101 protein-coding genes, 1 tRNA gene and 1 pseudogene (2 of these 103 cut by a window edge) are annotated in these 115343 nt (G+C 64.9%); 57 read left to right on the top strand and 46 right to left on the bottom strand.

Annotated elements, in window-relative coordinates; all coding sequences use genetic code 11:
* The 4 genes from ACRVY7_RS01790 to ACRVY7_RS01775 all read right to left on the bottom strand — a co-directional run.
* Positions 1-677 carry the 5' portion of an ABC transporter ATP-binding protein gene (locus ACRVY7_RS01790; protein WP_049699760.1) on the bottom strand. 610 nt of this gene lie to the left of the window's left edge, so only the first 677 of its 1287 coding nucleotides appear in the window; its start codon is at positions 675-677; its stop codon lies beyond the left edge, outside the window.
* Complete coding sequence (locus tag ACRVY7_RS01785; protein ID WP_049699759.1) at positions 674-1321, bottom strand: ABC transporter permease; 648 nt, start codon at positions 1319-1321, stop codon at positions 674-676. Before ACRVY7_RS01785 ends, ACRVY7_RS01790 begins: the two co-directional genes overlap by 4 nt.
* Positions 1322-1557: 236 nt before the next feature.
* Positions 1558-2811, bottom strand: a complete 1254-nt coding sequence (locus tag ACRVY7_RS01780; RefSeq protein WP_431815772.1) for an acyl-CoA thioester hydrolase/BAAT C-terminal domain-containing protein — start codon at positions 2809-2811, stop codon at positions 1558-1560.
* 22 nt (positions 2812-2833) lie between these two features.
* On the bottom strand, positions 2834-3319 hold the full coding sequence (locus ACRVY7_RS01775; RefSeq protein ID WP_152930095.1) for a hypothetical protein: 486 nt from the start codon (positions 3317-3319) through the stop codon (positions 2834-2836).
* Between the two features lie 354 nt (positions 3320-3673).
* Here ACRVY7_RS01775 and ACRVY7_RS01770 point away from each other — a divergent pair, with 354 nt between their 5' ends.
* Positions 3674-4465, top strand: coding sequence for a TetR/AcrR family transcriptional regulator (locus tag ACRVY7_RS01770; RefSeq protein WP_431815771.1), 792 nt, complete (start codon positions 3674-3676; stop codon positions 4463-4465).
* Positions 4466-4581: 116 nt separating this feature from the next.
* Entirely contained in the window at positions 4582-5778 is a 1197-nt protein-coding gene (locus ACRVY7_RS01765) for a DUF5685 family protein (protein WP_431816373.1), read from the top strand.
* Positions 5779-5803: 25 nt separating this feature from the next.
* On the opposite strand, the gene ACRVY7_RS01760 is transcribed toward ACRVY7_RS01765, so the two are convergent.
* Both ACRVY7_RS01760 and ACRVY7_RS01755 read right to left on the bottom strand, forming a co-directional pair.
* Positions 5804-6595, bottom strand: coding sequence for a dioxygenase family protein (locus tag ACRVY7_RS01760; RefSeq protein ID WP_431815770.1), 792 nt, complete (start codon positions 6593-6595; stop codon positions 5804-5806).
* Between the two features lie 32 nt (positions 6596-6627).
* On the bottom strand, positions 6628-7713 hold the full coding sequence (locus ACRVY7_RS01755; protein WP_431815769.1) for an EamA family transporter: 1086 nt from the start codon (positions 7711-7713) through the stop codon (positions 6628-6630).
* A 39-nt stretch (positions 7714-7752) separates the two neighbouring features.
* Here ACRVY7_RS01755 and ACRVY7_RS01750 point away from each other — a divergent pair, with 39 nt between their 5' ends.
* From ACRVY7_RS01750 to ACRVY7_RS01735, 4 genes are all read left to right on the top strand, one after another.
* Complete coding sequence (locus tag ACRVY7_RS01750) at positions 7753-8295, top strand: CGNR zinc finger domain-containing protein (RefSeq protein ID WP_431815768.1); 543 nt, start codon at positions 7753-7755, stop codon at positions 8293-8295.
* A 104-nt stretch (positions 8296-8399) separates the two neighbouring features.
* Entirely contained in the window at positions 8400-11990 is a 3591-nt protein-coding gene (gene mfd / locus ACRVY7_RS01745; RefSeq protein ID WP_431815767.1) for a transcription-repair coupling factor, read from the top strand.
* A complete protein-coding gene (locus ACRVY7_RS01740) occupies positions 11987-12751 on the top strand; it encodes an amidohydrolase family protein (RefSeq protein ID WP_431815766.1) in 765 nt (254 codons plus the stop codon). Before mfd ends, ACRVY7_RS01740 begins: the two co-directional genes overlap by 4 nt.
* Positions 12748-13641, top strand: coding sequence for a nucleoside triphosphate pyrophosphohydrolase (locus ACRVY7_RS01735; RefSeq protein ID WP_431815765.1), 894 nt, complete (start codon positions 12748-12750; stop codon positions 13639-13641). The genes ACRVY7_RS01740 and ACRVY7_RS01735 overlap by 4 nt, the downstream gene beginning before the upstream one ends.
* A gap of 184 nt (positions 13642-13825) precedes the next feature.
* Here the strand turns inward: ACRVY7_RS01735 and ACRVY7_RS01730 are convergent, their stop codons facing one another.
* From ACRVY7_RS01730 to ACRVY7_RS01715, 4 genes are read right to left on the bottom strand one after another with little or no spacing between them, the layout of a single operon-like run.
* Positions 13826-14533, bottom strand: coding sequence for a type 1 glutamine amidotransferase (locus ACRVY7_RS01730; protein WP_431815764.1), 708 nt, complete (start codon positions 14531-14533; stop codon positions 13826-13828).
* Between the two features lie 22 nt (positions 14534-14555).
* Positions 14556-15218 carry an aromatic-ring-hydroxylating dioxygenase subunit beta gene (locus ACRVY7_RS01725; RefSeq protein WP_431815763.1) on the bottom strand — a complete coding sequence of 221 codons (663 nt, stop codon included), beginning with the start codon at positions 15216-15218 and terminating at the stop codon, positions 14556-14558.
* On the bottom strand, positions 15215-16525 hold the full coding sequence (locus ACRVY7_RS01720; RefSeq protein ID WP_431815762.1) for an aromatic ring-hydroxylating oxygenase subunit alpha: 1311 nt from the start codon (positions 16523-16525) through the stop codon (positions 15215-15217). Before ACRVY7_RS01720 ends, ACRVY7_RS01725 begins: the two co-directional genes overlap by 4 nt.
* Before the next feature lie 36 nt (positions 16526-16561).
* The gene (locus tag ACRVY7_RS01715; protein WP_287005179.1) at positions 16562-18058 is read right to left on the bottom strand and encodes a glutamine synthetase family protein; all 1497 of its coding nucleotides are present in this window, start codon (positions 18056-18058) and stop codon (positions 16562-16564) included.
* 139 nt (positions 18059-18197) lie between these two features.
* Here ACRVY7_RS01715 and ACRVY7_RS01710 point away from each other — a divergent pair, with 139 nt between their 5' ends.
* From ACRVY7_RS01710 to cysC, 5 genes are all read left to right on the top strand, one after another.
* On the top strand, positions 18198-19121 hold the full coding sequence (locus ACRVY7_RS01710) for a MurR/RpiR family transcriptional regulator (protein WP_431815761.1): 924 nt from the start codon (positions 18198-18200) through the stop codon (positions 19119-19121).
* 161 nt (positions 19122-19282) lie between these two features.
* Complete coding sequence (locus ACRVY7_RS01705) at positions 19283-20764, top strand: sulfatase family protein (RefSeq protein WP_431815760.1); 1482 nt, start codon at positions 19283-19285, stop codon at positions 20762-20764.
* A gap of 91 nt (positions 20765-20855) precedes the next feature.
* Entirely contained in the window at positions 20856-21641 is a 786-nt protein-coding gene (stf0, locus tag ACRVY7_RS01700) for a trehalose 2-sulfotransferase (RefSeq protein ID WP_431815759.1), read from the top strand.
* On the top strand, positions 21638-22585 hold the full coding sequence (gene cysD / locus ACRVY7_RS01695) for a sulfate adenylyltransferase subunit CysD (protein WP_064869651.1): 948 nt from the start codon (positions 21638-21640) through the stop codon (positions 22583-22585). Before stf0 ends, cysD begins: the two co-directional genes overlap by 4 nt.
* On the top strand, positions 22585-24531 hold the full coding sequence (gene cysC / locus ACRVY7_RS01690) for an adenylyl-sulfate kinase (RefSeq protein ID WP_431815758.1): 1947 nt from the start codon (positions 22585-22587) through the stop codon (positions 24529-24531). The genes cysD and cysC overlap by 1 nt, the downstream gene beginning before the upstream one ends.
* 138 nt (positions 24532-24669) lie before the next feature.
* Here cysC and efeB read toward each other — a convergent pair whose 3' ends face one another.
* From efeB to efeU, 3 genes are read right to left on the bottom strand one after another with little or no spacing between them, the layout of a single operon-like run.
* Positions 24670-26007, bottom strand: a complete 1338-nt coding sequence (gene efeB, locus ACRVY7_RS01685; protein WP_431815757.1) for an iron uptake transporter deferrochelatase/peroxidase subunit — start codon at positions 26005-26007, stop codon at positions 24670-24672.
* A gap of 4 nt (positions 26008-26011) precedes the next feature.
* A complete protein-coding gene (efeO, locus tag ACRVY7_RS01680) occupies positions 26012-27205 on the bottom strand; it encodes an iron uptake system protein EfeO (protein WP_431815756.1) in 1194 nt (397 codons plus the stop codon).
* Positions 27202-28914 (bottom strand): iron uptake transporter permease EfeU, encoded by a 1713-nt coding sequence (efeU, locus tag ACRVY7_RS01675; protein WP_431815755.1) that lies wholly within the window; start codon positions 28912-28914, stop codon positions 27202-27204. The genes efeO and efeU overlap by 4 nt, the downstream gene beginning before the upstream one ends.
* Positions 28915-28994: 80 nt before the next feature.
* Here efeU and ACRVY7_RS01670 point away from each other — a divergent pair, with 80 nt between their 5' ends.
* The 5 genes from ACRVY7_RS01670 (at position 28995) to ACRVY7_RS01650 (ending at position 33424) form a co-directional block, all read left to right on the top strand.
* Positions 28995-29738 carry a lytic transglycosylase domain-containing protein gene (locus ACRVY7_RS01670; RefSeq protein WP_431815754.1) on the top strand — a complete coding sequence of 248 codons (744 nt, stop codon included), beginning with the start codon at positions 28995-28997 and terminating at the stop codon, positions 29736-29738.
* Between the two features lie 130 nt (positions 29739-29868).
* Positions 29869-31152, top strand: a complete 1284-nt coding sequence (gene eno, locus ACRVY7_RS01665) for a phosphopyruvate hydratase (protein WP_049699834.1) — start codon at positions 29869-29871, stop codon at positions 31150-31152.
* Between the two features lie 13 nt (positions 31153-31165).
* Positions 31166-31879 (top strand): FtsB family cell division protein, encoded by a 714-nt coding sequence (locus tag ACRVY7_RS01660; protein WP_431815753.1) that lies wholly within the window; start codon positions 31166-31168, stop codon positions 31877-31879.
* Positions 31880-31910: 31 nt separating this feature from the next.
* Positions 31911-32474: a DUF501 domain-containing protein gene (locus ACRVY7_RS01655; RefSeq protein ID WP_431815752.1), complete on the top strand. Its 564-nt coding sequence runs from the start codon at positions 31911-31913 to the stop codon at positions 32472-32474.
* Positions 32471-33424: a Ppx/GppA phosphatase family protein gene (locus ACRVY7_RS01650; protein ID WP_431815751.1), complete on the top strand. Its 954-nt coding sequence runs from the start codon at positions 32471-32473 to the stop codon at positions 33422-33424. Before ACRVY7_RS01655 ends, ACRVY7_RS01650 begins: the two co-directional genes overlap by 4 nt.
* 45 nt (positions 33425-33469) lie before the next feature.
* On the opposite strand, the gene ACRVY7_RS01645 is transcribed toward ACRVY7_RS01650, so the two are convergent.
* The 5 genes from ACRVY7_RS01645 to ACRVY7_RS01625 form a co-directional block, all read right to left on the bottom strand.
* Positions 33470-34084, bottom strand: coding sequence for a class I SAM-dependent methyltransferase (locus ACRVY7_RS01645; RefSeq protein ID WP_431815750.1), 615 nt, complete (start codon positions 34082-34084; stop codon positions 33470-33472).
* Between the two features lie 31 nt (positions 34085-34115).
* Positions 34116-34628, bottom strand: a complete 513-nt coding sequence (locus tag ACRVY7_RS01640) for a DUF4395 domain-containing protein (RefSeq protein ID WP_431815749.1) — start codon at positions 34626-34628, stop codon at positions 34116-34118.
* A 173-nt stretch (positions 34629-34801) separates the two neighbouring features.
* Positions 34802-35110 (bottom strand): hypothetical protein, encoded by a 309-nt coding sequence (locus ACRVY7_RS01635; protein ID WP_049699738.1) that lies wholly within the window; start codon positions 35108-35110, stop codon positions 34802-34804.
* Between the two features lie 5 nt (positions 35111-35115).
* Positions 35116-36303, bottom strand: a complete 1188-nt coding sequence (locus ACRVY7_RS01630) for a fatty acid desaturase family protein (protein ID WP_431815748.1) — start codon at positions 36301-36303, stop codon at positions 35116-35118.
* 2 nt (positions 36304-36305) lie between these two features.
* Positions 36306-37391 (bottom strand): ferredoxin reductase, encoded by a 1086-nt coding sequence (locus ACRVY7_RS01625; RefSeq protein WP_431815747.1) that lies wholly within the window; start codon positions 37389-37391, stop codon positions 36306-36308.
* 253 nt (positions 37392-37644) lie between these two features.
* On the opposite strand from ACRVY7_RS01625, the gene ACRVY7_RS01620 reads away from it, so the two are divergent.
* From ACRVY7_RS01620 to ACRVY7_RS01605, 4 genes are all read left to right on the top strand, one after another.
* Positions 37645-39012: an MFS transporter gene (locus ACRVY7_RS01620; protein WP_049699735.1), complete on the top strand. Its 1368-nt coding sequence runs from the start codon at positions 37645-37647 to the stop codon at positions 39010-39012.
* Between the two features lie 79 nt (positions 39013-39091).
* Positions 39092-39748: an HAD family hydrolase gene (locus ACRVY7_RS01615; protein ID WP_431815746.1), complete on the top strand. Its 657-nt coding sequence runs from the start codon at positions 39092-39094 to the stop codon at positions 39746-39748.
* Positions 39749-39848: 100 nt separating this feature from the next.
* On the top strand, positions 39849-41573 hold the full coding sequence (locus tag ACRVY7_RS01610) for an AMP-binding protein (RefSeq protein ID WP_431815745.1): 1725 nt from the start codon (positions 39849-39851) through the stop codon (positions 41571-41573).
* The gene (locus ACRVY7_RS01605; RefSeq protein WP_431815744.1) at positions 41570-44869 is read left to right on the top strand and encodes an acetyl-CoA carboxylase family protein; all 3300 of its coding nucleotides are present in this window, start codon (positions 41570-41572) and stop codon (positions 44867-44869) included. The genes ACRVY7_RS01610 and ACRVY7_RS01605 overlap by 4 nt, the downstream gene beginning before the upstream one ends.
* A gap of 100 nt (positions 44870-44969) precedes the next feature.
* Here ACRVY7_RS01605 and ACRVY7_RS01600 read toward each other — a convergent pair whose 3' ends face one another.
* From ACRVY7_RS01600 to ACRVY7_RS01590, 3 genes are read right to left on the bottom strand one after another with little or no spacing between them, the layout of a single operon-like run.
* On the bottom strand, positions 44970-45977 hold the full coding sequence (locus tag ACRVY7_RS01600) for an NADP-dependent oxidoreductase (RefSeq protein ID WP_270486086.1): 1008 nt from the start codon (positions 45975-45977) through the stop codon (positions 44970-44972).
* Complete coding sequence (locus ACRVY7_RS01595) at positions 45974-47485, bottom strand: AMP-binding protein (protein WP_431815743.1); 1512 nt, start codon at positions 47483-47485, stop codon at positions 45974-45976. The genes ACRVY7_RS01600 and ACRVY7_RS01595 overlap by 4 nt, the downstream gene beginning before the upstream one ends.
* 47 nt (positions 47486-47532) lie before the next feature.
* Positions 47533-48009, bottom strand: a complete 477-nt coding sequence (locus tag ACRVY7_RS01590; RefSeq protein ID WP_049699833.1) for a MaoC family dehydratase — start codon at positions 48007-48009, stop codon at positions 47533-47535.
* 201 nt (positions 48010-48210) lie between these two features.
* On the opposite strand from ACRVY7_RS01590, the gene ACRVY7_RS01585 reads away from it, so the two are divergent.
* The 11 genes from ACRVY7_RS01585 (at position 48211) to ACRVY7_RS01535 (ending at position 59763) form a co-directional block, all read left to right on the top strand.
* Positions 48211-48972, top strand: coding sequence for an SDR family oxidoreductase (locus tag ACRVY7_RS01585; protein ID WP_049699729.1), 762 nt, complete (start codon positions 48211-48213; stop codon positions 48970-48972).
* Positions 48973-49064: 92 nt separating this feature from the next.
* The gene (locus ACRVY7_RS01580; RefSeq protein ID WP_431815742.1) at positions 49065-49817 is read left to right on the top strand and encodes an SDR family oxidoreductase; all 753 of its coding nucleotides are present in this window, start codon (positions 49065-49067) and stop codon (positions 49815-49817) included.
* A gap of 53 nt (positions 49818-49870) precedes the next feature.
* Complete coding sequence (locus tag ACRVY7_RS01575; RefSeq protein ID WP_431815741.1) at positions 49871-51079, top strand: acyl-CoA dehydrogenase family protein; 1209 nt, start codon at positions 49871-49873, stop codon at positions 51077-51079.
* Between the two features lie 14 nt (positions 51080-51093).
* Positions 51094-52239, top strand: a complete 1146-nt coding sequence (locus tag ACRVY7_RS01570) for an acyl-CoA dehydrogenase family protein (RefSeq protein WP_431816372.1) — start codon at positions 51094-51096, stop codon at positions 52237-52239.
* 79 nt (positions 52240-52318) lie between these two features.
* The gene (locus ACRVY7_RS01565; RefSeq protein WP_431815740.1) at positions 52319-53302 is read left to right on the top strand and encodes an NADPH:quinone oxidoreductase family protein; all 984 of its coding nucleotides are present in this window, start codon (positions 52319-52321) and stop codon (positions 53300-53302) included.
* 53 nt (positions 53303-53355) lie between these two features.
* Positions 53356-54558: an acetyl-CoA C-acyltransferase gene (locus tag ACRVY7_RS01560; RefSeq protein WP_431815739.1), complete on the top strand. Its 1203-nt coding sequence runs from the start codon at positions 53356-53358 to the stop codon at positions 54556-54558.
* Between the two features lie 83 nt (positions 54559-54641).
* Positions 54642-55325, top strand: coding sequence for a TetR family transcriptional regulator (locus ACRVY7_RS01555; RefSeq protein WP_431815738.1), 684 nt, complete (start codon positions 54642-54644; stop codon positions 55323-55325).
* Between the two features lie 146 nt (positions 55326-55471).
* A complete protein-coding gene (gene sfnG, locus ACRVY7_RS01550) occupies positions 55472-56581 on the top strand; it encodes a dimethylsulfone monooxygenase SfnG (protein WP_431815737.1) in 1110 nt (369 codons plus the stop codon).
* 83 nt (positions 56582-56664) lie between these two features.
* The gene (locus ACRVY7_RS01545; protein ID WP_431816371.1) at positions 56665-57882 is read left to right on the top strand and encodes an SfnB family sulfur acquisition oxidoreductase; all 1218 of its coding nucleotides are present in this window, start codon (positions 56665-56667) and stop codon (positions 57880-57882) included.
* A gap of 143 nt (positions 57883-58025) precedes the next feature.
* Positions 58026-58877 (top strand): flagellar basal body-associated FliL family protein, encoded by an 852-nt coding sequence (locus tag ACRVY7_RS01540; protein ID WP_431815736.1) that lies wholly within the window; start codon positions 58026-58028, stop codon positions 58875-58877.
* Positions 58867-59763, top strand: a complete 897-nt coding sequence (locus tag ACRVY7_RS01535) for a serine hydrolase (protein ID WP_431815735.1) — start codon at positions 58867-58869, stop codon at positions 59761-59763. The genes ACRVY7_RS01540 and ACRVY7_RS01535 overlap by 11 nt, the downstream gene beginning before the upstream one ends.
* 114 nt (positions 59764-59877) lie before the next feature.
* Here the strand turns inward: ACRVY7_RS01535 and gjpA are convergent, their stop codons facing one another.
* Entirely contained in the window at positions 59878-61449 is a 1572-nt protein-coding gene (gene gjpA, locus ACRVY7_RS01530) for an outer membrane porin GjpA (protein WP_431815734.1), read from the bottom strand.
* Positions 61450-61941: 492 nt separating this feature from the next.
* On the opposite strand from gjpA, the gene ACRVY7_RS01525 reads away from it, so the two are divergent.
* A complete protein-coding gene (locus ACRVY7_RS01525; RefSeq protein ID WP_431815733.1) occupies positions 61942-63843 on the top strand; it encodes a fatty acyl-AMP ligase in 1902 nt (633 codons plus the stop codon).
* Positions 63844-64000: 157 nt separating this feature from the next.
* Positions 64001-64879, top strand: a complete 879-nt coding sequence (locus ACRVY7_RS01520; protein WP_064868277.1) for a serine hydrolase — start codon at positions 64001-64003, stop codon at positions 64877-64879.
* A gap of 146 nt (positions 64880-65025) precedes the next feature.
* Here ACRVY7_RS01520 and ACRVY7_RS01515 read toward each other — a convergent pair whose 3' ends face one another.
* Together ACRVY7_RS01515 and ACRVY7_RS01510 are read right to left on the bottom strand one after the other, a co-directional pair.
* Positions 65026-66522 carry a YibE/F family protein gene (locus ACRVY7_RS01515; RefSeq protein ID WP_431815732.1) on the bottom strand — a complete coding sequence of 499 codons (1497 nt, stop codon included), beginning with the start codon at positions 66520-66522 and terminating at the stop codon, positions 65026-65028.
* A gap of 21 nt (positions 66523-66543) precedes the next feature.
* Entirely contained in the window at positions 66544-67959 is a 1416-nt protein-coding gene (locus ACRVY7_RS01510) for an LLM class flavin-dependent oxidoreductase (RefSeq protein ID WP_431816370.1), read from the bottom strand.
* Positions 67960-68115: 156 nt separating this feature from the next.
* Here ACRVY7_RS01510 and ACRVY7_RS01505 point away from each other — a divergent pair, with 156 nt between their 5' ends.
* Entirely contained in the window at positions 68116-68616 is a 501-nt protein-coding gene (locus tag ACRVY7_RS01505; protein ID WP_049699716.1) for a mycothiol transferase, read from the top strand.
* Between the two features lie 46 nt (positions 68617-68662).
* On the opposite strand, the gene ACRVY7_RS01500 is transcribed toward ACRVY7_RS01505, so the two are convergent.
* The 6 genes and pseudogenes from ACRVY7_RS01500 to ACRVY7_RS01475 form a co-directional block, all read right to left on the bottom strand.
* Positions 68663-69082: a DUF6764 family protein gene (locus ACRVY7_RS01500; protein ID WP_064868289.1), complete on the bottom strand. Its 420-nt coding sequence runs from the start codon at positions 69080-69082 to the stop codon at positions 68663-68665.
* A 176-nt stretch (positions 69083-69258) separates the two neighbouring features.
* On the bottom strand, positions 69259-69873 hold the full coding sequence (locus tag ACRVY7_RS01495) for a response regulator transcription factor (protein ID WP_431815731.1): 615 nt from the start codon (positions 69871-69873) through the stop codon (positions 69259-69261).
* The gene (locus ACRVY7_RS01490) at positions 69870-70970 is read right to left on the bottom strand and encodes a sensor histidine kinase (protein ID WP_431815730.1); all 1101 of its coding nucleotides are present in this window, start codon (positions 70968-70970) and stop codon (positions 69870-69872) included. Before ACRVY7_RS01490 ends, ACRVY7_RS01495 begins: the two co-directional genes overlap by 4 nt.
* Positions 70971-71031: 61 nt before the next feature.
* Complete coding sequence (locus ACRVY7_RS01485) at positions 71032-71838, bottom strand: ABC transporter permease (RefSeq protein WP_431815729.1); 807 nt, start codon at positions 71836-71838, stop codon at positions 71032-71034.
* Positions 71839-71875: 37 nt separating this feature from the next.
* A pseudogene (locus ACRVY7_RS01480) lies at positions 71876-72703 on the bottom strand (ABC transporter ATP-binding protein); the annotation flags it as partial.
* A 219-nt stretch (positions 72704-72922) separates the two neighbouring features.
* Complete coding sequence (locus ACRVY7_RS01475; RefSeq protein ID WP_156525546.1) at positions 72923-74794, bottom strand: APC family permease; 1872 nt, start codon at positions 74792-74794, stop codon at positions 72923-72925.
* A gap of 382 nt (positions 74795-75176) precedes the next feature.
* On the opposite strand from ACRVY7_RS01475, the gene ACRVY7_RS01470 reads away from it, so the two are divergent.
* The 4 genes from ACRVY7_RS01470 to ACRVY7_RS01455 all read left to right on the top strand — a co-directional run bounded on the left by ACRVY7_RS01470 (position 75177) and on the right by ACRVY7_RS01455 (position 78713).
* Positions 75177-75866, top strand: coding sequence for an MspA family porin (locus tag ACRVY7_RS01470; protein WP_431815728.1), 690 nt, complete (start codon positions 75177-75179; stop codon positions 75864-75866).
* Between the two features lie 37 nt (positions 75867-75903).
* Complete coding sequence (locus ACRVY7_RS01465; protein ID WP_049699708.1) at positions 75904-76590, top strand: MspA family porin; 687 nt, start codon at positions 75904-75906, stop codon at positions 76588-76590.
* 131 nt (positions 76591-76721) lie between these two features.
* The gene (locus tag ACRVY7_RS01460; RefSeq protein ID WP_064869373.1) at positions 76722-77717 is read left to right on the top strand and encodes a cation diffusion facilitator family transporter; all 996 of its coding nucleotides are present in this window, start codon (positions 76722-76724) and stop codon (positions 77715-77717) included.
* Between the two features lie 69 nt (positions 77718-77786).
* Entirely contained in the window at positions 77787-78713 is a 927-nt protein-coding gene (locus ACRVY7_RS01455) for an LLM class F420-dependent oxidoreductase (protein ID WP_431815727.1), read from the top strand.
* A gap of 28 nt (positions 78714-78741) precedes the next feature.
* Here the strand turns inward: ACRVY7_RS01455 and ACRVY7_RS01450 are convergent, their stop codons facing one another.
* From ACRVY7_RS01450 to ACRVY7_RS01435, 4 genes are all read right to left on the bottom strand, one after another.
* Positions 78742-79545, bottom strand: coding sequence for a pirin family protein (locus tag ACRVY7_RS01450; RefSeq protein ID WP_431815726.1), 804 nt, complete (start codon positions 79543-79545; stop codon positions 78742-78744).
* A 7-nt stretch (positions 79546-79552) separates the two neighbouring features.
* Complete coding sequence (locus ACRVY7_RS01445; RefSeq protein ID WP_049699704.1) at positions 79553-80059, bottom strand: MarR family winged helix-turn-helix transcriptional regulator; 507 nt, start codon at positions 80057-80059, stop codon at positions 79553-79555.
* On the bottom strand, positions 80056-81030 hold the full coding sequence (locus ACRVY7_RS01440) for a pirin family protein (protein ID WP_049699703.1): 975 nt from the start codon (positions 81028-81030) through the stop codon (positions 80056-80058). The genes ACRVY7_RS01445 and ACRVY7_RS01440 overlap by 4 nt, the downstream gene beginning before the upstream one ends.
* A 109-nt stretch (positions 81031-81139) precedes the next feature.
* The gene (locus ACRVY7_RS01435; protein WP_431815725.1) at positions 81140-82318 is read right to left on the bottom strand and encodes an acyl-CoA dehydrogenase family protein; all 1179 of its coding nucleotides are present in this window, start codon (positions 82316-82318) and stop codon (positions 81140-81142) included.
* A gap of 209 nt (positions 82319-82527) precedes the next feature.
* Between ACRVY7_RS01435 and ACRVY7_RS01430 the strand changes: the two genes are divergently transcribed.
* Complete coding sequence (locus tag ACRVY7_RS01430) at positions 82528-83361, top strand: SDR family NAD(P)-dependent oxidoreductase (RefSeq protein ID WP_431815724.1); 834 nt, start codon at positions 82528-82530, stop codon at positions 83359-83361.
* An 80-nt stretch (positions 83362-83441) separates the two neighbouring features.
* On the top strand, positions 83442-84311 hold the full coding sequence (locus ACRVY7_RS01425) for an alpha/beta hydrolase (protein ID WP_431815723.1): 870 nt from the start codon (positions 83442-83444) through the stop codon (positions 84309-84311).
* Here ACRVY7_RS01425 and ACRVY7_RS01420 read toward each other — a convergent pair.
* Both ACRVY7_RS01420 and ACRVY7_RS01415 read right to left on the bottom strand, forming a co-directional pair.
* Positions 84308-85540, bottom strand: a complete 1233-nt coding sequence (locus ACRVY7_RS01420) for a class I SAM-dependent methyltransferase (RefSeq protein ID WP_431815722.1) — start codon at positions 85538-85540, stop codon at positions 84308-84310. The two genes, ACRVY7_RS01425 and ACRVY7_RS01420, sit on opposite strands and share 4 nt — an antisense overlap.
* 102 nt (positions 85541-85642) lie before the next feature.
* The gene (locus ACRVY7_RS01415; protein ID WP_270486019.1) at positions 85643-87067 is read right to left on the bottom strand and encodes an aldehyde dehydrogenase family protein; all 1425 of its coding nucleotides are present in this window, start codon (positions 87065-87067) and stop codon (positions 85643-85645) included.
* 154 nt (positions 87068-87221) lie between these two features.
* On the opposite strand from ACRVY7_RS01415, the gene ACRVY7_RS01410 reads away from it, so the two are divergent.
* Together ACRVY7_RS01410 and ACRVY7_RS01405 are read left to right on the top strand one after the other, a co-directional pair.
* Entirely contained in the window at positions 87222-87542 is a 321-nt protein-coding gene (locus tag ACRVY7_RS01410; RefSeq protein ID WP_049699697.1) for a putative quinol monooxygenase, read from the top strand.
* Between the two features lie 224 nt (positions 87543-87766).
* On the top strand, positions 87767-88918 hold the full coding sequence (locus ACRVY7_RS01405) for a TDT family transporter (RefSeq protein ID WP_431815721.1): 1152 nt from the start codon (positions 87767-87769) through the stop codon (positions 88916-88918).
* A 5-nt stretch (positions 88919-88923) separates the two neighbouring features.
* Here ACRVY7_RS01405 and ACRVY7_RS01400 read toward each other — a convergent pair whose 3' ends face one another.
* From ACRVY7_RS01400 to ACRVY7_RS01385, 4 genes are all read right to left on the bottom strand, one after another.
* A complete protein-coding gene (locus ACRVY7_RS01400; RefSeq protein WP_049699696.1) occupies positions 88924-90465 on the bottom strand; it encodes a phospholipase C in 1542 nt (513 codons plus the stop codon).
* 153 nt (positions 90466-90618) lie between these two features.
* Positions 90619-90843 carry a hypothetical protein gene (locus ACRVY7_RS01395; protein ID WP_431815720.1) on the bottom strand — a complete coding sequence of 75 codons (225 nt, stop codon included), beginning with the start codon at positions 90841-90843 and terminating at the stop codon, positions 90619-90621.
* 31 nt (positions 90844-90874) lie between these two features.
* Positions 90875-91690: a PE-PPE domain-containing protein gene (locus ACRVY7_RS01390; protein ID WP_431815719.1), complete on the bottom strand. Its 816-nt coding sequence runs from the start codon at positions 91688-91690 to the stop codon at positions 90875-90877.
* Positions 91691-91766: 76 nt separating this feature from the next.
* Positions 91767-93284 carry an alpha/beta hydrolase gene (locus ACRVY7_RS01385; protein WP_431815718.1) on the bottom strand — a complete coding sequence of 506 codons (1518 nt, stop codon included), beginning with the start codon at positions 93282-93284 and terminating at the stop codon, positions 91767-91769.
* Positions 93285-93373: 89 nt separating this feature from the next.
* Between ACRVY7_RS01385 and ACRVY7_RS01380 the strand changes: the two genes are divergently transcribed.
* The 3 genes from ACRVY7_RS01380 to ACRVY7_RS01370 all read left to right on the top strand — a co-directional run bounded on the left by ACRVY7_RS01380 (position 93374) and on the right by ACRVY7_RS01370 (position 97475).
* Positions 93374-94831 carry a dihydrolipoyl dehydrogenase family protein gene (locus tag ACRVY7_RS01380; RefSeq protein WP_431815717.1) on the top strand — a complete coding sequence of 486 codons (1458 nt, stop codon included), beginning with the start codon at positions 93374-93376 and terminating at the stop codon, positions 94829-94831.
* Between the two features lie 38 nt (positions 94832-94869).
* Complete coding sequence (locus ACRVY7_RS01375; RefSeq protein WP_431815716.1) at positions 94870-95700, top strand: sulfurtransferase; 831 nt, start codon at positions 94870-94872, stop codon at positions 95698-95700.
* A 566-nt stretch (positions 95701-96266) separates the two neighbouring features.
* On the top strand, positions 96267-97475 hold the full coding sequence (locus tag ACRVY7_RS01370; protein ID WP_431815715.1) for a hypothetical protein: 1209 nt from the start codon (positions 96267-96269) through the stop codon (positions 97473-97475).
* An 871-nt stretch (positions 97476-98346) separates the two neighbouring features.
* On the opposite strand, the gene ACRVY7_RS01365 is transcribed toward ACRVY7_RS01370, so the two are convergent.
* Positions 98347-98595: a helix-turn-helix domain-containing protein gene (locus tag ACRVY7_RS01365; RefSeq protein WP_431815714.1), complete on the bottom strand. Its 249-nt coding sequence runs from the start codon at positions 98593-98595 to the stop codon at positions 98347-98349.
* 122 nt (positions 98596-98717) lie between these two features.
* On the opposite strand from ACRVY7_RS01365, the gene ACRVY7_RS01360 reads away from it, so the two are divergent.
* The 8 genes from ACRVY7_RS01360 to ACRVY7_RS01325 all read left to right on the top strand — a co-directional run bounded on the left by ACRVY7_RS01360 (position 98718) and on the right by ACRVY7_RS01325 (position 107164).
* Positions 98718-99173 (top strand): hypothetical protein, encoded by a 456-nt coding sequence (locus ACRVY7_RS01360; protein WP_431815713.1) that lies wholly within the window; start codon positions 98718-98720, stop codon positions 99171-99173.
* Positions 99174-99721: 548 nt separating this feature from the next.
* Positions 99722-99934 (top strand): hypothetical protein, encoded by a 213-nt coding sequence (locus ACRVY7_RS01355; RefSeq protein WP_431815712.1) that lies wholly within the window; start codon positions 99722-99724, stop codon positions 99932-99934.
* Positions 99931-100707, top strand: coding sequence for a hypothetical protein (locus ACRVY7_RS01350; protein ID WP_431815711.1), 777 nt, complete (start codon positions 99931-99933; stop codon positions 100705-100707). The genes ACRVY7_RS01355 and ACRVY7_RS01350 overlap by 4 nt, the downstream gene beginning before the upstream one ends.
* Before the next feature lie 630 nt (positions 100708-101337).
* Positions 101338-103650, top strand: coding sequence for an AAA family ATPase (locus tag ACRVY7_RS01345; protein WP_431815710.1), 2313 nt, complete (start codon positions 101338-101340; stop codon positions 103648-103650).
* 354 nt (positions 103651-104004) lie between these two features.
* The gene (locus tag ACRVY7_RS01340) at positions 104005-104664 is read left to right on the top strand and encodes a hypothetical protein (RefSeq protein ID WP_431815709.1); all 660 of its coding nucleotides are present in this window, start codon (positions 104005-104007) and stop codon (positions 104662-104664) included.
* 199 nt (positions 104665-104863) lie between these two features.
* The gene (locus ACRVY7_RS01335) at positions 104864-105091 is read left to right on the top strand and encodes a hypothetical protein (protein WP_431815708.1); all 228 of its coding nucleotides are present in this window, start codon (positions 104864-104866) and stop codon (positions 105089-105091) included.
* Positions 105076-105720, top strand: coding sequence for a recombinase family protein (locus ACRVY7_RS01330; protein ID WP_431815707.1), 645 nt, complete (start codon positions 105076-105078; stop codon positions 105718-105720). The genes ACRVY7_RS01335 and ACRVY7_RS01330 overlap by 16 nt, the downstream gene beginning before the upstream one ends.
* Before the next feature lies 1 nt (position 105721).
* Entirely contained in the window at positions 105722-107164 is a 1443-nt protein-coding gene (locus tag ACRVY7_RS01325) for a tyrosine-type recombinase/integrase (protein WP_431815706.1), read from the top strand.
* 13 nt (positions 107165-107177) lie between these two features.
* On the opposite strand, the gene ACRVY7_RS01320 is transcribed toward ACRVY7_RS01325, so the two are convergent.
* The 3 genes from ACRVY7_RS01320 to ACRVY7_RS01310 all read right to left on the bottom strand — a co-directional run bounded on the left by ACRVY7_RS01320 (position 107178) and on the right by ACRVY7_RS01310 (position 108578).
* Positions 107178-107537 (bottom strand): DUF4145 domain-containing protein, encoded by a 360-nt coding sequence (locus ACRVY7_RS01320; protein ID WP_431815705.1) that lies wholly within the window; start codon positions 107535-107537, stop codon positions 107178-107180.
* Positions 107538-108022: 485 nt separating this feature from the next.
* Positions 108023-108096: transfer RNA gene (locus ACRVY7_RS01315), tRNA-Leu, on the bottom strand.
* An 83-nt stretch (positions 108097-108179) separates the two neighbouring features.
* Positions 108180-108578 carry a hypothetical protein gene (locus ACRVY7_RS01310; RefSeq protein ID WP_049699690.1) on the bottom strand — a complete coding sequence of 133 codons (399 nt, stop codon included), beginning with the start codon at positions 108576-108578 and terminating at the stop codon, positions 108180-108182.
* 150 nt (positions 108579-108728) lie between these two features.
* On the opposite strand from ACRVY7_RS01310, the gene ACRVY7_RS01305 reads away from it, so the two are divergent.
* Genes ACRVY7_RS01305 through ACRVY7_RS01295 form a run of 3 tightly spaced genes read left to right on the top strand, consistent with a single transcriptional unit; the run spans position 108729 to position 112643 of the window.
* Positions 108729-111050: an MMPL family transporter gene (locus ACRVY7_RS01305; RefSeq protein ID WP_431815704.1), complete on the top strand. Its 2322-nt coding sequence runs from the start codon at positions 108729-108731 to the stop codon at positions 111048-111050.
* Positions 111004-111747 (top strand): TetR/AcrR family transcriptional regulator, encoded by a 744-nt coding sequence (locus tag ACRVY7_RS01300; protein ID WP_049699688.1) that lies wholly within the window; start codon positions 111004-111006, stop codon positions 111745-111747. Before ACRVY7_RS01305 ends, ACRVY7_RS01300 begins: the two co-directional genes overlap by 47 nt.
* Before the next feature lie 32 nt (positions 111748-111779).
* Positions 111780-112643 (top strand): Bax inhibitor-1/YccA family protein, encoded by an 864-nt coding sequence (locus tag ACRVY7_RS01295; RefSeq protein WP_049699687.1) that lies wholly within the window; start codon positions 111780-111782, stop codon positions 112641-112643.
* Positions 112644-112717: 74 nt separating this feature from the next.
* Here the strand turns inward: ACRVY7_RS01295 and ACRVY7_RS01290 are convergent, their stop codons facing one another.
* On the bottom strand, positions 112718-113941 hold the full coding sequence (locus ACRVY7_RS01290; protein WP_431815703.1) for an acetyl-CoA C-acetyltransferase: 1224 nt from the start codon (positions 113939-113941) through the stop codon (positions 112718-112720).
* Positions 113942-113988: 47 nt separating this feature from the next.
* Entirely contained in the window at positions 113989-114618 is a 630-nt protein-coding gene (locus tag ACRVY7_RS01285; protein ID WP_431815702.1) for a TetR/AcrR family transcriptional regulator, read from the bottom strand.
* 67 nt (positions 114619-114685) lie between these two features.
* On the opposite strand from ACRVY7_RS01285, the gene ACRVY7_RS01280 reads away from it, so the two are divergent.
* Positions 114686-115343 carry the 5' end (the start) of a DHA2 family efflux MFS transporter permease subunit gene (locus ACRVY7_RS01280; RefSeq protein ID WP_431815701.1) on the top strand. The gene runs 734 nt beyond the window's last position, so 658 of the gene's 1392 nt are visible here — the first part of the coding sequence; the start codon lies at positions 114686-114688; its stop codon lies beyond the right edge, outside the window.

The following is a 115343-nucleotide window of genomic DNA, read 5'->3' as shown; positions in this document are numbered from 1 at the left end:
TTGGTGGCCTCCTCGAAGTCGTGCGTCACGATCACGATGGTCTTGCCGAGCTCGTGTTGGATGGCGATCAGGCTGTCCTGCAACCGGACTCGCGTGATCGGGTCGACCGCGCCGAACGGCTCATCCATGAGGAGGACCGGCGGATCGGCGGCGAGGGCACGGGCGACGCCGACACGCTGCTGCTGACCGCCCGACATGTCCTTGGGGAGCCGAGTGGCGAACTGCGCGGGATCGAGGCCGACGAGATCGAGTAGGTACTCGGTGCGCTCGGCGATCCGCTTCTTGTCCCAGCCGAGTACCCGGGGGATGGCTCCGATGTTCTTCTCGACGGTCCAGTGCGGGAAGAGGCCGCCCGATTGGATCACGTAGCCGATGGACTGTCGGAGTTTGTCGGGATTCTCCTTGGTGACGTCGCGCTCGTCGATGAAGATCCTGCCGTCGGACGGTTCGATCAGCCGGTTGATCATCTTGAGGGTCGTCGTCTTACCGCAACCCGATGGGCCGACGAAGGCGACGATATGGCCCGCCTCGATGTCGAGGTCGAGGTGTCCCACGGCGGGTTGGTCTTGCCCCCGAAATCGTTTCTCGACGCCGTCGAGTCGGATGGGGGCACCGGTCACCGTTGCCCCGGATGCGCTACCGGCCCCGGGGGCCGGCGTGTTGGCTACGTCGGTCATGACAGTCCTTTGGAGATGGTGAAGCGGCCGAGGAGAACGAGCAGGGCGTCGAAGACCAGAGCGATCAAGACGATGAGAATGGTTCCGGTGAGCGCCATTTGGAGTGCATTCGCGCCACCGAGGCGAGACAACCCGTTGAAGATCAACGATCCGAGGCCGGGTCCGAGGACGTAGGCGACGATCGCGGCGACTCCGACGATCATCTGGGTCGAGACACGAATCCCGGTCAGGATCACCGGCCACGCGATCGGCAACTCGACGCTCAGCAGAATTCGCCAGCGGGACAATCCGATTCCCTGTGCTGACTCGATCACGCTTGCCGGCACCGAACGCAGCCCGACGATCGCGTTGCCGATCACAGGGAGCGCGGCGAAGAACGCCAGCATGATGAACGACGGCACGACGCCGAGACCGAACGGGACGATCAGCAGGGCGAGAAGTGCGAGCGAGGGGATCGTCAGCGCCACGCGACTCGACGTCAGCGTGAGCGCCGAACCCAACGGGCGTCGGTACACGAGCACCGCGACGATGATCGCGACCACGGTGCCGACGAGAACCGTCTGAAATGCCAGAGATGCGTGCTGATAGGTGAGGAACGTCAGGTTCGCGGCGTGTGCGTGGATATAGTTCCACAAACTGCCCACAGCTATCCCCTCGTCGTGGTGAGCGTTCAGAGAGAATTCAGCCTACAAAGCAACCGCGACTCTTGGGTGATTCCCGCAATTCCGTGTCGGCGTGTACACCTGACAAGCGAGCATGCTGGCCCGCTGACCGGCGCCGACGTCCCTGAGGGCAATCGCCGGACCTCAGTGTCACGTTTTGATCACGGTGAGTAAAAGGGTCGAAATGTGTCGCACCATCCGAATGCAGCGCGAGGTGATCAGGTCAGGTGTTGGTGCAGGAAAGCGAGTGTCCGGGTCCAACAGTCCCGCTGTGCCGCTGCGATATGGCGCGGATCGCCGCCCCCGATCAGTGAGGCCGACCGGGTGACCGTCGTGGGAATCGCGGGCGGACGGATGAAGTGGCCCACCCCGGGATAGATCAGCAGTTCGTCGTCGGCTGCGTGGGTTGCGTGCCCGTCGCTGCGGCGTCGAACTATCTCTTGTGCCATGTCCGCAGCGGGATAGCACTGGTCGTCGGTGCCCGCGGCGACCAACATCGGGCACCCGATCTTCTCCACGGCGATGGTCGCGGCCCGCACAGCCGAATGATCCCGCAGACCCGCGGCGTACGCGGCGTGGGTCGACATCGCCATCGACGAGCGTCCGTGAGAGATTCTGCGGCGCAAGAGATTCATGGCGAGTTGTCCGAGTAGACGCTCGCTGCGCACGGGAACATACGGCAGGTCGACGCCGCCGTGGGTGAGGGCAGAGACCTTCTCGGGAGGGCCGTCGCGGCGGAGTGCCTGGAACACGACGTGGCTGGGAGCCACCGCGACGACTGCGCGAGCCGAGGTCCCCATCGTCACCATCGTCGACAGTGCTGTCTGAACACCTACCGACGACGCGTGGAGTGCGATCTTGTCCTCGTCAACGTAGGGCAGGGCGGCGAAGCATTCGATGCCTGCGGCGGTGTTCTCCGTGGCAATTCTGCTGAACGAATCGGGCAACCCCGGGCGCTGAGTGTAGAAGAGGACCGCCGCGACATAGCCGTGAGCGGCGAGCAGCGCGGCCATCGCTGTCACCGACCTGGTGACCATCGTCCCGGGGAACACGATGATTCCCGGCAGAGGGTAGTCAGCTGACTCCGGACGGTAGATCTGTAGCTGCCATCCGTCGCCTCGTCGCTGTTCCACCGTGTGCTCGCGTCCCCACGTACGAGGTACCGTGGCCTTGTCGCTGGACGTACCGTCGGATACCGAGACAGTGAAATCCAATGTGCCGTCGCAGGATTCGAAAATATCCGGGGAGCTCGGGTTGTCGACGAGCCGCATGTCCCACCACGGTAGGTCTGGATCGGCGAGTTCTATCCGCCCGTCGTCGCCAAGCCGATGAGTGCCGCGGGACCGCCAGTGCGATCCCGCGGCGTCTACACCATCGACGACGAGTTCGACCTTCTCCGCTGGTGTGTCGAACACGTTGAACTCGATGAGCGAGTCGACGAGTCCGTCCGCCGTGTCAACACTGATTCGCATGAGGATCAGACTCGGGTGCGATTCACGACAACACGTAGGTGGCGAACATTCTCGGAGCGGGACGGATCAGGGTGGCCCTCACGGATTCACCGGGGGAGGCTTTACTGCCGGAGATATCGGTGAATCCGAGAGTGTGGCGCAGGGAGGCTGTGTAATTCACCACGGCGGAGCGGTAGGTGTAGGTGTAGGTGACAGTGACGCCCATGGCCAGAGGGTTCGACGTCCAGGCGCGTACGACAGCCGTTCTGCCCATGCCGAGCGAGGCGGGTGGCGCATCGATCCATCGGAAGTCCATCGAACTACCCGCACCGACGCTGGTATCGGGGAATTGCTTCAGGGTCAACGGCATACCGGTGTTGTTGGTGATCACCAGGACGGCACTTGAACCGCCCTGCGGGATAGGCGTGGCCTCGCTCTTCGCGGCGGTGGCCGTTGTCAGGCCGAGGATCATCGCGGTCACGGCGATCGACATGCCGAGTACCTGGAGCAAGCTTCTGTGAGGTCTCATGGTCCATCCTTCGTCTCTCGTCGTCCGTTGCCACGCGCTGGATACGTGACTCTCTACGGGCGATGTATCTGACCGTAAGAAATCCGCACTCTCGGCATAAGTCCGAAATATGGGGGGTTTACAACCGCGGAAGAGGTGAGTACGTCGAAACCGACGAGAATAGGTGGATTGCGCATCTTTATAAGGTGAATGTGCGTCGTATCGAAGGATGTGTGTGCTGCAGCGCCCACTTCCTTCGATACGACACACATCCTCCGGTCAGCTGGGTGCGTCTTCTCGGGTCCTGCCGCGTGGGACGGCGGGCGGCCGGAGCGTCAGGTCGATTGGGCGTGGGAGATCTCGTAGGGTGGCCTCATGGCTGTCAGCCGTCCGGCGAACTCGAGCACAGGTGAGGTCAAACGCGCGCCACGGGCCCGCATGACCGGCGCCCAACGACGCCTGCAACTGATCGAGGTCGCGCGCGGTCTGTTTGCCGAGCGGGGCTTCGAGGGCACATCCATCGAAGAGATCGCCCAGCGTGCCGGGGTGTCGAAACCGATTGTGTACGAGCACTTCGGAGGTAAGGAAGGTCTCTACGCGGTCGTCGTCGACCGTGAGATGGAGACCCTGCTCGAGATGATCACGTCGTCGCTCTCCAAGAACCGCTCGCTGTACCGCATCCAGCAGGTGGCCTTGGCGCTGTTGACCTACATGGAGGAGCGCACCGACGGATTCCGCATCCTCGTGCGCGGCGACAGCGCGTCGTCGAGGGACAACGCGACGTACGGAAGTCTTCTGAATGACGCCATCAGCCAGGTCGAGCACATCCTCGCCGGCGACTTCGAACGACGGGGATTCGACCCGAAGCTGGCCCCGATGTACGCACAGGCGCTCGTCGGGATGGTGTCGGTGACGGCGCAGTGGTGGCTCGACGTCCGCGAACCGTCGAAAGAGGTTGTCGCGGCCCATCTGGTCAATCTCTGCTGGAACGGACTCACCCGCCTCGACCCCGACCCCGAACTCGTCGGGCCGGATTACGTCGAGCACAAAGCGCGAACGGTTGGCGACGCGACATCTGTCCCGGCGTCGGCTGAGGGGTCGGGGACTCCTGAGGCTTTGGAGTCCTCTGATGCGTCGGTGCCGTCTGATTCGGTGGAGTCCCCCTGATCGGCTGAGGTCTGCTGCGGGCGAGGCCTGAACACGCCGAACTGACCTATCACGTGCGAATGACGCTGCGTGTGGCGCAAGTTGGCGCCGACGGTCCGGCGTGCTGGAATCAGCCGGTGTTCGGACTTCTCACACCGTGTCGCCACACGATGCCCGACGACCTCTTCACACAGTGGCAGGCGCACCTGTGTGGCTTATGTCTGTCGTTGCGTGACGGACACGGCCATCCCAGTCGGCTGACGACCAACACCGATGCGGCTACGGTGTCAATTCTTGTTGCGGCACAGTGCAATACGACGCCGTCGACCACGCGTGCCGGCCGCTGCCCGCTACGTGGAATGAAGTCGGCCGAGGTTGTCGCGGTCGGTGATCCGGGACTGCGACTGGCCACCGGTGTCTCGTTGACGCTCGCCGCAGGTAAGGCCGCCGACATCGTCGAAGAACAGCGGTCCGGGCTGGCGCCACCGTCGCGGATGCGTCGGGTGGTGGCAGGAGGGGTAGCCGCGGCATTGCGACGTCACGCCGTCGACGACGGCCATGTGGCCCGCCTGCTCGACGTCGACTCCATGCTCGCTCGGCTGTCGGGGCAGGCAGAGGTCGAATCGAGGTCGACGGACCTCGACGATCTGCTTCGCGCGTCCTCGGAGTCGGCGGCCCGTGTGTTCGCGGCTACGGCCGACATCGCGGGTGCTCCCGAGAATCGCGAGCATCTCGAGGCCATAGGTGCCGATTTCGGTCGGCTCGCGCACCTGATCGATGCGATCGACGATCTCCCACAGGATCGCGAACAGGGGGAATTCAATCCGCTCGACGCATCGGGGACCGCCATCGACGATGCCCGTGCGGAATGTCGGCTCCTCGTTCGGGCGATTGTGCGTCGCTACGCCAAGCTCGAACTGGTCGACGACAGATTGCTGCGTGCCGTCCTTATCGACGGGCTGCGTCATGCGGTGCGTCAGCGCATGCCGCGCCGTAGCTCATGTGCCGTACACCGACCTTCGGCTACCGAGCCGTCACTTCCCGAACCACTACTTCCGGAACAGCCGTCACTTCCCGAACAGATGCCGCCGCCCGGATACCCGGAAGGGTGGCCGTTCCCGCCGCCGTTCAGTCCGGATCGGCCTTTCCACGAGCGTCTACTGCCGTTTCTGGGCAACTCGTGTTGCGGGCCCGCATGCTGCAACGACCACTGGAATCATTGCTCGGACACGTGGAAACCCGCGCTGTGTGACTGTGGCGATTGCTGTGACTGTGACGACTGCTGTGATTGCGGAGATTGTTGCGATTGCGGCGACTGCTGTAGCTGTAACTGACCACCCCGCCGGTGAGAGGTCCGCCTCAGGCAAGCACCAGCGACCGCTTGGCAAGGCCCATCCAGAACCCGTCGATGACCTGGTCGGCCTGTTGCTCGGGATCGTCGCTGGCGCCCAGCGCGACGAAGAGCGGTGCGAAATGCTCAATAGTGGGGTGGGCGTAGGGCATTCCCGGGGCGGTGCGTCGAAAATCGATCAGGGACTCGACGTCGCCGGCGGCGAAACGTTCGTGCGCCCAGGCGTCGAACTCCGACGACCAGCTCGGCGGCGCGGCGTCGGGGGAGGGGTCGGTCAGATACGGCAGCCCGTGCGTGGTGAAACCCGATCCGATGATGAGCACTCCCTCGTCGCGCAGCGGTGCGAGTCGACGGCCGAGGTTCAGCAATTGTGCGGGGTCGAGTGTGGGAAGCGAGATCTGGAGCACCGGAATGTCGGCGTCGGGGTACATGACCGTCAACGGCACGTATGCGCCGTGGTCGAGGCGACGGTGCTGGTCGCGGGCGATTGCCGTGCCGTCGGGCATCATCGCCGCGACTCTCTCCGCGAGGTCGGGAGCACCGGGCGACCAGTAGGTGGTGCGATAGAAGCGCTCGGGAAATCCCCAGAAGTCGTAGGTCAGGGGCGTGGTCGGGTCGGTCGAACCGATCGTCAGCGGCGCGGCCTCCCAGTGCGCCGACACCACCAGGATCGCCGAGGGACGGTCGAGTGTGGTGGACAGCTCAGTGAGCTGGGAGACCCAGCGCTCGCTGTCGACGAGTGGTGGGGCGCCATGACTCAGGAACAGCGTCGGCTGGCGGGTGGGTTCTGGGGCTGACATGCGAACATCGTATCAACCGGACCGCAGTCCGGTTAAGTTTCGGGTGCGGACGTTGCGGCATCGTTGTCGGGAGCAATGCTGTCGGCAGCATCATTCTCGGGGCCTTCTGGCACGTGGCCAAGCGGCAACGGCTCGCCGACGGGCGACGTCGACGTGCTCGGTTCACCGATCTTGGCCGCGATGACCCCGACGACAATCAAGACGCCGCCGACGATCTGGAGCGCCGCCGGGACCTGATCGAGCAGGAGCGCGGCCCATACGACCGCGGCCAAGACCTCGACAAGCGCGAATATCGAGGCGAGCCGCGCTCCGAGTCTGCGCGCGGCACCGATTCCGGTGAGATATGCGGTCGCCGCGGTGACGAGCGCGAGCGCAGCCAGCACCGTCCACGCGGGTGCGTCGAATCCGGCGAAGTGGACCGTCGGGTCGCCAATCGTCATCGGCAGTGCATGCACGAGGCCGAGTACTCCGAGAAGTGTTGCCGCAAAGACCATTCCGCTCGCCGCGAGCACGGACGGCGGCAGTGAATCGTTCTCCTTGGCCGAAATGATGAAGTAGCCGGCGGCGCCGAGCATTGCGCCAGACGCCCACAGCGCACCGATGGGGCTCACCGAGGTGCCGCCGACGAGGTCGAGGACTCCGACCAATCCGACGCCGCTCACCGCAATACCTGCGAGCGCCCACCGCGACGGCCGCTGGCGGTGGATCGCCCACATCCACGCGACCACCACTACGGGGGCGGTGTACTCGATGAGTAGGGCCGGTCCGACGTCCATGTGCTCGATGGCGGAGAAGTAGCAGAACTGCGCGACGGCCATGCCGAGGAATCCGTAGAGCGCGATTGTCCTGCCGTGGTCGCGGACCAGCGTCCACGCAGTCGACCATCGCAGCGCCGAGACACCGCCGAGGTCGCGAATGGCGAACGGCAGCAACGCGAGACCGCCGATACCGATGCGGATCGCGACGACGGCGCCTGCGCTCCACCCCGCGGCCATCAGCGGCGTGCCGAGCGCGCCCGACAGCCCGAAGCTCGTTGCCGACACCAAGGCCAGGATCAGGCCCGCGCGTCTGCGAGCGGCCACCTCTGCCGGCGTGCGGTCATGGGTCACCGACGTCATGGGTAATGACGCTAGCGGCGGCCTTGGTAAGGTGTCAACATGGTTTTCGGTGATGACGTCGATCTGGCGCTGCAGGCGGCGGTTGCACTCGCCAACTCAGCAGAGTCGCCCGAGACCCTGCGTTCCATCGACGACCTCGACGCCTTCTGGGGCCACTACGGCTATACCGGCCGCCATGACGGTGACCAGCAAGAACTCGATGCGGTGTCGGCGATCCGGCCGGCGCTGCGAGCGCTGCTCATCGCCGACCGCGACCGTGCCGTCGAACTGGTCAACGAGATCCTGAGTCGGCACCTGGCCGTGCCGCGGTTGGTGCGACATGGCGACACGGACTGGCATCTGCACGCCATCGACGACGACGCCCCCCTCGCCGACCGGATCATGGTCGAGACCGCGATGGCAATGATCGACGTGATCAGGGCCGACGACATGTCGAGGCTGTCCGTCTGCGCCGACGCGGGCTGCGAGGGCGTCGTCGTCGACCTTTCTCGCAACCGGTCTCGGCGGTATTGCTCGACGGCCTGCGGTAATCGCAACGCCGTCGCGGCGTATCGCGCGCGGCAGGCCGCGGCGATGGACTAGTGGCTGTGAGCGGCAACTGACCAGTGCTGCCCGCTGCGCCTGTCTGACCAGCGGTGCGCTGCGGCATCTGCCTGGCAGAATTGCCGTGCCCTAGAATTGCCGAAGTGTCGTCTACTCCCGCCCTTCACGGACTCGCATCCCTCGCCTGCGCGGACACGAGCATCGCGGCACTGCGTGACCATCGCGACGATCAGCAACTCGCGATCACTGCCCCCGACGCCGCCCGGCCGTTCGTGGTCAGTTGTCTCTCCGAGGTCGCTGATGCGCCGATTCTCGTCGTTTCGGCGAACGGACGCGAAGCCGACGACCTGACGGCCGAACTACGCGAGCTTCTCGACGACGAGTCTGCGGTGGCGCAGTTCCCGTCGTGGGAGACGCTTCCGCACGAACGGCTCTCGCCGAGCGCCGAGGTCGTCGGGCAGCGTCTCGAGGTGCTGCATCGGCTGGCGCACCCGGGCGACGCTCCGCTGCGCGTGGTGGTCACCACGGTCCGATCGCTGGTGCAGCCGATGGCGCCCGGGCTCGGGGAGATACGCACCATCACATTGCGTGAGGGCATCGAACTCGACTTCGACGGCTTGCTCACCGATCTCGTCGAGATGGCGTACGAGCGCGTCGACATGGTCGGTCGGCGTGGCGAATTCGCCGTACGCGGCGGCATTCTCGACGTCTTCCCGACCACCGCCGATTTCCCTGTGCGGGTCGAGTTCTGGGGCGATGAGATCTCCGAGATGCGAGCATTCTCGGTGGCGGATCAGCGTAGTCAACCCGAGGTCGACGCGTCGGTGGTCCTCATCCATCCCTGCCGCGAGCTGCTGCTCACCCCGCCCGTGCGTGAACGTGCGGCCGCACTCGCCGTCGAGAACGCCGACGACCCGTCGCTCGTCGAAATGCTCACCTCGCTCGCCGAGGGTATTCCGGTGGCGGGAATGGAAGCGCTGACACCGGCACTCGTCGACGGAGAGATGCAGTTGCTGACCGAGGTGTTGCCCGCTGGCACCCGCGTGCTCGTGCTCGATCCCGAGAAAGTCCGCACGCGCGCAGCCGATCTCGCACAAACCGGAGCCGAGTTCCTCGAGGCGTCGTGGAACGCCGCCGCGATGGGAGCCACGGCGCCCGTCGACACCCGCGAGATGTCCGGTCCGACCGGAATTGATCTGCAGGCCAGTGCTTATCGGCCACTCGATGACGTCGAGAAGGCCACGCTCGCGGCGGGTCGGTCGTGGTGGACGATGAGTCCGCTTTCTGCGGGCTTCGGCGAAGAATACGAACTCGACATCACCCCGGGGCCGACGCCGCATGGTGACGACGAGGAGATCCGGATCGTGTTCGCCGGACTGCGCGCTCACGTCAGCGCGGGCAACACCGCTGCGATCGTGGTCGCGGGCAAGGGCACCGCACAGCGCGTCTGTGAGCGACTTGCCGACGCAGAGGTGCCGCACGCGCTCGTCGACGGGGGCGCGCGACCCGAACCGGGAACCGTGTCGGTGTTCAACGGCGCGCTGCGTCACGGAATCGTCAGTCCCAGTGCCGGATTGGTGGTCGTGACGGAGACGGACCTCACCGGCAACCGCGTCGCCAGTGTGCGCGACGGAAAGCGATTGCCCGCCAAGCGTCGCAATCAAGTCGACCCGCTTGCGCTCACCGCGGGCGATCTCGTCGTGCACGATCAGCACGGCATCGGCAAGTTCGTCGAGATGATCGAACGTACGGTGTCGGGTGCGCGACGTGAGTACCTCGTGCTCGAGTACGCGGCCTCCAAGCGTGGGCAACCCGGCGACCGGCTTTATGTGCCGATGGATTCGCTCGACCAGTTGTCGCGTTATGTCGGAGGCGAGCAGCCGTCGTTGTCGAAGCTCGGCGGCTCCGACTGGCAGAACACGAAACGCAAGGCGCGCAAGGCTGTTCGTGAGATCGCCGGCGAGCTGGTCCAGCTCTACGCGGCCAGGCACGCCGCGCCCGGCTACGCCTTCAGTCCCGACACGCCCTGGCAACGTGAGATGGAGGACGCGTTCGACTTCACCGAGACCGTCGATCAGATGACGGTGATCGGCGAGGTCAAGGACGACATGGAGAAGTCGGCTCCGATGGACCGCGTGATCGTCGGCGACGTCGGTTACGGCAAGACCGAGATCGCGGTGCGCGCGGCGTTCAAGGCCGTGCAGGACGGTAAGCAGGTCGCGGTCCTGGTCCCGACGACCATTCTCGCGCAACAACATCTGCAGACATTCACCGAGCGTATGTCGGGGTTCCCGGTGCGCATCCGAGGACTCTCGCGGTTCACCGATGCGAAGGAGTCACGCGAGATCATCAAGGAGATGGCGAAGGGCGAGGTCGACATCGTGATCGGTACGCACCGATTGCTGCAGACCGGCGTCACGTGGAAAGACCTCGGGCTGGTGATCGTCGACGAGGAGCAGCGTTTCGGCGTCGAACACAAGGAACACATCAAGTCGTTGCGCACGCACGTCGACGTGCTGACGATGTCGGCAACGCCGATTCCGCGAACGCTGGAGATGTCGATGGCGGGCATTCGCGAGATGTCGACCATCCTCACCCCGCCGGAGGAACGGCATCCGGTGCTCACCTATGTCGGCGCCTACTCACCCAAGCAGGTGGCGGCAGCGATTCGCCGAGAACTGTTGCGCGACGGCCAGGTTTTCTACGTTCACAATCGGGTGTCGACCATCGACAAGACTGCCCGCGATATCGCAGCGATGGTCCCCGAGGCGAGAGTTGCTGTGGCACACGGTCAGATGAACGAGGATCAACTCGAACGCACCGTCGCCGGTTTCTGGAACCGTGAGTTCGACGTGCTGGTGTGTACCACCATCATCGAGACCGGTCTCGACATCTCGAACGCAAACACACTCATCGTCGATCGCGCCGAGAATCTCGGTCTGTCGCAGTTGCATCAGTTGCGTGGTCGTGTCGGTCGAAGTCGTGAGCGCGGTTACGCCTACCTGCTCTACAGTCCTGAAAAGCCGCTCACCGAAACCGCTTACGACAGATTGGCGACAATCGCGCAGAACAACGAACTCGGCGCGGGCATGGCCGTGGCGCTCAAGGACCTCGAATTGCGTGGTGCCGGAAACGTTCTCGGCGCCGAGCAGTCAGGGCACGTCGCCGGTGTCGGATTCGATCTGTACGTGCGCCTCGTCGGCGAGGCCGTCGAGGCATACCGCGCTGCGGCAGACGGTCTGCCCGTCACGTCGTCGGAACCCAGCGAGGTCCGTATCGACCTGCCCGTCGATGCGCACATCCCGGTCGAGTACGTCGACTCCGATCGGTTGCGCCTCGAGGCGTATCGCAAACTCGCATCGGCGACGTCGGATGACGAGGTCGACGGCGTGATGTCGGAACTCACCGACCGCTATGGCGAACCGCCCGAGGAAACCCGACGCCTGGCGTCGATCGCGAAACTCCGTCTGCGCGCACGTGAACGGGGTGTCACCGAGATCGGCACGACCGGTACGAGTGTGAAGGTCGCGCCGCTCCCGCTGGCCGACAGCGAGCAGGTGCGTCTCAAACGGTTGTACTCCGCGGCGTCGTATCGTGCGACCACATCGGTTGTCACGCTACCGATCCCGCGCACCGGGGGCGTCGGATCGGCCCGCCTGCGCGACGACGAGGTCATCGAGTACCTCGCGACGTTCCTTCGCAACCTCAAGCCGCTCGATTCGGCTGACCGATGAGTGCACGGAGCATCTTCGATGCGCACTTCCACATCATCGATCACGCCTACCCGGTCGTCGAGAACAACGGGTTTCTTCCGGAGCAGTTCGGAGTGCCGGAGTACCGCGCACGCACCGAATCGCTCGGGATCGTCGGCGGCGCAGTGGTTTCCGGATCGTTTCAGAAATTCGACCAGTCCTATCTGGTCGCGGCGTTGGAGAAACTCGGTCAGGGATTCGTCGGGGTCACGCAGCTACCGACGACTGTCACCGATGAGGATGTCGTCGCCTTGTCTGAGCGTGGCGTCCGTGGCATTCGATTCAATGTTGCGCGAGGGGGCTCGGCATCACTCGACGAACTCGACGCGTTCGCCAGACGTGTGCACGATGTCGCGGGCTGGCATACCGAGTTATACGTCGACGCAGCACATCTCGACGACCTCACCGACGTCATTGCTGGGTTGCCCGCGGTCAGTATCGATCATCTCGGATTGTCGACGGCCGGGCTCCCGGTGCTCCTGTCGCTCGTCGAACGCGGAGTACGTGTGAAGGCGACAGGATTCGGTCGGGTGGAACTCGACGTTCCGTCTGCGATTCGACAGATCATGGCGGTCGATCCGACGGCCCTGATGTTCGGTACCGATCTGCCGTCGACCAGGGCCCGTCGACCGTTCAGCGATGACGACATTGACCTGCTCGTCTCCCAGGTCGGAGAGGACGACGTCGAGGCGGTGCTGCGCACCAACGCCGAACGGTTCTATCGCATGGGGGAGTTGCGTTGACGGTCGTGGTGCTCGATCCGCAGCAACCAGGTGTTGTCCCGCTCGCGGCGCGCACAGCGCTGACCGGCACCGTCGTGGTGACCGAAGACGTCCCCGCGTCGGTGCTGTGGCAACTCGACCACGTGGTCACCGCGGCAGCCGATTCCGACTCGTCGCTCACCCTGGTCACGACGGACGCGCAGCATCCGCTGGTACGTCGGCGGATCGCCGACGGCGACGACGTCGTCGAAGTCGAACGCCGATCGGGGGCGAGTCTGCTCGACGCCGTCGCGCTGATGGACACGCTGCGCCGGAACGGACCGTGGGAGTCGACGCAGACGCACGCGTCGCTGCGGCGGTACCTGCTCGAAGAGGTCTACGAGTTGCTCGATGCCCTCGACGGTGACGACCAGGAGAACCTCCGCGAAGAACTCGGCGACCTGCTGCTGCAGGTGCTGTTCCACGCGCGGATCGCCGCCGACGACCCGGTGGCCCCCTTCGACATCGACGACGTCGCGCGGAGCTTCGTCGACAAGGTGCGTGGCCGGACCCCGGGCGTTCTGTCCGGCGAACACAGCGACCTCGAGACGCAGATCCGTGAATGGGAGGAGCGCAAGGCCGCCGAAAAGCAGCGCGGCTCGGTGCTCGACGGCATCGCGACGACGGCCCCTGCGCTCGCACTGACGCAGAAGGTGCTCGAACGCCTGACCGCCGCAAACTACCCCGTCGACACCATCGACCCCGCAGTGCTCACCGTGACGATCGCGATCGGCGACGACAGCGTCGAAGCCGCCGCCAGGGCCAGGACGCTTGCGTTGATGGAACGGGTCCGTGACGCGGAGGTCAGTGCAGCGGCTGCCGGCGCGTCGCTCGGCTCGCGCGAGGCGTGGGAGTCGTTTCTCGCGCGGTGAGGTCGACGCTGCGGGGGTTCTGAGGTGCGCGGCCCCGCGCGCCGCTGCCTAGATGTGTGTCGAGTCGAAGGATGTGTGTGCTGCAGCACCCACATCCTTCGATACGACACACATTCACCCGCGACGACGCCCGAACCGCGCGCCCGGATATGCCGGCATAAGTCGCTGTGGTGCGCGTAGAGCGTCAGGCGACCGGCGCCGTCACGCCGGCGTGAATCAGGAAGCGGCCCAACAACTCGTCGGCGTCGGCCGCAGCCGCCGCCGCGCGCCGGCGGATGTCGGCGGCCACTGTGGCGATATCGACTCCCGACTCGCCGATTGGGCGCTTGCGTGTCGTGAAACCGATGCGCCACGCGTCGAAACATTCGGGGGTGATCTCGGGGTGGAATTGCAGGCCAAGATGTCGTCGGACGGTGAACGCCTGGACGTTGTGCTCGGTGCGGGCAATCACCTCGGCGTTGTCAGGAGGGGTGATCGTGTCGTGGTGGAACTCCATCCATGGTCCCGTAGAGACGAGTTCAGGTCGCGTGGTGACGATTTCGGTGAAGCCGTGCTCGGGTCGGGGACTCGGCGAGACCGATCCGCCGAGGGCGCTGGCGAGAATCTGTCCGCCGAAGCACACCCCGAGGATCGGTACGTTCGCCGCGTCGGCCTGCTGCAGGAATTGTCGTTCGGGCGCGACCCAGTCCAGCTTCTCGTCGTAGACGGAGTCGGGTGAACCGGTCACGCAGATGAACGCGAGACCGGCCAGGTCGACCGAATCGAGGTCGTCGACTCCGACGATCTCGACGGTAAATCCGCGATTCTCCATTGCGGGCAGCAGCGACCCGAGAATCGTCCTCTGCTCGTCAGGAATCACGCCATGCATGACGGCAAGTGCTCGCTGTCCCATGCGTCGAGGCTACCGTCGTCCGTCAGATCAGGAACGTGAGGTTGTGATGGCTGCGGTGTCCGTCGACGAGGCAAGAGATCTTGCGATCGATCTTCAGTTCGCCGTCCTCGCGGATGAATACGTGTCCCATCCAACCCGGGACGGTTTGCAGAGCATGCCCGTCGCGCATCTCGTGCACGATGAATTGCGAACGAATCTTGACCTCGTCCGGGTTGTCAGTCGCGATGCGCACGAAGCCCGTGTTGACGTGTGTCGTATAGGAGGGTGGCAGCTGCGAATAGGCAACTCCGGTGCGAAGCCAGACGATACGGTCACCCATTCGACGACGGTCGTCGAAAGCGATGGTGACACGCTTCTGAGGATCGCCTGCCTCGGGGTCGGGCATGTCGCGGACCGCCGGGACCCAGTACAGACACTGACGGGAATAGAGCTGGTACCACTGTTCGAAAGCTCGGCGGTCGAGTAACCAACTCTCGTGCAGGACAAGCGCTTCGTAGGCATTGCGTTCCTCGGGCGTGAGAGGTGTGCCGACTGTGTCCCATTCGACGAGATCGTGCCGCAGCTTGGCGTAGTAGTCGTCGTCGATGTAAGTCGATTCCAGACTGTCGCGCAGGATCTCGTCCAAGGCATAGCGGACGACGGGATCGTCGACGTTGCGGTGCACCTCCATCTCGGGCGCGTTCATCGGGCAACCAGCTTCGTGTCGGAGGTCATCAGCTTCTTCCAGTACCGCCAGAAGGCTCGGATTGGCAATTCGTCGGTGATCAGCCCGGTGAGATTGCCGTTGGCGTCGAGGGTTTCGGTGTCGGTGTCGATGTGACGGTTGGTGACCACCCATTCCATTTCCTCAACGCCCAAACCGACTTGGCACTCTTCGAAGTTCGCGAGGTCGTCGGGTTCCCCGAACGCGGGGAAGTCTTCTTGCAGTCGAACTCTCAGCGAGTTGATCTCGTCCGGCAGGTCGGGTGCTCGCAGACTTGTCGAGTACCAGACGATGTCGGTGTCGGCGACCGCCAACGGTTCGATCACCTGGATCTGGTTACCGATGATCAACAGATTTGGAAAGATGTTGAGATTCATCCCGGACCCGACGACGACATCGAGGGCGGCCTTGGCGGCAGCGTCGTCGAGCTTGGCGCGGACCGCATTCGCGTACGGGTTCTGGCCGGGCATCGGGGCTGCGGAATCCCAGTAACTGTCGATCTCAGCTCGCTGATCGAGGAAGGTGTTGCCGTTGCCGAGGTCGGTGACCGTTTGCTTGCCGGCGTCGGTGTCCCCGAGCGCCCACTGCATGTCGACGCCGACGCCGTATCGCTCCTTACGCATCCGCAGCAGCGACGCGTGGGAGAACCCTGGGTGGTAGCCGTCGGCGGAATTGTCGTAGATGAGTTTCCAGTTTCCCTTGCAGTTCAGGCGGGTCTCGCCGTGCCGGACCACCAACTCGGCGCCGGGCCAGCGGTCGAGCCACTGGTCGATGTAGTCGGTGACATCGCCGAGATGTGTTGCGAGATCGCTGATCTCTTGGTTCAGCGTCCCGAAGATGAAGCCCCGGTAGGAGTCGACGCGCAGCCGGCCGAGACCGAGTTCATCTCTGTTGAAACTTGCTCCGTAGCCCTTGTGCATCGGGACGCCGGTGAGTTTGCCGGTGTTGTTGAAGGTCCAGTTGTGATACGGGCACATGAAACTACGTGCGTTGCCCGAATCGGTTCGGCATACCGTCGCACCCCGGTGAGTACAGCGGTTGATCAGCCCATGAATCTCACCGTTTCGGTCGCGGGTGACGATGATCGGTCGCAAGCCGAGTTTCCGGCGGACAAAATCGTTCGGTTCGGGGATCTCACTCTCATGGGCGAGGTAGGTCCAGGTGCCGCCGTACACGCGGTTCATCTCGGTGACAAAGATCTGCGGGTCGGTGTACATCGTGCGGTGGACACGCAGATCGGTCACGAGTTCGTCGAACGGTGACACCGACGTTTCGGTGGTGTTGGTCATTGATGACACTCCAGAGAGGTTGTGGGAGAAACGGTCTCAGTACTTGGTGAAGTACTCGCGGTGTTCCCACTCGGTGACCGCGTCGGGATTCTGTTCCCATTCCGGCTCGGCCTCGAGGAACCTTCCGATCTCGGAAGCCTTCAGTCCGAGAAGCCAGTCGACGAAAATATTCCCGAAGGTGTCGCGGAAGAACTGGCTGCGCTTGAGCTCGTCGACCGCTTCCATGAGTGTGACAGGCAGTTTCGGGCGATCGGTTGCGCTGTAGGGGTCGGCTTCTACGGGACCTGGATCAAGGTTGCGCTTGATTCCGTCGAGCCCGGCCGCGATCTGGCAACCCAGGTACAGATAGGGATTCGCAGTCGGTTCCCCGACGCGGTTTTCGATGTGCGACGACGGATCGCCCGGCCCGCCTTGCACACGACACATCGCGGCGCGGTTGTCGTGACCCCAGGTCGCGCGATCGGGGGCCAGCGAGTAGGGACGACGGCGTCGATACCCGTTGACACTGGGTGTGGTGAATACCGAAGCGGCGCAGGCATGTTCGAGTAGACCCGCGACAAAGCTACGGCCGATGGGCGACAGGAGGCCGTCGGACCCGGCGTCGGCGACGAACAGGTTGTTGCCCTCGGCGTCGGTCAGGCTTTGGTGCAGATGCCAACCGCTCGCGCAGAATCCCGGCAGGCCGGGTGCGGTCATGAAAGTTGCGTGCAGGCCCATGCGTGCGCTGACCTGCTTGACCATGGACCGGAACAGCGTCATGGTGTCTGCGGCCTCGAGGGCGCCCTGCACGTCGAAGGTGAACTCCAACTGGCCGGGGCCGAGCTCGTCTTCCATTGTGCGCAAAGGCATGCCGAGTTCTTCGGCATACTCCGCGATTGTTCCGAGAAAGTCGTCGATGGCATCCATCTGTACCTCGGACTGATACGCGTAACCCTTGCCGATGGTTTCCACTTCCGGAGGTGCGGGCGGGCTACCGAGCGCGCCGCTGTCCTCAGGCGCCAACTTCGGGTCGACGACGCGCGTGATGTAGAACTCGACCTCCAGGCCGGCGACGAAGGTCATGCCCTCGGCGGCGAGGTCGCTGATGACGTTCTTGAGTTTGTGGCGGGCATCAAATGGTGCCGGTGTCCCGTCGTTGAAGTACATGTCGCCGAGAATCCAGCCGGTGCCCGGTGTCCAGGGCAACTCCCGAAAGGTCAGCGGGTCGGGGACGAGGACCAGGTCGGGAAAGCCTTCCATCTCGACCATGTCGAGGCTGCCGCCCTTGGTAAACGGGTTGAACGCGATGTTCTCACCGGAATCGAAATTGTATTGTGCCGAACTGAAGTCGAGGGCATTGCGCAGTGTTGAGAGAAATGTGTTGGGTAGCAGCGTCTTTCCGCGAAGCTTGCCCTGTGGGTCAGCCACGCTCACGCGAATGGTCTTGAACTCCTTTGCCTTGACGCGTGTGGCGATCGCATCAGCAGCTGCGTGTTGTTCGGGTGTCCACAGGTTGTGGCGGACGATGAAGTCGCGGGGAGATGATTCGGACATGAGAACCTCCGGGGAAACGGCAAGGACAAGGGCTGTGGGCGACTGCGATGACGTAGACGTTATGTTCGTTACGTGTCGAAGGGGTGACGTAACGAGTTAAACGTATGTAACGCGGGCCAGGGCCTCTAAACTGCGAGGTATGACGGAGTTCGCGACGCTCGAAGGAACCGTGGCACAACGGATTCGCCGTATACGGCATTCCCTTGCGCCCGGCGAGATGCGCGTGGTCGAGGCTCTGGTCGAGTCGTACCCGACCGCGGGATTGGTGCCGATCGCGCAACTCGCCGCAGAGGCCGACGTCAGCGCGCCGACCGCGTTACGACTCGTCGGCAAGCTCGGATTCTCAGGTTACGGCGCATTTCAAGAGGCGCTCCGCGCCGAGGTTCAGACTCGGTTGTTCTCTCCGGTTGCCGTTTATCCGGCGGCAGACGAGGCGGGTGAAGAGTCGATGTTGACCGCGGCGTCGACCCTCTATGGCGACGGCGTTCGCTGGACGATGACCAATCTGCCGGTCGACGAAGTGCGCGAGACGGTGACCGCGCTGGCCGACGCGTCACGACCTGTGATCGTCTCCGGCGGCCGATTCAGCTCGGTGCTCGCTACACAGCTCGCGCGGTATCTGCACATGCTGCGACCCGGAGTCCATGAGGTCGAGCCGACGTCTGGTGATCTTATGGCTTCCCTCATCGACGTCGACGAGAGGACCATCGCCGTCGTCTTCGATTTCCGCCGGTATCAGCAGTCGACCATCGACTGGGCGCTGGCGGTGACCGAGCGGGGTGCCCAGCTCGCGGTTGTCACCGACATGTACTTGTCGCCGCTCGCGTCGAGTGCGAATGCCGTCTTTCCCGTCAGCCACTCCGGCCTGGGTCCGTTCGACTCGATGGCGCACGGATTCATGCTGGTCGAGTTGCTGGTTTCGCTTGTCGCCAAGGAACTCGGCGAACCTGCCCGGGATCGGCTCGCGGAGTTCGAGCAGCTGCAGTTGGCCGAGGAACAAGACCGCCGGCAGACGGGTAAAGCGCGTGCGCATGTGAAGAATGAGCCGAAGGGCTCGAGGTAGGCAGAAACCTACCTCCGGTCCGGCGCGGCTCCGAAGGCCCTGCCGCGAGCATTGCACTCACGCTGATTTCATCCCGTCGTGCTGGCGCGGTGAGCTCAGGTGGGCAGCCTCGGCGTGCCACCCGCCACCACGTGCGGAAACGGCGGGTGCATCATGGGTAAATGCCTTTCGACAACACCGGCAGCGCCTCAGGCCCCACGCGGGAGAACGTCATCTTCGTGCACTGGCACGACCTCGGGCGTCATCTCGCGTGCTACGGGGCCGACGGTGTCGAGAGTCCGAACATGGATGCCTTGGCGTCGGAGGGGATCCTGTTCACCGATGCCCACGCCACCGCGCCGCTGTGCTCACCGGCTCGTGGGTCGCTCTTCACCGGTCAGTACCCGCATCACAACGGACTCGTCGGCCTCGCTCATCACGGGTTCGAGTACCGCGACGGCGTGCAGACACTGCCAGCCCTGCTGGGCGACGCCGGGTATCGGACCGTGCTGTTCGGCATGCAGCACGAGAGCTCCGATCCGCAACGACTCGGCTTCGACACCGTCGACGTCTCGGACTCCCGATGTGATCACGTGGTCGCCGAGTCGCAGCGCTGGCTGCGCAGGTACGTCGAGCGAACCGCGAACGAGCAAGCGGCCCAACCATTTCTGCTCACAGCAGGCTTCTTCGAGACCCATCGTCCCTACCCCGTCGACGAGTACAAGCATCCCGATACCTCGGGCATCGAGGTACCCGGTTTCCTCCCAGACACCGACGACGTGCGCGAAGATCTCGCCGGCCTGCACGGCAGCATCTCGAAGGCCGACGACGCGGTGGGTCGCCTCCTCGACACCGTCGCCGATCTCGGGCTCGACCACAACACCTGGATCGTCTTCATCACAGACCACGGTCTGGCGTTCCCGAGAGCAAAATCGACGCTCTATGCGGAGGGGACAGGCGTCGCGCTGATCGTGCGTCCTCCGACGGGGCGCGAGATCGAACCGCGCGTGTACGACGACCTGTTCTCGGGTGTCGACCTCACTCCGACGATTCTCGATCTCCTCGGCCTTGAGGCCCCTGCCGACGTCGACGGTGTCTCGCATGCCCCCGAGATCGTGCGCAATGCGCAGGAGCCGATTCGCGGGGCTGTGTTCACGGAGAAGACCTATCACGACGCCTACGACCCGATCCGGGCGATTCGGACGAAGAAGTACAGCTATATCGAGAACTACGCGCATCGCCCGGCGTTGCTGCTCCCGCTCGACATCGCCGACAGTCCGTCCGCGCGGTCGATCGACGCGTCGGTCATCACAGCGGAACGGCCAGCCGTCGAACTCTACGATCTCGAGCACGATCCGTGGGAGCGCACCAATCTCGCCGACGATCCGGATTTCGCGCACGTCCGCGCAGAACTCGCGGCACGGTTGGCCCAGTGGCGAGCCGACACTCACGACGCGCTCCCGGACGAGAGCGCGGGGACTGCGATCGCGGATGAGTTCATGACGCGCTACTTCGAACAAGCCGTCGAGACTCCACCCGACGAGCAGGCACTTCCGTCGCGGCGCCCGCTCGGACGTGAGCGCGATCTCACCGGCGAGATCCAGCAGGGCGAGGTCGACGACGAGGCTCGCCGATCTGCTGATGCACCCAGCACGCAAGGCTGACACACAGACGTCGAGTTTTGTAAATAGTTTGGACCGTCGAGCGCCTAATTGCCCAGGTTGCGGGCGGTTTCGGGCTGGTTAAACTGAGCGGGTGCCGCCAGTCGACAACTACCTCGTGTGCGCCAGTCAGCGCAGCGGGAGCACCCTCCTCGTCGAGTCTCTCGCCGAGACGGGGGTCGCCGGGACTCCCGAGGAGTTCTTCCAATACTTCCCCGCGACATCACAAGCGCCGCAACCACGTGAATGGTTCGCGGACGTCGACGACCCCGAGATCATCGACGTTCTCGACGACCTCGACGACGGGGTCGTCGACACCAGAACCTACGCACAGTGGCGCGACGACATCTTTGCCGCGGGTCGTTCCTCGAACGGCGTGTGGGGCGGCAAACTCATGTGGAATCAGACGCCCCTGCTGATCTCGCGAACACGGACCGGGTCGGGGTCGCTGCGTACCGCCATCCGCACACTGTTGGGCGACGATCCGCTGTACGTGCATGTCTACCGCGAAGACGTTGTGCCACAAGCAGTGTCGATGTGGCGTGCGGTGCAGACGCGAGTGTGGCGACACGACGGCGATGCCTCCGAAGACGCGGCCGTCTACAACGCCGAAGGTATCGCCCATCTCGCGGAAATACTGCTGGCGCAGGAGAAATCGTGGCGCGAGTGGTTCGCTGCGGAGCGCATCGAGCCCCTCGACATCGAGTTCGGTGAACTCACCAAGGACCCATCGGGCACCACCGCTCGCGTTCTCTCCGCGTTGGGTCAAGACCCTGCGCTGGCGCCCCCACCGCCGTTGAAGCCACAGTCCAATGCCCGCTCCAAGGAGTGGGTCGAGCGGTACCGCGACGACGCGGTGCGGAACGGATACCCGCAATGACCACGCAGATCGACGCCGCAGCCGACCTCGACCACGTATCCGCATTGCGGGTGCTCGAGTCCGAGGCCGTGCACATCATTCGCGAAGTGGCGGCAGAACTCGAACGTCCGGTCCTGCTGTTCTCCGGCGGCAAGGACTCAATTGTGCTTCTCCGTTTGGCGGAGAAGGCATTTCGTCCGCATCCGCTGCCGTTTCCGATCCTCCACGTCGACACCGGACACAACTTCGACGAGGTGATCGAGTTCCGCGACCGTCGGGTCGCGCCGACCGCCGACAACCCCGACGGAATCAAACTCATCGTCGCATCGGTTCCCGACGCCATCGCGGCGGGACGCGTGGCGGAGTCGACCGATCCGTCGGGCTCGCGCAACCGACTCCAGACCCGCGTGCTCCTCGACGCGTTGGAGGAGGGACGATTCGACGCCGCGTTCGGCGGTGCCCGCCGCGACGAAGACCGCGCGCGTGCCAAGGAGCGGGTGTTCAGCTTCCGTGACGAGTTCGGCCAGTGGGACCCGCGCGCTCAACGCCCCGAACCGTGGTCGCTCTACAACGGACGTATCCGACGCGGTGAATCGGTTCGCGTGTTCCCCCTGTCGAATTGGACCGAAACCGACATCTGGCGCTATATCGAACTCGAGGGCCTCGACCTTCCGCCGATCTACTATGCGGCGGAGCGCGAGGTGTTCGACCGCGACGGCATACTGCTCACCGTGTCGCCCTACTCGCAGCCGGATTCGCCCGACGATGTGAGCACCGAGTGGGTGCGCTACCGCACGGTCGGTGATCTGACGATCACCGGCGCGGTGCGATCGCGAGCGACGACGATCCCCGAGATCATCGAAGAGATCAGTGCCGCAACGGTATCCGAACGTGGTGAGACCCGCGCCGACGACCGCACGTCGTCGGCCGCCATGGAGGACCGCAAACGAGAGGGTTACTTCTGATGACCGAGACCGTGACCCGCGATCCTTCCGAGGATTCGCAGCAAAGTGAAACCCCTTTGGGGGCAAGCATTCCCACACCTCGACGACAGATTCTGCGTCTGGCGACCGCCGGCAGCGTCGACGACGGTAAGTCGACGCTCATCGGCCGTATCCTGCACGACACCGGCTCGCTGCCGACAGATCACCTCGAGGGAGTCACGTCCGACGACGGCGACGTCGACCTGGCCGCGCTCTCCGACGGTCTGCGTGCCGAGCGCGAGCAGGGCATCACCATCGACGTCGCCTACCGGTTCTTCTCCAGCCCCACGCGCAGCTACGTGCTCGCCGATACTCCCGGGCACGAGCGCTACACCCGCAACACGTTCACCGGAGCGTCGAACGCCCATGTCGCGGTGCTGCTCGTCGACGCCCGAAAAGGGTTGCTGCGCCAGACACGTCGGCATGCGCGTATCGCGACGCTGGTCGGTGTCCCGCACATCGTCGCCGCGGTCAACAAGATCGACCTCATCGACTTCTCGGCCGAGCGATTCGCAGAGCTGGTCGCGGACCTCAACGAACTGGCCACGAATGTCGGTGCAGCGGAAATCACCGCGATCCCGGTCGCGGCGAAGCTCGGCGACAACGTGGTGAACAAGTCGGAGAACACGCCCTGGTACACGGGCCCGACACTGCTCGAATACCTGGAAGGTATTGAGCTGCACGCACCCAATCCCATTGCGCGCGAATTGCGTCTGCCCATCCAGTGGGTGTCTCGGCCGGGGCCCGACGGGAAGCGCAGTTACACCGGACGTGTGGCCGCGGGGACACTCGACGTCGGCGATCCCGTTCTGGTGCTGCCGTCGGGGTCACGTACCACGGTGACCGCACTCGACACTCTCGACCCGACTCGGCCGACAGCGGTTGCGCCGCTGTCGGTTTCGGTGCAGTTGGCAGACGACATCGACGTCGGCCGCGGCGACGTGATCGTCAGCGGAGCCGACGACGCCCACCTGCCCGTGGCAGCACGTGAACTGTCCGCGACGGTCTGCTGGCTGTCGGAGACGCCCCTGCACGCGGGCGATCGCGTGGCGCTCAAGCAGGGTGCGTCGACGGTACGCGCGACGGTTCAAGCCCTCGAGCGCAAACTCGATCCGGAGACGCTGCTCGAGCAGGTCGGACCGTCGGAGTTGGCGCTCAACGACATCGGCACACTCACGCTGCGGACGTCGTCGGTTGTGGTTGCCGATCCGTATGCGAGCAACCGCGACACGGGCGCGTTCATCCTGATCGACGAGGCGTCGAACGACACGGTCGGTGCGGGCACGATCCTCGAACCGCGCGAGGTGATTCCGGGCAAGGCGACCCGCAACGACATCAAGTGGCACCCGAGTGCGCTGAGCCGCAACGAGCGCTGGACCAAGACCGGCCAGCGCGGAGCGACGGTGTGGCTCACCGGCCTACCCGCTTCCGGCAAGTCGACGGTTGCCGTCGCGCTCGAACGAGAACTGGTCAATCGCGCCCGCGTCGCCTACCTCGTCGACGGCGATAACATCAGGCACGGGATCTCCGACGATCTCGGCTTCTCGCCCGGAGATCGCGCCGAGAACATCAGGCGGGTAGGCCATCTCGCGCGTCTGTTCGCCGACGCCGGGGTGATCGCCATCGCGTCGATGGTCTCGCCGCTGCGGTCCGACCGCGAAATCGCCCGCGAACTCCACGACGCCGCCGACCTCGACTTCATCGAGGTGCACGTGTCGACGCCGGTCGGGGAGTGTGAACGTCGCGACCCCAAGGGTCTCTACGAACGCGCGCGGCGCGGAGAACTCAAGGGACTCACCGGAGTCGACGCCCCGTACGAGAAGCCCGAGAACCCCGACCTGCGCTTCGACACCACCGGCGCCGACATCGCCGAACTCGCCGGCCGCGTCGTCGACGAGCTGGTCCGTCGGGGCGTCTTGGCTGAGTGATCTCGACAGGCTCGATCAGCGGGTAGGGCTCGGCGCGGGGCATGGCCGCCGGGCCGCCCCTTCGCGCAGGAAGTAGGGGAAGCGATTCTTCCGCGACTTTCTGCGCGGGTGGGGGCGGTCCGCGCCGACGACGCCGCGCTAGTCCGTGTACCCGAAGAGCGTCTTGCCGTACCAGTCGCCGATCTTCGACAGGCCCGGTGGGACGGCGAAGAGTGAGCTCGAAATCGGTGCGATGTACTCGTTGAGCCCGTCCTGGGCGAGGTTGTTCTGGATGCGGACGAACTGCTCGTGCGCGTTCTTCTGGTACGCGATGAAGAACAGTCCTGCGGCCAGAGTTCCTGTGCGGGTGTCGATTCCGTCGGTGTAGTTGTAACCGCGACGCAGGATCTGCGCGCCACCGTTGTTGTCGGGGTGTGCGAGTCGCACGTGCGAGAACCGGTCGACTGCGTACTTGCCGGTGTCGAGTCGTTTGTGGAAGTCGATCGTGGTGAACTCACTGCCACCCGACAGGGGAGCGCCGTTGTCCTTGGTGCGGCCGAAGATCAACTCCTGGTTGCCGATGTCGTCGGAGTCCCACGCCTCGATGTGCATGCGGATTTTGCGCGACACCAGATACGAGCCGCCTTTCATCCACGGCTGATCCGTCTCGTCGCCGACCCACACCCATTCTTTGGCGACGCTCGGGTCCTCGGCCTTGATGTTCGCCGTTCCGTCCTTGAACCCGAATAGGTTCCGCGGTGTCACCTGCGAAGTCGACGTGGCGGATGCGCGACCGAAACCCTCTTGGAGCCAGCGCAGCGTGACAACGGTGCGGCCGATCCGGGCAAGGTTGCGGACGGCGTGAAAGGCGACCTGCGGGTCTTCGGAGCACGCTTGCACGCAGATGTCGCCGCCGCTGATCGACGGATCGATCGTCGTGTCAACTGCCAACTGCCCCAACGGTTTCAGGGCGGTGGGCATCTTGTCGCGTAGGCCGAATCGATCGTCGAACAGAGTTGGGCCGAAGCCCACTGTGATCGTGAGTTTGTTGGGCCCGAGGTCGAAGGCCTCGCCGGTGTCCGCGGGAGGTGAACCAGGACGGGTCTCCACCGGTCCGACCGGCTTGCCCTGCGTGAGCAGGCTTGCCGCGGCGGCCCAGCGTGCGAGCATCACCTCGAGCTGCTGCGTTGTCACCGAGTCGGCGACGTCGAACGCAGCAAACACGAGTGAATTCTGTTGGGGCGTAGTGATTCCCGCTTGGTGCTCGCCGTAGAAATCGACGATTTCCGACGCGGTATCCGTCGGTTTGGGTGCGGCGGCGTAACCGATGGCGCCACCCGCGGCGCCGCCGACGACAACCCCCGCGAGGCCGGCGGCACCAAGAAATCCCCTGCGTCCCAAGCGCGGTCCGCGTCCACTGCTGGACGTGTCGGCGGTCTGGTCGGATGGGGTGGCGTCATCCGGTTGCTGCGTCGGAATGTTGTCGTCGGCGGACATCACATCAGCTCGCTGCGGCGATCTTTCCGCCGGCCTGCGCCAGCGGATCCTTGACGGCGACGATGGCGGCTGCCATCTCGCGCTTCTGCTCGGCGGTCACCTGCGTGAAGTTCTTGAAGCCGCCGGGCTCGTTGGGGTCGCGGAAGGTGTCGATCAGAGAATCGACCCTGGCGAACGCGTCGGTGATGGTCTGCGTGAGCTGCGGATCGATCTCCTTCAGCGCAGGCTTGACCATGGCGAAGGCCTGCTCGGAGCCCTCGATGTTCGCCTGCATGTCGAGGATGTCGATGTGCGAGTACGCCTCTTCCTCACCGGTGAGTTTGGTCGTCGAGACCTCGTCGAGCAGATCGCCTGCGCCGTTGACGATTTCAGCGGGAGCGAAGGTGAATTCCGGCTTGTTGACGACGGTCTGGAGCAGTTCGACGTTCTTCTGCAGTTCCGCTGCGACAGGGCCCATGTTCGCGAGGTTCTTGTCCTGGTAGATCGCCTTCTCCAGGACGTGGAATCCCTCCCACTTGTCGCCGGGGCTGACCGCATCCGGGCGGGCGTCGATCGCGAAATCGAGGCTGACAGAAGCGTTGTCGGAGCAGTCCGTCGAACCGTCGGTGCAGAATGCGCCGGCGATCGGCTCGATGCGCTCGTAGTACGGGCGGGCCTTGGGATACGCGTCCCGTGCGGCCTCGAGGTTGTTGGCCTTCACGGCGTCGGTCAGCGTCCTGGTGTTCTCGACGAGGCTGTTGACCTGAGTGATCACGTAGGCCTTGTAGTCGGCGGACGCGGTCTTCAGCTTGTCCGCGACGGTTCCGGTTGCCTCCGTGGCCTTGCCGGTGACCGTGAACTGTGTCTTTTCGTTGGTGGCGCCGGGGCAGTACAGCTCGTACGTGCCGCCGTCGAGCTTGTGAGAGAACGAGACCGACGCCATGCCGGGCACGATGTTCTCGCGCTCGGCGAGAATGCGGTTGTCCTTGATCAGCTCGACCTCGTTGACCGCTGCCGCGTTCGTGTTGGTGATCTCGAAGGTGATCGGCCCGGCGTCGACCTTGTCCGGGGTGGCCTTGCAGCCCTGATCGGTGATCTCGACCTTGACGGTCTTCACATCCGACGACGAGTTCGACGAGTCGGAGCTGTCCGAACAGCCCGCGATCCCGACGACGGCGACGGCTGCCGCGCCGACGGCCACCAGTGGTCGCACCCTCATGTGGTTTTCTCCTTTGTGTGAACGGGGCCGGTCAGGGTCCCTGTCTGCAAATCCTCGTGTTCGGGCGGCGGCGTCGGACGCCTGCGTCGCACCAGTAGCAGTCCGGCCAGAATCGCGGCGACGACGGCGCATCTGGCAAGCCACAGCGGTACTACGACCGAGCGGACGTGATGCGCCGATCGTTGGTCGAGGGCGTTTTGGAGTGCACCGAGTTCCGCGGCATCGGCGGTGTGCTCGGCGTCGAACGTCGCGACCTTCCCCAGCACCACGGCCGCGCCGGAATCAGGGGTGGCGGTGGCAGTCACGACGTAGTGGACATCCGCGGCCACCGGCGTGTGGAACGTCGGGTCGACGCTGGTCGTCACCGTCGCGGTCATCGTGTAGATCACCGGTGCGTCGACTCCGAACGTTTGCGTGTTCAGTCCGACGGGCAGGCGCCCGTTGTTGCCCGCGGCGACCTGTGCAGGCGTGACGCGGGTGGGGGCGTCGGGAACGAGCGTGGCGATATCGAGGTTCGGTGAGGCGAGCTGTTGATAGGTCGGGTAGCTCGACGAGCCGATCTGCGCGTTGTCTGTGGCAGCGAGCTTGGGCAGCGGCGTCGACACCGACCCGGACGTGAGCGTGCCCGTTGCCTGCGAGGCGTCGGCGGACTCGACGCGCACTGCGACGGGGTCGGGCACCCGAATGGTCTTGCCTGTCAGCACACCGGAGGTCGACGGCGTGCCGGAGACACTGCCGCGCATGGTGTCCGACGGAGGCGTCGGGTCTGCCGGTGCAGTGGAGAATACGACGACGGCTGCGATCGCGAGCACTGCGGCGAGCGCGCCACACGCCAGCCCGGCGGCTCGTCGGGGGAACGCCTTGCCCGCCGGCCAGAGCACGATGGTGCCGACGGTGAGCAGGTAGACCGCCCAGCCGACGACCTCGATGAGCACGGGCTTCGGTTGGATTCCGAGAACGCCGGTCAGCAGCGAGGATTGGATGGAGCCGGGTTGGACGAGCCAGGTCAGGTCGACGACCTGCTGTTGCCCGACGTTGAGCCAGCCCGCCTCGTGCGCGGTACGGAACGCGGTCATCACGAGTCCCGCGGCGACGAGGGCGAGCAGCAAACCGGTGACCTTGAAGAACCGCGCGAGGTTGATGTGGACGCCACCGCGATAGATGCCGTAGCCCAGCAGCACCGCTATGCCGATTCCGATGATCGCGCCCAATGCCGAGGGCACGGCGTTGTTACTGGCATTGAATGCTGCGACCAAAAACACCGACGTCTCGAGCCCCTCGCGGAGCACCGCGAGGAAGGCCATCATGACGAACGCGATAGCCGAGCCCTCGTTCACCGCATCGGTGGCCGCGGCCTCGAGATCTCCCTTGAGGTCGCGTGCGTGTTGACGCATCCACACGATCATGTACGTGACCATCGCGACGGCGATGACGCCGATGACGGTTTCGAGGCCCTCTTGCTGGCGCTGTGGCAGGTCGCGCGAGAGCACCTCGAGACCGATCGCGACGGCGACGCAGATGGCGACGGCGACGCCGACCCCGACCCACATCCAGCGCAGGGCGTCGGTGCGGCCCTGGCGTCGCAGGAAGGCCGCGATGATGCCCACGATGAGTGCCGCCTCGAGCCCCTCGCGAAGGCCGATGATGAGGGTCGCGAACACGTATTTCTCCGGTTTGTCCGATTTGCTGCGTTTTGGCTGGTCAGCCAAGCTTTACCTACCGTAAGCGAGCTAAGGCTACGCTCTACGATGCGGGATCACCAAGGGACCAATGGCACCATGGTGAATCGATGACCACCGTTCGACGGGCACTCGCCTCGATATCCGCTCTCACCTGCGTCGCAATTCTGACGTCGGCGTGCCTCGACCTCCCCTCCCTGAGTCGTCCCGACATTCCCGACGGCATCCCGCCGGGTCTTGGAACGCCGGTACCGTTTGTCGACATCAACGCGCCTGGACGCACTGCTGAGCAGCTACGCGACTGGGCTCGGCCGATCTCCGACGCCACGGGTATCCCGTTCGTCGCGTTGGAGTCCTACGGCAACGCCGCCGAGATTCAACGACAGCAACATCCCGAGTGCGGAATCGGGTGGACGACCCTCGCCGGTATCGGCGGCGTCGAGAGCAAGCACGGTCAGTACCGCGGCTCGAAGATCGCTCCGAACGGCGACGTCAGCCCGCCGATCAGGGGTGTGCCGCTCGACGGGACGCGGGGAAACATGGAGATCCCCGACACCGACGGAGGGAAACTCGACGGCGACGCCACTCATGACCGTGCGATGGGTCCATTCCAGTTCATCCCGGAGACGTGGCGACGCTACGGCGTCGACGCCAACGGTGACGGTAGGGCCGATCCGGACAACATCGACGACGCCGCGCTGTCTGCTGCCCGCTACCTGTGCGTGTCCGCGGGCGGCGACATGACAACACCGCAGGGCTGGGAGAAAGCGGTCAAGGTCTACAACAATTCGATGGCCTACGTCATCGACGTGCGCGACCACGCCAACGCGTATTCGATCAACGTCCGCTACTGAACGCCGTATGAGCCTCGACGCCCCCGCCTTGCGCGCTCGATGCGTGACTGTTGACTTCACCGACTAGGCTTTGATCCCGTACCCGTCGGCTGCGCGAGGCGCCGACATGTTCACCGATAGGGGCAACACCGTGGCAATCATCGAACAGGTTGGTGCACGCGAAATCCTGGACTCGCGAGGCAACCCGACTGTCGAGGTCGAGGTCGTCCTCGACGACGGCACGTTCACTCGTGCCGCTGTGCCATCCGGCGCGTCGACGGGTGAGCACGAAGCCGTCGAACTTCGTGACGGCGGCAAGCGTTACGGCGGAAAGGGTGTCACCAAGGCTGTCGAGGGCGTGTTGAGCGAACTCGCACCCGCGGTCATCGGTATCGAGGCCGAAGAGCAGCGCCTCGTCGACCAGGCCCTGATCGACGCCGACGGCACTCCCGACAAGAGCAGGCTCGGCGCCAATGCCATTCTCGGCGTGTCGCTTGCGGTGGCCAAGGGTGCGGCAGAGTCGGCGGGACTGCCGCTGTTCCGCTACATCGGCGGCCCCAACGCCCACATCCTCCCGGTCCCGATGATGAACATCATCAACGGCGGCGAGCACGCCGACAACGGCATCGACTTCCAGGAGTTCATGATCGCTCCGATCGGCGCGCCGACCTTCAAGGAGGCGCTGCGCTGGGGTGCTGAGGTCTACCACTCGCTCAAGTCGGTGCTGCACAAGCGCGGCCTGAACACGGCACTCGGCGACGAGGGCGGCTTCGCTCCCGACCTTCCCGACACCGCGTCGGCCATCGCGGTCATCGGTGAAGCCGTCGAGGCCGCCGGCTACAACTTCGGTCGCGACATCGCGATCGCACTCGACGCCGCGGCGACCGAGTTCTACAGCGACGGCGCCTACAACCTCGAGGGCAAGAAGCTCTCCAGCGACGAGATGATCAGCTACTACGAGAAGCTCGTCGACGAGTTCCCGATCGTGTCGATCGAGGACGGCCTGTCCGAGGACGACTGGGACGGCTGGGTCAAGCTGACCGACGCGCTCGGCGACAAGGTGCAGCTCGTCGGCGACGACCTGTTCGTCACCAACCCCGAGCGTCTCGAAGAGGGCATCTCCAAGGGTGCGGCAAATGCGTTGCTGGTCAAGGTCAATCAGATCGGAACGCTCACCGAGACCCTCGACGCCGTCACGCTTGCCCACAACAACGGCTACAAGACCATGATGAGCCACCGTTCGGGTGAGACCGAGGACACCACGATCGCCGACCTCGCCGTCGCATGCGGCTGCGGTCAGATCAAGTCCGGCGCGCCCGCTCGTAGCGAGCGTGTCGCCAAGTACAACCAGTTGCTGCGCATCGAGGAGGGCCTCGGCGACGCGGCACGCTACGCGGGAGACCTCGCCTTCCCCCGATATACGTACGGTTCGTGATTAGCTAGAGCCCATGGCACAGGGCTCAGGGCGTCGGCGCACGCGTGCGTCGACGAGCGATCCCCGCTCTCGGGAGCGTGCCCGTAAGGCGCCCCGGCGCGAGCGGTCTACTTCTCGCCGTTCGCCGGTCTCGGTCATCGAGACCGGCGAACAGGAGATCTACGACGACTCGATCATCGACTTCGACGCCGAGGTTTCCGACGCACACACCGACGACGTCCCCGACAGCGAGAGCGAGTCCGGTGACGAGATCTCTGACGTGCGTCGCGAACGTGAGCGGCTGCGAGCGCAACGTCGACGACGGGCGGGATTCACCGAACGATTGGCGCAGCGACTTCACCACGTCGATGCAAAACGTGCAGTGGTGCTGTCGTTGGTCATCGGTGTCGTCGCGCTCACCTTGGCCATGCCGCTGCGTACGTACTTTTCGCAGCACACCGAGTTCTCGCAGCTCGAAGAGTCGAATGCGCAGTTGCGCGACCAGGTCGCCGACTACCAGCAGAAGGTCAACGAGCAGAACGATCCCGCCTACATCGAGGCCAAGGCACGAGAACGACTCAAGCTGGTCAAGCCCGGCGAGACGCCGTTCGTCATGCTCTATCCCGATGAGGCGGCTCGAAGCGCTGAGCGTCAGCGCGAAGCGGCACACGAGGCCAACTCCTGGTACGGCAACCTGTGGCAGTCCGTATCGACCCCGCCCGGAGCCGACGCGCCGGGGTCGCACTGAGTTCGCCGCACCGAACTGGTAGCAAAGAAGCGTGAGTACATCCGACGGCAACCAATCTGCCGGCCAGCAGGTGAGCGACGACGACCTCGCCACCATCGCCACACAACTCGGCCGTGAACCGCGCGGCGTGATCGAGGTCAGTTATCGCACTCCGGACGGCGTACCCGCCGTCGTCAAGACCACCCCGCGTCTACCCGACGGCACCCCGTTTCCGACGCTCTACTACCTCACCGATCCCCGCTTGACCGCGGAGGCGAGTCGACTCGAATCGGCAGGTGTGATGAAGGAGATGACCGCACGCCTGGCCGTCGACGACGATCTCGCCGCCGCCTACCGTCGTGCGCACGAGTCATTCCTCGCCGAACGTGACGCCATCGAATCGCTCGGCACCGACTTCTCCGGCGGCGGCATGCCGGATCGGGTCAAGTGCCTCCATGTCCTGATCGCGCACTCGCTCGCGAAGGGTCCGGGTGTCAATCCCCTCGGCGACGAGGCCGTGGCGCTCGCCGCCGCAAATGGCATGCGCGGCACCGCGATTCCAGCCGACTGGCCCGACGTTCCCGCAACCACAGACGACGCGGAGTCCGACCGGTGACCGTGGTTGCCGCCGTCGACTGCGGCACCAACTCCATCCGACTTCTCGTCGCGGAAGAGGCCGCGCCACCCGCCGGCGGCCTGCGCGATCTGCACCGCGAGATGCGGGTCGTGCGCCTCGGGCAGGGTGTCGACGCCACGGGGCAGTTCGCCGACGAGGCGATCGAGAGAACCAGGGTCGCGCTCGCCGACTACGTCGACGTGATGCGCGCGCTCGGCGTCGAACGCGTCCGTATGGTTGCTACTTCGGCCACCCGCGACGCGCGCAACCGCGACGTTTTCTTCGCGATGACTGCGGAGCTGCTCGGATGCGTCGTCGAGGGGGCGCAGGCCGAGGTGATCACCGGCGATGAGGAGGCACGGCTGTCGTTCCGCGGTGCCGTCGGCGAACTCGATCCCACCGAAGGGCCGTTTGTTGTCACCGATCTCGGTGGCGGCTCCACCGAGGTCGTGCTCGGCGATGCTGAGGGAGTGTCGGCCGCGTACTCCGCTGACGTCGGATGCGTGCGCACCACCGAACGCGCCCTGCATTCCGACCCGCCCACCGCCGACGAGGTTCGTAGCGCCACGCAGTTCATCCACGACAGACTCGCCGTTGCATTCGACGCCGTGCCGGTCGAGCGGGCGCGCACCTGGGTCGGTGTCGCCGGGACACTCACCACCATCGCGGCCGTGAACGCGGGGATGGACGTCTACGACTCCGACGCAATTCACCTGTCGCGCATCGGAATCGACGACCTCGACCGCGTCTGCCACGACCTCGTCGCGATGACTCGCGACGCTCGCGCAGCGCTGGGACCGATGCATCCCGGCCGCGTCGATGTGATCGGCGGTGGCGCGCTGGTGACGCTGGAACTCGCTAGGGTCCTGTCCGAGCGCGCAGGCATCTCCGAGCTCGTCGTCAGCGAGCACGACATCCTGGACGGCATCGCCCTGGGCTTGCTGGACTAGGCCCTCGCTGGTTGGGACGCGAAAAGCCGTGTCACAACACAACCTTCACCGTCGCCGCGCCATCAGGTGGAGTTCGGGGAACCGATGTGTGTCGTCGGCCTGCGCGATCAACCGCCACGCTTCGTCGAAGCCTGCGTCGAACAGCATGCGCGCGAGCGCATCCGGATTCCAGCGCCAGGCAGGCGCGACGCGCTGATCGAATGCGATGGTGTCGGCGTTCAGCGATGCCTGAGTGCCGATCAACACCGGTGCTCCGCTGGTCAATCGGGTTGCCCAGGCCGCAAGCACGGCGGGCAGTTCATCGGGTGGCACGTGAATCAGACTGAAGCGAGCCAGGATTGCGCCGCACTCGATGTCAGCCGCAGCTCGCGTGAGTAGCGCGTCGTCGTCGATGAAGTGACACTCAGGGTGTGTACGCATCGCGATGGTGCGCATCCCGTTGCTGGGTTCGAGACCGACCGTTCGTACGCCCCACCGGACGAGATCGGCTGTGACGTGGCCGATTCCGCAGCCGACGTCGAAGACGGTCGCGGATGGATCATGCTCGCGGACCTCGTCGGCAAATGCCTCGACGGCATGACGTTCGACGGCACACTGATACGGCGTCGGAAAGGAGTCGGCGTATAGCTGCGCCAGCGCGTCGTATCCGGGCTGTTCCACCGTGTCAGTGTTACATCGGCGCCGGGGTAACTCAGTGAGTGTCGGCGGGTGCCTGCTCCGGGTTGCGTAGCCAGATGTTGTTGCAGGCCTCGCACACGTCCTCGGGGATCACGCCGCGCTGCTGCAGGAACCCGAAGATCACGCAGCCGAGGCAGAATCCGAACACCGATTCCAACAACGCCGCGACGGTCAGCAGCCCGACGACGATCTGCGCGGCCAGTCCGTAGCCGAGCAGACTCAGAACCAGCGCCGTGGTGGAGAAGGCGAGTCCGATGGCTTGTGCGAAGCGCTTGGGTGGTCCGGGGACGAGCTTGCTCTTACGCCAGATCTTGGGGGCGATGACCCGCACGGAGAGTTGCCCGAACGGCGACAGCTTGGGGCCTGCCATCACGCGCAGCAGGAATCCGAGGGCAAGCAACGCGTAGACGATGGGGTGATTCACCACGATGGCGACGATCGCCAGGATGACGACCAGCCCTGCCGTCGACCGCGCGGCATACTCGTTGACCGGGTTGGGGAAGGTGAGGATGGCTGGTGCGGACACGGGACTCCCAGGCAGATGCGGCTAGCGAAACACCACAACTTTACGGTGCACCCTATCTCGGCTGCCAACGTTGCCGTCACGGTGATCGGAACCCCGCTGACCTGCGCGGATTGATCTGCAGACACAGCAGCGGGGCCTGATCGGATCAGGCCCCGCTGTGACAGTGCGACGAACTAGGCGCGGTGATGCTCTTCGGATGCGTCCTTGCGGTCGGTCTCGATGGCTCGGATCGCCGTCTCGGTGGCGTCGGCATCGTCGATTGCGTCGACCAACTCCGCGTCGACCACCTCGCGATGGTCGTCGGCTTTGGCCTTTCGAGCCGCATCACGCATCTCGAAACCGTCGGTGACGATGTCGCCGACTTCGCGCGCGACGTCGGCGACCGCCGTCGTGATGATCGTCGCGATCCGTCCGACGTGCGTTGCGGTGGATTCGACGATCTCCTGGACGAAGTCCTTGTTTCGTTCGTAGCGATCGATCATGGGCGTCAGGCTACTCCGGCCGACTTCTCTCGCTCGACGATGACGGTGAGATCGTTGTCATCGGAGGTCATGAAGTTGGGCAGCGAGAGCTTCGCGATCTTCGACCACGTCGACGTCAACTGCTGGTGCAGTGGCCCGGTGTTGTACGGCAGGCCGTACTTCTGGCAGATCGCCTGGACATCCTCGGAGATCGTGGGGTAGCGGCTCGCGGGAATGTCGGGGAAGAGGTGGTGCTCGATCTGGTGCGAGAGGTTGCCGCTCATGATGTGGAACAGGCTGCTCCCGGTGATGTTCGCCGAGCCGAGCATCTGTCGCAGGTACCACTGGCCGCGCGTCTCGTCCTTGCATTCTTCGGCGGTGAATGTCTGTGCGCCGGTGGGGAAGTGGCCGCAGAAGATGATCGAGTACGCCCACAGATTGCGCACCAGGTTGGCACTGGCATTGCCCAGCAGCGTCGGCAGGAAGAACGGACCCGACAGCGCCGGGAACACGATGTAGTCCTTGAGAACCTGCCTGCTCGCCTTGCGCCACATGCCCTTGACCAGGCCCTTGACGTCGGTCCACTTGCGCTTGCCCGCCACGATGTTCTCGGCCTCGAGGTCGTGGAGCATCACGCCCCACTCGAACAGCAACATCAGCGCCGTCGCGTACCCGAGATTGCCCAGGTAGTAGGGGTTCCACTTCTGGTCGCGCGCCATTCGGAGGATGCCGTAGCCGATGTCGCGGTCCTCGCCGATGATGTTGGTGAACGTGTGGTGCACGTAGTTGTGGCTGTGGCGCCACTGCTCGGCGGGGCACACGGTGTCCCACTCGAATTCGCGCGAGTTGTAGGTGTCTTCACGCATCCAGTCGTACTGGCCGTGCATGACGTTGTGCCCGATCTCCATGTTGTCGAGGATCTTGGACACGCTCAGCGCGCCGACGCCTGCGATCCACGCGGGCGGGAACCAGCCGAAGAACAGCAGTCCGCGCCCGGCGATCTCGAAACCACGCTGCGCGCGGATGATCGAGTACAGGTATTCGCGGTCCTTCGAGCCGAGGTCGGCGACGACCCGCGCGCGCACCTCGTCGAGGTCGCGACCGAGCGCTTCGACCTGCTCGTAGCTCAGGTGAAGGGTGTTGGGGTCCGACGACCCGCGCAGTGCGGGCGGGACGTTGGTGTGTTCGGACGGGGTGATGGTGGTGACAGTCATTGTTAAACCTCGATTTCCACGTCGCCGACAGGTGCGTTGATGCACAGCTGGATCTGCTTGTCGGCTTCGCTGTCGATGTCGCCGGTCAGCACGTTGCGGGTGCAGCCGGATTTCTTTACTGCGGTGCAGGAGAAGCAGATTCCCATTCGGCAGCCCGACTTGGGAGACAGTCCTGCGGATTCCGCCTGATCGAGAATGGTGCGGCCGTCGTTGGCTGCGACCTTGCCGGACGTCGTGAATGCGACGTCGCCGGAGATCGGTTCGTCGGGATCGATGATCGCCGCCGGAGCCGGGCGGAAGGATTCACTGTGCACTCGCGCGGTGGGGTGGGCGTCGGCGAGATGGTCGATGACAGCATCCATCAGCGTCGACGGTCCGCAGACGAAGACGTCGGCGTCGTCGAGAGCGATGTCGTCGAGATGCCCCGTCGTGAAGTGTCCTGCCTCGAGGTCTCCGTGGGCTCCGCGGGTGTACCGCAGGCGCACGTCGACGTTCGAGTGCGCGGCCGCGAGCGCATTGAGCTCGGTGGCGTATGCGACGTCGTCGGGCGTCCGTGCGTAGTGAATGAACGTGATGGGGCCCCTGTGCGCTGAGGCTACAAGTGTTCTCAACATCGACAGGGTAGGCGTGACGCCGCTGCCGCCGCTGATGAACACGACCGGGCCCGCCGGGCTCCGGGGTAGGACGAAGTCGCCGTCGGCCTGTTCGAGGCCGTAGACGTCGCCGACTCTCGCATTGTCGCGAAGGTAGGTCGAGACGAACCCGTCGTCGTGGGCGGTGATGGTCAACTCGATGACATCGGAGTGTCCCTGTGCGTTGGCAGGGGAGAAGCAGCGGACGTGTCTGACGCCGTCGATAACCACCTTGAGCTGGATGAACTGCCCCGCGCGGTGGCCGCGCCACTGCCTGGTCGGTGCCAATGTGATGCGGACGGTTCGCGAGGTCGGACGTGTCACATCGACGACCTTTGCGCGCAGATCGCGCCAGGTGATCATGGGGTCGAGCAGTTCGAGGTACCGGTCGACCGGATGCGGCGAGAGCCCTGCTTCGACGACCGATCCGATCATCTCGGGAAGACGGATACTCATGGTGTGCTCCGTTCGGAAGCGGTGATTCGTGTGGCTGTCACAGCCATTCAGTGAACGACTGTGCTCTGAATAGTGTTGCACGAGTTCTCTCGGATGTGCACCCCGTATCGGATCTGCAAGCCAGCTCTCTCCGTGTGTCTCAAGATGAGCCACATCACTTCGTTTCGTCTCAAGTGATTGACATCACGACGTTTGTCTCTGAATATGAACTCATATTCAGTTCAACCTGCTGAAGCCGAATGAGGAGTAATCGATGACATCAGAAGTGGTTGCCCAGGGCGACGAGGTCGCGCAGGGAAGGAGGCGAGCGCATCGGAAGTTGCTTGCCGCAGGGCTCGTCGGTAGCTCGATCGAGTGGTACGACTTCTTCCTATACGGGACTGCTGCGGCACTGGTGTTCCCGCATATCTTCTTTCCGGACTCGTCGCCGCTGATGGGGACATTGCTGTCGTTCAGCACCTTCTGGGCTGGCTTCGTCGCGCGCCCGATCGGCGGCATCGTGGCGGGCCACTACGGCGACAAGTTCGGGCGAAAGCCCGTCGTGGTGGTGTGCTTGTTCGTGATGGGCTTGGCGACATTCCTGATCGGGTGCCTGCCGACCGCTGGAACGATCGGAGTCGCGGCGCCGATCCTGTTGGTCTCGTTGCGATTCCTGCAGGGGCTGGCATGTGGCGGGCAATGGGGCGGAATCGTGCTGTTGCTGACGGAATCTGCAAGCCCCAAGCGGCGCGGTTTCGCGGGCACCTTCGGTCAAATGGGTGTGGCATGCGGTGTCCTGCTGGGCAATCTGATCTTCCTGGGATCGAGTTCTGCGGTGTCGAATTCGGCGTTCCTCGAATGGGGTTGGCGTATTCCGTTCCTGCTCAGCGTCGTGCTGTTCCCGGTGGTCTACTTCATCCAGACGCGTGTCGAGGACAGTGACGAGTTCAAGGAGCTGGAACAGGAAGTCGCTGAGGGTAGGCAGGAAATTGTGCAGGCGCCGCTGGTCGAGGCTGTCAAGAAGCACTGGCGGACGATCTTGCTGGGTTGCGGGCTGCTCGCGGCTACCAACTCCATCTTCTACATCTCGATTGCGGGCGTATTGAGCTATGCGACAGCCGAACTCGGCATGGATCGCGACCAATTGCTGATCGGGTCCATGCTCAGTTGCCTCGTCTCGCTCCCGGTCACGATCTGGGCGGGTTCGTTGTCGGACAGGATCGGACGCCGACCGCTGATCATCATCGGTGGCCTCGGGATTCTGCTGTGGGCGTTCCCGTACTTCATGCTCGTCAACACGGCGTCGTTGCCGATGTTCATGATCGCGGTCTCGGTGGCTGCTGTGTTCCAGTCGATGACCTACGGGCCTGTCGCCGCGTACATGGGTGAGCTGTTCGAACCGCACGTCCGGTACTCCGGCGCCTCGCTGGCCTACCAGCTCGCCGCCATCCTGATCAGCGGATCGACGCCGTTCATCATGACCTGGCTGATCTCGGCTACCGGAACCACGACGTTGGTCGCCGCCTTCGTCGCGGTGATGGGGCTGATCACCTGTGCGTCGGCATGGCGTCTGCGGGAGACGAATCCCGCGTCGGTTCGAGAGGATCCGAACGCGGTGCCCGGTCTCGCCGCCACGAACTGACTCACGACGACAGAGCTGCCCACCTTTGTGAGGTGGGCAGCTCTGTTGTCGGGGACGTGTCGTGTGTTACAAATTGAATATGACCTCAAGTTCAACTGTGCGATCGAGTTCAACTACGCGATCAGCCGTACTCGTCGACTTCGGGGGAGTGGTGACCACCAGCGTGCTCGACGCATTCCGCGGCTTCGGCACCGAGATCGGTAACCGCGACCTTCCGCTGCATCTGCTCGGACACGACGAGCAATCGCGCACGTTGCTCGCCGATCATGAAGCAGGTCGGATCGACGCCGAGGCCTTCGACGTGGGTTTCGCCGCCCGGCTCGGGGCGCATGGCGTGACTGTGTCCTCCGAAGGGCTCTCCGCGAGAATGCAGCATCGACTCGAGCGTGACGACGAGACGGTCGCGATGCTGAGCAGGCTGCGCGCTGCATCGGTTCCGGTTGCCTTGGTGTCCAACGCATTCGGACGAGATACCTATGCGGGCTTCGAGTTGAGTGAGCTCGCGGATGTCGTTGTCATCTCGTCAGAGGTCGGGATACGCAAGCCGTCGCGGCGGATCTTCGAGATCGCGTGCGAAAGGCTCGGGGTGGCCCCGCAGGAATCCGTGATGATCGACGACCTCCAACAGAACCTCGACGGTGCGGCGAAGCTCGGGATCGCGGGGGTCCTCCATACCGACGGCGCTGACACGGCGAGGCAATTGAGCGAGACGTTCGGGCTGCCCGCAACCGCGTGAGTTCTTTGTAGGCAGCCAACTGTGTCGAGGTCGGACCGCGACGTCGGCACCGCAGATGTCCACCGCGTGGACGCATGATCGAAATCCGAGGAGATGCACTGTGAACACCTCAACGACGACCACCTCGCCGACACCAGCAGTCGACGACCCGCTCGAGATCGCGTTGGCCGAGGTCGGCCGCGTCCAGCAGACGCACTGGCCCGTCGACGTCCCGCGGACCGTGGAATCCTCGGTCGACGCGCAGGGCATCGTCGGCTACCTGCGGCACTGGGCACGCGAGACTCCCGCTGCGGTCGCGATCGCCTTCTATGGACGCGAGATCACCTATGCCGAGTACGACGCACTATCCGACAGCGTCGCCGGCTGGCTTCGCGCCCAGGGGATCGGCGTCGGCGACAGTGTTGGCCTGTACCTCGGCAACTGTCCGCAGTTCCACATCACGATGCTCGCGATCCTCAAACTGGGTGCCGTCCATGTGCCCGTGAATCCGATGCTGCGCGAGCACGAACTCGCTCATGAACTTGCCGACGCCGAGGTGAGTGTGGTGCTGACCCAACCCGCGCTCGCCGGCCTCGTCGACGCGGTTCGCGATCGCACTCAGGTGCGCGTCGTCGCGACGACGGATCCCTCCGACATGCTGCTCGCGGACAGTCCCGACGCGCCGTTCGAGCGCACCGGGCAGGAGACGGACTGGGCTCGGATCGTCGCAACGCCTGCGCCTGCCGACTTCCCGGAGATCGACCCCGATCGTCTTGCCGCGCTGAACTATACGGGCGGTACGACCGGAATGCCCAAGGGCTGTCAGCACACTCAGGCGCACATGCTCTACACCGCCGTGACGGCGACTGCGGCCCATGGTCGTCGGGTCGGGGCCGTGCATGGCGCGTCGCTGGTTTTCATGCCGGTGTTCTGGATCGCAGGGGAGGACACCGGCATCCTGGTCCCGCTGGTGAACGGCGACACCGTCGTCTTGCTGACGAGATGGGACGCGCGTGTCGTACTCGACAGCATCGAGAACTATCGCGTGGATTCGATGATCGGCACCGTCGACAACTACATCGAATTGATGGAGCGCGAGGACTTTTCGACGCACGACCTCACATCGTTGACCAACCCGCTCGCGGTGTCGTTTGTGTCCAAACTCGACCCGACGGTCCGGGCTCGCTGGCGCGAGGCGACCGGGAACACGTTGCGCGAAGGCAGCTACGGGATGACCGAAACGCACACCGCGGACACCATCACGCTCGGCTATTCCGCCGACGACTACGACCTGTTGGGCGACCCGGTGTTCTGCGGCGTGCCCGTTCCCGGAACCGACATCCTGATCGTCGACGCCGATGGCAATCCGGTTCCGCTCGGTAGCGAGGGTCAGATCATCGTGCGTAGTCCGTCGGTGATGCTGGGCTACCACCGCAATCCCGAGGCGACTGCCGACGCATTGCGCGACGGTTGGCTCCAGACAGGCGATTTCGGCAAGTTCAGTGACCGCGGAGCGCTGCACTACCTGGCGCGCAACAAGGAGATGATCAAGACCAACGGCATGAGCGTCTTCCCCTCCGAGGTCGAGTCGCTGCTGATGCTTCATCCGGCCGTCGACAAGGCTGCGGTGGTACCCAAACCGGATCGACGACGAGGTCAGATCGCCTTCGCATTCGTGCAACTACGCGACGGAGAGAAGCTCACGGCCGACGAGATCGTCGCATGGGCTCGACAGAACATGGCAGGCTACAAGGTGCCCGAGGTCGAGATCATCGATCAGCTTCCGATGACCGCGACGGGCAAGGTCCGCAAGGGCGATCTCTTCGCGAAGGTTGGCAAAGCATGAGTTCAGCAACCGTCCTCGTGGCGAACCGCGGGGAGATCGCACTCCGCATCATCCGCACCGCGCGCGAAACCGGGCATCGCGTCGTCGCGGTGTATGCCGCCGACGACGCGCAGTCACCACACGTCAGTGCCGCCGACGAGGCCGTCGCGCTCGAGGGCGTCGGGGCGCAGGCGTACCTCGACGTCGACGCGATCATCGACGCCGCACAGCGCACCGGCGCCACGTTTATTCATCCCGGATACGGATTCCTCAGCGAGGAGCCGCGTTTGGCGCGAGCCTGCGCTGCCGCAGGGCTACGGTTCGTCGGTCCGTCGGCGGAGGCTCTCGAGACGTTCGGCGACAAAGCGTCGGCCAGACGAGCAGCGATCGCCGCAGATGTACCCGTACTCGACGCTACCGAGAGCGGGGTCGACGAGACGCAGGTCGCCCAACTGCTTGCCGCACACCCGTCGGGCGTGATGATCAAAGCGGTTGCAGGCGGTGGCGGTCGAGGCATGCGCGAGGTCACCTCTCCCGACCAGATCGCCGACGCGATGAAGGCATGTGCCGCAGAGGCGCAGGCAGGATTCGGCAACGCGGACCTGTTCGCCGAGGAACTCTGCGGTTCGGCGCGGCACATCGAGGTGCAGATCATCTCGGCGGAGTCCGACTCGGGGACAGGAGCTTCAGGAACTGGGGCTTCAGGAACAACAGCACTCGCGCTCGGCGATCGCGACTGCAGTGTGCAGCGCAGGCATCAGAAGCTCATCGAGATCGCACCGGCACAACACCTCTCCGACGACATGCGTGCCGGGTTGCACGCATGCGCGGCTCGGCTGTGTGCCGCCAACGGATATCGCGGTCTGGCGACTGTCGAGTTTCTCGTCGCGGGAGACCGATTCGTCTTCCTCGAGGTCAATCCGCGAATTCAGGTGGAGCACACCATTACCGAGGAGGTGACCGGCTGCGACCTCGTCGAGATCGGGTTGGCCATCGCCGCAGACCGGCGATTCGGCGAGTTGGGGCTACCCGCGGGCATCACGTCAGACGGAGAATCCGTGACCGGAACGCCCGTTGATGCCGCGGGTGTCGCGATCCAGGCTCGCGTGAACATGGAGACCACAACCTCGGACGGCACAACGGTGCCGCAATCGGGCACCTTGCGATCGTTCTCCGCGCCAACCGGTCCCGGGGTGCGGGTGGACACGTTCGGGCGGCCGGGTCTCACGACGAGCCCGCGCTACGACTCGTTGCTCGCCAAGGTGATCGGCCACACCGCGCGGGGCGACTTCACCATCGCGACGCGCAAAACCGCCGACGCGTTGGCCGAATTCGTCATCGACGGCGTCGCGACCAACGTCGGTCTGCTGCGCGCGATACTCAGCGACAAGGCATTTGGCGCAGGCTCGGTCACGACGGGCTATCTGGGCGAGCACATCGACGAACTCGTCGCGCGCGCAACCGACTTCGACGCCGCAGGCGCGGATGCGCCGATCGCCGACGACGCCGCGTCGCCGGATGCCAGCGTCGAGCTCGCCGACGGTGAGGACGTGCTGGTGGCACCGATGTCGGGTGTCGTCGTCGAGGTGGCCGAGGCGGGCGTCGCAGCGGCGCCCGGGACGGCACTCGTCGTGCTGGAAGCGATGAAGATGCAGCACACCGTGACCATGCCCGCAGCGGCAACACTGATCCGGGCGCTGGTCGATCCGGGCCAGGCCGTAGCGACGGGTCAGCCGCTGGCTGTCGTCGGAGCTGCGGGTGGTGATGCCGGCGTCGAGACTCGTGCCGAGATCGACCCGGACCACATCCGGCCCGATCTCGCCGAGATCAACGCGCGGCACGAGGTGACGCTCGACGCCGCGCGCCCGGGCGCGGTTGCCAAGCGCCACCGAATCGGTCGACGTACCGCTCGGGAGAACATCACCGACCTCGTCGACGAGGGCAGCTTCATCGAGTACGGGGCGCTGGCACTCGCCGCCCAGCGCACGCGCCGCACCGAAGAAGACCTCGTTGCGAACACCCCCGCAGACGGACTGGTTGGCGGCGTCGCGACGATCGGTGCCGACCGGTTCGGTGCCAAAGCTGCTGAAGCTGTGGTGATCTCGTACGACTACACGGTGCTGGCGGGCACGCAGGGGTTGCGTAACCACGCCAAGACCGATCGCCTGATCGAATTGGCCAAGCGCAAGAATGTTCCCCTCGTGCTCTTCGCCGAGGGCGGTGGAGGCCGGCCGGGCGACACCGATGCCAACGGCGCGGCGGGCCTGGAACTCAACACGTTTCGCGAGATGGCCTCGCTGCGCGGCCGAGTGCCGACGGTCGCAGTTGTCTCGGGACGGTGTTTCGCGGGCAACGCCGCGCTCGCCGGCGCGTGCGACGTTCTCATCGCCACACCTGAAGCCAACATCGGCATGGGTGGTCCGGCAATGGTCGAGGGCGGTGGTCTCGGCGTCTTCCGACCCGAGGACATCGGTCCGGTCGATCTCCAGCGTCGCAACGGCGTCGTGCATATCGCGGCGCGTGACGAGGCAGACGCCGTCGATCTGGCACGGCGATACCTGGCGTACTTCCAGGGCGACGTCGTCGACTGGGAGGCGCCGGACACCAGGCTCTCCAGGCATGTGGTCCCCGAGAATCGACTGCGCGCCTACGACGTTCGCGAGGCGATCGACTCCATCGCGGATCCCTTCTCGACGCTCGAGGTGCGGGCAGATTACGGCATGGGAGTCGTCACCGCGCTGATCCGAGTCGAAGGCGTGGCATACGGAGTGGTCGCGAACTCGACTGCGCACCTCGGTGGCGCGATCGACGCGGAGGCCGCGGACAAGGCTGCCGACTTCCTGGAAATGTGCGAAGCGCATAGTCTTCCGGTGGTGACCCTGTGTGACACACCGGGATTCATGGTGGGGCCGGAGTCAGAGGAGCATGCGACCGTGCGGCGGTTCTCGCGGTTGTTCGTCGCGGGTGCGCGGCTGACGGTGCCGTTGGGAACGATCATCCTGCGCAAGGGCTACGGGCTCGGGGCGATGGCGATGGCGGGCGGTTCATTCCACGCACCGCAGTTCACCGTCGCGTGGCCGACCGGCGAGATCGGTCCGATGGGACTGGAGGGCTCGGTACGACTGGGATTCCGAAAGGAACTCGAGGCGGTCGACGATCCTGCCGAGCGGGACGCGTTGTTCGCCGAGTTGGTGGCGAAGGCGTACGAACACGGCAAGGCGCTGCACTCGGCCACGACCTTCGAACTCGACGACGTGATCGACCCCGCCGACTCACGGGCCTGGATTCGTCAGCTCGGTCGTCAGCGACACCAGTAAGAGCGACACCAGTAATAGCGACACAACTACAACAGCACCAGAAAACCCAGAGCGGGGGAGGAAATTTCCTCCCCCGCTCTGGGTTTCGTTCCAGCGGGTACTAGCGGATCTGCAACACCAGCTTGCCCGTGTTGGCGCCCGAGAACAGCATGGCGAGCGTGTCGCCGAACGCGGTGATGTCGCCCTTCTCGACCTGCTCGGCCGCGGTGATCTGACCCGACCGAATCCAGGCCTGCAATGCGGCCTGGGCCTCCGGATAGCGACGGCGGTAGTCGAAGATGATGAATCCCGCCATCGATGCACGGTTGATCAACAGCGACAGGTAACGCGACGGTCCGGGCGGTGGTGTCGTGGCGTTGTACCCCGAGATGGCTCCGCAGATCGCCACGCGCGCGTGCGTACGCAACTGTGCCAGAGCCGAATTGAGAATATCGCCGCCGACATTGTCGAAGTACACGTCGATGCCCTCAGGAGCGGCCGCACGCAGCGGCCTACCGATGGAACCCTGCTTGTAGTCGATGGCAGCGTCGAATCCGAGTTCGTCGGTCAGCCACGAGCACTTGCGCTCGCCACCGGCCACTCCGATCACCTTGCAGCCCATCACCTTCGCGATCTGTCCGGCGACGCTGCCGACAGCGCCCGCCGCGCCCGAGATCAGTACCGTGTCACCCGGCTTCATCTTGGCGACGTCGATCAGGCCGAAATACGCTGTCATACCGGGAAATCCGAGCGCGCCGAGCCAGGTCGGTGCGGGCGCGAGATCGGTGTCGACCACCGTGATGTCCCGACCGTCGGAGACGGCGTACTCCTGCGCACCGAAAGGCCCGGACACCACGGTGCCCACCGGGTACGTGTCATTCTCCGATGCGACGACGGTGCCGACGGCGTGTGCGCGCATCACCTCTCCGATGCCCACCGGAGGGATGTACGACGGAACGTCGTCGAGCCAACCGCGCATGGCGGGATCGACCGAGACATAGTCGACGGCGACAACGAACTCGCCCGCCGACGGTTGTGGGATCGGTTCTTCGGTGACGGTGAAAGTGTTCTCGTCGATCTCGCCCGTGGGTCGGGCCGCGAGTCTGACCTGACGGTTGACGGAGCTCATGCGGTGGTCCTCCTCAGGGCGGTGCGATCGATGTTGCGTTTGAGGATCTTTCCGGTCGATCCCTTGGGGAGCTCGTCGACGAACAAGACCATGCGGGGAATCTTGTAGGCGGACAGACGCTCTCGGCACCACGACTCGATGTCGTCGTGAGTGGTCGTCGCTCCCGGCGTCAGTACGACGACCGCCGCGACTTCTTCGCCGTAGTGGCTGTCGGGTACGCCGACGACTGCGGCTTCGACGACATCGGGATGCTGATAGAGGATCTCTTCCACTTCGCCGGGATAGACGTTGTAACCACCACGGATGATCAGATCCTTGACGCGGTCGACGATCCGCAGATCGCCGTCGACATCGATCTCGCCGAGATCGCCTGTGCGGAACCAACCGTCGTGCGACAGTGCCGCGGCGGTCGCCTCCTCATTGCGCCAGTAACCCTTGAACACCATGTCGCCCGCGATGAACACCTCACCGACGACGCCCGGTGCGCACACGGCCCCGTCGGCGTCGCGTACCTCGACGCGCATCCGCGGCACGACGGCGCCGGTGCTGCCTATCTTTCCGCCGCGGTCGATGTCGTTGAATGTCGCCATCGCGGTGGTCTCGGTCAGCCCGTAACCCTCGAGCAGTGTGCACCCGAAGCGCTCCTCGAAGGCGCGTGCGATCTCCCCGGGAAGCGACGCTCCGCCGGAGACGGCAACGCGCAGATGTGCAAACCCTTCGGCGTCAGCTTCCGTTGCCTCGTGCAGCATCGCGTTCCACATGGTCGGGACGCCGCACAGCACTGTCAGCCGATCGCGGGCGAGCATGTCGATCATTCCGCGCGGTGTGAAACGACTCAGCAGCGACATCGATGCGCCCGTGGTGAAGGCCGCCATCATCACCGACGCCTGACCGAAGACGTGGAACAGCGGCAGTCCGGTGCCCAGCCTGTCGTCTGCAGTACCCCGGCTGACCTCGCCTGCCACCTCTCCGGCCGACAGGAGGTTCTTGACGGTCAGTTCGGCGCCTTTGGGCTTCCCGGTGGTGCCAGAGGTGTAGAGCAGGGCGGCGGTCTCGTCGGGTGCACGGTCGACGCCGGCCTCGAGCGGTGTCGCGGTCACGTTGCCGGGACTCAGCGCCGAGGCGTCGAGTTGCCAGGACGGAACACCGGCCTGGGCTGCCGCGTCGGCGACTGCTGGGCCGAGCGTGACGTGCCCGATGGCCAGTGACGCCTCGGAGTTGCTCAGGAAGTAGCCGACCTCGGCGGCCGTGGACATCGTGTTGACGGTGATCACGGTGGCGCCGAGTGCCTGAATGCCCATGTAGGCAATCGCGAACTCGGGGACCGACGGTGCCGCGAGCAGCACACGATCTCCGCGTCGGATGCCCGCATCACGCAGCGCACCGGCATAGGCCAACGCCGCGTCGTAGAACTCGCCGTAGGTCAGTGACGTCGAGTCACCGAGAAGAGCGGTCGCATCGGGCCGTGTCGTCGCGTGACGCACGACGGGATCGATGAGATTGACCATGGGAGTTGCCTTTCAGATCAAAGTGGGTGGACACGTCGTTGTGCATGTCAGGACGCGGCGACGACCCGGGCGATCGATTCGGCGACCATCACCGGCTTGTCGGAGCCTTCGCGCTCCATGACCTGCGACGTCACCACCTGGATGCCGCCGGAGACCTCGTCGGCGGACACGACGGTGACGCGCATACGCACGCGCGAACCGACCGGCACGGGAGCGGGGAAGCGGACCTTGTTGTAGCCGTAGTTGAGGCTGTGTGCGAAACCGTCGAACCTGATCAACTGGCTCGACAGGTGGGGACCGAGGGACAGGGTGAGCAGGCCGTGCGCGATCGTCCCGCCGAGGTCGCTGGCGGCAGCGCGCTCGGTGTCGAGGTGGATCCACTGGTGGTCGTCGGTGGCGTCGGCGAAGGCATTCACCCGGTCCTGCTCGACGGCGTACCACGGCGTCGGCCCGAGTTCGGTTCCGACCAGCTCGGCGAGATCGGCGGCCGTGGTCGGGCGGACGGGCTGTGTTGCTGTGGTCAAGGTTCCTCCTGTGATCAGATCGCCACGGGGCGATATTGAATCTGAAATCACCTTCAACTATAGATGGTTGTCGAGACTGCGATCACGTTATGGGTCGGTTTGTGAGGGGGCGCTCTGCCTCGCGAGCGGATTCTCAACGACGCCGTCGACGACGCCCCGCGGGTGCGTCGACCTGATCACCATCGAAAGGATCTCTGCGCCATGACATCTCACGACCTCACCGGACGGACGGCACTGGTGTCGGGTGCCTCGCGCGGTATCGGCCTCGCCGCCGCGGCTGCGCTGGCCGACGCGGGCGCCAACGTGGTCGTCACCTCGCGCAAGCAGGAGTCGGCCGACGCCGCGGCGGCTCAGATCGGACCTCGCGCACTCGGCGTCGCGGCCCACGCTGTCGACGAGGACGCTGCGCAACGCTGCGTCGAACTCACGTTGGAACGGTTCGGCAGCATCGACATCCTGGTGAACAACGCCGGGACCAACCCCGCCGCCGGCCCGCTCATCGCCCAGGACCACGCACGATTTGCCAAGACCGTCGACGTGAACCTCTGGGCGCCCCTGCTGTGGACGAAGCTCGCCGTGCAGGCGTGGATGGGTGAGCACGGGGGATCGGTCATCAACACCGCGTCGATCGGCGGGATGGTCCATGAGGCGAACATCGGCGTGTACAACACCACGAAATCGGCGTTGATCTACCTCACCGAGCAACTGTCCCTCGAGTTGTCTCCGCGCATCCGGGTGAACGGCGTCGCGCCCGGCGTCGTCCGCACCAAGCTCGCCGAGGCGCTGTGGCGAGAGCACGAGCCGCAGGTTGCCGCTGCCACGCCGCTCGGCCGAATCGGCGAGCCCGAGGACATCGCGTCGGCCATCGTCTTTCTCGCCTCCGACGCGTCGTCGTGGATGACCGGCGAGGTGATGGTGATCGACGGCGGTCAGCGACTCGGCGACGCCTCGCAGTATCGCTAATCCACCCGCGGCGCAACCAAAAATCAACACTCACAACCACATTCACATTGAGCACAGTCGAATACCCAGTACCGAACAACGGAGGAAACACCATGAGCCAGAAGGTAGCGATCGTCACCGGAGCAGCACGCGGAATCGGCGCCGCGATCGCGAAGAGGCTTGCCGACGACGGACTTGCCGTCGCGGTGCTCGATCTCGACGCCGCGGCATGCGCTGACACCGTGGCCGCGATCACCGACGGCGGCGGCAAGGCGATCGCCGTGGGCGCCGACGTCTCCGACGAGGCATCGGTCAACGCCGCTGTCGAGAAGGTTGTCGCTGAGCTCGGTGCTCCGACGGTCGTCGTCAACAATGCGGGCGTGCTGCGCGACAACCTCCTGTTCAAGATGAGCGTCGACGACTGGGACACCGTCATGGCGGTGCATCTACGCGGCGCCTTCAACGTCAGCAAGGCCGCGCAGAAGCACATGGTCGACGCCGGCTGGGGTCGGATCGTGAATCTGTCGAGCACGTCGGCGCTCGGTAATCGTGGTCAGGCCAACTACTCCGCGGCCAAGGCGGGCATGCAGGGCTTCACCAAGACACTCGCGATCGAGTTGGGCAAGTTCGGTGTCACGGCCAACGCCATCGCGCCGGGGTTCATCGAGACGGACATGACCGCGGCGACCGCCGCGCGGATGGGCGTCGACTTCGACGAGCTCAAGAAGGCCAGTGCCGCAGCGATTCCCGTCGCACGAACCGGAAAGCCGGAGGACATCGCCCACACTGCCTCGTTCTTCGTGTCCGAGGGCGCGGGATTCGTCTCCGGCCAGGTCGTCTACGTGGCCGGGGGACCGAAGGACTGACGGCACGCGCCTCTCCGCTGAATCCCACCCCTACCCGAAAGGATCGATGCCCAGTGCTCACGGATGCTCCAGCGTCGGTATCCGACGACATCACCGCCGACCTCGACGCGCGCGTGACCAGGCTGCTCGCCACCCACCCGCCGACCGAGACATCCGAAAGTGATTTCCTCGGTGCCCGTTTCGACGCCGGACTGGCCTGGGTGCACTTCCCGGTCGGCCACGGTGGACTCGGAATCGCGCAGACCTATCAGGCCGGTGTCGACGCCGCGCTCGACGCGGCCGGTGCTCCGGGGCCCGCGCGCGGACGCAATGGGATCGGACTGGGAATGGCGGCACCGACGATCGCCGCACTCGGTACCGAGGAGCAGCGTGCCCGTTTCCTACGTCCGCTCTATACCGGCGAACACATCTACTGCCAGTTGTTCAGTGAACCGGGAGCGGGGTCGGACCTCGCAGGCGTGGCAACGCGTGCGGTTCGTGACGGCGACTCGTGGGTGGTCAACGGTCAGAAGGTGTGGACGTCGGGCGCGCACAACGCCCAACGCGCAATCCTGGTGGCGCGCACCGACCCCGGCGCCGTCAAACACTCCGGGCTCACGTACTTCATCGTCGACATGAGTGCACCGGGTATCGAGATCCGGCCGCTGCGGCAGATCACCGGGGAAGCTGAGTTCAACGAGGTTTTCCTCACCGACGTCCGTGTGTCCGATGCCGACCGCATCAGCGACGTCGGCAACGGTTGGCGGGTTGCCACAACGACTCTCAACAACGAGCGGGTTGCCATCGGCTCCGGTAATCCCCGCGAGGGCGGGATGATCGGCAAGCTCGCGCAGTGGTGGCGCCAGAATCCGGACGACCGCGAGCCCGCGGCGTTGGATCGGGTGATGCAACTGTGGATCGACGCAGAGGTCACCCGCCTCGCCGGAGAACGCCTTCGCCAACAACTCGCGGCGGGCCAACCGGGCCCCGAGGGCTCCGCGATGAAGCTGGCTTTTGCCCGTCAGGCACAAGCGATCTCGGGACTCGAACTCGAGTTGGCAGGCGACGAAGGACTGCGCTACGACGACTGGACGCTGCGCCGCCCGGAGACCGTCGACTTCACCGGACGCGGACCCGGATACCGGTACCTGCGGGCAAAGGGCAACTCGATCGAGGGCGGAACGTCGGAGATCCTGCGCAACGTCGTGGCCGAACGCGTACTCGGCCTGCCGCCGGAACACCGCGTCGACAAGGGAATCGCATGGAAGGACCTACCACGGTGACCACAACCGCACCCATGACCGCAACCGCACCTGCCGCCGCGCCGACGACTGCACCGCAGTCCGGGCAGCCGGACCTTGCCTATGGCGATACCGAGGAGGCGCTGCGTGCCGCGGTGCGCAGGCTCTTCGACGACCGCCTCGATCCCGCTGCGCTGTCGGCGAGCTACGACGAGCCGACGGTCGACACCGCTGCGCTCTGGAAGTCGCTCGCCAACGAGATCGGTGTCGCGGGATTGCTTGTGCCCGAACACCTCGGCGGTGCGGGGGCGACCGAGCGGGAGGCCGCTGTGGTCTTCGAGGAGATCGGTCGCGCCGTGGCACCCACCCCGTTCCTGACGAGCGCGGTACTCGCCACCGAGGCGCTCCTACACGCTGGCGACGTCGACACGGTCAGTGCTCTGGCCGCCGGCGAGCAGACGGGCGCACTGTTGATTCCGTTCTCGACGACGCCGGGTGCCGTGTCGGCGTCGGTCGACGTCGTCGACGGGGTCCTGAACGGCAGGGTCGAGACGGTCGCCGGTGCGGCGCAGGCCGACCTGCTCGTCATCCCGGTCAACGGTTCGGACGGGTTGGAGCTGCATGTGGTGGCTACGGATACTGCCGGAGTCGTCGTCGAACCCGTTGTGTCGCTGGATATGACGCGTCCGCTCGCCGATGTCGAGCTGGCCGGGGTCCGCGCCAATCGGGTTGACACCGCCGACGTCGCAACCGCGCTGAGCGCGGCCATCACCACCGCGGTGGCACTGCTGGCCTCCGAACAGTACGGCGTGGCGCAGTGGTGCCTCGACACGACGCTGGCGTACGTGAAGGAGCGCCGACAGTTCGGCAGGGTGATCGGCTCGTACCAGGCGATCAAACACCGCCTGGCAGACATCTGGCTCGAAGTCAGTTCGGCACGGGCGGCCGCCCGCTATGCCGCCGACACCGCGGCTCACGGCGACCTCGACGCGACCATCGCGGCGCACATGGCGGCGTCGTACTGCGGAGACGTCGCCGTACGCGCTGCCGAAGAATGTGTGCAGCTCCACGGCGGTATCGGGATGACCTGGGAGTACCCGGCGCATCTCTACCTGAAACGGGCCAAGGCCGATCAACTCGCGTTCGGAACCGGCTACTGGCATCGCCGACGCCTCGCCGAATTGATCGGTCTCGCAGGCTGACTCCTGCTTACCGCAGGCACGGCCTTCAGCACCGCTTACCCCACAACGACATTCGTAGTCCATAGAAGGAGACACATTCATGAAAGCCTGGCGCGTCAACGAACTCGGTGATCCCCGCGACGTCCTGACCCTCGAAGAGGTCGACACACCCACGGCCGGTCCCGGCGAGGTCCTGGTGAAAGTGCTTGCCACGCCTGCCAACTTCCCCGACGTCCTGCTCTGCCAGGGCAAGTACCAGATCAAGCCGCCGCTGCCCTTCACGCCGGGCGTCGAACTGTGTGGTGAGGTTGTCGCCGTCGGTGAGGGAGTCGATCGTGCCGTCGTCGGCGAGCGGGTCGTCGGAAACCCGATTCTTCCCGGCGGAGCTTTCGCCGAGTACGCGCTGATGAATCAGGCCAACGTCTTTCACGCTCCCGATGCCCTCGACGACGCCGAGGCCGCCGCGTTGAGCATCGGCTACCAGACCGCATGGTTCGCGCTGCACCGTCGGACGCAGATCGCCGAGGGTGACTACCTCCTCGTGCACGCCGCCGCAGGAGGCGTCGGCAGCGCGGCGGTGCAACTGGGCAAGGCTGCGGGTGCGCAGGTGATCGGTGTCGTGGGTGGACCCGAAAAGGCGTTGTACGCCAAGGAACTCGGTGCGGATCTGGTCGTCGATCGACGCTCCGAGGACTTCGTGTCCGCGGTCAAGGAGTTCACCGGCGGACACGGCGCCGACATCGTCTTCGACCCGGTGGGCGGCGACGCCTATGCCGGATCGACCAAGTGCATCGCTTTCGAGGGGCGCATCGTGGTGATCGGCTTCGCGGGTGGCACCATCCCGCAACCCGCTCTCAACCATGCGTTGATCAAGAACTACTCGATTGTCGGGCTGCACTGGGGGCTCTATCAGAAGAAGAACCCGGCCGTTATCGACGAGTGCCATGCCGAACTGACCAGATTGGCCGACAAGGGTCTTGTCAAACCTCTTGTGGGCGAACGACTTGCGCTCGCTGATGTCGCCGACGGCGTCGGTCGCCTCGGCGAGGGCACGACCGTCGGCCGTCTGGTGTTCACTCCCTGAACCCGCCATACACCGCTAAGCGATAACACCAGCACCAGAAAGAACAGACACTCATGCGCGAAGCAGTCATCGTCTCCACCGCACGCACTCCGATCGGCAAGGCGTACCGCGGGGCATTCAACAACACGCAGGCACAAGAACTCGCGGGCCACGCGATCGCGAATGCGGTGTCGCGGGCAGGTATCGAGGGAGGCGAGGTCGAGGACGTGGTGCTCGGTGCCGCCATGCAGCAGGGTTCGACCGGGTTCAACATCGCCCGCCAGGCGCTGCTGCGCGCCGGGCTACCCGATTCGGTGTCGGGCATGAGCGTCGACCGGCAGTGCGCGTCCGGCCTGATGGCCATCGCGACAGCCGCCAAGCAGATCGTCGACGACGGCATGGAGATCGCGATCGGTGGCGGCGTCGAGTCGATCTCGTTGGTGCAGAACGACCATGCGAACAACTACCGGGCTCAGGACCCGTGGCTCGTTGCCAATGTCGGTGATATCTACATGCCGATGCTGCAGACCGCGGAGATCGTCGCCGAACGGTACGGCGTCAGTCGGGAGCGCCAGGACGAGCTGGCTCTGATCTCCCAACAGCGGACCGCGGCGGCGCAGGAGGCAGGTCGTTTCGCAGAAGAGATCGTGCCGCTACGGACCACCAAGCTGGTCGTCGACAAGGAAACGGGTGAGACGTCGGAGCAGGAGGTCATGCTCGATCGCGATGAGGGCAACCGTCCCTCGACGACGAGCGAGTCACTCGCCGGTCTGCGCGCGGTGCTTCCCGACGGAGCCGTCACCGCGACGTCGACCGTCACGGCCGGCAACGCGTCGCAGTTGTCCGACGGCGCGTCGGCGTCGGTATTGATGGAAGCCGCCGAAGCGTCGCGACGTGGATTGCAGCCGCTCGGCGTCTACCGCGGCATGGCCGTTGCGGGATGCGCCCCCGACGAGATGGGGATCGGGCCGGTATACGCGGTGCCGAAACTGCTCAAGCAGCACGGGCTGACCGTCGACGACATCGGTCTGTGGGAGCTCAACGAAGCTTTCGCGTCTCAGGCCCTCTACTGCCGCGACGAACTCGGTATCGATCCGGAGAGGTTCAACGTCGACGGCGGCGGCATCTCGGTGGGTCATCCCTACGGCATGACCGGCGCGCGCTGCGTCGGGCATGCGTTGATCGAGGGTCGACGACGCGGCGTCCGCTATTGCGTGGTGACGATGTGTATCGGCGGAGGTATGGGCGCCGCGGGACTGTTCGAGGTGACCGGCTGAGGGGTCGCCGACCGGGTGGCGGAGCGTCGGCGTGAGCGACTGCGGTTGGTCGGCCTGACCTGCGGCAAGATAAGCTCGGGCAGGTGACCAGGACTCGACGCTCCGGCTCCGCCCATGGCGGTCGGGAGGCTGACGCCGAGACTCGCGCCGACCGCAAGAACCGCACCCGGCAGGCGTTGATCGGCACGACACTCGATCTCGTCGCCGAACGCAGCTTCGGAAGTATCAGCCTGCGGGAGGTCGCGCGGGGTGCCGGCATCGTCCCCACCGCCTTCTACCGGCACTTCGCGTCGATGGAAGACCTCGGCGTCACGCTCGTCGAGGACTCGATGCGAGTGCTGCGACGCACGTTGCGCGAAGGGCGCCGCGACCTCGCCGCCCGGCAGGCACTGCCGACCGCGAAGAACTCACTCGACATCCTGCTGCGGCACGTGCACGACAACGAACCGGCGTTTCGCTTCCTGATCCGCGAACAGCATGGCGGCTTGGCGGAGATCAGGCGGGCCATCGACACCGAGTTGCGGTTGTTCTCGAAAGAACTGGCCATCGACCTGTCGCGGATACCCGACCTCGCCGACTGGAGCGCCGACGACCTCGAACTCGCCGCGGAACTCATCGTGAGCATCATGCTGACCGCCGCCGCCGACATTCTCGACGGCGAGCACCGCGGCAGAGGCGCGGAGTCGGCGATCATCGAGCGCACTCAGCGCCAACTGGTCATCGTGTTTCTCGGGATGGCGCAGTGGGAGCCGTCCGACGACCGTTGACCGGCGTCGTCGAACAGGTGACAGATCGGCGCGTTCCGTCGACTTGAATCCATGCCGATTTCAACTGTGGGCGCCTGCGGCGGCGTCGATGACACTGAACTCCGATTGTGTCCGAGAGCGGACGTCCGCCGAGCAACAGGAGTGTCATGTCCACCGAGAAGATCGCCGACGAGATCAAGTTCGCGTATTGGGTCCCGAACGTATCCGGTGGACTCGTGACGAGCGACATCGAGCAGCGAACCGGGTGGGACTTCGAGTACAACAAGCGCCTCGCGCAGACTGCCGAGAACAACGGATTCGAGTACGCGCTCAGCCAGGTACGGTACGAGGCGAGTTACGGGGCCGAGTTCCAGCACGAGTCGACGTCGTTCAGCCTCGCTCTCCTCGGTGCGACCGAACGTCTGAAGCTGATCGCGGCCATCCACCCCGGGCTGTGGCACCCCGCAGTGCTCGCCAAGTTCGGTGCGACCGCAGACATCTTGTCGGGCGGGCGATTTGCGATCAACGTGGTGAGCGGCTGGTTCAAGGACGAGTTCACCCACCTCGGCGAGCCCTGGCTCGAGCACGACGAGCGCTACCGACGCAGCGGCGAGTTCCTCGAGGTGATCCGCAAGATCTGGACCGAGGACAACGTCGACTACCGCGGAGACTTCTACCGCATCCACGACTTCACCCTCAAGCCCAAGCCGCTCAACACTCCGGAACGGCCCAATCCCGAACTGTTCCAGGGTGGTAACTCCACGGCCGCACGCAACAACGGTGGCCGCTACTCCGACTGGTACTTCTCCAACGGCAAAGACTTCGACGGCGTCACCGAGCAGCTCGACGACCTGCGGGCAGTGGCCCGCGCACACAACCGCGAAGTGCGCTTCGGCCTCAACGGATTCATCATCGCGCGAGACACCGAAGCGGAGGCACGTGACACCCTGCGCGAGATCGTCGAGAAGGCGAACAAGCCTGCGGTGGAGGGCTTTCGGAGTGCGGTACAGCAGGCGGGCAGCTCGACCGGCGACAAGAAGGGCATGTGGGCCGACTCGTCGTTCGAGGATCTGGTGCAGTACAACGACGGCTTCCGCACGCAACTGATCGGTACCCCGGAGCAGGTCGCCGAGCGGATCGTCGCGTACAAGAAGCTCGGCGTCGACCTGATTCTCGGCGGATTCCTGCACTTCCAGGAGGAGATCGAGTACTTCGGCGAGCGTGTGCTGCCGCTGGTGCGCGAACTCGAATCGGCCGACCGCAGCGCGACGGTCTGACGGTGTCAACAGATCCCCACACATCAACCGCGACAGAAGGTTTCACTGATCGGCCGGCAGAGACCGTACCGACCGCTGATCCAGTGGTCGTGCCGACCAGCGCCGCGGAGGCGTTGGCGAAGGCTCGTGAGGTCGCGGCGCGGATCGAGGTCGACGCCGCGTTGCGCGACCGTGATCGCCGACTCCCGTACGCGGAGATCGACGACCTGTCGACGGCGGGGCTGCTGGCGATCACCGTCCCGCAGCGATTCGGCGGTCCCGACCTCGCGCCGAGCGTCGTCGCGGATGTCACCCGACTACTCGCGGCCGCAGACCCCAACGTCGCGCAGATCCCGCACAGCCACTTCGTCTATCTGAACCTGCTCCGTCTCGCCGGTCCGGATGCGTTGGCGCAGCGCATCTTCGGTCATGTCCTGCAGGGTGGTCGGGTCGCGAATGCGCAGTCGGAGCGGGGTGGCAAGACCGTCGCAGACATCAACACCACGCTGCGTCGGCAAGACGACCGATTCGTGCTCGACGGCGAGAAGTTCTACGCGACAGGGTCGTTGTTCGCGCACACCCTTGCCGTACTGGCGCGCTTGCCCGAAGAGTCCGAAACCGGTGACGCCGCAGGCGAGTTCGAGCCGGGCGAGTACATCGCATTCGTGGCGGCCGTCGCTCCGGGGGTCGAGATCGTCGACGACTGGAACGGTCTCGGTCAGCGCACCACCGGGTCGGGGACCGTCAGATTCAGTGGCGTCGACGTGGACCCGGGCGACCTCGTGGCCCGCGCACCGGCCGTCGCTCGACCGACCGGCTACGGCGCATTCGCCCAGCTACTGCACGTCGCGATCGACGTCGGTATCGCGCGCGGCGCACTCGACGCAGCCGCCGACTTCGTGCGCACGAAGTCGCGGCCGTGGTTCGAGGCAGGAGTCGAGCGCGCCGACGCCGACCTGTTGACGGTGCAACGCTTCGGCGAGCTCGGCGTCGAGGTCGCGGCGGCAGAAGCGACGCTCGACGCGGCGAGTAGAGCTGTCGACGCGGCGACGGCTGACGACGTCGACGATCCAGCGCTCACCGCTCAGGCGTCTATTGCCGTCGCTGTCGCCAAGACAGTCGCCGACCGTGCGTCGAATTCGGTGAGCTCAGCGTTGTTCGAGGTAGCGGGCACACGCAGCGCGTCGGCCGAGCTCTCACTCGATCGGTTCTGGCGAAACGCGAGAACACACACCCTGCACGACCCGGTGCGCTGGAAGTACCAGCACATCGGTCGCTGGGTGTTGCGTGGCGAGAGCCCCCCGATTCACGGGGTCATCTGAAGCGGGGGCTATCCGGGGTCGGGTCATCCGAGCGTGTCATCTGAACGGCGGGATTGTGCTGGTGTACCCACGCCAATCCGGCGTGCATCATCTGGCATTCCGGATATCCTCACTCGTATGTTCGCGAATCGGGCGTGTTCACTGTGACTCCGACGCCGTACGATCGGTCGGGTCCCGCCGATGACCATCCGGGCGACGACCAGGCACGAAACGACCCCACCGGCAGTGACCCGGGTGAGTACGGGAACTCCACGCACGCGTACACGGATCCGTCGATCTACCCCGGCACGCCCGAGGGCGCTGGGCCGGGTGCCTACGAGCCGCCGGTGTACTCCGACTACGCCTATCCGGAATCGCCCCGTTCCGAAGCGCCCCGTTCCGAACCGCCCCATTCCGAACAGCCGCAGCCTGGTTCCGCGTATCCGTCGGCCCCTGGGCCGTACCAGCAGTCCGGCTATCCCCAATCCGCGTACCCCCAGTCCGCGTACCCCCAGTCCGGATATCCCCAGCCCGGCTACCCGCAGTCCGCGTACCCGCAGTCGTACCCACCGCCTGGTCGTCGGCAGGGGCGCGACAAATCAGTGATGATCGTGCTGATCTGCATTGCCGTCCTGGTGATCATCGGCCTGCTCATCGTCGGCGCGTACTTCCTGCTCAATCGGAGCTCGGATTCGACAACCGACACGGAGGCGACGCCGACGGTCACGCAGACGGTCAATCCGCCGCAGACCTCCACCGTGACGGTCGGGCCCGCGACCCCGCCGCCGGGCGCGGTCTCCTGTGGCGCAGGGGTTTCCGCGGGTACGTCGGTGACAAGTTGCTCGTTCGCCCAAGCGGTCCGCGACGAGTACCTGCGCACGGGTGTGCAGGGGCAGGCGCGGGTGATCAGCGCCTACAGCCCGGTCACCGGACTGAGCTACGTGATGTCGTGCGGACCGGAGGGCGGCGTCGTCGCCTGCCGCGGCGGCAACGACGCGGTGGTCTATGTCTACTGACCGCCGCGGTCTTCTCGGCGTCATCGGCGTGGTTGCCGTATGCGCTCTTGGCGTTTCGGGCTGTTCGACGGCGGGTCGTGGTGACGGCCAGGTCACTCCTGTCACAGTGACGGTGACCGGGTCGACCACATCGCAAGCGTCTGCGCCTGCGTCGTCGAGCGCTCCCGTCGCGAATCCGCTGGCACGGGGATTCGGGGCGGTGGCTGCACAGGTCGGAGTTCCCGTCGGAGTTGCTCTGGCACCGGTCGGCCGCGGTGACAGCCGTCCGATCATGCTGGGAGACGACACACCTCAGGTGGCGTGGTCGACGATCAAGGTCCCGCTTGCCGTCGCGGCCGAGCGGCAGAACGGTCCGTCGACCGCTGGATCGAACGCGATCATCAACTCCGACAACGCTTCTGCCGAGGCGCTGTGGTCGTCGTTGGGGAGCGATGCTGTCGCCGCCCGTAAGGTGACCGCGGTGCTGCGCGAGGGTGGCGACACTCAGTCGACCGTACCCGCACAGAGGTTGCGCGCCGGATTCACCGTCTTCGGGCAGACCGTGTGGACGTTGCCTGCCGCTGCCACGTTCACCGCCCATCTGCCATGCATGCCGGGAACAGCGCACGTCGTGTCGCTGATGGGTCAGGTCGCAGGCAACCAGCAGTGGGGCATCGAAGTGATGTCGACGCCGAAATCGACTGCAGTGAAAGGCGGTTGGGGTCCTGGTGTCGACGGCTCATACCTGGTCAGGCAGATCGGACTCATCACATTCTCCGACGGACGACAGACCGCCGTCGCCATGAGCGCAGCGGGTGGCTCGATGTCGGGCGGTATCGCCGCGCTCAACGCGATCGGAAATTGGCTCAACCGCAACGCCGCTCGACTTCCGCGCGGTGCCTGCTGATCTCTGAGTGCAGGCCGTTCGCATACATCCTTCGGCGGAACGACAACCAGCAGAGCGCCGGATCCGGTGACGGAACCGGCGCTCTGCCGTAATGATGTCGGTGCGGTGACGGTGTCAGTCGGTACTGGCAGACGACGTCGAATCGCTCGAACTCGATGCCGCGCCACTCGATTCGCTCGATTTGCTCGACGTGTCCGAGGACGAACTGGTCCCGGCGTCCGCTGAGCCCTTGGTGTCCGCAGAGCTCGTGGTGTCCGCGTCGGCGCCCGCGTTCGACGTCGACGATCCGCTCGACGCGGAGCCGTGCGTCGAATCCGAAGACTCAGAGGGCGCATCGGTAGACGACGATGCCGGGGCGGTCGCCGAACTCGAGGGTTGACTGCTCGAGGGCTGGGCGGTCGGGCTCGCCGAGGTGGATTCCTCCGCCGCGGAGGAGGTCTGGGATTCGGCGGACGAACCCGCCGGCGTCGAGCTCGACTCCGTATGTGCGACTTCGGTCTTCGCCGATTCAGCCTTCGCAGACTCGGGCTCCACAGAGTCCAGCGCGACGTTGGTTGTCGCGACGGCGGCTGCGGTCTTGGCGGTATCCGGCGAGGGGGTTGTCTCGGAATCCTTCTTTCCCAGCAAGGTGTCGGCCAGCTTCTGGATGGCCGCGGCCCAATTGTCTGCGGCCTTGTCGCTGATCGTCGGGAACTCCACGCCGGCAAGGGGCGGAACCGGCTTGCCGTTCTTGCCATCCCAGCCGTCGCCGAGGAGCACTCCCACGGTCTGTGACAGACCCTCCATTGCGCCGATGGGGCCGACAGCTTGGCCAGGAATGTCGAGGGTGAGGGGGAAACCCAACGCATCTGTAGTGACATTCATGCCGATGCTGTTCAGGATCGACCCGCCTGGCGCGGTGATCGACGTGCCGTTGGGGCCGTCGTAGGACCCGCGTCCGACCGAACCAGGGGTGAACAGGCCGCCGAAGGCGATGTCGAGTGAGTTCAGTGTCGTGCTACCGAGTAGGCCGGTCTCGTTGATAATCGGAGTCAGAGCGGTGAGATCGAGTGTTGCACCGTTGAAAACCGCTCCAACGACGTTGGCCGGAGCGGAGAACACATCGGAAAAGACCGCATCGGGATCGCCCGCTTGGATCGCGGCCGCGATGGCGATTCCGCTGTTGAGTACGGCGACGGCCGGGCTGATCACGGGGCCGACAAGACCGATGAGCACGCCACTCATCGGCGACGCCAACACGTTCATGATCGCGGTGATCGTCGCCGGATCGATCGGTCCGCCCTCAGGAAGAAACTGCGGTAGCAGCTGCAGCACCAGCCCGTGCAGGCCGTCGACCGTGTGATCTTTCGTCTGCGCGAGCGTCTCGTCGCTCGCGCCGATACCGGTGACACCGGTGATCACGGCTTCGAGGTTGGCCCGCATCTTCTTCAAGACATCGTCGGCCTGTGACGGATCGTTCAGAACGTCGTTGAGATACTTCGACTGATTGGAAATGATCTGTTGCAGGGGCAGCCCTGGAGCCAGGAAGTAGTTATGGGCAAGAGTCGCAGCATTTTTCGACGCCTCGTTGAAGGCGTCGATGTACGGCTCGAGTGGCTTCCAGTCGGCGGCGAGACGAACGGTCGCCTCGGTGGTTGCCTTGTATGCGGTGGGTACCTCGGAATGAACGCCGGGCGCGACGGCCATGACGCTCGCACCGGCGATGGCGACACCAGCGGCAACCCACGCACGGGGGATTTTTTGGGAACTTCGATATCGCCTTGCAGGGCGATTGGAGCTGAACGCTGCACGGACTCTCCTCGGGGCATGTGCAAGAACTTGAGTGCGGTCTGAACGTAGAGCCAGAAGGAGCTGAGAGAGGGGCTTTTCGAAAAGTTTGTTTTGGTACACGAAGCATTAACTAGGGGTGTTTCGCGGTGTTAGATCATTAAAGAGCCAGGTCAACGCGGTAGCTGACCTAGCGATAGTTAGTCGGGGATTCGTGATATTTCAGTACCGGCGGGTAGGTTTCGGTGGCGTAGTGAGCTGTGGAACCTGAGAAAAGTGGCATCCGCCGACCGCGGCTCGGGTATCGTCCCTCGCGCCCGACGACCCGAACAGAACGCGAAAGGCGGGTCGTCGTCTTACGGTGTCGCGGACTCGACGCGGCACCGAGATCACGACCGACGAAGGTGGCCGATGTCCAAGCATGCAAAACTCACCGACGACACTCTGCTCGAACTGCTCCGGCAGCGGGCGGCGCGGTACGCCGACAAGGTCGCGTTTGCCTTCTCGTACAACGGCGACGGTGAGAACACGAGTGTGTTGACCTATCGGGATCTGGATACCAGGGCTCGTGCGATCGCCGCCGAGTTGCAGAGCAAGGGTGCGGCGGGGGAGCGCGTGCTGGTGCTCTGTCGGCCCGGATTAGACCACATCGCAGGCTTTTTCGGATGCGTCTACGCCGGTGCGGTCGCGGTACCGGTGCATGAGCGACTTGCCCCTCGACTGTCGTCGGTAGTGCCCGATGCCCGTGCTCGTTTCGCGCTGGGAGTGTCGGAGACCCAGCCGGGGATCAAGACAATGCTCGACACGCTCGGTGAGGGCGGCGATCTCAACTGGGGCCTGATGGATGCGGTTACCGCGGACGCCGACGACTGGGTCGCGCCGGACATCGACGCGACGACGGTCGCGATGATCCAGTACACATCCGGATCGACCACAACGCCGAAAGGCGTTGTCCTCAAACATGACAACCTGATGCGGAATATGGAGGCCATCCGTTCGTCGTGGAACGGTACCGACTCTGACGTCGGAGCATTCTGGCTTCCTTCTCACCATGACATGGGACTGATCGGCGGTGTGCTGTCGATGATCTATCTCGGCTGCACAGCACATTTCATGTCGCCGACGGCGTTCATCAAACGACCAATGGCGTGGATGGAACTACTCTCCACGTCGGCCGCGACGTACACCGTCGCGCCAAACTTCGCCTACGAGTTGTGCATTGAACACAGCACCGCCGAAGAACGTGCAGCACTTGATCTTTCGGCGTTGCGCACCGCCATGAATGGCGCCGAGCCCGTACAGGAGACAACACTGCGACGATTCGCAGAGGGATTCGCTCCAGCCGGATTCGCGCGAGAGGCGTTCTCCGCGGTCTACGGCCTGGCTGAAGCGACACTTCTCGTCACGGGCCGGCCCGATCCGGCGTCGCCTCGCGTGGTGCATCTCGATCGTGAGGCGCTCGCAGAAGACAGGGTCGTCGAGTGTGAGTTTCCCGCCGAGTCAAACACATTGGGCGCGGCGACTGCTGAGGCGGTGTCGGGGGAGTCGACGACATCAGGTGCCATGACCGTCGTCGGGTGTGGAGAGCCGCGCGCCGGCGAGGTGGCGATCGTCGATCCGGTGACGCGAGTGCGGTGCGGAGAAAGGCGGGTCGGTGAGATCTGGTGTGCGGGTAGCAGTGTCGGGGCTGGGTACTGGCGTCGACCCGAGGAAACCGAGCACACCTTTGGTGCGTCGATCGCCGACACCGGCGTCGGGCCGTTCCTGCGCACCGGCGACCTCGGGTTTCTTCGTGACGGCGAGTTGTTCGTCACCGGACGGTGCAAAGATCTCGTCGTGATTCGCGGCGGGCACCACTATCCCAACGACATCGAGTTCTCCGTGCAGGGTTGCCACGCGTCTCTCCTGTCTGGTCGTGGAGCGGCATTCGCGTTCACGCCGGGATTGCGTGCGGCCGAACGACTGGTCATCGTCCAGGAAGTCGATGTCGATCGCGAGGGTGCGGGCGCGCTCGATGCGGATGCGCTCGCCGAGATCATCGAGAGCGTGCGGGTGGTTGTGGCCGACCGGTACGGCGTCGATCCTCATTCGGTGTTTCTCGTCGATCCACAGTCGATCCCGACGACATCGAGCGGCAAGATCCAGCGCAGCCGGTGTCGAGAGCTGTTTCTCGATGGTTCCCTGTCGCCGGTCGCTGGGTGGCAGACACCGTCGGCCGCCGACGACGTGGCGCGAGCGAAAGAACTCGAGAGGGCGGTTGCGGGTGCCGAACTGGTGCGGCTCGTTGTTGCGTCGGGCAGGAACGTCGGGTAGCCGGGCTGAAGACGCCCATCTGTGCGCGCCTCCCGCCTAGGCGTCGGGCGATACCGAGTTGTGACGCCCTCGGGGTCGCTTGGAGCGCGGCAGGGCCGTAACGTCTGTTACTCAAGTGACTAGAGGGACAGATGTGACTTCGTACAAACGACTTTGTGTGGTGATCGTCGTTGCTGTGACTGCGGTCGTCCTCGGCGCCGGCAGCGCACATGCGGCCCCGGCGCCGTTTCGACTGCCGCCGCTCCCTGAGCCGATCGCAACGTGGTTGCGCCCACCGGTGCCTCCGGCAAAGCGGCTCGCGGATAGCTGGGCGGTCGCGCAGAAGTCGATACGCAAAGCGACTCCCGGCCAGCTCGGCGTGTCCTTGGTGCCCGTCGGGTCCGACGCCGCGCAGTCCTTCGGGACGCTCAAAACGGGGCGGGCGTGGTCGACCTTCAAGGTCCCCGTCGCACTCGCGGCCGAGCGTAAGAACGGTGCGTCGATCCTCGTCAAGGAGGACAAGGCGATCACGTTCTCCGACAATGACGCAGCAGGTGACCTGTGGGGATCACTCGGGGGTGGCAAGGCGTCGGTCGACGCGGTGACCGCTGTCCTGCGCGAAGGTCACGACATGGCGACTCGGGTCAGTTCCGAGATCGACACTCCGCGTTCGTATCCGGGTTACACGCAGTGGGCGCTGGCCGACCAGGCAAGGTTCGGCGCGCACCTGCCGTGCATGCCGAACAGTAAGAACATCCTCGACCACATGGGCTCGGTGGCACCGAACCAGCGGTGGGGCATCGCCGACCTCGGTCCCAAGCGGCACGCGGTCACCGCGGTGAAGGGGGGATGGGGGCCTGCCACCGACGCGGCGCCCGGCTACCTGGTGCGCCAGCTCGGCCTCATCTCAACCGACCAGGGCGAGGTCGCGGTTGCGATGGCTGCCCGCCCGGCCAGCGGCAAATTCGAGGACGGCACAAAGATGCTGACCAAGGTCGGCGATTGGCTCGGCCAGAACTTCACGTCGATTCCGGCGGGGAAGTGCTCTGTGCTCTGAACTGCGCACACTCGACGGTATGAGGCGCCCAGTCGGCGGTGTGAGGCGCCCAGTCGGCGGTGTGAGGCGCCCAGTCGGCGGTGTGAGGCGCCCAGTCGGCGGTGTGAGGCGCCCAGTCGGCGGTGTGAGGCGCCCAGTCGGCGGTGTCACTCCGGCATGGAGTGGCGGCCCGAGCGGGGCGGCGAAGGTGGGACGCTCCTCCCGCGCACAGGCGTCCGAGGCTCGTGCGCCTGGCGCTCTTCCTGCTCTACCGCGCGGCGCGACGCGCGGGCTTCCGGTTCGGCGGCGCGCGGCGTCGTGTGGACTTCCGGTTCGGCCGCGCGGGGCGTCGGATAGGTGAGGGCGGCGGCGATCGCAGTGGTCAGGGGCACGGATAGCGCGATGGCGATGCCGCCGACGAAAGATCGGGCCAGTTCGACGGCGACGGCGTCGGTGGTCAGCAGAGACGAGAAGGGTTGCCGCGCAACCGAGAACAACAGGAGCAACGGTAGAGCGCTGCCCGCGTACGCGAAGACCAGGGTGTAGACGGTGCTGGCGATGTGGTCTCGGCCGACGCGCATCGCTGCCCGGAAAGTTGCGAGGCGGGTCGGTTCTCCCGCGCCCGCGAGTTCGAATGCCGCTGACGCCTGGGTGATCGTGACGTCGTTGAGAACGCCGAGGGTGCCGATGATGAATCCGGCGAGCAGCAGGCCGCTGATCGAGATGCTGCCCTGGTAGACCTGCAGGTTGGTGGTCTGATCGCCCGACAACCCGGTGAGATGCATGGTCCTGATCGCGAGCCAGCTCAGCACGCCTGCGAGCACGAGTGAACTCAGCGTGCCCAGAAGCGCAGAGCTCGTCCGCAGGCTGATGCCGTGCGCCAGATACAGAACGACGAAGAGAATCGCGGCCGATGACACCACGGCCACCGCGACGGGCGACTCGCCGTCGAGAATCGCGGGCAGGGTGAACACGCCGAGCACGGCGAAGGCGAAGACGAGACCGATGATGGACCGCAGGCCACGCCAGGCCGCCACCAGGACCACGGCGCCCACGAACAGCACCGCCCAGATCAGCGTCGGTATCCCACGCGAGAAGTCGAAGAATGTGTAGCGCGGAGCGCCGTCGGGCCCGGGCACGGTACTCAGCCGGATGGCGTCGCCGGGGGACAGCGACGGTTGGCCCGCCTGCGGTTCGTCGAGGGTCGACGGGTCGGGCGCGACGCTGTCAGGTCCGCTGCCGGCCTGCGCCCGATTCGTCGGGATCTCGAGCAATGTGTATTTGCCTGAGTCACTTCCCGATTCGAGCTTGACGGTGTTCTCGATACACGGGCCGTTCGGAGTCGGCGTAGTGCCGAAGTCAGGCGAATCCTGCGCGGTTCCGACGAGTTGGTTGAGGCAGGGGCCACGTGATTGTCCGACCACCTTGCCCGAAACGGTCGTGATCGCTCCGCCGTCAGCGCCTCGGAACTGCGGCGGAATCGGATGGCTCCCACCTGACGGCCACAGCATCACCATCCCGACGATGACGGCGATTCCGGCAATCGTCAGGGTGACGACGACGAATCGTTTCGCGAACGGAGACAACGCCGCCGGGATCTCCGACAGCGAATGACTGTGCGAGTGTCCGACGTGCGTGCGGTGGGGTCCGGAATCGCGACTCACCCCGCCACCTTAGGCGGCGGGTCAGCGCGTTGCGGCACCGACCGTGTCGGTACCGACTCGCGCTGCCGCGTCGCGGACCGAGTCGTCGATGGTCGATCCCGCGCCCCCGACACGGTACGACGCTCCGCGGTGGTTGGCCGGAAGCAGATCACCTCGTCCGAACAGCTTGTTGCGCAACGTGCCCGGCACGTACTCCCGCTCGTAGGCACCTCGTCGTTCCAGCGCGGGCACCACATGGGTGATGACGTCGGAGAAGGTGCCGGGCGTCACGGCGTACGCGAGGTTGAAGCCGTCGACGTCGGTTTCGGCGGCCCATTCGAGGAGGGCTGAAGCCACCTCGTCGCCGGACCCGATCAGCACGGGACCCATACCGCCGATGCCACCCCACGCCGCGATGTCGCGCACCCGCCACTGCTCGCCCGTGTCGGATGCCTGCTGGAAGGCGGCCACCGCGGACTGGATTGCGTTGCTCGCCACGTTGCCGATCGGTTCGTCGAGGTCATACGACGCGAGGTCGATACCCATCCAGCCCGACATGAACACCAGTGAGCCCTCGTCGCTGGCCAGTCGCTGATATTCGGCCGCCTTGGCGCGTGCGGCCTCCGGCGTGGCGTCGGTGATGATTGTCAGGAGCGTGTAGATCCGTGCGTCGTACGGATCGCGACCCGCGATGACGAGTTCGTCGCGGATCTTGGCGACGGTCTCGCGCAGGATCTGCTTGGTGGGAGCCGCGACGAAGATGGCTTCGGCATTCTGCGCAGCGAAGCGTCGTCCGCGAGGTGAGGCTCCCGCCTGGTAGATGACGGGTGAGCCCTGCGGCGACGGCTCCGACAGATGGATGCCCGGCACGGTGAAGTGCTTACCGCGGTGTCCGACGTGGTGGACTTTCGACGGGTCGGCGAACACACCGGAGCTGCGGTCGCGGAGTACCGCGTCGCGCTCCCACGAGCCTTCCCAGAGTTTGTAGAGCACGGTCAGGTACTCGTCGGCGTGGTCGTAACGGTCGTCGTGCGCGAGCTGATCGTCGTCGCCCATGTTGCGCGCGGCCGACGGCAGGTAGCCGGTCACCACGTTCCAGCCGATCCTGCCCTTGGTGAGATGGTCCAGCGTCGACAATCGGCGCGCGAACGGATACGGATGCTCGAATCCGGTGCCCGTGGTGATCCCGAAGCCGAGGTGCTGCGTCGCATGCGCCATGGCCGACACCAGCAGCAGCGGGTCGTTGACGGGAATCTGCGCGCCCTGCCTGATCGCGGCCTCGTCGGTGCCCGCGTAGACGTCGTAGGTGCCGAGTACGTCGGCGATGAACAAGCCGTCGAATCCGCCTGTTTCGAGCAGTCGGGCGAGGTCGACCCAGTAGTCGAGGGTGTTGTAGTCCCATGATCGGTCAGCGGGGTGACGCCAGAGGCCGGGGGATTGGTGCGCGACGCAGTTCATGTCGAATGCGTTGAACCGGATGGGTCGCGGTGCGGTCGATCGCGAGCTCGGGGCGGATGAGTGATGACTGTCAGACACTCGGCCGATCGTCCGGCGTGACACCGGGTTACGCCAGGTTTGTGCGCACCGCGGGCCAAAGGGGTACGAATGAGTGGCATGAATGCCTCGGAAGTTCTCCTCGACGGATTGAGCCGCATCAAGGACGGGGTCCACGGTGTCCTCGACGGAATCGACGAAGAGCGACTGGGCCTCACGGTGGCGCCAGGGGCCAACACCATTGCCTGGCTGATCTGGCACCTCACGCGAGTCCAGGACGCGCAGATCGCCGACGTCGCAGGCTTCGATCAGGTCTGGACCAGAGATGGGTGGTACGAGAGTTTTGCTCTGCCGTTCGGCAAGGAGGCCACCGGCTATGGGCAGTCGCCCGAGGAGACGCGGCGCGTAGTAGCCGAACCCGACCAGCTGCTCGGCTACTACGACGCCACGCACGACGCATCGGTCGCCTACCTCGCGACGCTCGACGATGCCGACCTCGACCGTATCGTGGACGATCGCTGGGACCCTCCCGTTACGCTCGGTGTGCGCCTGGTCAGCATCGTCGACGACGACGCGAAGCACCTCGGGCAGGCTGCCTATCTTCGAGGGTTACACCTGTAACACCGCCCGGCGCTGGCGGTCATAGGTGAGTGAAAGACGTTCTGGCTCAGGGCTTCCAGCAGCCCTTGAGGGTTTGGAAGTCGCCCGCGAACGAGGTTCCACCGGTGCAGGTGGGTCCGTTCTTACCGTCGACGACGACGGTGGCGCCCGGTCCGGCGATGCCGATCGCAAGTCCCGGCTTGATACCGGTCATCGTCACGGAAGCCTTGGGGCCCACCGCAATTGCCGCGGGACCGGCATAGTTGTCTGCCTTCGACGACGCTGTGCCGCCGTTGTCGACGACCGCCAAGCTCAGTCCTGTCGGTCCGGAATCCGCTGTGCAGCCAGGCATTGTCGAACTCTGTCCCGGCAGGGCCGGACAGATCGTCGGTGCGGCAGCGGCGTCGGGTGCCGCGGCGAATGCGATTGCTCCCGCGCCTGCTGTTGCGACCAGTGCACCCAATGCGATTCGGGCTGTGTTCCGCATGTGAAGCTCCTTGTATCGGTAGATGAAGTATGTCGGTGGACGAGCATCAGCGATTCGGAGCAGGTGCGGGCCGCGGATGGGAACCGACGCGCAGAAAACTGCGCCCCCTGTGGCCTCCGTACGTACCGGTACATGTGAGAGGCCCTTGGGCTGCAACTTTCTGCGGGGAAGAGGTGTCAGATCCAGCCGCGATCGCGCGCGATGTGCGCGGCCTCGCCGCGTGTGCTCGCGCCGGTCTTCCCGATGGCCGACGACAGGTGGTTGCGCACGGTGCCTGCCGAGAGATGGACCTGCGCCGCGATCGTTGCGACCGTCGCGCCCGACATCGCGGCGCGCAGCACATCGGTTTCGCGCGCAGTCAACGGATTCTCGCCGCTGGCAAGGCTTTCCGTCGCGAGCGTCGGGTCGACGACGCGCAGTCCCGCGTGCACACGTCTGACGGCATCGGCGAGCTGGGCAGCGGGGGTGTCTTTCACGACGAATCCCGACGCTCCCGCGTCGATCGCGCGACGGAGGTAACCCGGACGGCCGAACGTGGTCACGATCAGCGAACGCGCCTGCGGAAGTTGTGAGCGTATCGCCGCAGCGGCCTCGATGCCGTCGGCTCCGGGCATCTCGATGTCGAGTAGGCAGACCTGCGCGTCGGATGCGCGGGCGGCCTCGACCACCTCGTCGCCTCGGCCGACCTGGGCGACCACGTCGAGGTCGGGTTCGAGGTCGAGCAGTGCGGCCAGTGCGCCCCGGACGAGAGCCTGGTCGTCGGCGAGGAGTAGCCGGATCGAGTCGGTCATGAGATCTGCACCCGCACTGTCGTTCCCGTCGAATCAGAGTCGAAGTGTACTGTGCCGCCTGCGGATTCGACGCGCTCACGAAGGCCGCGCAACCCGTTACCGTGCTCGGCGTCGCCGAGACCGCGTCCGTCGTCGTGAACCGACATCGACGATCCGTCAATCAGCACCTCGCAGTGCTGTGCTCCACTGTGTCTGACGACGTTGGTGACGGCCTCGCGCAATACCCAGGCGAAGAGTTCGGCGTGGAGAGTGTCGACCGTCGGCTCAGGCAACGTTGCCACGATGTCCGCCGCGTGCAACGCGCTGTCGACCCCGGCGATGGTGTCGGGCAGATCCGGTGTGCGTATGCGTCCGACGGTCGTGCGCACCTGCGCGAGCGCATCGCGGGTCAACTGATTGACCTCACCCAGTTCTCGCTGCGCGCGTTCTGGGTCGAGCTCGATGAGCCGCTGTGCGAGTTCGGTTTTCACACTGATGACCGTCAACGAGTGGCCGAGGATGTCGTGGACGTCGCGGGCGACGCGCTCGCGTTCCGCGACGACGGCCAGTCGTGCGTTGAGTTCTCGTCGACGCTCCTCCTCGCGTTCGCGCTCGCCCTCGCGCACCGCGACGAATCGAAATCCGAGCATGGTCAGTCCGACGGCAAGCAGGACGAGCACGATGCTGGCATCGGTGTGCCACCCGAAGAGGCGGGGGAGGGCGACCGAGGCGACAACGACGGCGGCGACGCAGATCAGTGCCCATCGTGTCGGAAAGCAGAACGCGGCGACGACCATCAGGAATGGCGCTGCGCCGAAGGCGTTCTCGTCGATGATCGGGAACAGCCCGACCATGAGGAGCACGAGAAGTACGAACAAGGGCACGCCGCGCAGATCGGTCTCTGCCGTGCCGGTGAGCAGGTACACGCTCGCCAACAGGTAGGACAGTGCGAACAGGGTCAGGAGGGTGAATCCGATCGCCTTTGTCGCGGTGGAATGGTCGGAGGTCGCGACGGCGCCGATGGGGTATGCGAGAAAAATGAGCCAGACAGCGGTGAACACCCAGCGCAGATTGCGCCAGGGTGTCACCGCGCCGGCCGAGCCGAACCGCCGTACCATCACGCACTCCCGATCGTCATGGGCGGTGTTCTCCTGCTGGTCCGTTGTTGGTCTCGCGCGCTTACTGGCGCTGTGTACTGCGACTGTAGAAGACCGCGGCAGCGACCGAGAACACTGCGGCCCAGATGACCAGATTGGCGACCGCGACCCAGAGTCCGATATGCGTCCCGTACACCGTCACGCCGTGGTCGAGGGGGTAGCGCGCCAGGGTCACCACTCCGAACATCGGGGTGAACTGGGAGATGGTCAGCATGGTTCCCTTGAGCGGAACGAAGACGTTGCCTGCGAAGGCGAGGAGCGCCAGTACGCCACCCATCACCTGCATCGCCCCGTCGGACCGCATGAGGCTGCCGACTGCGAGGCCGAACGCCGCGAACACCGACGCCCCGATCCATCCGAGCAGCAGGCATGCGATCCAGATGCCGAAGGGTGCGTGCGCACCGGTGGCGATTCCGGCGATGCAGAGCACCGCGATCGGCAGTGCCCCCATCGCAAGGGCCACACCGATTTTCGTTGCCACGTAACCCGCGGGTTGCAGCGGCGTCATCATGAGCGTTCTCGTCCACCCCGCTTGTTGCTCGATCGCCACCGACGCGGCATTCGTCGCTGCAGCGAGGATCGCCCCGTAGACGGCCATGCCGATGAGAACGTAGAAGGCGACATTGCCGGATCCCACTGCATCGCTTGTCGTCTGGGTTGCTCCGAAGACGAGGTAGAGCAGGGCGGGCATCACGACGGTGAAGATCATCGCGCGACGGTTGCGCATGACACGACGGATGTCGAGGCGGAGATAGGTGGGTGAGGCGAAGAACCCCCGAAGGGAGTCCGACGCCGTCGTGGTCGGTGCGTCGGCGGTATGCACGTTCATGGTTCTCGAGCCTTTCGGTGTGCGGGGGTGTGGGTGGTCAGTCGGTGGTGAGCGCGATGAAGGCGTCTTCGAGGTTGTGGGTCGCGATCTCGAGCTCGCGTGCGTCGGTGGTGGTCAGGAGACACCGCGCGAGGGCATCGGAATCGTTGGCGGACAGATACGTTCGTCCACCCCGGCGCTCGACCACCTCGAGATCGGGAATCGCCGCACCCACGGCGGCAATGGCGGTGTCGTCGATGATCGCCGAGACCACACGTCGACTTGCGACGTTGCGGATCTCGGCCGTCGAACCGTCGGCGACGACGCGTCCGTGCGAGATCATGACGATGCGGTCGGCGAAGTCGTCGGCCTCTTCGAGATAGTGGGTGGCGAAGACGACGGTGCGGCCTGCGCTGGCATCAGCACGAATCGCCGACCAGAAGGCACGCCGTGACTCCACGTCCATCCCGGCCGTCGGCTCGTCGAGCACGATGAGGTCGGGGTCGGGCAGCGTCGCCAACGCGAACTTGAGACGTTGCTGCTCGCCGCCCGAGCATCGGGAAACCTTGCGCCCGGCGATCTCCGCGATGCCTGCACGTGCCATCGCTGATTCGACGTCGCGCGTGCGCCCATGCAGATCCGCGATGATTCGCATGGTCTCTTCGACTGTGAAGTCGGGGAGCAGACCGCCGCTCTGCAGAACCGCGGCGACGCGGCCGGTCCGCGCTGCCTTCCTGGCCGACAGGCCATACACCTCGACGGTGCCCGAATCCGGTTGTGTCAGACCGAGAACCATGTCGAGTGTCGTGGTCTTACCTGCTCCGTTCGGCCCGAGGAAGGCCACGACCTCGCCGGGGCGGATCGTCAGGCTGAGGTCGTCGACGGCGGTGAGCTGCGAACCGTTGCCGCTGCGAAAGGTCTTCGTGACGCCGTCGATAACGAGTGCCGGCACGGTCTGCGGCGAGCTGGCTGCGCGAATCGCGGTGGAATCGGTGTTGTTCATGACATCAAGACTCGCGCCGCGGGCGCGCCCACACACAGAGCAGATGTCATGTTTCGCCCATGACAAGCGTCATGGGTCGGGCCCGGATGCCCGGGTCAGGAGTCAGCCGACGTGCACGATCGGCCGTCGGCTGATCTCCGGCTCGGCTCGGCGGACGACTTCTCGCGTGACCGCCGCGACCTCGCCTTCGCCGATGAACAAGAACCGGAGGAGGTTGAGCAGCGGGTTGGTCTCGCTCCACTCGAAGTACACGTTGGGAACGATTCCGGTCTGTTCGCGGATGGCCAATAACGTGGCCGCGATCGTATTGGGCACCGCAGCCGAATCGACCCAGAGGATCCGGTATCCACCTTCGCGGTAGCGTCCGTGAATCAGGAGGTCGGTGGCGAACTCCGACGAGTCGGTCACGTTCACTTCGAGAAACACGATCTGATCGGCGTCGGGAATGTGGCTTTCGGCGCGTTGCTGCAGTTCTTTGTCGTGGTATTCGTGCAGCGACCGTTCGTCGGGGTCGTGGGTGACGATTTGTATCTCGCCGGAGGCCGCAGCCTCGTCGATGATGCGTTGTGCTGTCTCGTCGAAAGTGATGATGCCACTTCGCAATTCGAACGATCGGTTGATTCGGGAAGCAAACGACACGATCAGGATCGCCGCGATGAAGAATGCGGCCACCTGCACACCTTCGGGGCGTTCGATGATATTCGCGACGGTGGTGTAGATGAAGATCACCGAAATCGTGGTGAACATCAGCGTGAGTCGTCGGATCCTGCGTTTGCGTACCGAGAGCGTGACGGCGATGGCCGCGGACGTCATCAGAACCAGCACACCGGTGGCGTATGCGCCACCCTGTTTGTCGACGTTGGCGTCAAAGTAGATGGTGACCCCGAAGGCGATGAGCGCGAAGACGACGACCAGCGGGCGAGTGGCGCGAGCCCAGTCAGGAGCCATGCCGTAGCGCGGCAGGTAGCGCGGCACCAGGTTGAGCAGACCGGCCATCGCCGACGCCCCGGCGAACCAGAGGATGAGGATGGTGCTGATGTCGTAGACGGTGCCGAAACCGCTGCCGAGGTAGTCGTGTCCGAGGTAGGCGAGCGCACGACCGTTGGCTTTGCCGCCGGGCTGGAACTCGTTCTCGGGTATCAGGATGGTGCACACCAGGCTGCTCGCGATGAGGAAGACACTCATGATCAGTGCCGATGTGGTGAGGAGGCGTCGAGTGCCACGGATGCGGGTGATCGGATGATCGGGTGGATCGGCCGGTGAGCCGTCGACCTGCGGCATGACCGCGACGCCCGTCTCGAAGCCCGACAACCCCAGTGCCAGCTTGGGAAACACGAGAACGGCGATCGCGGCCACCATCCACGGATTTCCGTGCTCGGTGAACATCGCCGACTGCCAGTCGATGACGAGATGTGGAGCCTCGACGATGTGCCACATCGCGGTCGCGATCACGACGACGTTGAGACTCAGATAGACGACGACCAACACGACCGCGATGGTGATCGCCTCGGTGAAGCCGCGCAGGAAGACCGCGGCGAGCAGCGCGAGCAGGATCAGTGTGATCAGGACCGTGTGGTTGGAGAAACCGCGTGGGACAAGCGGATTTTCGACGAAGTGGGCGGTCGCGTCCGCGGCCGACAACGTCATCGTGATCAGAAAGTCGGTTGCCGCGAAGCCGAGGAGGACGAGAACGAAGATCTTTCCGCCCCACTTGGGGAGCAGCCGTTCGAGCATCGCGATCGAGCCCTCGCCCTTGGGCGATTTTGCCGCGACGTACCGGTAGACGGGGAGCGCCCCGAACAGTGTCAGTGCGACCAACACCAGCGTCGCCACCGGGGCAACGGTTCCGGCTGCGAGTGCGGCGATACCCGGCTGATAACCAAGCGTCGAGAAATAGTCGACGCCGGTCAGGCACATGACCTGCCACCACCGGTGCGTATGCGATTCTTCGCTCGGAATGCGGTGCGGCCCCATGAGGCCGGCGGGCTCCGGTGAGATATCGGAGAGCAGCCACTGCCGCATTCGGTGGTCGGAAACGTCGGAACTCACTCGGAAACACTAACCGGACGAACCGTGATTTGGTGTAGCGAAGCTTGTCCGGATTCGTGTCGATCGCGTGACGCCGCATTTGTCCGATATTCGATAGTGCAAACGGTACAAAACGAAAGATCCTGTCGCACAACGGATTCAAAGATTACAAATTGGTCAACACGCCGCCCTGTGGCCGTTTTTCGTTCACGTTTTGTTCTCCGTCATCTCAGTACAGTTCGCGCGGAGTTGCCGCTGGGGCGACGACCGGCGCAGCGCGCGGATCGAGCGAGCGAGCCGAGCAATGAATTCATCTTGAGGGGACTACATGACCACCAACGAGTCACGGATGCGACGGGGTGCCGTTGGCGCACTGGCCATCGGTGCCGTCGCGACCGCCGTCGGCATGGCCGCGGCTCCCGCACACGGCGACGCCTTCGTTCGTTTGCCGGGAGGAACGGCTACCGGAGACGGACTGACGCTCACCCGCACCACTGAATCTGCGCAGATCTCGCCCTCTCTCGCGGCGAATGGCCTCGGCCGCACCGCGTGGGTGAGCGGAAGCGTCGTCCTCAAGGCGCCGGGACTGAAAGACGCCAAGGCGGGACCGAACAACGGTGTCGGTTCGAACGGCGAGGCCACCTACCCGGGCACCGGCGGCGTGTCGACGGATGGCGCCGCGGCGACGCTCTCGGTGGGCTACATCGTCGGTTGCCAGGTGAACGTCGGAACCATGACGGTCGGCGCCACCGGAACACTCAACCTAATGACCGCCGGTGCGGTGTCGGGGACGGGCACCTTCAGCCTTCCGCTCACGCCCGGTCAGGTGGTGTTTGCCCAGCTCGATTACAAGGACATCGAGAAGAAGGGCACGTACTACTTCAATTGGGACCGCACGCAGTTGAACATCAACAACTGCGCCGGTTACGCGCAGGCCCGCTCGTACGCGGTCGTGGAGACCACCGGCAGCGATCACCAGAAGGTCAACCTCTACGGCAAGCCCTTCTCGATCGGCTGACCGCTCTCATCACGACCACAACCATTTGAGGGAAAAAATGAACATCAGTTTGAAGCGGCTCGTCACCATCGGCGCGCCCGCGGCATTCACCACCGTCGCCGCCCTGATGGCACCGGCCATCGCACACGCCGACGTCCACGTCGCACTTCCGTCACAGACCGACCAGCAGACCCTCGGCGACGGCACCGTTGTGTCGGTGACCCGTACCAACGAGACGGCCAACATCAACCCGTCGCTCGGCGGAACGCCGCTGCACCGCAACGCATGGGTGTCGGCTACCTACGCAGTAAAGACCAGCAAGGACGCCAAGAACATCAAGATCAGGGCGGGTTACATCGTTGGCTGCCAGGTCAACATCTCCGGTGTCAGCGGTAGCGGCAACGGTGCCGCATCCGGCAAGCCGGGTCCGAATATCGACAGCCCGCCCGCAATCAGTTCGGCAACGACGGGCGCCGGAACCTCGCTGTCGGTCGGTCCGGGCCAGGCGGTCGCCTACTACGTGAACACTGTCGAGTCCGCCGACGACTTCGGCAACCAGAAGCTGAGCAACAAGGTCGGGTACAAGGCCACCAACCATGCGAAGCTCAGCTATACCAACGAGCAGATCGGGATCAACGGCTGCGCAGGTTACGCGCAGGCTCGTTCGTTTGCCGACGTGTACGTCAACACACCCAACGCAGAACAGATCGTGACGTTCTACGGAAAGCCCTTCAGCCTCGGATAACCTCTCACCCGAGTCTGGATTCGACGACCGCGCGGTGCACCTTCGGCTGGGTGCGCCGCGCGGTCCTTTCTGTCGGCGCGGTCGTAACCGGATCGAATGTCGGTGCTCGCATGCCGTGAGACGATCAGGGTATGGCTGACACGGATGCGCCGCTGACCGATGAGCAACTCGTCACCCCCATCGACGATCAGGATTCGATGACCACCGTCGTCATCGCGTTCGTCGCGAATGTCGCAGTCGCCATTGCCAAGACGATCGCCGCGATCGTCACGGGATCGGCGTCGATGACGGCAGAGGCCATGCACTCCTGGGCGGACTCGGGGAATGAGATCTTTCTGCTCATCGCCGAGCGTCGTGGAAACCGTGGCAGGACAAGAAGTCACCCGTTCGGGCACGGCAGAGAAACCTACATCTGGTCGATGTTCGCGGCGTTCGGATTGTTTGCTGTCGGCGCTGCGGTGTCGGTGGTCAACGGCATCACCGCGCTCGTCCACCCGGAAGAAGACACCAACTACCTCGTCGGCTACATCGTGCTCGCGATCTCCGCAGTGCTGGAAGGTATTTCGTTCATACAGTCGGTGCGCCAGGCCAAGGCGGGCGGGCGTCGGATGTCGATGCACCCGCTGCGCTTCGTCAGCCGGACGTCGAATACCACGCTGCGAGCTGTGTTCGCCGAGGACTTCGCGGCACTCGTCGGACTCGCGATCGCTGCTGCGGGCATGGCGTTGCATCAGATCACCGGCAACGCCGTCTGGGACGCGCTCGGATCGATCCTCGTCGGTCTGCTGTTGGGCTTCATCGCCATCTTCCTCATCCGACGCAACAGCGAGTTCCTGCTCGGCCAGGAGGCCATGGCGCCGATTCGCGACGCCATCCTCCTGCGTTTGCTCGCGATGCCCGATATCGATCGGGTCACCTATCTCCACGCGGAGTACGTCGGTCCGATGGAGTTCTACATGGTTGCCGCCGTCGATATCACCGGCGACCTCGCCGAGCACGACGTCGCCTTCCGGCTGCGCAGGCTCGAAGCGCAGATCGAGACACAGGAGGCCATCGTCGAGGCCGTCCTCACGTTGTCGACCATCGACGAGCCGTCGCTGGTGCCCGCGGGCCAGGTCACGCCGTAGGCGTGATGCCTCCCCAGAGCGGACGGCACGCCGGACGGACCCGAGTTCGCGACGCGTAGGTTGAGTTCCATGGACTTGCGAATCTTCACCGAACCTCAGCAGGGTGCCACATACGAGACGCTGCTGCGCGTCGCGCGGGCGAGCGAAGACCTCGGCTACGACGCATTCTTCCGATCCGACCACTACCTGGCGATGAACACCGAGGGACTCCCGGGGCCGACGGATGCGTGGCTCACGCTGGCTGCGCTCGGTCGGGAGACCTCGACGATCCGCCTCGGCACGCTGGTGACGTCGGCGACGTTCCGCCACCCCGGTCAGCTCGCGATCCAGGTTGCACAGGCCGATGAAATGAGCGGCGGCCGAGTCGAATTCGGACTCGGTGCGGGATGGTTCGCCGAGGAGCACGAGGCGTACGCGATCCTTTTCCCGCCGCTCGGGGAACGCTTCGAGAAGCTGACCGAGAACCTCGAGATCATCACCGGACTGTGGTCGACGCCGGTCGGCGACCTTTTCGACTACCGCGGCAAGCACTTTCAGATCAGCAATTCGCCCGCGCTGCCCAAGCCGTCGCAGTCACCGCGACCCCCGATCATCATCGGCGGCATGGGCAAGAAGCGCACCCCCGCGTTGGCCGCGCAGTTTGCCGACGAGTTCAACGTGCCGTTCGCGAAGACCGACGTCGTCGCAGCGCAATTCGACGTCGTGCGCGATGCGTGCACGGCGGCGGGTCGCGGACCCGACGAACTCACGTATTCGGCAGCGCTGACGATCTGCGTGGGCACAAGCGATGCAGAGGTCACACGACGGGCCGACGCAATCGGGCGCGAGGTCGGCGAACTCCGGGAAAACGGTCTCGCGGGTACGCCCGATCAGGTGGTCGAGAAGATCGAGTCGTACCGGGCCATCGGGGTCACAAGGTTGTACCTGCAAATGCTCGACCTCGACGATCTCGAGCATCTCGAGCTGCTCTCCTCGGCGGTTGCGCCGCAACTCTGATCGCGTGCTGTGACCGCTGGTTGAGCGGTCAGGCGTGCGCGGCGTCGAACGACGTGTGCATCTCCCAGAAGAGGATCTCGGCGGACGCGTCTGCGGTGACGGTCAGTGCGGCGGCGCCTGCGGTACGCAGCGCGTCGCCCTCGCCAAGGGTGAGGTGATCGCCGGGTGTCTCGTGGTCGGGTAGGCCGGACACCGTGACGGTGCCGGAGACCACGAACAGGTGCCCGAACGGCGCGGGCGGCAGGGTGACCGGGCGGTCGGGGAGTAGGCGCGCGGCGTGCAGTGCGACGTAGCTGTTGCCGATCGTCAATGCCTGCCCACTCGCGTCGCGGTCGAGTCCCGACACGATGGTGACCAGCTCGCCGTCGGCCAGTGCCTCGTTGACGTCTGCTTCCGCGTAACTCGGTGTGCCGCCCGAATACTCGGGTGCGATCCACATCTGCACGACGCGCAACCGCTGGTTCTCGGCGCGCGTCGACGCGTTGCGTTCGGAATGCCTGATTCTCGATCCCGCCGACATCCGCTGCACGACGCCGGGTGTGAGAACACCTTCGCTTCCTTGCGAGTCCCTGTGGTGCAGAGCGCCTTCGACGACCCACGTCACGATCTCTGCGTCGCGATGCTGGTGGGTGTCGAAACCTGCGCCCGCGTCGACGATGTCGTCGTTGTGGACCAGTAGCATTCCGTGCGCGTTGGCCGCCAGGTCGAAACTGCCGGTGGCGGGAAACGATTGCCGCGAGTCGATGGCCTCGTCGTTCCACATATGGCGGTCGGCCGCGCGGATGAGGCGCCAGCTCGTGGCGTCGGTGATCTGTGTCTGCGTGTCGGTCATGATCTCGTCATTTCGCTCGGTCAGCGGGTGTACTTGCGATGGTGGACGTTTCGGTGTCGAGGTGTTCGGTGAGCGTTGCCATGAGGTCGGCGAGTTCGCTTGCCTGCACGTCGGAGAGTCCGGACGTGAACAGCCTGTCGACGGCCGCACCGTGATCGCGTGCGGCGGCAGCGAACGCCGAGCGTCCGTCGTCTGTCAGCACCGCGTAGCTACCGCGTTTGTCCTCGGGGGCGGCCTCGCGACGAAGCCACCCTCGCCGCACCATCGCGTCGACCTGGTAGGAGAGGCGCGACGTCGAGAACACCATGCGGTGGGAGAGGTCGCGCATCCGTGCGCGGCCGCCGGGGGATTCGTGGAGGATCAACAGAACGTGGTAGTCCGCCAACGACATTCGGCAGTGTGCACGCAGCTCATCGTCGAGTGTGGTCTGGAGACGGGCGCTCGTCTCGATGAAGAGTCGCCACGCCTGTGCCTTCGACGCGGCGACCTTCTGGATCGAGTGGTTGACGGTCATCGAATGCTGGTGTGCGGCATGATCGCATCCGGCGGAATGACGCCGAGGCGACCGGCCTGGAAGTCTTCGATGGCCTCGATCAGTTGCTCGCGGGTGTTCATCACGAACGGACCGTAGTGCGCGACGGGTTCGCGAATGGGTGCTCCGCCGAGCAGGAGAACCTCGAGGGCGGGACGGTTGCCGTCCTGCCCGGCATCGGCGGCGACCGTCAGACGGTCACCCTTGCCGAAGACCGCGAGCTGGCCCTGCTCGATCGGACGCGCGTCCGGGCCGACGGTGCCACGCCCGGAGAGGACGTAGGCGAGTGCGTTGAAGTCCTCACGCCACGGCACGGACACCGACGCACCGGGCGCGACGGTCGCGTGCGCCACCGTGATCGGGGTATGCGTGGAACCAGGGCCCGCATGACCGTCGAGCTCGCCCGCGATGATGCGGACGAGTGCGCCGCCGTCGGGGGAGGCGACGAGCGCAACATTCCCGGCTTCGAGGTTCTGGTAGCGCGGAGTGAGGAACTTGTCCTTGGCAGGCAGGTTGACCCAGAGCTGGATGCCGTGGAACAGACCGCCGGACTCGACCAACTCAGCCGGTGGTGTCTCGATGTGCAGAATGCCGGCACCGGCGGTCATCCACTGGGTGGCGCCGTTCTCTATCAAGCCGCCACCGCCGGTGGAATCCTGGTGCTGGAAGCGGCCGTCGATGATGTAGGTGACGGTCTCGAAGCCCCGGTGCGGGTGCCAGTCGGTGCCCTTCGGTTCGCCTGGCTCGTAGTCGACCTCGCCCATCTGATCCATGTGGATGAACGGGTCGAGGACTGCGGCTGGAACGCCCGCGAAGGCCCTGACCACAGGGAATCCCTCGCCCTCGTATCCGCGGGGACCACGGGTCAGTGACTTTACGGGCCGTTCGGAGGCCTCGAGCGTCGCCGCGGTTAGGCGGGGCAGAGTTGTGGTGTCGGCGGTGATGGCAGGCATCGGAACCTCCTGGTCGGTTATTTGCTCAAATCTGAGCAACTGGTTCAGTCAACCTGCCGAGGTGCGGCGTTATTCCGACAGCGCTGTCGGGTCTACTTCGCTGTCGGGTCTACTTCGCCGCGGCGCGGACCAGGTTGCCGCCGATGATGAGACGTTGAATCTCGCTGGTGCCCTCGTACAGCCGGAGCAGGCGCACGTCGCGGTAGATACGTTCGACCGGCACCTCGCGCATGTAGCCGGTTCCGCCGTGGATCTGCACGGCGAGATCGGCGACCTTGCCCACCATCTCGGTGCAGAACAGCTTTGCCGCCGACGGTCCGATGCGTCGGTCCTCGCCGGACACGTACTTGGCGGCGGCCTCGCGAACCAGCGCGCGTCCGGCCATCACTCCGGTCTGCTGGTCTGCGAGCATCGCCTGCACCAATTGGAAAGAGCCGATGGCCTTTCCGCCCTGCGTGGCGTTGGCGGCATAGGCCACCGACTCGTCGAGCGCACGTTGCGCCTGCCCCACCGACAGGGCGGCGATGTGTACCCGCCCGCGGGCCAGCGAGGTCATCGCAGCCCTGTAGCCCTTCTCCTCATCGCCACCGACGAGCGCGGACGAGGGCACACGCACCCCGTCGAAGGTGACGTCGGCTGTCCACGCGCCCTCCTGGCCCATCTTGGCGTCTTTGCTACCCACCTCGACGCCGGGAGTGTCTGCGGGAACGAGGAATACCGCTATCCCTGTGCCCGACTCATCGGCGGGACGGGTGCGCGCGAAGACGACGAAGAGGTCGGCGATCGGCGCATTGGTGATGAAGCGCTTCTGGCCGTCGATCACCCAGTCCTGCCCGTCGCGGGTTGCCCTGGTGCGCAACCCCGCCGGATTCGAGCCCGCTCCCGTTTCGGTGAGTGCGAACGACGCGACTACCTCGCCCGACGCGATGCGTTCGAGCCACTGCTTCTTCTGCTCGTCGGTGCCGAAGTTGACGAGAACCTGACCGGCGATGCCGTTGTTGGTGCCGAACATCGACCGCAACGCCAAGCTGGTGTACCCGAACTCCATTGCCAGCTCGACATCTTGCGTCAGGTCGAGTCCGAGTCCGCCCCATTCCTGCGGGATGGCGTATCCGAACAATCCCATCTCGGCGGCCTGTGCACGCAGATCGGCCGGTACCTCGTTGGTCTGCATGATCTCGGTTTCGCGAGGCACGACCTTGGTGCGGATGAAGTCGTGGACGAGTTGGCGGATCTGCTCGAAATCTTCGGCGTCGACCTCGGAGGACGGGTTTTCGCTTGCGGTCATGTCTGGAAATTATCAAACGCGGAGACCGCGCCTCCCCCGATCAGGGGCGTCGCCTTGGCGAGGGTCATCGCGTCGTCGAGTCGTCGGAAGGAGTGGGGTTCCGGCGCGCGTGAGGCGTGTGCTCATGCCACACGCCCGACGGGACACCGTGTAGACCTGATGGAAAGCACTCGGGCACGAGGCCCGACGACACAAGCGGGGGAACCTCAGTGGCAGACACACGGACGATCGTGATCACCGGCGCCAGCGACGGCATAGGGGCCGTTGCCGCACGGGAGCTCGCCGGACCCGACGTCGACCTGATCATTGTCGGGCGGTCGGAGGAGAAGACGAAGGCTGTGGCGGCAGAGGTGGGTGCGACGGCGTTCACCGCCGACTATGCGAGCCTCGACGAGGTGCGCGCTCTTGCCGGCGACATCGCCGCACGCGTCGGTTCGATCGATGTGCTGCTCAACAACGCGGGCGGCACGTTCTCGCCGGCACAGAAGACCGCGGACGGACACGAACCGAACCTCCAGATCAATCACCTCAGCGGGTTCCTCCTGACGAACCTGCTCAAGGAGCAGTTGGCTGCCGACGGTGGCGCGCTGGTGGTCAACACCTCGAGCTTCGGCAACCTTGTGGGCAGCGTGGATCTCACCGATCTGGACTTCGAGCGACGACGCACGATCGAGTTACGGTGTTACGGGACAAGCAAATTGGAGAACATCATGTTCACCAGGGGTATCGCCGATCGGTGGCGCGACGACGGGATCGTGTCGGCCGCCGTACACCCGGGCGTCGTTGCCAGCAGCTTCGGCCGGGACTCGGCCTTCGTCGGCTTGTTCTACCGCACACCCTTGAAGCGGTTCGGAACGATCACCCCCGAGCAGGGTGCGCAGCCGCTCATCGCACTGGCGCGTCGTGGTGCCGACCCTGAGATCAACGGCGTCTACTTCGACCGTCTCAAGCCCAATGGTCGGGAAAACAAGCAGGCAAGCCGCCGCGACCTCATCGACGGGCTCTGGACGGCATCGGAGAAGTTCGTCGGGGTCGGCGTCTGACGCCGATCGTGGCTGACGTGCGCGGGTGGTGCTTGGCCCGAACTTGCTGATCGGGCCGCGCGGTAAGCAATAATGGCCGAATGGCTGACAGCGCAGACGGCACACCTGGCGTCACGAGCGAAGAGCGCACCTTCTCCGGCAAGCACGGTGAGCAGATCTTCTACACAACCCTCACGCCCGCGAGTCCGCGCGGACTCGTCGTCGTCGCACATGGCCTCGGCGAGCACGGCGGACGCTATGCGCACGTCGCGAAGGTGTTCACCGACGCGGGTTTCTCCGTCGCGATACCTGATCACCTCGGGCACGGCCGGTCCGGTGGAAAACGGTTGCGTATCAAGTCATTCAAGCAATTCAGTGATGATCTCGACACCGTCGTCACGCAGACCGCGATCGACGGGCTGCCCACATATCTGCTCGGACACAGCATGGGCGGCTGCATCGCGCTCGACTACGCACTCGACCATCAGGACAAACTCGACGGACTGATCCTCTCCGGTGCCGCCGTGATGCCCGGCGACGACATGCCGGGCCCGGTCATCGCCGTCTCGCAGGTTCTCGGCAAGGTCGCGCCCTGGCTGCCGACCATCGCGTTGGATTCGACGGCCGTCTCTCGCGACCCTGACGTCGTCGCTGCATACCAAGCCGACCCGCTGGTGACGCGCGCACGTATTCCGGCGCGGTTGGGCGCGGAGATGCTGTCGACGATGCAGAGCTTCCCCGACCGCGTGGGCTCGCTGACGATCCCACTCCTCGTGATGCACGGTTCGGCCGACCGGCTGACCAATCCGGCTGGCAGCGAGATGGTCGAGCGCCTCGCAGGCTCCCACGACAAGACACTGGTCATCTTCGATGATCTCTACCACGAGATCTTCAACGAGCCGGAGCAGGCGAAGGTGCTCTCGACGACGCTCGGGTGGCTCGAGGGGCACGTCACGCAAGCACAGGGCTAACGGGGCCTCGTTGCCGTGATCTGTTCGACGCCCATGCGTCCGTCGCGGAAGGCCATGCGTCCGCCGACGAGGTAGAGCCGCCACACGCGGGCCATTTCGTCGCCGACCAGGTCGGCGGCGCGTGCCCAGTTCTTCTCGAAGGTGTCGTACCAGACGTCGACGGTCCGAACGTAGTGCTCGGCCATCTCCTCGACGTCGTCGACGCGGAGTCCGGCATCGGTCAGGTACTGCACGGTTCGGTCGACGGGGCGCATGTACATGTCGGGTGCGATGAACGACTCGATGAACGGCCCGCCGCCGGGATGCCTACCCTCAGGGCGTGACATCTGCTGGATGCACACGCGTCCGCCGGGAATGACCTTGTCGCGCAACACCTGTGCGTACGTCGCATAGTTCTGTTCGCCCACGTGCTCGCCCATCTCCAGCGACGCCACGGCGTCGAACGGAGGGTCGGGGATCTCGCGGTAGTCCTGCACCCGTATCTCGACACGGTCGGCCAGTCCGCGCTGCGCGATGCGTTCGTCGATGAATGCCTTCTGTTCGCGCGAGATGGTCACGCCGACCACTCGTGCGTCGAAATGCTCTGCCGCATAGAGCGATAGCGATCCCCATCCGCATCCGATGTCCAGGAATCGCTGTCCGGCAGCCGAATCCAGGCCCACCTTGCGGCAGACGCGATCGAGTTTGTCCGCCTGTGCGTCGGCCAGCGTGTAGTCGGGATCGTCCGACGTCCAGTAGGCGCTCGAGTACGCCATGTGCTCGTCGAGGATCAGCTCGTAGAAGTCGTTCGACAGGTCGTAGTGGTGGCTGATCGCGGCGCGGTCGCGAGCGCGGGAGTGCAGACGTCCCCGCACCCGTGCCTGGCTGGCGGGTGGAGCTTTGGGGAGGCCGAGAAGTCGGTAGCGGAGAGCCAGTCGCGCGACGTCGAAAAGGACACGCGGCGAGGGTCGGATACCGGAGAGTCCGCGAGCAGCGGCGACCTCCCACACGTGGGTGAGCGCGTCGTCGAGATCGTCGACAACGTCGAGTTCGCCGGTGACGTACGCCTGGGCTGCACCGAGTTCGCCTGGATGCCAGATGATTCGACGGAGCGCATCGGCACTGTAGATGGCGACGTGCGGAGCGTTGTCCGGGCCGACGACGCTGCCGTCCCACGCGGTGAGATGTACTGGGATCTCACCGCCGATGTGCTGTTCGATCACGTCGGCGATGTCACGGGCAACGGTCATCTGGGCTCCTCGCGGGGTCGACCTAATGTGCGACTGTCACCGAGTCTTCGTTACCCACAGCGTATCCGGATGGGCATGTGTGACCCATCCGGATACGCAGGCTCAGGCGTCGTAGCCCAAGAGCGACTTCACCTCGAGGAACTCGTCGAATGCGTAGTCGCTCCACTCGCGGCCGTTGCCGCTCTGCTTGTAGCCGCCGAACGGTGCCGACGGATCGAGTTGCGCTCCGTTGAGGGAGATCGATCCGGCGCGGATACGTTCGCCGATTCGACGCACCTCGTCGAGATCCTTGCCCGAGACGTATCCCGCGAGGCCGTACTCGGTGTCGTTGGCGATCTCGAGGGCCTCGTCGATGTCGTCGTAGCCGATGACGACCAGCACGGGCCCGAACACCTCGGTCCGCGCGATCTCCATGTCGTTGGTTACGCCGGAGAAGACGGTCGGACGCACGTAGTAGCCGGTCGGCAGATCGTCCGGCCTACCGGCACCACCGATGACCGGGGTCGCGCCGTCGTCGATTGCGCGCTCGATGAGCCCCTGGATCTTCTCGAACTGCGGCTCCGAGACGACCGGGCCGAGACGCACCTTGCTCGTCGGATCTCCCACTGTCAGTGAGGGTTCGACCGACTTCACGGCCTCGACGACGTCGTCGAGGCGTGAGTTGGGGACCAGCATGCGGGTGGGTGCGTTGCAGGACTGTCCGGAGTTGAGCATGACCGACGCGACGCCGCCTGCGACGTTCTGTGCGAGGTCGTCGTCGTCGAGGATGATGTTGGGGCTCTTGCCGCCCAGTTCCTGCGCGACGCGTTTGACGGTCGGCGCCGCGGTGCGCGCGACCTCGATACCTGCGCGCGTGCTGCCGGTGAAGGAGATCATGTCGATGCCGGGGTGGGCTGCCAACGCCGACCCGACGCCGGGTCCGTCACCGTTGACCAGATTGAAGACGCCTGCGGGAACGCCTGCGGCGTCGAAGATCTCGGCGACGATCGCGGCCGAGAATGGAGCGACCTCGGAAGGCTTCAGCACCATCGTGCAGCCGGTGGCCAACGCGGGTGCCACCTTGCACATGACCTGATTGAGCGGCCAGTTCCACGGGGTGATGAATCCGCAGACGCCGATGGGCTCCTTGACGATTCGAGAGGTTCGACGATCCTCCGCGAAGCGGTACTCGGGCAGTGCCGCGGCAGCGGTCATGAGGTGTCCCAGACCGATCGGTACCTGTGCGGCCTGCGCCAATCCCGCGGGAGCACCCATCTCCTCGGTGACGGCGTCGGCGAGGTCGTCTGCGCGCTTCTGATACTCGGCGATGATGGCGTTGAGCACGGCGAGCCTGTCGTCGACGGAGCTGCGTCCCCACGTAGCGAAGGCGCGTCGCGCTGCGCTCACGGCGGCGTCGACGTCTGCGGCCGTGCCCAGAGCCACGTGGCCCGCAGCTTTCTCGGTCGCCGGGTTGATCACGTCGATGAGGTTCAACTCGGTGGGCTCCACCCACTGACCGTCGACGTAGAACTTGGTGATCTCGCGCATCGCTTCTCCTCCTGTGGTGCTGTGTGACCCAAGTTACGCTCGCTGTCGTCGAGTGACGCAAGGCGTCTCTCCGTCGGTCTCCCGCGATCGCTGTTCTCACAATGAGACATGGCAACCGTTCCACGGTGTTGCGAGGCCGACCTAGGCTGGATGCATGATCCACATCGTCGCCAAATGGCAGATCAAGCCCGAGTACGCAGATCAGTGGCCCGACCTGGTTGCCGAGTTCACCGAGGCAACACGATCGGAGCCCGGCAACAAATGGTTCACGTGGTCACGCAGCCTCGACGACCCCAACGAGTACGTCCTGATCGAGGCCTTCGACGACGACGCCGCCGTCGCTCACGTCTCGAGCGATCACTTCAAGAAGGCGACCGCCGACCTCCCGCAGTTCCTCGTCGCGACCCCGGCGATCATCAACACCACCGTCGACGCCGACGGCTGGTCGGAACTCGGCGAGATGGCCGTCGACTGACCTGCCCAGTGGGCTGAACGCAGCGCCCACTCGGCTGAACGAGGCGCCCAGTCGACGGGGAAGTGCGGTCGAGTGGGCGCTGCGTCGCGTCGAGTGTGCGCTGCGTCGCGTCGAGTGGGCGCTCCGTCTCGTCGAGTGTGCGCGCAGGGCCACAAGCACTGCTTGTGACCCCACAATGCTGAGCCGTCTTCCGGCACGTCGGCCGCCCGCGGATGCTGGGAATCATGACCGAGATCCTCGACCGTCCGCTGGCCACCGACGTTCCGTTGAGCCGGTCGTCGGCGAAGTGTCGCGCAGAAGCGTTTGCTCACATCACGCCCAACTGGTTCGCGGCGGTGATGGGTACGGGGATCGTGGCGACGTCGGCGATCAGCGTTGCCGGAGATCTCTCGGCGGTCCGCGGTTTCGCGACGGCTATCTGGTTGCTCGCGGCGGTGCTGCTGGTGGTGATCACCGCGGCGTTCGGAGTGCATTGGATGCGGCATCCCATGCAGGCACGACGTTACGCCGCCGACCCCGTGATGATTCAGTTCTACGGCGCGATCCCGATGGCCCTGCTGACCGTCGGAGCGGGCACCGTCACCGTCGGGTCGTCGATCCTCGGGACTGACGCGGCGGTCGTCGTCGACGCGGCGCTGTGGTCGGTCGGGACGCTCGCAGGGGTCTGTACGGCGATCGCCGTGCCGTTTCTCATGATGACGCGCCATCGTCGACGCTCCGACCTCGTCGCGCTACCCGCATGGCTGATGCCGGTCGTCCCGCCGATGGTGTCGGCGACGACGGGCGCGCTGCTGGTCGACCACGTTCCGGCCGGGCAGTGGCGAGTGAGCTTTCTGCTGTTGTGCTACTTGCTGTTCGGACTCAGCTTGTTTCTGGGGCTGATCACGCTCTCGATGATCTATGGTCGCCTGGTGCACGGGACCGTGCCCACCGGGTGTGCGGCGCCGACGATCTGGATCACGCTCGGCGTCATCGGTCAATCCGTCACGGCGGCGAATTCACTTGCCGCGCATGCCGACTCCGCACTCGCCTGGTACTTGTCCGATTCCCACACCATCGCAACGGGTTTGCGGATCTTCGGCCTCGGTTACGGGGTCGCGGCGACGGGCCTGGGCGTGGCAATGTTCGCGCTCGCCACTGCTGTCACTGTGCACAACATCCGACGTTCGATGCCGTTCGCGTTGACGTGGTGGAGCTTCACCTTTCCGATCGGCACCTGCGTGACCGGCCTGGCAGCACTGGGAACAGCATTGGACTCCACCATGTTTCGCATTGCCGCGGCGTTGCTTCTCGGCGTTCTCGTCACCGCATGGACGACCGTGTTCACGCGGACCGTCGCGGCGGTTCTCGACGGACGTCTACCGGCAGCAGCGTGAGCGTGTCAGACGATGCCGCTCGGCGACCTACGAGTGCCGGGCTGCTGACGCGGCATGCTGTTGGGCGGCACCGGATACGGCTTGCCGTACCCGGCCGTGCCCGCCGCGATGTTCGGGCCGCATTTCAGCAGGGCGTTCTGTGCCTTGGGATTCGGGTCGCCCAGGCGGGGTCGTGCGGAGTTCGGTCGATGGGCGAAATCGAACGCCGTCGTCATGTCGCCGACGGTTTGCCTGCGCCACGCGGTCAGGTTCGGGACGTCGACGCCGAAGCGCTTCTCGATGAGTCGCAATTGCGAAGTGTGGTCGAAGGTTTCGCGCGCGACGAGCCCGCCGCGACTGTAGGGCGAGATCACGAAGCACGGCACGCGATAGCCGAGTCCGATCGGCCCGCGGATGCCTTTCGACGACGAGACCTTGCCGATGTTCGGCACGCTGACGTACTCACCCTTGGTGCCGGGGGGAGCTGTCGGGGGAACGACGTGGTCGAAGAAGCCGCCGTTCTCGTCGTAGCTGATGATCAGCGCGGTCTTCTCCCAGACAGCGGGATTCGACGTGAGAATGTCGAGCAGTTGCACAATGCCCACAGCGCCCAAAGCCGCGGGTAGCGCGGGATGTTCGCATTCCATCGCCGGCGGGACGACCCACGACACCTTGGGTAGCCGGTTGGCTGCGACGTCGGCGCGGAAGTCGTTCGGGTAGGTCGGGTCGATCCCGCGTCGAGCCAGCTCCGAGTTGGGATTCTGCGCCTGCTTGAAACAGCCCATCATGCCGTCGAGGACAACCGACGAGACCGGTCCGAGGTCTTTGTTGTTGTAGATCTTCCAGCTCACGCCCGCGTCTCTGAGGTTCTCCGGCATGGTGCGCCAGCTGTAGGCGAATTTGGGTATGAGCGTTGGTGTTTCGAGAAGCGGGCCACCGTGCGTGCCCTCGGGGTCGAGCGTTGCGCTCATCCAGTACAGCCGGTTGGGGTCGGTGGGTCCGAGTACCGAACAGTGGTACGCATCGCAGATGGTGAACGCCTCGGCGAGCGTGCGGTGGACGGGGATGTCCTCACGCTCGTAGTAGCCCATGAGTGCAGGCGCGTTGGCCGGGCCGACCGAATCGATCGACATCGGGAGCCAACCGTCGTTGCGGCCGCCGTTCCAGGCGTGGTGGAGCCCCGCCCATGAATGATCGGGGTCATTGATGCACTCGCCGTCGAGGTTGGCGTCGTTCTCGGTGTCGAGGCGGAACGGCATCGTGTATCCCGACTTGGTCGGTCCGACGCCGGGTGCCCAGCCGCGCTGACGCCACAGCGGCGTCGACTCGCCGAATCCACGAACACCCGAGTAGGTGCCGAAGTAGTGATCGAAGCTCCGGTTCTCCTGCATGAACAGCACGATGTGCTCGATGTCGTCGAGCGACCCGGTGCCCGCAGGGTCGGCCTGGGCGTAGGCCTTGTCGATGATCGGTGCTGCCCATGACGTGAGCAGTGCGCCGCCGCCGACCGCGGCAACTCTCGACAAGAACTCGCGACGACTCAAACCACCGAACGGCGTCTCTGACATACACACCCCTGACCAGGTCGATTCCACCGTCGGGTCAACGGGCTGCGTCCCCCGCGGCAGAGCGTAACCGCCGAAGTCTAAACCCGCTCGGTGACTACCGTTGAGTGTTCGTGCATACGCAGGGCGTCGACCAGGTGGACAGTGGGTTGGCCGTCAGTGGATGCTGCTCATGACCGCGACGACGACGCCGGCAACCACCAGCACCCCGACGAATATCGCCATGGCGATGGCGAGGCGTCGACGCTTGCGGTTGACGGCATTGATGCCCACGCCGATCCCGATGAGAATGCCCGCCGAGTAAAGCGCGATGGCGAGCGTGAGCACTGCCACCTCGCTCTGATCTGCTGCCAGGATCAGGGCACTCGGCGAAGGCGTCATGCCCTCGAGTACATCATTCGAGTGGAATCCCTCAGCGGACAGGCACCACGGTGGTGTTCCCGAGTTGTGTGAAGCCGGCCCGGTTGTACCCGCGATCGACGACCGGTTTCCACGTGGCGTTGCCCTGCTCGGCGAGCTTGCCGAGACCTCTGTTGCGCATCCGTTCGTAGCGCGGGAGGTAGCTGGTCGGCACGAGAACAAACGTGTAGTTGCCCGTCCGCTTCACGAGATTCGACGACGCGTTCGGGTCGACGCCGGTGTAGTACGGGTGAATCGACGTGTAGCCGTCTTGCGAGGTCGCCACGGCGAGTGTGTTGCCGACGTCGTTCGGGTAGTCGGACATGCCGTCGTACTCGCGGCTGATGTCGATGGTCGTGTACTTCGTGTACGGCGTCGGGGTCCCGGTCTTCTGCAGCGTGTTACGCCCATTGAGTGGGTGCTGCGGATTGCCGAGCAACACGAAGTACATGTCCGACGCCGCCGGCGAAGTCGCGCTTCCCGCATAGCGTTTGAGCCATTCCGACGCGACGAGAGCACCCTGCGAGAATCCCATCACGGCCTTCTTGCCCGGTGTCGCGGCGATCGCGGCAGACAACGCCGAGACCCCGCTGTTGACCACCGAACTCAACCATCCCGACGTCTGATACGACACCGATTTGCACGTGTTGGGCGCCTTGCACATGACCCCCTGCAGCTCGGTGGACATCGGCGCCGACACCACGTTCGGATTCGGTCCGACGGTGAGAACCGTGACCCCCGTGTCAGCTTTCGCTGTGGCGGTGCCGAACCAGATGCCCGGCACCACGACGCATAGAGCGCAAAAGAACACGACAAACTTCGAGCGCATAGCGATTTCCCCCCTGGAAATGTCAGATCGCGCGTGTGACGTTCGAGATGTTATGTCGTCGGAGGGGTCGGCAGCGTTACCCCGACGGCGTGGGCACCGTTGTTGTTGTCGTCGTTGTTGTCGACTCGGGAGTCGTCGACTGTGCCGGCGTGGAGGTGTTCGGGCTCGATTCGGTGGACCCTGACGGGGCCGGGTTAGTGGTCGTCGTGGTCTCCTCGGAGGGAGTGCCCGTCGTCGATTCGGTTGTGGAAGCGGAAGATTCGGCAGACTCCGATGCTGAGGCCGGCGTCGAGGTAGACGGAGAGCTGCTTGCACTCGACGACTCACTTGCCGCCAGCGCCGCGAGCACAGCCGGGGTTTGTACCGGCTTCGCCGCCGCGACACGCGCGGCTGCGGTTGCCTTAGCCACGCCGTCGGGTTCCGGCGATCCGGCAGCACTGACGAGCTGAGTCTTCGCGGTCACCGCAGGCGTCTTGTTGAGTGCGGTCAAGACGTCGTTCTTGCCCGCTCCGAGACCGCGATCCCAGTTGGCCCAGTTGTGGACTCCGTAGTTCGGAAGCGAGATCACCGAGACTCCGGCCTGCGCGAGCTGCAACTGCATGAGCACCGTCGACACCGCCGACAGGATTTCCAACGCGATGGCGTTGATCAGATCCGACTGCGAGAGCTTCGCCATGTCGGCGGGACTCGGAAAGCCGCTCCCGGACGAGATGATCAGAGTCTGCCCGTTTTGCTTGAGCTTGTCGATGTTCTTCGACGGGTCGTTCGCGGTCCACCGTGCGCTTCCCGGCGCGCCCCACATGTTGACGATCCCGTTGGTGTAGTTGGAGACGAGTGTCTGCGTCGCCAGCACTCCGAGCGCGCCGATCGGATTGTCGGTTTGGTAGTAGCCCGACATCGCCTGCACGACCTTGAACTGCTCGGGATGCCGCTCGGCGAGCGTGACTGCAGGGCCGGCGGACATCGACAGCCCGACAATCGCGTTGTTCGACCGGCTCACGCCGAAGTTGGTGGCGAGGTATGCGGGCAGTTCGTCGGTGAGGAAGGTCTCCTGCTTGATGGTGACGTTCTTGTCGCCTGCTCCGGCGTCCCAGTCGGTGTAGAACGATGACGCCCCTCCGGCGGGCATGACCAACGTCGTGTCGCTCTTACCGTCGTACACCTTGGCGGCCTGGACGTCGGTGGTCCACGCGGAGCGGTCGTCGCGGGCACGCATGCCGTCGAGCAGGTACACGCCCTTGTTGCTGCCGTTCGACGCTCGGATCTGGACGACGATCCACTTGTTTTGTGATTTCGACCAAACCCTGCAGTTCTGGACGTAGTTTCCCGACGAGTCCCACTTGCAGCCGTCACGCAGGACCTCGGGGTGTCCGACGAGCGCCGACGCGCGGTCGTCCTTGCCGATCACCGCACTCAGACCCAGGAGGGCTGCCGTCAGCGTGAGCACCGTGGCGAGGCCGACCAGCCTGCGTCGGATTCGGCGTGGACCAGGGTTTTGGTGCCCCGGGGGCGTCGGCTCGTCGGCAAGTGAGGCGTCGTAGGTGATCCACTGATCGCGAGGATCGCCGGCAGCGGATTCGGGTGAAATGGGCATGAGTCTCCTGCGGTGTACGGACCCCGATGTGTTAGTGGTCGTTCTGCGGGCAGCGACTGTTACATCAGCCCGGGGCTACCGTGGATTTCATGGCAGATACCGACACCTACGACGTCATCGTGATCGGCGCTGGGCCTGCGGGTGAGAACGCCGCCGACTACGCAATCCGTGGAAGCGCTCGACGTGCGGTGCTCATCGAGGGTCAACTCGTCGGCGGCGAATGCTCGTACTGGGCGTGCATGCCGAGCAAGGCGTTGTTGGGGGCCGGCGCAGCGCTCGAGGCCGCGACGGGGCTGCCCGGTTCGCGGACTCGGGTCGTCGACGATCAGCCCGAACCCGGCCGTCTGCTGGCGTGGCGCGACTCGATCACCCATAAGCGCGACGACTCGTCGCAGGTCGACTGGGCGCGTGGCGCGGGCATCGACGTGGTGCGCGGCGTCGGCAAGCTGGTGGGTGAGCGGGAGGTCGAGGTGGATGGTCGACGCCTGCGCGCCACCGAGGCGGTGGTGTTGGCGACGGGAAGCGATGCCTCGATTCCACCGATCCCCGGGCTTGTCGACGCTGCGCCGTGGACGTCGCGTGATGCGACGAATCTCGTCGAGATTCCTGCGCGCATCGCGGTGCTCGGTGGGGGAGTCGTTGCCTGCGAGGCGGCGACCTGGCTCGCCGAGCTCGGGAGTGTGGTCACGATGGTCGTGCGCGGCCATTCGCTGCTTCCGTCGATGGAACCCTTTGTCGGGGAACGAGTGTCGTCGGGGCTGCGTGAGCGGGGAGTCGACATCCGCTTCGGCACGACGTTCGGATCAGTGGCGCGGCCGGAGGTTGACGACACGGGTTACGGGCGAGTGCACGGCGGGCCCGCTGTCGTCGAACTCGCTGACCACGACGGCAATGTCACCGACCGACTCGAAGTCGACGAGATCCTCGTCGCGGCAGGCCGACGCCCGCGCACCGTCGGCGTCGGACTCGACGCGCTCGGCATCGACCCCAGGGCCAAGCTCGACGTCGACGATCACCTCAATGTCGCCGGGCACGAGTGGCTGTACGCGGTCGGTGATGTCAACGGTCGTGCGCCACTGACTCACATGGGCAAATACCAGGCGAGGGTCGCGGGTGACGTGATCGCCGCGCGCGCAGAAGGTCGTTCGCTCGACGGTGAGCGAAATCTGGCCACCGCCGACCATGCCGCTGTGCCCCAGGTGGTGTTCACCGAGCCGCAGGTCGGGTCGGTCGGACTGACCGAACGTGCCGCCCGCGACGCTGGCATCGATGTCGCCACCTCCGAACTCGATATCGAGGTCGCGGGTTCGGCCCTTGCCCGTGAGAACTACAGCGGCCACGCGGTCCTTGTCATCGACCGCGCGCGAAATGTGTTGGTGGGAGCCACGTTTGTCGGACCCGACATCGCGGAGCTCGTGCACTCCGCGACTGTCGCCGTCGTCGGCGAGGTGTCGGTGGAAAGGCTGTGGCACGCGGTCCCGTCGTATCCCACGATCAGCGAGATCTGGCTCAGGCTCCTCGAGAACCTGCGCGGAAAGCAGAGTTGATCGGCGGAGATGTGCGCGGCCGCCGGTAGTGTCGGGGTATGGGCACGCCACATCTCATCACTGCTTCTGACCTGCGCGATCTGGGCGATGATCCCAAGCTGCGCGTCGTCGACGCGACCGTTCATCTCCGGTTCGGCGACGGGGCGCCGCAGATCGAGCCCGGGCAGGCTTCTTATCTGGCCGGTCACATTCCCGGCGCGGTGTTCGTCGATCAACTCACCGCGCTCACCGATCCCGACGGGGATGCGCCGTTCGCCGTCGCGTCGTCGGAACAGTTCGCGGCGGCCGTGGGTGCGGCCGGGGTCGGTGACGACTCGCGTGTCGTGGTCTACGACTCGGAGAACGGGATCTGGGCGACAAGACTGTGGTGGCAGTTCGGTCTGGAGGGCTTCGACAACGTGGCCGTGCTCGACGGAGGCCTGCAGGCGTGGGTTGACGCGGGCTTCTCCGTCGACCGTGGCGAATCAACTTATCCGCCAGATGAATTCACAGCGAAGCGGCGCCAGGAGCGCATCGAGACCACCGACGAGGTGGTCACCGACGTCGACGACTCGGCCGTGCTCCTGATCAACGCCCTCGACCGTGACACCTTCGCGGCAGGCCACATTCCCGGAAGTGTGAATGTGCCCTTCGGCGAGCTGGTCGACGAGCGGGGCAAGCTGAAAGAGGTTCCCGCGCTGCGGGCGATCTTCGACGCCGTGGGCGCCCTCGACGATTCGGTGCGACCCGTGACCTACTGCGGAGGCGGAATCGCTGCCACCGCAGCAGCTTTCGCTCTCGCCGCAGTCGGACGCGACGACGCTGCGGTCTACGACGGCTCGATGAACGCGTGGACATCCGACCCGACGCGGCCGCTGACGACTAATTGACGTCGAGTTGCGTGGGACCCAGGGGTGCAAAAATGCCCCCGAGGATCCCACACAACTTTCGACGGGTGCCCCCAGTCGGACTCGAACCGACACTGTGCGGATTTTAAGTAGTGCCAGCCCGCTGGCTGCGCGCTGTGCCTACCAGCGCGTACGCCCTGGCGCTCTCGGGATAAGTGCAGGTAAAAGGCAATATTGAGCTACTGACTGCGCAGCAGCGGCCACCGGCTGAGTACCGCCGGATCACCCCCGCGCGCCGGGGTGTTGCCGGGGTGCGGGTAGGTCGCGGGGTGCTCGCCGGTGGAGGCGGCAGGTATAGCGTGGGCGCGGCTCGGGGGCGTACGGTAGGCCACCTCGGGGCATTAGCAGCCGCAGGTGGCGGTTGGCCCGCGAGAGCAGGGCTTCTGAGATGTTGAATCCGTACGGCAGGTTCGTCGGGTTTTCGTCGGGGTACTGGCATTCGGTCTGGGGCCGGATTTTCTACACGGCACGTTGCCGGTGGATTGCCGACCAATTCTTTCCATTTCACGCCGCTTTGTGCGGCCAGACCGTAATCGAGAAATTCAGTTATGACTACTACCCGTCCTATTGATAATCGCAGTTGGAACTGTCACCCGTTTTTTGCGCGTCCATCGCGCCGGGGTGACGTATTTGCGTTCGGTGCTGATTCCGGCGCGGTCGGTTACAGCAGCCACGGCGACGTTCTGGTCAACCAGACTGTCGACGGCGTGGACCTGGGCGTCATCTGGGATGAAGCCGCCACCGCAATGGCCGCGTGGAACAAGCAGCGCTCGGCGTTGGCCGCATTGATCAGCTATCCCACGGTGAACGTTGGCGACGCGATCCCGCAGACCATCGGGGGCGATCACTTCGAGGACGCCAGTGAATTTGGCGAGCCGACCGGTATCCGCGCCGAACCCGACGCGCTGATCTTGGGCTACGACTTCAGAGACAAGGATCTCGCGTCGCGCTTCACATGGAAGTTTCTGCGGAGTGCCTCGGCAGAGCAGGTTCGCAGTGTGATCAATCGGGCAATCGAGGCAGACAATCGGCTGGTCACGGGTTCGCTGTTGCGGCAGTTGTTCACGCCGACGTCGCGGCTCAATGAGATGGGCCAGACGGTCTACGGGTTGTACAACGGCACAGACGGCATGGTGCCGCCGAGCTATGCGGGGCAAACGTTCGTCAGTAGCAATTCGCACCTGTTGGTCAGCGGTAACGCCGCACTCGATCCGGGCGATCTGGTGAACGCGATTAATCAGGTCACGTCGAAGGGATTTGGCGTAGACGGCTCGTCGCGGCTAATCGTCCTGTGTCACCCGAATGAAGCCGAAATTGTCAGCACCTTCCGCGCTGGCATTGAAACCAACGGCATCGAGTCGAAATACGACTTTGTGCCGAGTTCGTCGGCTCCGGCTTACCTGTCTGCCGAGAACGTGGTGGGCCAGGTAGCGCCGGGCGAGTACGGCGGACTGGAAGTGCTCGGTAGTTTCGGCCCGGCGTGGATTGTGCCCAGCTACTACCTTCCGGCGGGCTATGTGGCCGTGGTCGCAACCGGCGGACCCAACAGCAACCGCAACCCGGTAGCGTTCCGTCAGCACGTGAACCCCGCGTATCAGGGTTTGCGGATCATCCCCGGCCGAGATCAGCGATATCCGTTGCAGGACAGCTTCTTCCAACGCTCCTTCGGTACCGGGGTACGGTATCGCGGCGCGGCGTGTGTTGTGCAGATCAAGGCCAGTGGCAGCTACACCACGCCAACGTGGGCATGGAACTAGCCGTGTCTGCCGACGCTCCCGACTACGGTCCCGACGCTGGAGAAATGTCGTGGGGGCCAGGGCTGACGCCGCCTGGTCTGGAGGACGTACCTCCAGCGCAGGGCGGAGGGTACCGGGGAAAAACTCCCCGCGCCGACGCCGACACGGGTTCTGGCCTCCGCGCCTTGGCTGACGAACTAGCCGAGCGCCGCGCGTGGGGGAGGTCGAAGTGAGCCGAATCTATCGCCGTGATCGTCGAGGGCGGTTCGCCGCGACACCGGGCACGCGCGTGCTGAGCGCCCTCGATGAGGCGGAGTCGGCACTGAAGCGAGCTATTGACGGCGTCGCAGAAATAGCGGCGGCGCGCCAGAGTGCCGAGGCGTCGCGGAGGCGAACTGTTCGGCGGTCGGCGTTGGCGGGGGCCGCAGTGGGCGCGTTGGTTCCGGCCCCGGCAGCGGCCAAAGTGACGGCGTCGCGGGCGGCGCTGTTCGCGGCGGCAACGACCACTACCGGATACAAACTTGGGCAGAAGGCAGGCCGTGCGCGGAGTGGGTCGTCAGCTACGACCGGACACCGAGTACGGCGCTAAACCAGCCTGCCGGTTGAGATGCACCCGCCCGGCCCACCGCGCCCGGCTACACGGTGCAGGGCGTGCAGTAGCTATTCAGCGGGGCGGGACACGGCACCCAGCCACCACGCGCGGCAGCCACCACAACTTAAAACGTCTTGGCCGCGAGAGCAGCCAAGAAAGAGCAGGGACGTAGACGTGTCCGTCCCGAGTCGGCGTCGACTTGTCCGCCGCACGAACGAAGGCCTCGCCTCTGCGCTTTGGTAAGCCTTCGTTCACGCCGACCCCGCTTGGTCTCTACGCCACAGCGGGGTCGGACCGTGCTCACTTGTCTAGCGGGAGGTCGTTCATTAATGCGCCCGGCGTGGTGTCAAGTCCGGTGGCGATTCTTAGGACGTTCTCGATTCGACTACTGCGTTGCCCGCGTTCTACCTGGCCGAGGTGTGCCCAGTGGATGCCGATGTGCTCTGCTGCCTGTTCCTGGATCCAGCCGAGTTCGTGCCGCCGTGCGCGCACGCGCTCACCGAACGCCGCGAGGGTGGCGTTGTGCGGTGGCTTGACGTCGGCAGGCATGGCCGACCTAGCTCATACGTCCCGAGTGCAACCGTCCAGAGTGGAAACAACGTATTTGCACGTTAAGGCGGCTACTACGTTAGATTCCTCTCGTACACGACAAACTCCACGAAGGGATCATCATGAAACGAACGATCATCGCTGGTGCGGTCTCGTTGTTGGTAATGGTGATGGTGGTGGCGGGGTGTGAGAGCGGCGAGAGTAAAGCGCAGACGTTCGACATCAAGAGTTCTGTCGGTAACAACGCGGACAAAAGCTATGCGAGCGGTCTGTGCGTTTACTACGACGAGCAACTCCGTCCGGGTGATCCCGTGATCGTCAAGGGGGCTGACGGAACGATTCTCGGTAAGAGTGAACTAGTTCTGCTCACGGCAGGGGAGGGGCCTGCCTGTTCGTTCAACTTTCAAGTCAAGGGCGTGAAGGCTGGTGAGCCCGCCTACGAGGTCAAGATCGGTGAGTACGGCCCCGTCACCGTGACTGAGGCTGAACTTGAAACGGGTGGGAGCTTCACTCCTCGGAACTCGATACAGGCGGTCTGGGACTATCCGCCGATCAAGTACAACGCACGCAAAAAATAGCATTCCTGACGCCTTGCTGCATGTTACAAACAAGTAAACGAGGCTGGTATCCCTATACCTCCGCGCCAGACCATTTCGCAGGCGGCGTTGCGGGGGTGTTGGAAAGGGTGCTTCTGGGACCTGGCATATAAGTGAATCCACGGTTTGCCTTGTCCGATCGGCGAGAGTCGTTGCTGTGCAACGGCTTCCGTTGGCTGGTGGTTGCGCACCAACCGCCCGCCGTGTACCTTGGGCAACACGCCAGCCGCCAGGCGGGCGTCGGAGCGGTCAAGCGACTTCGTGATATTTCGGACCCGATGCGGACACGGCCCAGTGAAAGTCTGGAGCAGCCCCGTATCCCTTGAAGTGGTGCCGACTAGTGAACACAACAACTCATCTGAGGGGTGTTCGCGGTCGGTTTCTGCTGCTCCGCGTTCCGCCCCTCTCGTCAGAGAGGAGCTGCAATGTCTCAAGTCCAAGCGCGACCGCAGTCGCAGGTCGCCAGTTTCGCTGTTCCACAGCACAATCCGCCACGGCGTCGTCCAATAGACCGGGACGAACTCAGCAACATGCCTGTCATTGTGACGCGCGACGAGATGGTCAAGTACTGCAACGACGTTCTTGGCGTTGCGATCTCGCCTACGAAGATGCGTCGGGGGCTGGAACGCCGAGAGTTGCCCGTCTGGAAGCTGAAGGGTGTGAACGCCACTTCGCCGCAGGCGCTGTTCGATTGGATTCAGGGTATGGCACGACCTGTCGTAAACGAAGGCGGCGCAGCGTGAGCGCCGAATGGCAGGCAAGTTTCTATAAGTATCCGGCGCTTGTTGCGTTGCGAGACAACGACTATGAGGCGCTGTGGGAGGCCACACGGCGCAGTCCGATGGTAGAGCAGATCAGAAAAACGATGCTCACCGACCATAAACGGCTCCGAGGCGAGTACCGGAGGTGTTCGCCCGACGCGCGGCTGATTCCCGAAGTGTCCGACGCTTTGGATCGTGCCAAGGAGATGCCGGTCGAGCCGCACGGGGTGCCGGGATCGTTCTGGTTATCCAACTGTGGGCGAAGAATATTGAAGGATCGCAATCCGGGCCGTGCCGCGCAGAGCTACGACGACCGACTCAAGCAGATAACGATCGAACAGGCCGTGGCCGAGCGTGGCCCGCAGGCCCGAGTGGAGTTGCAGCGCGCCGAGTACGACTACGACCTGGCGGCCGACGTTGCCGAGGCTGGCGGTAGCCCTATTGCCACGGTGGTGGTCTACAGTCCGCGCGGGATTGGTAATCGAGAGTACCTGGTGCCACAGGGGTGGTCCCGTGACCGCGTCATGCGCTATGTGACTCGCGCGCAAAAGATTCCGGATTGCTTTTTCTGCGACGATGACCGGGGCGTAGACATGTTCCTTCAGGTGGACTGCGGTGCGGTTCGGCGAGTTTTGCCGACGTGCTTTATGTGCGAGACGCGTCTACAGAGAGAGTCGGACTTGCCGCTGGACATTGAACTCGCCTGGGACGACTGGGACGTTGCCGCGGGTTGGCCTGACGATCGTTTCCGCTGATGCGGAGGATTGCGGCTGGGACCGCGATAGTTGCTGGGGCGCTGTGTGATCGGCCCGACTTGTTTGTGGGGTGGGCGGTGCGTACGCGCCGCCGATGGGGTGTGCCGATTGTCGTCGACGACCGTGGCCGCGAGTGGCCGATCACCGGCGACGGCGTTGCCTTGGTCGACCCGAGCGCCGTCATATTGACGTGCCGCGAGAGCCAGGGTGTGCGGTACCCGGCGGTGTGTGTGGTTGTGCCGGTTGGTGTTTCCGGCCCGGCTGACGTGCCCGTGGACGCTGCTACGGCTGGCTGGTGCGGTGGTGTTGGGGTTGCTGCATCTCAAGTAGCTGTGGCCGTTATCGGTGGTCGCGGTGGGATTGCGACCGCGGCCGTCACCCGCGAGATTGACGTCGGAAAGCGAAAAGGGCGTCGCCCGGCGCTACCGGACGACGCTCCTCAATTTCACTCGGAGAGCTTGATTCGGCACTCTCTTGAACACGTCGACGGGGTCGACTAACGCAGCATACCCGTTGCTGCGCAACGGAACACATGAGAAGTACGAAGACGCCTCGCCGTGGCGCTGGGAGTTCCACGGCGAGGCGTTCGACCCTCGACAAGAAGCAGCATCGACGAAAGGCGAAACGCCAATGCAACCTGACCAGCAGCCTACACCGTGGGCTAAGTCAACGCCACCGCGTAAACATAAGGGCGCGAACGATATTCGAGACGCCGCACTCGCATGGCGCGACCTTGGAGCCTCGCCGATTCCAGTGCGGACAGATGGGAGTAAAGCTCCGGCTGTGTTGTGGAAAGGATTTCAGTCCGAACCGGCTACCGACGAGCAGGTCGGGGAGTGGTTCGGTCCCGAGCGTGGACTTGGCGTTGCCACCGGCGTTGGCGGCGTCGAACTGTTGGAATTCGAGCGCGAGGTCGAGTGGACGATGTGGTGTCAGGCGATGGTGAAGGCCAGTCTCTCTGATGCACTCAGGGCGATCTGCGACGGCTACCTGGCCTGCTCGCCTGGCGGTGGATATCACTTGATCTACAGAACAGACACTCTCGACGGCAATCTTAAGCTGGCCAGAACAGCTGAGGGCGAACCGATCCCGCGTTACGTTGAGCGCGGCGATGGTGACGACTTCACGGTGAAGAAATCGGATGTGCTGATCGAGACGCGCGGTGTTGGAGGCTTTGTAGTGGTGGCCGGAAGCCACGCCGACGTGCATCCCACCGGGCGACTCTACCGACGCATCCGCCTGCCTGAGCACTACGTGCGTCCGCTCCCCAAGCTGAAGATTGTCACTGAGGACGACCAGGATGACGCCGCCGGTGATTCCGGCGGGTGGTCGGCTAGGGTCCTGTCACCAGCTCCTGAGCGCTTGCACTTTGTGAACGCTGAGCTGCGAGAGACCATGTTTGCGTTGGCTCGGCAGTTGAACCAGCGCGCTCCGAAGACGCAGAGCGGTGAACTCCGCCCCGAGCGGAGCCGTTCTGCAGGGCAGGGTGTGGCGGGTGCTCGTCCCGGCGACGCGTGGGCAGCGGTCACGACCTGGGACGAGATACTCGAACCGCACGGGTGGCGACGCGACCACAGCACCGCCGAGAGTGATCGGTGGACGCGGCCCGGTAAGGCGTCGGGGACGAGCGCCACCACCAACTACGCGGGAACCGGTCTGCTATATGTGTTTTCGTCGTCTACAGCGTTTGAAACCGGCGACGAGAAGACCTACACGAAGTTCGGAGCGTACGCGCAGCTGAACTTCGACGGCGACCTGAAGGCTGCCGCAAAAGACCTCGCGGCGAAAGGATTCGCCGATCCAATGAGGTCCGACGTTGATACCCGCGAGCAGCGCATCGCGCAGATGGCGGTCGAGGCTGAGATGCGGATGGAAGCGCAGGAGTTAGCCAGGCGCAGCCGGGCGTCCCGGGATATGCGGCTTCCGCCGACACGGTCCATGGTCGATGCGATGAACTCTCCGTTGTCCGAGCCAGCGCAGTTGGTCGACGGAATGGTTATCGGTGAAGGCATTACGCTCTTGTCGGCGCAGAACAAGACCGGTAAGTCCACTGTGGGAATCAACCTCGTCAAGGCGGCGCTGGAAGGCGGCGACCTGTTCGGGCAACTGCCTACGCATCTAACCGACGACGCCGGGGTCGGCGTGTGGAACGCGGAAGTGTCGGCAGCCACCTACGAAAAGTGGATGCGCGAACACGGCGTTGACGACGAATACGCCAAGCGCTTGCAGTTCTTTCACATGTCGGGCTATTCGGTTGACCTCATGCTTCCGATTTGGCGAGAACAAGCTGTCGCGTGGTTGCGTGAACACAATGTGAAACTGTGGGTGCTCGACCCGCTGTCGAAGATCTATCGGGGCGACGAGAATTCGGCGACTGAAGTCAACGCGTGGTGGATGGCGTTGCGCGAGATCATGTCACAGGCTGACGTCCCGGCTGCATTCGTAATTCACCACGCGGGACACACCGACGACGACAGACGGGCGCGAGCCAGAGGATCGTCTGCGATTGAAGGCGACCCCGAGGTGGTGCTGTCGTATCGGCACGGCGGCAAGCCGGGGAACTTTCCGCCTGACAATCGGCGGTATCTCAGCGGAGTGGGCCGCATAGACGGAATAGTCTCGTTGACCCTCGACTACGAAACCGCCACACGGCGGTTACTTGTCGACAGCGCCAGTCAGGGGTTCGCCGCCGACAGGCAGGTACAGGACGACGAAACCGTCGCACGAGCAGCTCTGAAACTGCTCGACGGCCCCGACGCCAAACACGACGAGAGCGGCGCGTGGGTTTCTAAGGAACAGATCAAGCGCGCCGACACAGGGCTGGGCCATAAGAAGACGCTGGAGTGTCTTGGCCGGTGTGTGACTCAGGGTTACGTGGAGATCGAAGAGACGACCAACGGCAAGCCCGACAAGGTCAGACGCGGCCCGAATAGGCCGCGATGAGACGGGGAATTTGCGTTGGGAGGTGTCGTCACGACGGGTTGTGTGCCCGGTTTAGCGGGGTTCCGGGGTACCCATGCCAACCCATGCCTGACCCACGCGGCATGGGTGCAACCACCCACCCATGCCGCCCCCCGTAGGGGGCGGCGGTGGTGGTGGTGCAGGCCCCGGCATGGGCAGGTGCCCAAGCGCGGCATGGGCATGGGTTGCAGGTAGCAAAACAAGGAGGAGAACGAGATGGAAGAAAACGAGACACTAGGCCAAGCAGGCCGATGGATTCCAGACCCGAACGATCCAGAATTCGAAGTGTGGGAGCCGGCGAAAGTAGAGCGCGACGGGTTCGCAGACACGGCACCTATGAAGACGCAGAGTGTCCCGCTGTGGAGCATGGAAGGCCGTCCGAATCAGTGTGTGGGGCACAAGAAGAACGGCGAGCGATGCAGGCGCGCAGCGATAGCGGGCGGCACGGTGTGTCGTGTGCATGGTGGCGCGGCCCCGGCAGTGAAAGCTGCCGCGCGTGCCCGCCTGGAGAACGCCGCCGACCGCATGGCCAAGAATCTGTTGAAGATGGCCGTGGATGACGACGTGGCAGATGGGGTTCGCCTTGCCGCTACCAACAGCGCTCTCGACCGCGCTGGGCTGAGCGCGAAGACAGCTGTAGAGGTAGAGGTCGGCCCGACAAAGCGATTCGAGCAGATTCTGAGCGCGGTCATGCAGGGTGGGACCCGTGCCGAGAGTCGTTCGCGCCGAGGCGATTCCGCAGAGGGTGCCGACGACGACCCCGGTAACGCCGACTGGATTGCCGAAGAACTCGCCGTGGTCGATGCCGAAGTCGTGGAGGAAGGCGCGTCGTCGGCTGGGTCGGCACTTCCGCTGGCTCCGCGCTACGACGACACCGAACGTCCGCAGGTTGCTGACGCGACGGGATTCATGGACCTAGCCGACGCGCTGGAGCAACTGCACCGCACCGCGCCACCACCACAAGCACCGGCACGCCGCAATAGGCGTTCCCAGTAGGCCAGCAGCCGCAGGGGCGGCCCAACGCCACCCACTGCGCCCACGGCCACCTCGCGCCGCATCTCAACAGGCGTAAGCGCGAATCATCAACTCGGACAACAGTTTACGAGTAGTGACGAGCATCACAGCGCGGTAGGGTGGGGTGCAGGGGCGCAAGGTGCAGTGCGCCCCTCGGACCCCACAGCACAAGGGAGACAACATGACTGAGTTCCACGGCGGAACCATCCCCGTCGGCAAAGAGGCGTGGACCGTCGCGTTCAGCGACGGCACCTTCTGCGAGGAACTAGACGTGCTCGCTCCAGTCGGCAGCGCCCCGGCCGACGTGCGCGCTATCGCCGCGACCATCATCGCGGCGGACTACGTACCCGGGATGCAGATCGTGGACGTGTCGCCGTTCCGCGGTGTGACCGTGTGGGGTGTGCGATGAAAGTCGTTGGCTACGTGCGCGTCTCAACTCGCGACCAGGGCGACAGTGGCCTCGGGCTGGAGGCTCAGCGCGAAAGCCTGGAGCGCTGGTGCGAGACACGCGGCCACGAACTGCTCACCGTCACCACCGACGTTGTCAGCGGAGCCAAGACCGACGCGATGTTCGGCCGCGAGGTAGCGATCGCGGCTGTCGAGTCGGGAGTCGCGCAAGGCCTCCTCGTCCGCGCGCTCGACCGCGTCACCCGCGACCAGCTCGACGCCGCGCAAATCATGAAGCGCGCCAACGACTATGGCTGGAGGCTGATGGACTGCGAAGGAGCCGACAGCGGCGACCCGAGCCAGCGGTTCCAGGCCGACATTCGCCTGGCTGTGGCCGCTGAGGAACGCCGGAAGATCAGCACCCGCACCCGAGAGGCCCTAGAACAGAAACGCAAACGCGGCGAAGGCAAGCTCATCAGCACTACCGCCCAGCGCCGCATCCAGGTTCTCTCGCTGCAGGGCCTCGGGGCCAAGGCCATCGCCAACCGACTGACTGCAGAGGGCGTCCCCACCGCAACCGGCGGCGATGCATGGTCGTATTCGTCGGTGCGGCGTGTCCTGGCCCGCATCAACGAAGGGAAGGTGGCGTGACATGGCCTACGTTCGCTCGCACGAGACCAGCCAGAAACGCAAGGGGCGCGCCGTCAAACGCTACGAAGTCGTGTGGCGTGAACCCGTTCGCGACGACTACGGCCTGCCGGTAATGCTGCCCAACGGCAAGACCAAGTTGCGGAGCCGACAGGAGTCCTTCGCCACCCGCGAAGACGCCGAAGCCCGCCGCGATGAACTGAACGCCGCCAAACACACCGGGCAGACCAGCGCCTTGGCGGATCAGCGCAAAGCGGGCGATCTGCCGCTCGGCTACTACGCGCAGGCGTGGCTAGACAGTCAGCATGTGAAAGTGGCGCAGGGCCGACTGAAGCAGCGCACGCTCGACGGTTACGAGAAGATCGTGCGGCACTATTTGCTTCCGGAGTTTGGCAGCAAGGCGACGGCGGCGATCACCCCGAAGGACTGCGAGCAGTTTCTAACGGGGTTGGTGCGCAAGCAGTCTCGGCAGAACGGCGGCGAACCGCTGAAGCCCGGCACGGTGAAGCACGCCTGGAACGGACTGCGCCGCGTGATGAAGTACGCCATGCAGCACGGCGCACTGACCAGCAACCCGTGCGACCGCGTCGACTACGACGGGGGCCGTGCTACCGGCGACCGCGAGAAGTTTCAGCATCGCCCGCTGTCGGCCGAGCAGGTGGGCCAGCTGAGTGGGGCGGTCGCTGGGAAGGTTGCCGACGCCGGAGGGCGAGCGCTCCCGGCGTATCCCGAATACGCGCTGATGGTCGAGTTCTTGGCGTACAGCGGCCTGCGTGCGGCCGAGAACAGCGGCCTGGAAATTGGCGACCTCACGTTCACCACCCGCCCCGGCGCAGAAGGCGACACCACCCGTTGCACGGTGCGTGTGGCACGCACGAAAGACCGGAAGGGCGGAGCGTGGCTGACCACCACGCCGAAGTCGCGAAAGTCACGGCGAACGGTGCCCCTACCGCCCTGGCTAAGTGAGAAGCTGCGGCAGTATGTGGCGGCGCACCCCCGCGCCAACGAGGCGTCAGCGCCGCTCTGGCCTAGTCGGAGGAACGGCGGCGGGCACCGCGCGGCGGGGCAGCGGTACGCGGTGCCGCTGGACTGGTCGCAGCCGGTGTTTATGGGCACCTTCTACGACACGATTCTTAAGCCTGCGCTGGAGGCCGTGGGTCTCCCGGCGAGCCGTCCCGCGAGCGCCAGCGCCCCGGCGCAACAGGGCGTCCGCCTGCACGACTTGCGCCACACCTTTGCCGTCATGCAGTTGATGGCGGGCGTTCACTTTATGCAGGTGTCGCGGTGGATGGGCCACAGCACCTTCACGCTCACGCTGGATACCTACGGGGACTGGATTCCAGAGGAAGACGGCGGTGCGCTGAACGATCTACCGGAGCCGACCGCGCGCGAAAGCGTTGCGCCCGAACCGGAACCGTCGAATGTGGTCCCGCTATTTGGACGGTAGGGCTTACCCCAGACTACGGTTGGCCTTGTCCTGGAGTATCGCCTCGCTTCTTCGCGGGCATCGCGCGCCTGATACGCCCTGGCTGCACGTAGAGCGTGTCGATCAGGTGCTTGACCAACTCGCATAATTCTTGAGCTTGGTCGATCGGTATCTCCGACCACGATTCTTGATGCGCACCGGCATTCCCGACCTTCCGGACGTGATCTGCCCATTCCTTGAAGCCGTCGTGGAGAGTTCGGTCGGTCACCATTTGCTTTACGGCCTCATTGAGAGTGCTCTTCTTCTTCGCTTCGTCACTACCTTTGTCCTGCACGATCTGGGCGAGTGCATTGCGAAACATTGCAACTGCGGCATTTGGGGCCTCGATGCTCACGCAGCGCACTCCTTCATCGAAGGCTCCTGCGATTTCCTTTGGAACATCAGTCGTATCCCCGAGATGCCCAGGCTTTGGATACCAAAAGACGGGACTCCACCGAGTGTGGTTAGTTTTGCGCCGCTCAATAACGATCGACGAATCGCCACAACCGTGGCAAGCAAGAGTGACTGCACGCTCTCGGTACGGGTATGCGCAACCGGAACCGTCAACCAGGCCAACGGTGGAGTCGACCGTAAAATTGCTGACCCTCTCACATCGCGAACACCTACCACTCGGGTCGAGGGATGACGGCAGAGTATCCGGATTACGCTCGCCGCCCTCATTCGAGTCCGGCTGATCGGTTGGTGCCGAAATCACCTCAGATGCCATGTCACGCAGCCTATCGCTCCGGTCCGACATCTCATCGGCCGCACACCGGCGGGTTGCGCCGGGCCGGTGCCGGGGTGGCGGGGCGTCGACAAGCGCGAAAACGCTGCTACCTGTGCCCCCAGTCGGACTCGAACCGACACTGTGCGGATTTTAAGCCCGCTGCCTCTGCCAATTGGGCTATAGGGGCGCGTCGACAAGCATGCCATGCGGCCACTGCCCGATCGAACCAAACCCGTGCGGGAAGTGGGGCCGTGGATCGAGGTGTCGCGACTATCGGTGGAGGCCGGCCTGGCGCACCGTCAGCCGCGCCGCGCGCTGAACGCACCACACCGTCCACACTGCTGAGATCAGCGCGATCACCAGCAGTTCGCTGGTCATCCACACGAGCCGATTTCCGTTGACGGTGCTCGACGGGTCTTGGACCATGAACACCACTGCCATCACCGACAGCAGCCCGATCACGGCCGACGGCCAGCCCGCGCGCGCCTCGAGGTGATGCTTTTCGTCGATGACCTCTGCCGCGTGCCGTTGATGGTCCGACCTCGAGTCGTTGAGCTCGGAGAGTGCGATGAACAGGTCGGGGCTGCGGCGCGCCTGTGACGATCGGTGGTACGACAGCACCCACGCTCCGACCGCGACGGCGGCGAGAGCAAGTGAGAGGTAAACCACACCTCATGGTAGCCGAACAGGCTGCCTTCTCACCGTGGCCGATGAAGCTGGATCAGCGACTCCTCCAATCAGCCGATACACCCTTGACTAGCTGACTTACTGCCGATAACTTAACGCGGGTAAGTGACCACGACGCGCTAGGGGACTCGCATGTTGGCAAGACTTACCCGTGTGGCCATATCCGCGCCCAAACGTGTTCTCGCACTGGCGTTCCTGTTCCTCGTGCTCTGCGGAATCTACGGGGCTTCGGCATCCCAGCACCTGCTGGCAGGCGGGTATTCCGATCCGAACAGTGAGTCGGCGCAGGCGTCGCAGCAAATCGACGACACGTTCAAGCGCGGGGGCCTGCAGGTCGTCATCAAACTCGACGCGCCTGCAGGCACCGACATGGAGAAGGACCAGCGGGCCGCCGCGGTCGGCAAGTCGATCGTCTCCGAACTCGACGCCCTTCCCTATGTGCAGCAACCGATTCTGTCGGTGTGGCAGGACCCGATGCTCGCGTCCGGCCTGGTCAGCAAGGACCGTAGTTCGGCGCTGATCATCGCCACGCTCGACGGCGGGGAAGCCGAGGCTCCTGCGCATGCCAAGGAGGTCGCCTCCCGATTCGAGGGCACCCGCGACGGCATCACGGTCCGCGTCGGTGGCCAGGGCATGGTCTTCCAGCAGGTCAACGAGCAGACCACGCGCGACCTCGCCGTCGCCGAGGCGATAGCGATCCCCATCAGCTTCCTCGTGCTCATCGTCGTATTCGGGGGCGTCATCGCGGCGATGCTGCCGATCGGCGTCGGCATCATCGCGATCGTGCTGACGTTCGCGTTACTGCGTCTGATAGGCACCGCCACCGACGTGTCGATCTTCGCGTTGAACCTCACCACCGCAATGGGTTTGGCGCTCGCGATCGACTACACGCTGTTGCTGGTGACGCGGTATCGCGAAGAAGTCGCCGGCGGCCGTGACAGACCGTCGGCGATCCTGCGCACGATGCAGACGGCGGGACGTACCGTCGCGTTCTCGGCGGTGACCGTTGCTCTCGCGCTTGCCGCACTGGCGATCTTCCCGATGTATTTCCTGCGGTCCTTCGCGTACGCAGGAGTCGGTGTCGTGGTGATCGCCGCCGTGACGTCGCTGGTGATCACGCCCGCGGTGCTGATGCTCCTCGGCGACCGGATCGACTCCCTCGACGTGCGCCGCGGTGTGCGCAAGCTGCTGGGCCGTCCTGAGCCGACTCCACGCCCGGTCGAAGAGGGTTGGTGGTACCGCGCGGCGTCGTGGGTGCTGAAACGGGCCGCGCCGGTCGGCGCGACGGTCGTCGTCTTCCTGCTGGTTCTCGGTGCTCCGTTCCTGTCCATCAAGTTCGGCTTCCCCGACGATCGCGTGCTGCCCACCAGCGCCAGCGCGCATCAGATCCAGCAGGAGATCCGCGACGACTTCGACCAGAACCTCTCGTCGTCGGTCACCGTTGTCGCGACCGGAGATGTCCCCGCACAGACGAGGGCGGCGTATTCGCAGGAGTTGTCGCGGGTTGCCGACGTCAACTCGGTGTCGGGGGCGGGCGGAACCTTCGTCGACGGAAGAGCTGTTGCCCCGGCGAATCCCGCGGACCAACGCGGCGACGTCGGAGTGATCACGGTCGCCACCAACCTCGAACCGATGCGGCCATCGGGCGAGCATCAACTGGCTCAGCTCCGAGACGTGCCGGTACCCGCGGGCCTGACAGTGAAGTTCACCGGTTCCGCGGCGACCAACGTCGACACCGTCGACTCCATTTATGCGCACTTGCCGTGGGTGCTCGGGGTGATCGCGATCGCGACGTTCGTGCTGCTGTTCCTCTTCACCGGAAGCGTCATTCTTCCGCTGAAGGCGTTGGTGCTGAATGTGTTGTCGCTGTCGGCGACGTTCGGTGCGATGGTGTGGTTCTTCCAGGAGGGTCACCTCGGCGGATTGGGCACGACGGCAACCGGGTATCTCGCGGCGACGATGCCGGTGCTGATGTTCTGCATCGCGTTCGGGTTGTCCATGGACTACGAGGTGTTCCTGCTCGGCCGGATTCGCGAATCGTGGCTCGCGTCGGACAGGTCGCGCGCGGCCAACGACCGGGCCGTCGCGCTCGGCATTGCCAGGACCGGTCGCGTCATCACTGCCGCAGCGCTACTGATGAGCATCGTGTTCGCGGGAATCGCAGCGTCGGAGGTGTCGTTCATGCGTATGTTCGGTGTCGGACTCACGCTTGCGGTGCTCATGGATGCCACCCTCATCCGGATGCTGCTCGTTCCGTCGTTCATGCGCCTCGCCGGGCGCCTGAACTGGTGGGCGCCCGCACCGCTGCGTCGCCTGCATGACCGCTTCGGATTGTCCGAGGAGATCGACGACGAGCCGCCGGGCACGCGAGAGACCAACAAGAACGAGACGACTACGCAGGAGAACAGTGACACGGACCAGCCGCAGGAGCCGCTCGCCCCGCGGGTCGGGTGAACTGCTGGCCGACGAGATCATCGACGCCGCCACGTCACTACTGCTCGACTCCGAAGCCGCATCGGCGGTATCGATCCGGGCGGTCGCCGACCGGGTTGGAGTCACCCCGCCGTCGATCTATCTGCACTTCGACGACAAGGACGCACTCCTCGAAGCCGTCTGCGCCCGATACTTCGAGAGTCTCGACAAGGAACTGGCCGCGGCGTCGGAGGGAGTCGACGATCCGCTGGAACGAGCCCTGCAGATGGGCATCGCCTACGTGCGGTTCGCGGTCGACACGCCGGTCCTCTACCGGGAGGCCTTCCATCACGTCTCGCCCGTTGCTGAGCGCAGCAAGGTCGACGAGGTGCTCGCGGCGTCGGCGTTCGTGCGATTCACCGGAACTGTCAGCGAACTCGCAGAAGCGGGCATTTTCGCCCCCGACGAGGTCGGCGACGTCGTCCTCGAACTATGGACCGCCGCGCATGGCGTGGCGTCGCTGATGATCGCAAAGCCGGGCCTGGGCTGGGGCGATGACTTCGCCGTTGCCGCGCAGACCCTTCGCTCGATCTGTCTGGGGCGAGCGGTGCTGTCGATCCGTGAGTACGAGTCACCCGACGAGGTTCGAGTGTTCCTCGACTCACTGAGTACGCCGTCGAATCCCTCAATTGGTCAAGAGAAGGTAAAGTCGGAACTCGAACGGGTCGATCCCCGTTGATGAGACGTACACGTCCATAATAAGGAGCACCTGTGCGAGACAGCAGTAACCCGGTGATGCGCGGCGTCGTCCGCGATAACCAGAATCCCGGCGGCTACGCCGGCTTCGGGTCGAACATGGCCGGGGCCGGGCAAGCCGCGATGTACAACCAGTACGGTCAGCAGGTCCCGCCGCAGTACGCGCCCCCGCAGGCCGCCGGACGCCAACTGACCATCGACGACGTCGTGACCAAGACGGCGATCACGCTCGGCGTGCTGACGGTCACGGCAATCCTCAGCTACGTCCTCAGCAGCTACAACAACGCGTTGGCCGGGCCCCTCATGGGTATCGGCGCGATCGTGGGCCTCGTGCTCGTGTTGGTCGCCTCGTTCGGTCGTAAGCAGGACAATCCCGCGATCGTCCTCGCCTACGCGGCCTTCGAGGGACTGTTCGTCGGTTCGATCTCGTTCGTGTTCGCGAACTGGATGGTCAGTGGAGACACCAGTGCGGGCGCGCTGATCGGCCAGGCGGTTCTCGGCACGTTCGGCGTGTTCTTCGGAATGCTGCTGGTCTACAAGATCGGCGCCATCCGAGTGACCCCGCGCTTCACGCGCATGCTGTTCGCCGGACTCATCGGTGTGATGGTGCTGATGATCGGCAACCTGATCATCGGTCTGTTCACCGGCAGTGCCGGTGTGCTGCGCGACGGCGGTCCGATCGCGATCATCTTCTCGTTGGTCTGCATCGCGTTGGCGGCGTTCAGCTTCCTTCTCGACTTCGACGCCGCGGATCGCCTGATCCGTGCCGGCGCACCTGCCCGTGCGGGCTGGGGCGTCGCGTTGGGCCTGACGGTCACCCTTGTCTGGCTCTACGTCGAGATCCTGCGTCTGCTGAGCTACTTCAACTCCAACAACTAGTTTCGGCCCCCTCATACACCGAGGCCCTGCACTCTCCGTGAGTGCAGGGCCTCGGTGCTGTGTTGGGGGTCTGGTCAGCTCAGGCGCTCGAGCACCATCGCCATGCCCTGGCCGCCGCCGACGCACATCGTCTCGATGCCGAACGTCTTGTCGTAGGTCTGCAGGTTGTTGAGCAGCGTGGTGGTGATACGTGCACCGGTCATTCCGAACGGGTGGCCGAGCGCGATGGCACCGCCGGACACGTTCAGCTTGTCGTGGTCGATGCCCAGCTCGTTTGCCGAACCGATGACCTGGACGGCGAATGCCTCGTTGATCTCGAACAGGTCGATGTCGGAGATCGACTTGCCTGCGACGCGAAGCACCTTGCGCACGGCCTCGATGGGGCCGAGGCCCATGATCTCGGGCGAGAGTCCGGTCGCGGCGGTGGCGACGACGCGGGCGAGCGGGGTCAGGCCGAGTTCCTTGGCCTTGGTGTCGCTCATGATGACCAATGCGGCCGCGCCGTCGTTCAGCGGGCAGGCGTTGCCGGCCGTGATGGTGCCGTCGGGGCGGAAGACGGGCTTGAGCTGCGCGATCTTCTCGTAGGTGGTGCCCGGCCGGGGGCCGTCGTCGGTGCTGACGACGGTGCCGTCGGCCAGCGTGATCGGGTCGATCTCGCGCTCGAAGAATCCGGCCTTGATGGCCTCTTCTGCGCGGTTCTGGCTGCGCACGCCCCAGTGATCCTGGTCTTCACGCGAGATGCCGGTAAAGCTTGCGACGTTCTCGGCGGTCTGACCCATGGCGATGTAGACATCGGGGATCAGGCCGTCCTCGCGCGGATCGTGCCACGCGGGAGCGCCGCCCTCCGCGCTGCGCTCGGTGCGGGCCAGCGCCTCGTCGAACAGCGGGTTCTTGGAATCGGGCGCACCGTCGGCGCCGCCGGAGATGCCGAAGCTCGACACGCTCTCGACGCCACCGGAGATGAACACGTCGCCCTCGCCGGCCTTGATGGCGTGCAGGGCCATACGGGTGGTCTGCAACGACGACGAGCAGTAGCGGTTCACGGTGACGCCGGGAATGTGGTCGAAGCCGAGTTCGACGCCGAGCACGCGGGCGATGTTGTAGCCGCCCTGGCCGCCGGGTTGGCCGATTCCCCAGTGGATGTCTTCGATTTCCTTGGGGTCGAGCTCGGGGACCTTGGCGAGAAGTGCGGTGACGATCTGGCGAGAGAGTTCGTCGGGACGAACGTCTTTGAGGGATCCCTTTCCGGCACGGCCGATCGGGGAGCGGGCATGGGCAACGATGACAGCTTCAGGCATGTGAAACACGTTACTGGACAGCCCGGGTGTCAGATGAGCCGGATTTGTCACTCGTCGGAGCGCGGAGCCTTCGATGCGGTATCCGGTTGGACGAGCGGCAAGAAGACGTCGTCGACGATGGCGCGTAGGACGTCGTCCGGCACGGGTTTCAGGGACATGAGTACCTCGTATCGATAGAGGTCGGCCGGCAGTGTCATGGCTCGCTCGGTCACATGTGCGGGATCCACCTCGCCACGAGCGATCGCGCGTTCGACGATGGTGGCCATGGTCGACGCACGATCGCCGACGAACAGCGCGCGAACCTCGCGGGGGTTGGTGCCGCCCTCGGCGAAGTACTCGCCGAGACTCGACGCCATCATGACCACGAAATCTGCGCGACTGTTGTTCATGTCGCGTAGCGCTTCGAGGACGTCGTCGCGCAGGTTCCCGGTGTCGGGTACGACTACCTCGACCTGCCGCCCGCGATGGGAGATCGCAGCGCGCAGCAGGTCACCGCGTGTCGGCCACCGACGGTAGAGCACGGGCCTGCTGGTCCCGGCTCGTTCGGCGACAGCCTCGAAGGTCAGCCCCGAGTAGCCGCGGTCGAGCAACTGCTCCCACGCGGCGTCGAGGATGGCGGCCTCGAGTTCGGCGCCGCGGCGTCGCGTGGGGTTGGTGTCCCGGTGTTCAAGATCCACTTGCGTATCTTATCGCGTCGGCCTATCGTCGCAATAAGATACACAACTGATTCTTAAAGGGGTTCCCATGACGGCAACAGCGTCCCCGGCGCAGACCATCGATCCCGCGACGCGCCGTGTCGCGTGGGCCGTGATCATCGGTCTGATCGCACCGATCCTCGACACCACGATCACCACCATCGCGCTCGAGACGCTCGGCCGAGACCTCGACGTTCCGGTGTCGACGATCCAGTGGGTCAGTACCGGGTACCTCCTGGCGCTCGCCGTCGCGGTGCCGTTGGCGGGTTGGGCGGCAACGCGATTCGGGTCACGCGTCGCCTGGATCGCGGGGCTGCTGATCTTCCTGCTCGGCTCGGTCCTGTGCGCGATGGCATGGGATGCGCCGTCGCTCATCGCATTTCGCGTTCTGCAGGGCCTCGGCGCCGGCCTGATCATGCCGCTGATGATGTCGATCCTGGTGTCGGCGAGTCGTGGAGTGGCGCTCGGACAGGTCATCGCTCTGGTGTCGATGCCGACCGCGCTGGGGCCGATCCTGGGTCCCGTGCTCGGTGGCGTGATCCTGAACTGGCTCAACTGGCGTTGGCTCTTTCTGATCAACGTCCCGATCGTGGCCGTCGCGCTCTATCTCGCGCGGCGTATCCCCGACGACGACCGCACCCGCGGCGCCGACGACCACCACGCTCACCTCGATGTCGTCGGATTGCTGCTTCTCGCACCGGGTTTGG

Origin of the sequence: Gordonia jacobaea, assembly GCF_965344965.1 — a bacterium.
In the GTDB taxonomy this organism is placed as follows: domain Bacteria; phylum Actinomycetota; class Actinomycetes; order Mycobacteriales; family Mycobacteriaceae; genus Gordonia; species Gordonia jacobaea.
Note: the sequence above shows the minus strand (reverse complement) of the source record. Positions and strands in the feature narration are given on the sequence as shown.

Excerpts from the sequence above, each read along its gene's own strand:
- ACRVY7_RS01780 (WP_431815772.1), bottom strand. The coding sequence starts at position 2,811 with ATGCGAATCAGTGTTGACACGGCGGACGGACTCGTCGACTCGCTCATC.
- ACRVY7_RS01775 (WP_152930095.1), bottom strand. The coding sequence starts at position 3,319 with ATGAGACCTCACAGAAGCTTGCTCCAGGTACTCGGCATGTCGATCGCC.
- ACRVY7_RS01770 (WP_431815771.1), top strand. The coding sequence starts at position 3,674 with ATGGCTGTCAGCCGTCCGGCGAACTCGAGCACAGGTGAGGTCAAACGC.
- ACRVY7_RS01760 (WP_431815770.1), bottom strand. The coding sequence starts at position 6,595 with ATGTCAGCCCCAGAACCCACCCGCCAGCCGACGCTGTTCCTGAGTCAT.
- ACRVY7_RS01755 (WP_431815769.1), bottom strand. The coding sequence starts at position 7,713 with ATGACGTCGGTGACCCATGACCGCACGCCGGCAGAGGTGGCCGCTCGC.
- ACRVY7_RS01750 (WP_431815768.1), top strand. The coding sequence starts at position 7,753 with ATGGTTTTCGGTGATGACGTCGATCTGGCGCTGCAGGCGGCGGTTGCA.
- ACRVY7_RS01740 (WP_431815766.1), top strand. The coding sequence starts at position 11,987 with ATGAGTGCACGGAGCATCTTCGATGCGCACTTCCACATCATCGATCAC.
- ACRVY7_RS01730 (WP_431815764.1), bottom strand. The coding sequence starts at position 14,533 with ATGGGACAGCGAGCACTTGCCGTCATGCATGGCGTGATTCCTGACGAG.
- ACRVY7_RS01725 (WP_431815763.1), bottom strand. The coding sequence starts at position 15,218 with ATGAACGCGCCCGAGATGGAGGTGCACCGCAACGTCGACGATCCCGTC.
- ACRVY7_RS01720 (WP_431815762.1), bottom strand. The coding sequence starts at position 16,525 with ATGACCAACACCACCGAAACGTCGGTGTCACCGTTCGACGAACTCGTG.
- ACRVY7_RS01715 (WP_287005179.1), bottom strand. The coding sequence starts at position 18,058 with ATGTCCGAATCATCTCCCCGCGACTTCATCGTCCGCCACAACCTGTGG.
- ACRVY7_RS01710 (WP_431815761.1), top strand. The coding sequence starts at position 18,198 with ATGACGGAGTTCGCGACGCTCGAAGGAACCGTGGCACAACGGATTCGC.
- ACRVY7_RS01705 (WP_431815760.1), top strand. The coding sequence starts at position 19,283 with ATGCCTTTCGACAACACCGGCAGCGCCTCAGGCCCCACGCGGGAGAAC.
- cysD (WP_064869651.1), top strand. The coding sequence starts at position 21,638 with ATGACCACGCAGATCGACGCCGCAGCCGACCTCGACCACGTATCCGCA.
- cysC (WP_431815758.1), top strand. The coding sequence starts at position 22,585 with ATGACCGAGACCGTGACCCGCGATCCTTCCGAGGATTCGCAGCAAAGT.
- efeB (WP_431815757.1), bottom strand. The coding sequence starts at position 26,007 with ATGTCCGCCGACGACAACATTCCGACGCAGCAACCGGATGACGCCACC.
- efeO (WP_431815756.1), bottom strand. The coding sequence starts at position 27,205 with ATGAGGGTGCGACCACTGGTGGCCGTCGGCGCGGCAGCCGTCGCCGTC.
- ACRVY7_RS01670 (WP_431815754.1), top strand. The coding sequence starts at position 28,995 with ATGACCACCGTTCGACGGGCACTCGCCTCGATATCCGCTCTCACCTGC.
- ACRVY7_RS01660 (WP_431815753.1), top strand. The coding sequence starts at position 31,166 with ATGGCACAGGGCTCAGGGCGTCGGCGCACGCGTGCGTCGACGAGCGAT.
- ACRVY7_RS01635 (WP_049699738.1), bottom strand. The coding sequence starts at position 35,110 with ATGATCGATCGCTACGAACGAAACAAGGACTTCGTCCAGGAGATCGTC.
- ACRVY7_RS01630 (WP_431815748.1), bottom strand. The coding sequence starts at position 36,303 with ATGACTGTCACCACCATCACCCCGTCCGAACACACCAACGTCCCGCCC.
- ACRVY7_RS01625 (WP_431815747.1), bottom strand. The coding sequence starts at position 37,391 with ATGAGTATCCGTCTTCCCGAGATGATCGGATCGGTCGTCGAAGCAGGG.
- ACRVY7_RS01620 (WP_049699735.1), top strand. The coding sequence starts at position 37,645 with ATGACATCAGAAGTGGTTGCCCAGGGCGACGAGGTCGCGCAGGGAAGG.
- ACRVY7_RS01615 (WP_431815746.1), top strand. The coding sequence starts at position 39,092 with ATGACCTCAAGTTCAACTGTGCGATCGAGTTCAACTACGCGATCAGCC.
- ACRVY7_RS01605 (WP_431815744.1), top strand. The coding sequence starts at position 41,570 with ATGAGTTCAGCAACCGTCCTCGTGGCGAACCGCGGGGAGATCGCACTC.
- ACRVY7_RS01600 (WP_270486086.1), bottom strand. The coding sequence starts at position 45,977 with ATGAGCTCCGTCAACCGTCAGGTCAGACTCGCGGCCCGACCCACGGGC.
- ACRVY7_RS01595 (WP_431815743.1), bottom strand. The coding sequence starts at position 47,485 with ATGGTCAATCTCATCGATCCCGTCGTGCGTCACGCGACGACACGGCCC.
- ACRVY7_RS01585 (WP_049699729.1), top strand. The coding sequence starts at position 48,211 with ATGACATCTCACGACCTCACCGGACGGACGGCACTGGTGTCGGGTGCC.
- ACRVY7_RS01580 (WP_431815742.1), top strand. The coding sequence starts at position 49,065 with ATGAGCCAGAAGGTAGCGATCGTCACCGGAGCAGCACGCGGAATCGGC.
- ACRVY7_RS01570 (WP_431816372.1), top strand. The coding sequence starts at position 51,094 with ATGACCGCAACCGCACCTGCCGCCGCGCCGACGACTGCACCGCAGTCC.
- ACRVY7_RS01565 (WP_431815740.1), top strand. The coding sequence starts at position 52,319 with ATGAAAGCCTGGCGCGTCAACGAACTCGGTGATCCCCGCGACGTCCTG.
- ACRVY7_RS01560 (WP_431815739.1), top strand. The coding sequence starts at position 53,356 with ATGCGCGAAGCAGTCATCGTCTCCACCGCACGCACTCCGATCGGCAAG.
- sfnG (WP_431815737.1), top strand. The coding sequence starts at position 55,472 with ATGTCCACCGAGAAGATCGCCGACGAGATCAAGTTCGCGTATTGGGTC.
- ACRVY7_RS01535 (WP_431815735.1), top strand. The coding sequence starts at position 58,867 with ATGTCTACTGACCGCCGCGGTCTTCTCGGCGTCATCGGCGTGGTTGCC.
- gjpA (WP_431815734.1), bottom strand. The coding sequence starts at position 61,449 with ATGGCCGTCGCGCCCGGCGTTCATTCCGAGGTACCCACCGCATACAAG.
- ACRVY7_RS01525 (WP_431815733.1), top strand. The coding sequence starts at position 61,942 with ATGTCCAAGCATGCAAAACTCACCGACGACACTCTGCTCGAACTGCTC.
- ACRVY7_RS01510 (WP_431816370.1), bottom strand. The coding sequence starts at position 67,959 with ATGAACTGCGTCGCGCACCAATCCCCCGGCCTCTGGCGTCACCCCGCT.
- ACRVY7_RS01505 (WP_049699716.1), top strand. The coding sequence starts at position 68,116 with ATGAATGCCTCGGAAGTTCTCCTCGACGGATTGAGCCGCATCAAGGAC.
- ACRVY7_RS01500 (WP_064868289.1), bottom strand. The coding sequence starts at position 69,082 with ATGCGGAACACAGCCCGAATCGCATTGGGTGCACTGGTCGCAACAGCA.
- ACRVY7_RS01495 (WP_431815731.1), bottom strand. The coding sequence starts at position 69,873 with ATGACCGACTCGATCCGGCTACTCCTCGCCGACGACCAGGCTCTCGTC.
- ACRVY7_RS01490 (WP_431815730.1), bottom strand. The coding sequence starts at position 70,970 with ATGGTACGGCGGTTCGGCTCGGCCGGCGCGGTGACACCCTGGCGCAAT.
- ACRVY7_RS01485 (WP_431815729.1), bottom strand. The coding sequence starts at position 71,838 with ATGAACGTGCATACCGCCGACGCACCGACCACGACGGCGTCGGACTCC.
- ACRVY7_RS01475 (WP_156525546.1), bottom strand. The coding sequence starts at position 74,794 with ATGGGGCCGCACCGCATTCCGAGCGAAGAATCGCATACGCACCGGTGG.
- ACRVY7_RS01470 (WP_431815728.1), top strand. The coding sequence starts at position 75,177 with ATGACCACCAACGAGTCACGGATGCGACGGGGTGCCGTTGGCGCACTG.
- ACRVY7_RS01465 (WP_049699708.1), top strand. The coding sequence starts at position 75,904 with ATGAACATCAGTTTGAAGCGGCTCGTCACCATCGGCGCGCCCGCGGCA.
- ACRVY7_RS01460 (WP_064869373.1), top strand. The coding sequence starts at position 76,722 with ATGGCTGACACGGATGCGCCGCTGACCGATGAGCAACTCGTCACCCCC.
- ACRVY7_RS01455 (WP_431815727.1), top strand. The coding sequence starts at position 77,787 with ATGGACTTGCGAATCTTCACCGAACCTCAGCAGGGTGCCACATACGAG.
- ACRVY7_RS01450 (WP_431815726.1), bottom strand. The coding sequence starts at position 79,545 with ATGACCGACACGCAGACACAGATCACCGACGCCACGAGCTGGCGCCTC.
- ACRVY7_RS01445 (WP_049699704.1), bottom strand. The coding sequence starts at position 80,059 with ATGACCGTCAACCACTCGATCCAGAAGGTCGCCGCGTCGAAGGCACAG.
- ACRVY7_RS01440 (WP_049699703.1), bottom strand. The coding sequence starts at position 81,030 with ATGCCTGCCATCACCGCCGACACCACAACTCTGCCCCGCCTAACCGCG.
- ACRVY7_RS01435 (WP_431815725.1), bottom strand. The coding sequence starts at position 82,318 with ATGACCGCAAGCGAAAACCCGTCCTCCGAGGTCGACGCCGAAGATTTC.
- ACRVY7_RS01425 (WP_431815723.1), top strand. The coding sequence starts at position 83,442 with ATGGCTGACAGCGCAGACGGCACACCTGGCGTCACGAGCGAAGAGCGC.
- ACRVY7_RS01420 (WP_431815722.1), bottom strand. The coding sequence starts at position 85,540 with ATGACCGTTGCCCGTGACATCGCCGACGTGATCGAACAGCACATCGGC.
- ACRVY7_RS01415 (WP_270486019.1), bottom strand. The coding sequence starts at position 87,067 with ATGCGCGAGATCACCAAGTTCTACGTCGACGGTCAGTGGGTGGAGCCC.
- ACRVY7_RS01410 (WP_049699697.1), top strand. The coding sequence starts at position 87,222 with ATGATCCACATCGTCGCCAAATGGCAGATCAAGCCCGAGTACGCAGAT.
- ACRVY7_RS01405 (WP_431815721.1), top strand. The coding sequence starts at position 87,767 with ATGACCGAGATCCTCGACCGTCCGCTGGCCACCGACGTTCCGTTGAGC.
- ACRVY7_RS01400 (WP_049699696.1), bottom strand. The coding sequence starts at position 90,465 with ATGTCAGAGACGCCGTTCGGTGGTTTGAGTCGTCGCGAGTTCTTGTCG.
- ACRVY7_RS01395 (WP_431815720.1), bottom strand. The coding sequence starts at position 90,843 with ATGACGCCTTCGCCGAGTGCCCTGATCCTGGCAGCAGATCAGAGCGAG.
- ACRVY7_RS01390 (WP_431815719.1), bottom strand. The coding sequence starts at position 91,690 with ATGCGCTCGAAGTTTGTCGTGTTCTTTTGCGCTCTATGCGTCGTGGTG.
- ACRVY7_RS01385 (WP_431815718.1), bottom strand. The coding sequence starts at position 93,284 with ATGCCCATTTCACCCGAATCCGCTGCCGGCGATCCTCGCGATCAGTGG.
- ACRVY7_RS01380 (WP_431815717.1), top strand. The coding sequence starts at position 93,374 with ATGGCAGATACCGACACCTACGACGTCATCGTGATCGGCGCTGGGCCT.
- ACRVY7_RS01375 (WP_431815716.1), top strand. The coding sequence starts at position 94,870 with ATGGGCACGCCACATCTCATCACTGCTTCTGACCTGCGCGATCTGGGC.
- ACRVY7_RS01370 (WP_431815715.1), top strand. The coding sequence starts at position 96,267 with ATGACTACTACCCGTCCTATTGATAATCGCAGTTGGAACTGTCACCCG.
- ACRVY7_RS01365 (WP_431815714.1), bottom strand. The coding sequence starts at position 98,595 with ATGCCTGCCGACGTCAAGCCACCGCACAACGCCACCCTCGCGGCGTTC.
- ACRVY7_RS01360 (WP_431815713.1), top strand. The coding sequence starts at position 98,718 with ATGAAACGAACGATCATCGCTGGTGCGGTCTCGTTGTTGGTAATGGTG.
- ACRVY7_RS01355 (WP_431815712.1), top strand. The coding sequence starts at position 99,722 with ATGCCTGTCATTGTGACGCGCGACGAGATGGTCAAGTACTGCAACGAC.
- ACRVY7_RS01345 (WP_431815710.1), top strand. The coding sequence starts at position 101,338 with ATGCAACCTGACCAGCAGCCTACACCGTGGGCTAAGTCAACGCCACCG.
- ACRVY7_RS01340 (WP_431815709.1), top strand. The coding sequence starts at position 104,005 with ATGAAGACGCAGAGTGTCCCGCTGTGGAGCATGGAAGGCCGTCCGAAT.
- ACRVY7_RS01335 (WP_431815708.1), top strand. The coding sequence starts at position 104,864 with ATGACTGAGTTCCACGGCGGAACCATCCCCGTCGGCAAAGAGGCGTGG.
- ACRVY7_RS01325 (WP_431815706.1), top strand. The coding sequence starts at position 105,722 with ATGGCCTACGTTCGCTCGCACGAGACCAGCCAGAAACGCAAGGGGCGC.
- ACRVY7_RS01305 (WP_431815704.1), top strand. The coding sequence starts at position 108,729 with ATGTTGGCAAGACTTACCCGTGTGGCCATATCCGCGCCCAAACGTGTT.
- ACRVY7_RS01290 (WP_431815703.1), bottom strand. The coding sequence starts at position 113,941 with ATGCCTGAAGCTGTCATCGTTGCCCATGCCCGCTCCCCGATCGGCCGT.